Raw genomic sequence first — 99,774 nt, forward strand, 5'->3', positions numbered from 1 at the left:
GAAATCTGGTTCCTCTGTGACCAGTACGATGCGCAGGAAGCTCTCGATATGGGCCTTGTAAACAAAGTAGTGCCGCTGGATAAGCTGGAGGAAACCACCGTGGCCTGGTGCCACAAAATCCTCCAGAAAAGCCCCCTGGCCCTGCGCATGCTCAAATCCAGCTTCAATGCTGAGCTGGATGGGCAGGCCGGCATTCAGGAGCTGGCCGGCAACGCTACGCTGCTGTACTACCTCTCGGAAGAAGCCAAGGAAGGCCGCAACGCCTATATGGAAAAGCGCCAGCCCGATTTCTCGAAGTACCCCAAGTTTCCGTAACGGTACAGTTTCATTCTGGCAATAAAAATGGCTCGCCCTGGCTTTGGGGCGGGCCATTTTTCGTGAAGTGGGTTGCTGGTTTAGCCTTACCTTGTGGCCCGATTCAGCTCCTTACTTCCGCTGTCCTATGAAATCGTTGCTGCTGTTGCTCGCCTTGCTTGCTTTCTCCCCTGCCCGGGCGCAATCGGCCGGGCCAGCCGCCGTGGTTCAGGCCGCTCCCGATCCGGCTAAACCTGTGCAAACGGTAGAAGCCTCCTGCGGCCAATGCCGCCTAGGCCTGCCTGGTAAGAGCTGCGACCTAGCCGTGCGCTTCGACGGCAAAGCCTACTTTGTGGATGGCACCACCATCGACGCCCACGGCGACGCCCACGCCAAGGACGGTTTTTGCCAAGCTATTCGGAAGGCTGAGGTACAAGGCCAAGTTGTGAACAACCGATTTGTGGCCTCGTATTTTCGGCTCCTCCCTGAGCCTGCGGCAGTCAAATAGCCCCGCAGCTTTTCCGCATCCCGCCTAGCTATCCGCGCAGACCGGCCTCCGTAGGCCGGTCTTTTTGTTTTCGTAGTATTACCGCTGCTGCGTGTAGCGCCGATGCGCGGAGCCAGCACGGCGGAGTTTCTATGCTACCCCTACTTACCCCCATCATTGTATGAAGCGCGTTATCGATTTTCTCCTTAACCTGACCCCGACTCGTCGCCGGGCAGTTGCTCTCGAAAAAACGAACCTCCGCATTTATGGGGCCCGTGACTTAGAGTTCTACGATCTTAGGGCTCCGACACGGGTTTTGAACCCGGTAGAAATTCGCGGAATGGCTGGCGGGCTACCACTGTTCTTCTGGTCCGATGTACCTATTTCTCTCCTGGCCCAACTCAAGCCCGCAGAGCTGACTCAGCGCAAAGAATCTATGGTAGAATGGTGGGGAATTGCTGATACAGAGCAGGCCCTTGGTATTCTCAACTGGCTGAAGCAGGAAGGCCACCGCCAGAAGTACCAGAAATTATTGAAGCAGAATTCGCTGCACTGGCACCGAGTGTTCGAGGCGCATCCGCTGCCGGCCGTAGGGGCCGTGCAGAACATTGCCGCCTGGGACCATGTGCGCTCAGTATGCGTGGCCCGCTGGTCCTACGATTACGGCTATATCTCCTGGGAGCAGGCCTGGCCATTCATTGACGCCGCCACCCACCTAGCTTTGCGCGACTTCGATTCGTGGGAAAGCTTTGCCGCCAGCTTTCTGGCCGGCCGCCTGATGTGGTCACCCGAGAGTGAGTCGCACGGCGACCTAGCAGAAATAGTTACGTATTTAGTAAAGTCGCCGGATAGCCCGTGGCGGTATGTGGCTTGGCATGATTACCCGCCCCGATAGTAGCCTAGTGCCCGCGCGCTGCTGCTTCCGGTTAGCCTGTCAACTATCCGGCTCCGGCCGTTTTAAAATATCGACCCATAGGCCTCGCAGCCGGCGCACCACCCGAAGAAATTTCGCAGCCGCTCGTCCTTGGCCAGTTTCTTGCGCTGCTTGCGGGCACGACGGGCGGCTTCCAGGGCCTCGGGGGCGGGGGAGGATACCACCTGCTGTCGAAACGTGAGGTAGCGGCGAAAAACGCAGGTTTTGAAGCCGGCAAATGGGCTGGGGACGAAGGCGTTCATGACCGGAGGGAGTTGGTATACTCTGAGAAGTTACCGTTTTAATCCCCTCAATGTCAAGGCTGAGCATATTTTTCCGGCCCGGCTGCCGGGAGATTCGTAGGCAGTTGCGGTTCTTGCTGTCAAATCGTTGCCCTTTTCCGCTTTCCTTATGTCCGACGCTGCTGCTTCCGCTGACCTGCTTCTGCCCGATTCCCTGTTGCTCAACGGCCGTGAGTTTCGCTACGCTGATATTCAGCAGTACCCCGCCCGCACCCCCCAGGACCTGAACGGCTACGAAGCCCGGGTGCTGGATTTCGTGCGTCAGTGGTTGAACGGGGCCCAGGAATTCGGCCTGCGTACCTCCGGCTCCACGGGCCAGCCCCAACTGATTCAGCTGAAGCGGCGGCAACTGGAAGCCTCTGCCCGCCGCACCGGAGACTACTTCGACCTGGGTCCTGGCGACCGGATGCTGGTGTGTCTGAACTGTGAGTTTGTGGGCGGGCTGATGATGCTGGTGCGCGGCCTGGAACGGCGTATGCACCTGACCATTGTGGAGCCCCACGCCGACCCGCTGGCCCTAGTGCCCGCCGCGGCCGAGTTCGATTTTACCTCCTTCGTGCCCCTGCAGCTGCGGGCGGTGCTGGCCGCTGGCCACGCCGCGCGTCTGAACCGCCTGAAGGGCATTCTGGTGGGCGGCGCGGCTGTGGAACGCAGTCTGGAAAAGGAGATTCAGCAGTTGCGCGTACCGGTGTACGTGACGTATGGCATGACAGAAACAGCCTCCCACATTGCCCTGCGCCGCCTCAACGGCCCGGCGGTGCAGCCCACGTACCAGGTGCTGCCGGGCATTACGGTGGCGCAGGACGCGCGCGGCTGCCTCACGGTGCGCGCCGACGTCACCGAAAACCAGCTCATCACTACCAACGACCAGATTGCGCTATCCGAGGACGGCCGCAGCTTCGAGTGGCTGGGCCGGGTGGATTTCGTGATAAACACAGGCGGCGTGAAGGTGCAGGCCGAAAAGGTGGAGCAGGTGCTGGAAGTAGCCCTTACCGAGCTAGACCTAAGCCGGCGTGCCTTCGTGGCGGGCCGCCCCGACAAGCGCCTAGGCGAGCAGGTCACGGCTTTCCTGGAAGGCCCCAAGCTGACGGCCGCCCAGCAGGAACACCTGCAAACCCTGCTCAGCCAGCGCCTGGGCAAGTACGAAGTGCCCCGCGCCCTGGTCTTCGTGCCCGAGTTCCGCACCACCGCCTCCGGCAAACTCGACCGCCCCGCTACGCTGCGGAAAGTGAATGGGTGAATGGTGAGGTTGTAAAGTGGTGAGGTTGTGTCATCCTGAGCGGAGCGAAGGACCTTACCACGCCTGAACGATTAGCGTGCAAACGACTTGTTCACGCGTAGTAAGATCCTTCGCTCCGCTCAGGATGACACAACCTCACAACTTCACCATTTCACCACTTCACAAACTCACCACTTCCCCTTTGATATGTGAAATTATCCGTTGATTTGTGCAAGTTCTCCCCCTTGTTCTGCTTTCATGAATCGTACACGTTTATCAGCGGCGGCCCTATTGGTTGTTTCCCAATTGGGCGGCGGCTGCGCCAGCACTACCCGCACTACCTCTCCCCCCGCTCCTACCGCCGTTAGCGCCGCCCCCGTCGAGGCCGAGCCGCAACCGGCTACCCCTGCCGCCGCACTGGCTGCCCCCGCTACCCCGGCGGCCCCACCGTTTCAGGTAGTTACCGAACAGTTTGCCGACCTGCGGATTCTGCGCTACCAGGTGCCGGGCTTCGAGGCGCTGGAGCCCCAGCAGAAGGAGCTGCTGTATTACCTCTACGAGGCGGCCCTGAGCGGGCGCGACATCATTTACGACCAGAACTACAAGCACAACTTACGGGTGCGCCGCACGCTGGAAGCCGTGTGGAAGGCCAACGAGGAGCGCCGCACCGCCAGCACCAGCCAGCAGCAGATCGACCAGGCCACCAAGTTTGCCACTTACGCCAAGCGCGTGTGGTTCAGCAACGGCATCCACCACCACTACAGCACCCGCAAGTTTGTGCCCGAGTGCACACCGGCCTACTTCAAGGAGCTGATTTTCGCCACCGACTCCAAACTGCTGCCGCTGGAGCCGGGCGAATCGGTGACGAAGTTTTTGGCGGCCATGACGCCCATTCTGTTCGACCCGAACGTGGCGCCCAAGCGGGTAAACCAGGAGGCCGGCAAGGACCTGGTGAAAACCTCCGCCAGCAACTTCTATGAGGGCCTGACCCAAGCCGAGGTGGAGGCGTTCTACAAGAAGAAAATCAACCCCAAAGACCCGCAGCCGGTATCCTACGGCCTGAACTCCAAGCTGGTGAAGGACCGCCAGGGCCGCGTGCAGGAGCGCAAGTGGATGACCGAGGGCATGTACGACAAGGCCCTCACCCAGGTGGTATTCTGGCTGGAAAAGGCCATTACCGTGGCCGAAACGCCCGAGCAGAAGCTGGCCCTGCAGAAGCTGGTGCAGTTTTACCACTCCGGCGACCTGCGCAAATGGGACGAGTACAACGTGGCCTGGGTGCACGACACGCAAAGCCTCACCGACGTGGTAAACGGCTTTATTGAGGTGTACGGCGACCCGCTGGGCTACCGCGCCAGCTACGAGTCGGTGGTATCTTTCAAGGATGTGGAAGCTACCAAGCGCATCAAGGCCATCGGCGACGAGGCCCAGTGGTTTGAGGACAACTCTCCCATCAAGCCCGAGCACAAGAAGAAGAACGTCATTGGTATTACGGCCAAGGTGATTACCACCGTGGTGGAAGCCGGCGACGCAGCCCCCAATACGCCCATCGGTATCAACCTGCCCAACGCCAGCTGGATCCGGAAGGAGCACGGCTCGAAGTCGGTGAACCTGGGTAACATTGTGGATGCCTACAGTGCCGCCGACGCCGGCGGAATGCTGGATGAGTTTGCTTTCGATGAGGCCGAAAAGCAGCGCGCCCGCCAGTATGCCGCGTTGGCCGGCAAGCTCCACACCGATATGCACGAGGTAATCGGGCACGCTTCGGGCCAGCTCAACAAGGGCGTGGGCACACCCAAGGAAACGCTGAAAAGCTACGCCTCGGCCCTGGAAGAAGCCCGCGCCGACCTGGTGGCTCTCTACTACCTGCCCGATGCCAAGCTGAGCCAGCTGGGCGTGCTGCCGGCCGGCGGCGAGGTAGCCCGGGCCGAGTACGACAATTACATCCGTAACGGCTTGCTAACCCAGCTGGTGCGCCTCAAGCTGGGCGAAACCGTAGAGGAAGCCCACATGCGCAACCGCCAGATGGTGGCCAAATGGGCCTTTGAGAAGGGCCAGAAAGACAAGGTGATTGGACGCGTCACGCGCGAGGGCAACACCTACTTCCGGGTAAACGACTACGAGAAGCTGCGCGGCCTGTTTGGGCAGCTGCTACGGGAGCTGCAGCGCATCACCAGTGAGGGCGACTACGCCGCCGGCAAGGCCCTCATCGAAACCTACGGCGTGAAAGTGGACCCCGCCCTGCACAAAGAGGTGCTGGCACGTTACCAGAAGCTCAATATTGCACCCTACGCCGGCTTCATTCAGCCCCGCTTGGTGCCCGTGGTCAAGGACGGTAAAATCACGGACGTGAAGGTGGAATACCCGACTGATTTCTCCCAGCAGATGCTGGATTACGGCCGCAAATACCGCCTGCTGCCCAACTTCAACTAAGTCGGCGGGTTGTAAGCTCTCAATGGGGCTTGCAACCCGCTTTTTTTGCGCACTTTTCGTCCCCAACCACTCACCATCATGAAACAGATCTTCTCCACGTTGCTGCTGGCTGCCACGCTGGTGGGCGGCGCCACCCAGGCCCGCGCCCAATCGACCCCACCCCCGCGCCCGGTGCAGCCCGAGCCGGAACGCTATGAGTTCTGTGAGCTGATGCGTACCGGCTTCGTAAACGTGGGCAAGCCCGAAAAAGAGAAGTCGGGCGATATTTACGTTGACTTCGGCTATGGCTACGAGAAGCTGGGCGGCTCGGAGCAGGTAGTGCGCGAGGCCGGCAAGATTCAGGTATTTGCCACTACTATCAGCGCCATCAATTACATGGGCAGTCGGGGTTGGGAAATCGTGCAGATTCTGGAGCAGCCCATCAACTACTCCAAGGGCGAGCCCAACGAGTACGTGCGCCGCTACGTGCTGCGCCGGCCCCTGTCAGCCAAAGGCGTAGCCAGCCCCCGGTAGCTTTTTTGAAAGTCAACGGAGAAAGTAAAAAGCCAACGCCCTGCCTGTCGTCTTGAGCATTCCGCGCATCGCGGCGGCGAAGGACGACAGGCAGGGCGTTGGCTTATTTGCGCTCCAACCCTTTCTGGGAAAACAGCCGCTCGTGGCCGCGTACTACTTTGATGAAGTCGCCGAGAAAGAGCTTGACGCGGCCGAAGAAGATGTAGCCGCTGATTTGGTCTTCGGGTAGCTCGCCGGAGGCAAACACCTGCCGGTAGCCCGTGCCCGCCCCAATGCCTACCCACCGAAAAATGCGGTAGTGCGCCGCAATAGAAGGCTCTACTAGGTACAGAATACGATTATTGGTGCGCCGCACGCCGCCATCGGGAAAGGTATATTTGGTGTAATAATTCCCGATGCCGACCTGCAGCGGCAAACTCAGCTCCCAGCGCGGGTTCCCGATGAACACGTACTCGCCGTAGCCGGCCAGGTAGCGGAAGCGCACCTCGTCGCGGGTGCCGGCGGGCGTACCTATTGGTTGGGGCACGCGGGTGGGTACGCCGCCCGAGAGGCGGTACACACCCAGGCCGGCCCGCCACCGGCCGCGCCACTCAATGCCACCTTTCACCCCGTTGATGCCCACCACTTTGCCATTGAGAATGGAGAAGCGCTGGTCGAACTGAAACACGGCCCGCCGGTGCGACTGGCGCACGAAGGTGGTGTCATCGGTTCCGGCCGGCAGTGGGCCGGCCAGGGCTACTGCTGGGGCCAGCAACAGCCCAAATCCAACCAGTACGTTTCGTAAACAAGCAGCTTCCACGGCCCAAAGGTACGGCCGGACGCCGCAGTGGTTGTCGTTTCGCCCCACCGGCTTGCCGCTTCAGCTTACCAGCCGACCGCTTCACCCGGGTTTGCGCAGGTATAGTACGGGCTTTCGTGCATGTTTACGACACCAAACCAACCTGCTACCTATGTCGCTGACCCCTGACTTTCTGTTTTCCCTGGCCAACCCGATAGCCTTGCTGGGCTGGGCGCTGCTGGGGCTGGCCCCGCGCTGGCGCCTCACCCAGCGGCTGGTACTGAACGGGGCACTGCCGCTTGTGCTGGCTGGCTGCTACTCGTTGCTCATCGGCAGCCATTATCTGGGGCCGCACGCCCGGGAAGGCGGCTTCAGTACCCTCACCGATGTGGCCGCGCTGTTCCACAACCCCTGGGCGCTGCTAGCGGGCTGGGTACATTACCTGTGCTTTGATCTGTGCTTGGGGATTTGGGAAAGCCGGGATGCGCGGCGGCGCGGGGTGCCCCACCTGCTACTAGTCCCCTGCCTGCTGCTCACGTTTCTGTTCGGGCCGGTGGGGCTGCTGCTCTACGCCCTGGTGCGGCGCTTTTACGGCCGCGAGGAAAAAGTTGCTGCTCCGGTTCTTCCATCTTAACGTTTCCTTGTCATGTCGGCTACCCTACCTCTGCCCACGGCCGCGCTGGCGGCGTTGATGCCCGTTTCTACTTGGCTGCGCGTGCTGCACCGCGCCAACCCCGTGCTGGCCTGGGCTGGCTGGCTGCACGTAGCGCTGCTGCTGCTGGCCCTGGTGCTGCTCACCTTCGACCACCGCCTCGTTACTGGCCTGCCCGTCTGGGTGAAGCCGGCCAAATTTGCCCTTTCCGGCCTGCTCTACCTTTGGACGCTGGCTTGGCTCCTGGCCGATTTGCCAGCCCCAGCCAACGGGGCCGTACGCCTCGTCAGCGGGGCCGCTGCCCTGAGTATGGTGGTGGAAATGGCCTGCATCTTCCTGCAGGCGGCCCGGGGCACCACCTCGCACTACAACGGTGCCACCGCCTTCGATGGCCTGGTGTTCGGGCTGATGGGCGTGTTCATTCTAGTCAATACCCTGGCCACCATCTGGGCCGTTTACCTGGTGTGGCACTACCAGCCCCACGGCCCGGCGGGCTACGTGTGGGGTGTGCGGCTGGGGCTGCTGGTGTTTCTAGTGGGCTCGGTGCTGGGCGGCGTCATGATCCGGCTGGGCCAGCACACCGTGGGCGCCCCCGACGGCGGCCCCGGCCTGCCCGGCCTAGGCTGGAGCACTCGCGCCGGCGACCTGCGCCTGGCCCATTTCCTGGGCATGCACGCCCTACAGGCGCTGCCGCTGCTGGGCTGGGCGCTCAGCTACTGGCAGCCGCGCCACGCCGGCCTGCTTACCTGGCTGGGTACCGCCGTGTACGTAGGTGCCGTTGCCGCCCTGTTCATCCAGGCCATGCGCGGGGTGCCGGTGGTGAAGTGGTGAGGTAAAAAGCGTCATTGCGAGCGGAGCGAAGCAATGACTTAGTGCTGCCTTACTTCAACCCGCGGAATTTGCGGCGGATGATTTCCTGCACGGGCACGTTTTCTATTTTGCTTTCCAGCCAGGAAATGATGTCGAGGTAGATGAATGGGCGACGCTCGTAGGGGTTCTCGGCAATCCGGATCAGCTGGTTTTTCAGTTTGATGAAGGCGTCCTTGAGTTGAAAAGGGGCTATGCCGCCGAGGTTGCGCAGGAATTTGAAGATGGCCTCCTGCATCTGCTGCTGGTCGTTCATCTTGCCCAGAAAGCGGTACACGGAGCGGATCTGGTACTCCAGGGCTTCGTCGCGGCCGGCTTCGTAGTGGGCAATCAGGTTCAGGATGCGGGCAAAGCACTGAATATCCTCACGCAGACTGGCTTCCTTGAAGTGAATAATCTTTTCCAGGTACTCGATGGCCTGCTCCGGCTTGCCGCTGCCGAAGTACAGGCTGGCAATCTTGTAGTAGAACACCAGGCGGCGGTGCGAGTCCAGCTGTAGCCGGAACCGCTCCAGGTTTTCCAACAACTCGGGCACGATGCGCAGGCCTTCCGTGAACTGCCCGCGCAGGAAATAGCCGTTGAGGCGGTTGGTATAGATGTAGAGGAACAGCAGCGCCTCAATATTCGGATTAGTGCGCCGGTCGGGGTCGGCAGCATAGATTTCCAGCTGCCCCAGCACCCGCTCAAAGCGGCTGTGATAGAGCATATTGTACGTAGTCACCAACAGGTTATGCAGCCCCTTGATGTAGAGCATGGGCTGCTGCTCGCGCATCAGGTCGTTGTCCTCGAACAGGTCCACCCACTTTTGCGCGTAGCGGAAGCAGAGCCGGAAATTCTGGGTGATGGTGTAGTACCAGACGTGGGCCTGATAATAGTATAGCTGCTCGAAAAAGCTGGCCTGACGCGGGTCCAGCGGCGGCAGGTCCTGACGGAAATACGCCGTTATCTTCTCGTAATCCTGCTGGTTGCGGGTGTGCCCGATTTTGAGGTAGCGCCCGTACATGCGTAGTGCCAGGTTCGACAGCTCATGCTCCCGGCCCACGTGCGCCACAGTATCAGTAGCCTCGTCGGATAACTGCCGGGCCCGCCCCCGGATGCTGCGCGTGATGTACTGGCCCTCAATTAGCTTCTCAAACTCCAGGGCTAGCAGCACAATGTGGCGCATTTCGGCCTGCAACGCCACGGCTTTCACTTTTTCCAGCATGCGCAGGCTGTGTTGGTAGAGGCCCCGGTTGTAGAGCACCCGGGCGAAATCCAGCTGCTCGTGCAGCTGAATATCGAGGTTGTGGCCGGCGTGGTACATGCGCAGACTGGAGAGTAGCTGCCGGTACAGATTCGCCTTGAGGTTGGCTACTTGCACTTTTTTGATGGCCGGCACCTGAGCCAGCATCCGCTCCTCATCATAGCGCTCCTGCCCGTCGAGGGCATCGAACAACTGCAGAAACTTCAGGCCTTCGGTAGAGCCCTGGCGGTTGGCAAACAGGCGGAAGTGCCGCTTTTCGGTGCGGGTCAGAGACTTAATCAGCTGGAAAACCGAGTCGGTGCTTTCGTTGGGCATTGTACGCAGTCAAAATTCAATTAACTTATTACCAGTCTATTATGCACGTAAAATCATTTTTTAGAAATAGTAAGAAAGCCGGAAGAAAGTTTGAGTGCCCTTGACGCAGGCCGGTACTTGCAGACATCATTCAGCCGTAAAGATGCCATGTCAGCGCAATTCTCCACCTTCTGGGCCACACTATTTTCCAACCTCGCGCAAGCCGGCTGGCGCGCCACCATGCTGAGCGCAGCTCCGGCGGGCGGCGCCGTGCACGGTTCCTACGCTCTGGTCCGAATAGAATCAAACCAAGGCATGGCCCGGCCAATACCAAGCACCTCCTTTCCCTTCCTGCTCCGCTAACTCCGGCAGGCGGCCGTGCGGACCGCGGGGGGCAAGAGCAGGGCCGCCAGCCGGTCCTGACTTCCCCCCGCCCGGCCGGCCTTGTGGTGCTTCGTTCTTACTCCCGTTTTCGTTGCTCATGTATTATTCCGCTGATACCGTTGCCTTCCTGGATGGCGAATTTGTTCCGGCCGCGCAGGCTACCTGCGGCGTGTATGCCCAGTCGTTGCACTACGGCTACGCCGTTTTTGAGGGTATCCGGGCCTACAGCACGCCCGCCGGGCCGCGCATTTTCAAGGCCGAGGAGCACTTCGAGCGCCTGCACTACTCCTGCCGGGCTATCGGGCTGCCGCTGGCGTACTCAGTGGAGGAACTCACCCGCATCAGCTACGAGGTGCTGGAGCGCAACGGCCTGACGGATGCCTACATCCGGCCGCTGGTGTTTGCCGGCGCGCCCAACATGAGCCTAAAGGCGGCCAGCACCAGCAATGTGCTGGTAGCCGTGTGGGAATGGGGCAAGTATCTGGGCGACCAAAGCCTGCGCCTCACCGTCTCGCCGTACGAGCGGCCCAACCCCAAGGCCGTGCCCATCGAGGCTAAAGTGGCGGGACACTACGTAAATTCCATCATTGCCAGCACCGAGGCCAAAGGCCGGGGCTACGACGAGGCCCTGCTGCTGGACATGCACGGCCACGTCGCCGAAGGTCCCGGGGCCAACTTCTTCTTTGAGCGCCAGGGTGAGCTGGTTACGCCCCCGGCCGGCAGCATTCTGCGCGGCATCACCCGCAACACCATCATCGACCTGGCCCGCGAAGCCGGCATCACCGTCACGGAGCGGTTTTTCGGCCCCGAGGAGTTGCGCACCGCCGAGGCCGCCTTCATGACGGGCACCGCCGCCGAGGTTATCGGCATTGCCTCGGTGGATGATGTGGTGTTCGAGCGCCCCTTCCAGCAAACCATTGGTGGCATGCTGGCCCGGCATTATCACGCACTGGTGACGGGGCAGTCGGTAGGCGTGGCGCTGTAGAGACGCGACACTTCGCGTCTCGGCGTCAGAACAACAACGGCTGCACAGTAAGTCAACCTCCAACGCAACAACCTCAGCAACGACGAGACGCGAAGTGTCGCGTCTCTACAACCACTAACCCCGGCGGCCTCCTCTGCCAATCGGCAGGCTCCCTCTCTCCCCCTGGAGAGGGGGCCGGGAGGTGAGACGACCCGCCTGGACGAAGCGGTAGAGATGCTTCGCGGGGCTCAGCATGACGTTCTTTTTTTCTGCCTGCATACTACGCACTAAGCACCAGGCACTACCCCCTACCATCATGGCCCTCAACAAATACAGCCGCATTTACACCCAGGATGACAGTCTGCCGGCCTCGCAGGCCATGCTGATTGGCTCCGGTATTGCGGAGGCCGATTTGCGCAAGCCGTTCGTGGGCATCTGCTCCACGGGCTTCGAGGGCAACACCTGCAACATGCACCTCAATCAGCTGGCCGACGCGGTGAAGCAGGGCGTGCAGGAGCAGGATTTGGTGGGGCTGCGCTTCAATACCATCGGCATTTCGGACGGCATCACCAACGGCACACCGGGCATGCGCTACTCGCTGGTGTCCCGGGAAATCATTGCCGATTCCATTGAGGCCATGGCCGGGGCCCACAACTACGACGCCCTGGCCTGCGTGGTGGGCTGCGACAAAAACATGCCTGGGGCCCTCATTGCAATGGCCCGCCTCAACCGCCCCAGCCTGATGGTGTACGGCGGCACCATCCGGGGCGGCACGTTCAAGGGGCAGCAGCTCAACATTGTGTCGTGCTTTGAGGCGTATGGGCAGAAATTGCAGGGGCAAATTTCGGACGAGGATTACCGCGGCATCATCCGCAACGCCTGTCCGGGCCCGGGAGCCTGCGGGGGCATGTACACGGCCAACACCCTGGCCGCCGCCATCGAAACGCTGGGTCTGAGCGTGCCCTACTCCTCGTCGGCCCCGGCCGAAAGCGCCGAGAAGCAGCAGGAATGCCGCAGCACCGGCGCGTACCTGCGCCGCCTGCTGGAGCTGGACCTCAAACCCCGCGACATTCTGGTGCGCGAGGCCTTCGAAAACGCCATGGTGGTGACTACCGTGCTGGGCGGCTCCACCAACGCCGTGCTGCACCTCATAGCCATTGCCCACGCCGCCGGCGTGCAGCTCACGCTCGAAGACTTCCAGGCCGTGAGCGACCGGACGCCGGTGCTGGCCGACCTCAAGCCCAGCGGCAAGTACCTGATGGAAGACCTTTCGGCCCGGGGCGGGGTGCCGGCCGTGCTCAAAACCCTGCTCAACGCCGGCCTGCTCCACGGCGACCTGCTGACCGTAACGGGCCGCACTTTGGCCGAAAACCTGGCCGACGTGGCCCCGCTAGGTCCCGAGCAGGACATTCTGCGCCCCGCCAGCAACCCCATCAAGCCCGACGGCCACATTCAGATTTTGTACGGCAACCTGGCCCCCCGGGGCGCAGTGGCTAAGATTACCGGCAAGGAAGGCACCCGCTTCGCCGGCCCGGCCATCGTGTTCGACTCAGAGGAAGAGCTGAACGAGGGCATTGTGCAGGGCCTGATTCAGCCGGGCCACGTGGTCGTCATTCGGTACGTGGGGCCCAAGGGTGGGCCGGGCATGCCCGAGATGCTCAAACCCACGTCGGCCATCATCGGGGCTGGGCTGGGCGACAAAGTGGCCCTGCTAACCGACGGCCGATTTTCGGGCGGTACCCACGGCTTCGTTATCGGACACGTGAGCCCCGAGGCTTACGACGGCGGCCCGCTGGCCCTGGTGGAAAACGACGACTGGATTACGCTGGACGCCGCCGCCAACACCATCGACGTGGCCCTGAGCGACGAACAGCTGGCCCTGCGCCGCCAGCAGTGGCAGCAGCCCGCGCCCCCGGTCAGCCAGGGCGTGCTGCTGAAATACATCCGCACCGTGAGCGACGCCAGCCACGGCTGCATCACCGACTTAGCCGACCACCGCCATGTTCCCGAACCCGCAGCTTCAATCCGCGCCAGCCTCGCCTGAGGCCCTGGCCGTCCCGCAGGTATCCGGTGCCGTGGCCCTGTTGCAGGGCCTGGTGGCCGAGGGCGTGGATACGATTTTCGGCTACCCCGGCGGGGCCATCATCCCCATTTATGATGCCCTGTACGATTTTCAGGAGCAGCTGAACCACGTGCTCGTGCGCCACGAGCAGGGCGGGATTCACGCCGCCCAGGGCTACGCCCGGGCTTCGGGGCGGGTGGGCGTGGTGTTTGCCACCAGCGGCCCCGGTGCCACCAACCTGGTAACCGGTCTGGCCGATGCCCAGATTGACTCCACGCCGCTGGTGTGCATCACGGGGCAGGTGTTTGCGCATCTGCTGGGTACTGACGCCTTCCAGGAAACCGACATTCTGAACATCACCACGCCTGTTACCAAGTGGAACCACCAGATAACGGACGCCCGGGACATTCCGGCCGCGCTGGCCAAGGCCTTCTACATTGCCCGCAGCGGCCGGCCCGGCCCGGTGCTGCTGGACATCACCAAAAACGCCCAGCTGCAGCTTTTCGAGCACGCCGGCTACGAGCCCTGCACCCACATCCGCAGCTACCGGCCCCGGCCCGTGGTGCGCCCCGAGTACGTGCAGCGCGCCGCCGAGCTAATCAACCAGGCCCAGCGCCCGTTGGTGCTCTGGGGCCAAGGCGTGCTGCTGGGTAGCGCGGAAGCTGAGTTCCGGGAGTTCATCGAAAAAAGCGGCATTCCGGCGGCTTGGACGATTCTGGGAGCCGGGGCCCTGCCCACAGGCCACCCGCTGAACGTGGGCATGCTGGGCATGCATGGCAACTATGGCCCCAACGTCCTGACCAACGAGTGCGACGTGCTCATTGCCATCGGCATGCGCTTCGACGACAGGGTAACAGGCCGCCTCGACAAATACGCCCGCCAGGCCCAGATCATCCACCTCGACATCGACCCCACCGAAATCGACAAGAACGTAACGGCCACCGTACCGGTGTGGGGCGACTGCAAAGAAACCCTGCCCCTACTCACGCAGCTGGTAGCCGCCCGCCAGCACCCGGCATGGCGCCAACGCTTCCGCGACCATGACGCCGAGGAAGTAGCCGCCGTGATTCAGGACGAGCTATTCCCGACCCAGGACGAGCTGACCATGGGCGAGGTGATTCACCAGCTCAACCAGCTGACCCAGGGCGAGGCCATTATCGTGACGGATGTGGGCCAACACCAGATGGTAGCCTGCCGGTACGCCCGCCTCAACCACCCGCGCCTGAGCATTACCAGCGGCGGCCTGGGCACCATGGGCTTTGCGCTGCCGGCCGCCATCGGGGCCAAGTATGGCGCACCGCATCGCACGGTGGTGGCCGTCATCGGCGACGGGGGTATTCAGATGACGATTCAGGAGCTGGGCACCATCATGCAAACCGGCATCGAGGTAAAGATTCTGCTGCTCAACAACCAGTTTCTGGGCATGGTGCGGCAGTGGCAGGAGCTCTTCCACGAGCGGCGCTACTCCGCCGTAGAAATTGCTAGCCCCGACTACGTGACGGTAGCCAACGGCTACGGTATTGCCGCCCGCCGCGTGGAGCACCGCCCCGATCTGCAACCCGCCCTCCGCCAGTTGCTGTCGCACCCCGGCTCCTTCCTGCTGGAAGTGCGCGTGACCCGCGAAAACAACATCTTCCCGATGGTACCCCAGGGCTGCGGCGTGGGCGAAATCCGGTTGAAGTAACGTGTCATTGCGAGGAGGCACGACGAAGCAATCCTTCCTTCTCACAGCGCCTCACCTCGAACCAAGACAAACCCTGACCGAAGCTATCAATAAAAAGTTTTGGACTAGGTCGGAGCTTTTGCCCTTGAAAAGGAAGGATTGCTTCGCTCCGCTTGCAATGACGTGCGTGCTACCCGTCTCACCTCTCATGTTTCATCGCCTCATGTCCAAGCAAGAATACAACATCACGGCGTACACCGAGAACCAGGTGGGACTGCTCAACCGGCTGGCCATCATCTTCTCGCGGCGCAAAATCAACATCGAGAGCCTGAACACCTCACCTTCGGAGATTGAGGGGATTCACCGCTTCAACATTGTGGTGCACGAGTCGGAGGAGGTGGTGCGCAAGATTGCCCGCCAGATGGAAAAGCAGGTAGAGGTGCTGAAGGTGTACTTCAACCCCAACGAGGAAGTCATCTGGCAGGAAATGGCCCTCTACAAAGTGCCCACCGACGTCATTGCCGAGCGGGCGCTGGTAGAGCGGCTGCTGCGCGAGCACGGGGCCCGGGTGGTACTCATCCGCAAGGATTACACGGTGTTTGAAACCACGGGTCACCGCGAAGAAACCGACAAGTTGCTGGCCGTGCTGCACCCCTACGGCCTCATCGAGTTTGTGCGCTCGGCCCGCATTGCCATCATCAAAACCAGCCAAGGCTTCCACCACAAGCTGCGCGAGTTCGAGCGCCAGCAGCCCGGCGAGGAAGTAAGCGAAAACGAGTTCCTCGACCGCCGCGACAAGGTGTTTTCGATGTGACCCCACCAGAACGTCATTCCGAGCAGCGCGAGGAATCTCGCGTGCTGACGCCCGAGGCTAATCGTCATACTGAGCCTGTCGAAGTATCGATACTGCTTTGCTGGAATAGCATTCCAGAGTCAGCACGCGAGATTCCTCGACTTCGCCTCCGGCTACGCTCGGAATGACGTGCTTTTTAACAACCAGCAACAAACAACTACCAACCATAAACCCAACTCCATCATGGCAACCATCAACTTTGGCGGCGTAGAAGAACACGTTGTAACCCGCGAGGAATTCCCGCTGGAAAAGGCCCGCACCATTCTGCAAAGCGAGACGATTGCCGTTCTGGGCTACGGCGTGCAGGGTCCCGGCCAGGCCCTGAACCTACGCGACAACGGCTTCCGCGTGATTGTGGGGCAGCGGCCCGATTCGGCTTCGTGGCGCAAGGCCGAGGCCGATGGCTGGGTGGCCGGCGAAACGCTGTTCGGCCTGGAAGAAGCGGCCGAGCGGGGCACCATCCTGGCCAACCTATTGTCGGATGCCGGCCAGATTGCCGTGTGGCCCACTCTCAAACCCCACCTCACGGCCGGCAAAACCCTGTACTTCTCCCACGGCTTCGGCATCACCTTCAACGACCAAACGGGCATCATCCCGCCCGCCGATGTGGACGTGGTGCTGGTAGCGCCCAAAGGCAGCGGCACCAGTCTGCGCCGGCTGTTTGTGGCTGGCGGCGGATTGAACTCGTCGTTTGCCGTGTACCAGGATGCCACCGGCCACGCCTACGAGAAGGCCGTGGCGCTGGGCATCGGGGTGGGCTCGGGCTACCTGTTCGAAACCGATTTCCGCAAGGAAGTGTACTCCGACCTCACCGGCGAGCGGGGCGTACTGATGGGCGCGCTGGCCGGCATCATCGAGGCCCAGTACCAGGTGCTGCGCCAGCGCGGCCACTCGCCCTCCGAGGCCTTCAACGAAACCGTGGAGGAACTCACCCAGAGCCTAGTGCCGCTGGTGGGCGAAAACGGCATGGACTGGATGTTCAGCAACTGCTCCGTCACGGCCCAGCGCGGCGCCCTCGACTGGAAGGGCCGCTTCCGCGAAGCTACCCTGCCCGTGCTCAACGAGCTGTACGACAGCGTGGCCTCGGGCCAGGAAGCGGCCCGCACCATCCAGCGCGGCTCCACGCCCGGCTACCGCCAGGAACTGGAAGCCGAGCTGACGGAAGTACGCAACTCGGAGCTGTGGCAGACCGGCGCCACCGTGCGCGAGCTACGCTCCCGCGCCGCCGAAAAAGTAGAACAGGAAGAAGCCTACGCCCTCACGGCCGACGGTAATTAGAACGCAACCGGCTGTCATATTTCTTCTGTCATCCTGAGCTTGCGAAGGACCTTATCACGTGAAAACGGTAATCGTAACAACGACTCGTTCCAGCGTGGTAAGGTCCTTCGCTCTGCTCAGGATGACAGGTGTTTTTCATTTTCCAGATGCATCCTCCCCAACCCGCCACCCTCACCCCCGCCCTGCCGCTGCCCCTGGTGGAGCAGGCGGCCCGCACGCTGCAGGGCGTCATCAGTCCCACGCTGCTGCAGCACAATTTGGGGCTTTCGGCGGCCTACGGGGCTACTATTTATCTGAAGCGGGAAGATCTGCAGGTGGTGCGCTCCTACAAGATTCGGGGGGCGTACAACAAGATGGCGGGGCTGCCGGCCGATGAGGCCACCCGGCCGGTGGTGTGCGCCTCGGCCGGCAACCACGCCCAGGGCGTGGCCTACGCCTGCCAGCTGCTGGGCCGGCGCGGCTACATCTTCATGCCCGCCGCCACCCCCGCCCAGAAGGTGGACAAAGTGCGCCTGTTCGGGCGCGACCAGGTGGAAATCGTGCTGACCGGGGCCACGTTTGATGATTCGTCGAGGGAGGCGCAGGAGTTTTGCCAGCAGCGCCAGGGCGTGTACGTGCACCCGTTCGATGATGCGGCCGTGATGGCCGGGCAGGCCACCGTGGGTCTGGAAATCCTCCGCGACGCGCCCGCGCCCATTGATTTCGTGTTCATGCCCATCGGGGGCGGCGGGCTGGCGGCGGGCGTGAGCAGCGTGTTCCGGCAGCTCAGTCCCGCCACCCGGCTGGTGGGTGTGCAGCCGTTGGGCGCGCCCTCCATGCACCGCGCCATCCAGACGGGGCAGCGCCAGCCGCTGGAGCACATCGAGAGCTTCGTGGATGGGGCGGCGGTGAAGTGCCCCGGCGAGCTGACGTTTGCCATCTGTCGGGAGCTGCTGGATGAGGTGGCGCTGGTGCCCGAGGGCCAGGTGTGCGAGGACCTGTTGCGCATGTACAACGAGGAAGGCATTGTGCTGGAGCCAGCCGGCACACTCAGTCTCTCGGTGCTGCACCAGTACGCCGGCCAGATCCGGGGCAAAACGGTGGTGTGCATCCTCAGCGGCTCCAACAACGACATCACCCGCATGGAGGACATCAAGGAGCGGGCGTTGCGCCACCAGGGCCGCAAGCACTATTTCCTGGTCACCTTCAACCAGAAGCCCGGGGCCCTGCGCCGCTTCGTGAACCACGTACTGCGCGAGGATGATGACATCATCCAGTTTCAATACATCAAGAAGAATAACAAGGAAAAAGGCCCCGTTTTCGTCGGCCTGGAAGTGCAGCGCCCCCACGATATTGCCGAAATCCAGCAGCGCATGGTAGCCGAGGGATTTTCGTACGAGTATTTAAACGGGAAGCAGGATTTTTTGAGTTTGCTGGTGTGAATCGTCTGACTAATAAATCAAATGCTCAAATCCTGTTCACTCTTTTCAGCGACACTAACCTTATATGAGATAATAGTAAAAATACCATAGAACAAGAGCCAAAGACCTGAAAAGGCTTTTGTTTCTCTTGATTTATAGTACGTATACTTTTCTTTACTCAGATACTCTGTTATTTTACCATGATTCTGCAGAATATATTTATCATCCTTAATTTCAGGATTTCCATTTTGAGAAGCAACGAAGGTCATCAAATTGAATACCACATATAAAGAGCCAGATACAGCAACTAATTTCACCCAACTAGGAATACCTTTAAATATCAATTCCAAAGGAATTCCTGAACTCATCAGATTGGATTCATTTGATTGTTGATAATCCTGGAATTCTTCACTTTGCTTGTATTTAATAAATACAAAAATTCCAACAGCAAAAATCCCAATATGGAGCAACCATACAAAAGGGAAATATTCACTCACATCAATAGTAAAACAAGAGAGTATATGAGCTATCAGACTTAACAGGAAACCTAACGAAGCGGCATATAGTAGCCAATTGCTCTTTTCAGGCATGTTCATTCTTAATACACAATCAGTCATTCTCTCGCTGCAACAAGATATGAACATCGTATAGATTTTGCTTAAACAACACCAACCGTTCAACGCCGAGACGCGAAGTATCGCGTCTCTACGGCAGTTGGCCTTTGTAAGCCACTTAGCAACTATACACTATCAATCAGCTACTTACATCCACATCAGCAACTTTTTGAAATAGTAGGCGTGTCGAAAAACGGTTTCGGGAGGCCGGGGCTGGGGGTGTACTTGGGGCTTTCCTTCTGCCACGAAGTCATTGCCCATGTCTACCGAGAAAGTCCACATCTTCGATACTACCCTGCGCGACGGGGAGCAAGTGCCCGGCTGCAAACTGAACCGGGACGAGAAACTGCTCATTGCCCGGCAGCTGGAGCTACTCGGCGTGGACGTGATTGAGGCCGGCTTCCCGGTTTCCAGTCCCGGCGACTTTGCGGCGGTGGCGGCCATTGCGGCCCAAACCCGCGAGGCCACCGTCTGCGGCCTTTCCCGGGCCGTGGAAAACGACATTCGCACGGCGGCCGAGGCCCTGAAAGCGGCCCGCTACCCGCGCATTCACACGGGTATCGGCACTTCGGAGTCGCACATCCGGTACAAGCTGCTGAGCACGCCCGAGCAGGTGCTGGAACGGGCGGTGGCGGCCGTGAAGCTGGCCAAGTCGCTGGTGGAGGACGTGGAGTTTTACGCCGAGGACGCCGGCCGCACCGACAACGAGTTTCTGGCCCGCGTGTGCGAGGCCGCCATTCGGGCCGGGGCCACCGTGCTCAACATCCCCGACACCACCGGCTATTGCCTTCCGGCCGAGTACGGCGCCAAAATCAAGTACCTCGTGGACAACGTGCGCGGCATTGAGCGGGTGCGCCTCTCCACCCACTGTCACAACGATTTGGGCATGGCCACCGCCAACTCCATTGCGGGCGTGCTGGGCGGGGCCCGGCAGGTGGAGTGCACCATCAACGGCGTGGGCGAGCGGGCCGGCAACACGGCCCTCGAAGAAGCCGTGATGGTGCTCCGCCAGCACCCTTACCTCAACTTCAGCACCGGCATCAACACCAAGCTGCTGGCCGAAACCTCGGCTATGGTGTCGCACCTGATGAGCATGCCGGTGCAGCCCAACAAGGCCATTGTGGGAGCCAACGCCTTTGCCCACTCCAGCGGCATCCACCAGGACGGCGTGATTAAGCACCGCGAAACCTACGAAATCATCGACCCGCGCGAGGTGGGTATGCCCGATTCCAGCATTGTGCTCACCGCCCGCTCAGGCCGCGCCGCGTTGGCCTACCGCCTCCAGAAAATCGGCTACGACTTCGACCGCGTGGCCCTCAACAAAGCCTACACCCATTTCCTCGTCCTGGCCGACCGTCAAAAGGAGGTCGTGGACGAGGATTTGCGCGTGATGGTAGAACAGCAACAGCTGGTAACTGCGGGGTGATTCGCCAGCGCAGTAGAACGTCATGCTGAGCGCAGCCGAAGCATCTCGCGTGCTGATGTATGAATAGCATTGCAACGTCAGCACGCGAGATGCTTCGACAGGCTCAGCATGACGTCCTTTCCCTTCACACCCTATTCCTTCCTGCACTAACCACCCCCACCCCCTCTCCCATGCCTCACACCTTATTCGATAAAATCTGGGATGCGCACGTGGTGCGCGAGGTGGCCGGCGGGCTGTCGGTGTTTTACATTGACCGGCACCTGATTCATGAGGTGACCAGCCCCCAGGCCTTCGACGAGCTGACGGCCCGGGGCCTGACGCTGCGCCGCCCCGGGCAGATACTGGCCACCGCCGACCACAACGTGCCCACCCGCCACCAGGACCAGCCGATTCAAGACCCTTTGTCCCGGTCCCAGGTGGATAAGCTCACCGAAAACTGCGCCCGCCACGGCGTAGAGCTGTACGGGCTGGGCCACCCCTACCAGGGCATCGTTCACGTCATCGGGCCGGAGCTGGGCCTCACGCAGCCGGGCCTTACCATCGTGTGCGGCGACTCCCACACCTCCACCCACGGCGCGTTCGGCACCATTGCGTTTGGCATCGGTACCAGTCAGGTGACGCAGGTAATGGCCTCGCAGTGCCTGCTGCTGGATAAGCCCCGGCGCATGCGCATTACCGTGGATGGGGAGCTGCAGCCGGGCGTATCGGCCAAGGATATTATTCTGCACGTAATTGCCCAATTAGGTACGGGCGGAGCCACCGGCTACTTTGTGGAGTACGCCGGCAGCGCCATCCGGAACCTGAGCATGGAAGGCCGCATGACGGTGTGCAACATGAGCATCGAAATGGGCGCGCGCGGTGGCCTCATTGCCCCCGATGCCACCACCTTTGAGTACCTGCACGGCCGCCCTTACGCTCCCCAGGCCGAGGCCTGGGACTGGGCTGTGGCGCATTGGCAAACTCTGTTTTCGGATGAGGACGCGCAGTTTGATGCGGAGTTACACTTTGACGCAACGGTTATCCGGCCTATGATAACCTTCGGTACCAACCCCGGTATGGGTATGGCGCTGGCCGGCCGCATTCCGGCCCTGTCCGAGGCGGCCGAGGCCCCGAGCTTCGAAAAGTCGCTGCGGTACATGGGCTTTGCGGCGGGCGAGTCGCTGCTGGGCCAGGAAATCAGCCACGTGTTCATCGGCAGCTGCACCAACTCCCGCATCGAGGATCTGCGCACGGTGGCGGCCTACGTGCGGGGCAAGCGCAAAGCGCCCCACGTGGAGGCCATCATCGTGCCCGGCTCCCAGCAGGTGGCTCGGCAGGCCCGGGCCGAAGGCCTCGACCAGGTGCTGGCCGACGCCGGCTTTGAGCTGCGCGAGCCGGGCTGCAGTGCCTGCCTGGCCATGAACGAAGACAAGATTCCGGCCGGGGCTTACTGCGTATCCACTTCCAACCGCAACTTCGAGGGCCGCCAGGGTCCCGGTGCCCGCACCCTGCTGGCCTCCCCGCTGGTAGCCGCCATTACGGCCGTGGAAGGCCGGCTGGTGGACGTAGCAGAGTACGTGCTCGATTACGCGAACCAAGACTAGCACTAAAACTAGCTCCCCTCCTTTCCAAGGAGGGGAGCTAGTTCTAAAAACAGCTTATCAACCCCTCTCTCACTCCACCCATGGAAAAATTCGCCACCCTGCGCTCCGGTGTGGTTCCGTTGCCCATTGAAAACGTGGACACCGACCAGATCATCCCGGCGCGCTTCCTGAAAGCCACCACCCGCGAAGGGTTCGGCCGGAACCTGTTTGCCGACTGGCGCTACGCCGCCGACGGCCAGCCCAAGCCGGATTTCGTGCTGAATGATGCCCGCTACCAGGGCCACCGAATCTTGCTGGCCGGTAAAAACTTCGGGTGCGGCTCCAGCCGGGAGCACGCCGCCTGGGCGTTGTATGACGCCGGGTTTCGGGTAGTCATCAGCAGCTACTTCGCCGATATTTTCCGGGGCAACGCCCTCAACACCGGCCTGCTGCCGCTGCAGGTGACGCCCGCGGAGCTGCATGAGCTGTTTGCCTTAGTGGCACAGGATGCCCAGGCCGAGCTGACGGTGGACCTGCCCAGCCAGACGCTGCAGGTACCGGGCCGCCCCGAGCCGATGCGCTTCGAGCTGGACGCCTACAAGAAAGAGTGCCTCATCAACGGATACGACGACATCGATTTTCTCATTAGCCAGGAATCGGCTATTACCGCCTTCGAGCAGCAACGGACATGGGTATTTTAAGCAAACACATTGTGGTATTGCCCGGCGACGGCATCGGGCCGGAAGTGTGCGCCGAGGCGGTGCGCGTGTTGCGGGCCGTGGCCGACCGGTTTGGGCACGAGTTTCACTTCGACTACCACCTGATGGGCGCCTGCGCTATTGATGCCACCGGCTCGCCCCTGCCCGAACTCACGCTGGATGCCTGCCACCAGGCCGATGCCGTGCTGCTGGGCGCCATCGGCGACCCTAAGTACGATAACGCCCCCGCCGCCCCGGTGCGCCCTGAGCAGGGCCTGCTGCGCCTGCGCAAGGAGCTGGGCCTGTACGCCAACATCCGCCCCGTTATGGCTTACGACCAGCTGCTGGAACACTCCCCGCTCAAAGCCGACCGCATTCAGGGCACCGATATGCTGATTTTCCGGGAGCTGACGGGCGGGGTGTATTTCGGCGAGAAGGGCCGCTTCAACGATGGGAATTCGGCTTACGACAACTGCACTTACTCGCGGGAGGAGATTGAGCGGATTGCCCACCGGGCTTTCCGGGCCGCCGAAACCCGTCGCCACAAGCTCACGCTGGTAGACAAGGCCAACGTGCTGGAAACCTCCCGCCTCTGGCGCGAAACCGTGCAGCAGCTGGCCCCGCAGTACCCCAGCGTGGCCCTCGACTACCTGTTCGTGGACAACGCCGCCATGCAGATCATCCTGAACCCGCGCCAGTTCGACGTGATTCTGACCGAAAACATGTTCGGCGACATCATCTCTGACGAAGCCTCTGTCATTGCCGGCTCCTTGGGGATGCTGCCCTCCGCCTCGGTGGGCGATGCAGTTGCCTTGTTCGAGCCCATTCACGGCTCGTATCCGCAGGCCAAGGGTAAGGGCATTGCCAACCCCATTGCCACCATCCTGTCGGCAGCTATGCTGCTGGACCACTTCGGGCTGACCGAGGAAGCCGTCACCGTGCGCGACGCCGTGCAGCACGCCCTCGACCAGCAGGTGGTCACGCCCGAGCTGAACCCGGCCACCCGCTATACCACCGAGCAGGTGGGCAGCTTTATTGCCTACGCCGTGCTGGATATTGCCGACTGCGAGATGCACCGCAACAACATCCGCCTGGGCATGAGCACCATTATTTAGCCGCACTACTATTTCGTGGCCCGTTTTCTACGGTCCGGGCTGGTGTATCTGAACACCAGAGGCAGGCATGCTGCAACAGCCAATTCGCCCCGTTCAGCCCCCGCCGGATATCAGCCCGGATTGTAGAGAACCGGCCATGCCTATGGAGTAGGCAGCGGCACCCATTTGCACCGGAGAGGGGTGCCCAAGGCCCGGAATGCTGACAGCTGCTGTCGGCGTCCGGGCCTTTTTGGTGGCGGAAGCCGACGGTTCACCCAAACGGCTTTTACGCTTCGCCCACGGCAGTAGCCGTTTCGCCCGGTTTGCGTGGGTGGATGTGCCGGATGATGCGGATGTTTGACCCAGTTAACGGCTCGCTAACCGCCTCTCCCATCCTTTACTCCTGCTCTCATGTTCCGCTTCCTTTCCTCCACTGTTCGTTTCCTGATGCTGTTGCTTCTTGTGGCATTGAGCACTGTTGCCCAGGCCCAGAAGCAGGCTGCGTTGCCTGTCGGTTCCCGCGCCATCTTCACTTACGATTCGGTAAAACTGTTTGTGCAGGTGGCAGGCCAGGGCACGCCCTGCCTGTTTGTGCACGGCGGCCCCGGGGCGGGTAGCTACTCTTTTGAGAAGCTGGGCGGCAACCGGCTCGAAGACAAGCTACAGATGGTGTACCTGGACCAGCGCGGCAGTGGGCGCTCGGGCAGTTCCCGCACCAAAAACTACTCTATGGCCCGCATAGTACAGGATATGGAGGAGTTGCGCCAACAGCTGGGCTTGCAGAAATGGGTGGTGATGGCCCACTCCTTCGGGGGCACCATTGCCACAGCCTACGCCCAAAAGTACCCCCAGCGGGTACAGGCACTGGTGCTGGTGAATAGCGTACTGAACCCAGTGGCCTCTTTGGATAGCATGCTGGCCTACGGTACCAGCCTACTGCCCGCCGCGGCCCGGCCCGCGCCCAGCCTGCCCCAGATGCAGCGGTTTGGCATGGTGATGGGTGCGTTGCAGCAGCTGAAACTTGCCGGGCAGTTGCAATTCTCCCACGACTCCCTAGCCGCCCGGGCCATGCGGGTAAGCCGCGCCGTACCCGGCAATCCGGAATTTGCCCAGCAGGTATTCAGCGGCCGGTTGGCTGATTATGGCCAGGACTATGCCCCCGCTACCGCCAAGCTTACCATGCCTACGCTGGTGATTTTGGGTAAAGACGACCGGACAACGGGCGCTACGGCAGCTACTTACCAGTTCCCGCGCAAGCAGGTGGTTACACTGCCGGGCAAGCACAACTCGTTTCTGGAGCAGCCCGCGCAGTTCCGGCAGGCAGTTGTTAGCTTCGTGCAGCAGCTTCCCCGCTAATTCTCCATGTCAGCCACTCCCCAGCGCCCGGCCCCGGCTTACCTCAACGATAAATGGTTTTTGTTGCTGGGTATTCCGGTGCTGGGCGCGCTGGTATTGCTGCCCCGCGGCGTGCTGCATGTGCGCTCCTGGCAGGCGCTGCTGGTGGCGTGGTTTTGCTCCACGCTGATTACCACTATTTTCTGGCTGCTGGGTCGCTCGTTGTGGCGCTACCTGTTCCGACGGTTCCCACGGGTGGAGCAAACCCGACAGCGGCTGTGGTGGCTGGCGCTCAGCAACACCAGCATTGCGGCCCTCACTACCCTAGGCATCGGGCAAGTAGCCGCCCGGATGCAGCACGGGCACCTTACCTGGCCAGAGTACTGGTTTGAGTTTGGGCTGAACATGGTGCCCACGGTGATGATTCAGCTCATTTATGAAAGCTGGAACTTCTTCCGGCAGTGGGCCGATAACGTGCGCCGCACCGAGCAGCTGCAGAGTGCCGAAGCGCGCAGTCAGCTGGAAGCGTTGCAAAACCAGCTCGACCCGCATTTCCTGTTCAACTCGCTCAATACGCTGTCGGCTCTCATTGAGCCCCGGAACGAGACGGCCCAGGACTTCGTGGAGCAGCTCTCGGATGTGTACCGCTACGTGCTGCTGGCCCGTGACCAGCCCACCGTACCAATCAGTGAGGAATTGGCCTTCGTGGAAACCTATCTGGCCCTGCACAAAGCCCGCTTCCGCGACAACCTGCGGGTACAGTGGCAGGTGCCACCCGCCGCCCTCACCGCCCGCGTGGCCCCGCTCAGCGTGCAGCTGTTGGTGGAAAACGCCCTCAAGCACAACGTGGCCTCCCGGGAACATCCGCTGGCGCTGGAACTCACCGCCGACCCGGCCACTGGCTACTTCACCGTGCGCAACACCCTGCGCCCCCGCACCGCCGGCCTTGCGCCCGGAACAGGCACCGGCCTTCGCAACGTACGCCACCGCTATGAGCTGCTGCAAGCGCCGCAGCTTGTTGAGGTAACGCAGGAAGCCGGCTGGTTTGAGGTGCGGCTGCCGCTGTTGTGAGTGGTTAGAGAAGAAACGTTATCCTGAGCATGTGGTGCATCAAGCCAGTGTCGGGAGGCGTAGTTGAAGAATCTCTACCGCTTCGTTTGGCATGATACGTTTGTTGTAACGTCAGCCCACGAGATTCTTCGACTACGCCTCCGGCTCACTCAGAATGACGTTCTTTCTCTACCCCTAACTTCTGCGTCCTTCACTTCTCCTCGTCCATGACCGTTTTGCTGCTCGAAGATGAATACCCGGCCGCCGAGCGGCTACAACGGCTGCTGCGTCAGGCCGCACCTGAAGCCCAAGTGCTGGCCGTGCTGGACAGCGTGGCCGGGGCTCTGCACTGGCTAGATACCAACCCCACCCCCCACCTGATTCTATCCGATATTCAGCTGGCCGATGGGCTGAGCCTAGAAGTATTTGAGCAGACGGTGGTGCGCAGTCCGGTCATCTTCACCACGGCGTATGATGCCTACGCCATCCGGGCCTTCAAGGCTAATAGCGTGGATTACCTGCTCAAGCCCGTAAAGCTGGCGGAACTGACGGCCGCCCTCACTAAGCTGCACGAATGGCGCACCCCCGCCACAGCCGCCCGGCCCGCCGACGATACGGCCCAGCGCCTGGAGCGCCTCCTGGATGCCCTGCCCCGGCCGGAGCGGCAGCACAAAACCCGGTTTCTGGTACGCAACGGCGAGCTGCTGCTGCCGCTGGCCGCCACCCAGGCCGCCTGGTTCCAGAGCCGCCATGAAACCACCACCCTCTGCACCCTCGACGGCCGCCGCTTCGTGGTGGACTACACCCTGGAACAGCTGGAAACCCTGCTTGACCCCACCCAGTTTTTTCGCCTCAACCGCCAGCTCCTGGCCCAGCTACCCGCCGTGCAGCGCCTGCACCCGCACTTCAACGGTAAGCTATTAGTGGACTTGCACCCTGCCCCCAGCGAGGAAGTACTGGTTAGTCGGGAAAAGGCAGGGGCGGTGAAGAACTGGCTGGAAGGGTAAGTTTTTGAAGGTGGGTGGAATGTGGCAAATGTGCGTGATGTGGCAGAGAAACATCATCCCTCGCTCCGCTCGGAATGTCGTCTGACGTCAGGATTACTTCAGCAACGTCAGTACGCGAGATTCCTCGCTTCACTCGGAATGACCTTCATTTATCACACTCCACCTACGTTCTGCACATTCCGCTTCCATTCAAAAAATCACCGATCCAGCCAGGCTTTGAAGGCGTTGACTTTTTCACGGCTGACCAGCACGGTGTCGTTGTCGGGGGCGGCGGGCTTGAGGATGGTTTGCAGGCGGGAGTTAGTGTAGTGGATGATGTCGTGAATGGCGTCGGCGTGGGCCAGGTAGGCCCGGTTGAGACGGAAGAACTCCAATGGGTCGAGCAGGCCTTCGAGCTGTTCCAGCGTGTAGTCTACCACGAAGCGGCGGCCCTCGCGGGTGTGCAGCAGCGTGACCTTTTCCAGACTGGCGAAGTAGGCAATCTGCTCCACCGGAATGGCCTTCAGGTGCTCCCCCACCCGCACCACGAAGCGCGTTTTGTACTCCCGCGCGGGCTGGGCCTGCTGCAGCATGCGCGTGAGCAGTGCCGCATCGAACTGGGGCGCGGCCTGCTGCTGCCGGCGGTGGAGCTTATCCAGGGCCGCCGTCAACTCCTCCGGATCGATGGGCTTGAGCAGGTAGTCCACGCTGTTGACCTTGAAGGCGCGCAGGGCGTACTTGTCGTAGGCGGTGGTGAAGATGACGGGCGTGCGGATTTCCAGCCGCTCGAACAACTCGAAGCTCAGCCCGTCGGCCAGGTGAATATCCAGAAACAGCACGTCGGGCGGGGCGGCCTGCAGGCTTTGCAGCAGCGCCACGGCCTCCGCCACCGACTCGGCCGTGCCCACCACGACCACCGGCTGCGGGTGTTTCTTCAGCAAACCGGCCAGCCGGGTAGCGGCCAGCGGCTCATCTTCCACAATCAAAGCGCGCAACGGAGTAGTAGTCGAGGTCATAGGCGAAAAGAGCACGAACGGGAACTTGTCGGGAGTGGAGGGAGCAAGGTAACAACGTCATGCTGAGCGAAGCCGGAGGCGCAGTCGAAGCATCTCTACCTCTGACTAAATCAATGGCCTTGCAACGAAGCGGTAGAGATGCTTCGACTATGACGTGCTGTTATGTTTCCAGCCGTCTAGCCGCTACTGCAATTCCAGCAGCGGCAGCGTCACGGCAAACTCCAGCTCGGAGGCAGCTACCACCACGGGGCGGGGCGTGAGGAAGGCGTAGCGGGCCTGCAGGTTTTTCAGGCCCACCCCCATCGATTCGCCCTCGGCCAAACGGCGCGTCTGCCGGGAGTTGCGCACGGTGAGGGTGCGGGCCGGCTCGTCCAGCTCAATGCCGATGCGCAGCGGGTTGCGCTGGGAGGTGGCGTTGTGCTTGAGGGCATTTTCCAGCAGCAGCTGCAACGCCAGCGGCGGCACCAGCAGCGCCCCGGTAGCAGCAGTAAGCGGAGGCAGTTGCACCTGCAGCCCCTCGCCCAAACGGGTGCGCTGCAGAAACAGGTAGGCCTCGCCGAACTTCATTTCCTCCGCCAACGACACCACTTCCTGGTCCTGGCTGTCGAGCACGTAGCGGTACACTTGGCTGAGTTGGCGGATAAAGCGGGAAGCGCGTACGGAGTCGTTTTCCTCTACCAGCGAGGTCAGCGCGTTCAGGGAGTTGAACAGGAAGTGCGGGTCGAGCTGGCGGCGCAGACTGTCGGCCTGGGCCTGGGCGTTTTCCTTTTCCAGCCGCTGGGCCCGCACCGATACCTCGCGCCAGCTCAGCAGAAACGAGCGGCTATGCATGAACAAGGACACCACCAGCGTAATGCCCAGCGGTATCACAAACGCCTTCCAGCTGATGCTCCAGAACGGCTTGTGAAAGTAACCTACCCGGAACGCCGTCGTCACCACCAGAATAACCAGCAGCGAGGCCAGCAACGATACGGCCACCGTGGTCAGAAACCGCCGCAGCGGGTTTTCCGTCCAGTCGACGTAGCGGTTCAGCAATTCGGAGGGCACGCCGTTGGCCAGCCACAGGCCGGTGGTATAGCAGAAGTTGTAGCCGAAGGAGATGAGAAAATTCTCGCTCCAGACCGCACAGCCCGGACAAAAGGCGAAGCTCAGCACCACCGACAGCACCAGCATCAGACCCAGCGTTTTCAGCCAAGTGTATTTCGGGTAGTATTTCCCCAATACGGCGGATTGTTCCATGAGCAAGCGAAGTGACAAGCGAAGCGAAAAGATACACAGCGGCAGTTGGACCAAGTCCGACAGCTGCAACCGGCCCGACAGCTGGCAGCTGCCGGACAGGGGCGGCCGTTACTTGGCGGCGGTGGCAGTTTCGTAGGCTTTCAGGCGGCCCAGTAGCTGCCGCTCGCCCCAGTTGGGGGCCAGGGCCGAGGCGGGCCGGAAGGCAGCGAAACGGGCTTTGGCTTCTTCGTACACGGGCTTGGCCACCTCGGCCCCGCCCCCGAACATGGCGGGCGTGTAGTAGAGGTTGTTGGCTTCCACTAGGTAGATGCGGGGGTTGGCGGGGTTGAGTTTTTTGGCCTGGGCCAGCGCCTCCTTCACCATGCCCGAGTACTTCATGGAACGCAGCATGGGCGACACGCCGAGGCGGGCCTGGTAAATGTAACTCTGCAGCACCAGCAGTTCGGCTTCGTCGCCGCCCAGCTTGCGGGCCTGGGCCAGGGCAGCCTCAGCACGGTCGAGGTAGACATCCTTCACGTCGCCGTCTTCCTTGCTTTGGAAGCAGGTGATGAGGCGGGCGTAGGCCTGGTAGTAGCGGGGCAGCCAGTCCTGGGGGGCCACGGTGGCGGCGCGCTCCAGCCGGGCATCCAGCTGCTTGAGCACGGCCGGCTCGCCGGTGCTCATCAGCTCCTTCACGGTGGTTCCCAGCAGGGCGGCGTAGGAGCCGGCCGGAGCGGCTGCGGCAGTGGTGGCAGGGGCCGCAGGGGCGGCCGGAGCGGCGTTCTGGGCCAGGGTAGCAAGGGAGGCAGTTACGCAGGCGAGGGTCAGCAGGGCAGTTTTCATGGCGGTAAGAGGGTTTGTGGTGGTTGATGATTCAAAGGTGCATCCCGCCCACCACCCCCGAAACTCGCCGTTACCGAAGCGTCGGATTACCCGGATGAAGCGTCGGATTTTCGTCTTCCGTTGCTTTCCGTTTTGGTGACCTGTCGCGCAGGTGACAACGGCCGTCACACAGGTGACAATACCGGTTACACGAGTGACAACGGCTCCTGCACAAGTGACAACGCCCGTCGCACGGGTGACAGCTTCCGTCGCATGGATGACAGAGGCCGTCGCACAGATGACAGCTTCCGTCGCACGTGTGACAGAGGCCGTCGCACGGGTGACACAGGCTGTCGCACAGATGACAGCGGGCATTGCGTGGGTGACAGCGGGCATTGCATGGGTGGCTGCGAGCGAAGCGGAACCACCGGTCAGGCAGCTGCAAGTAGTCGGGTCGGTTGACGGTTGCTGATGTTGCGCCGGCCTCGGGCGGACGAATCATACGACAAACGGCCCGACAGCTTACAGCTGCCGGACCGGGACCTCCCAACCAAAAACCCACAACGAAAAACCAACAACCAAAAACGCTATTCCGGCCGCTCGTTCACATCACCCGGCGACTTCTTATTGATGGAGATGAACACGCCCAGAAACACCATGCGCGGCGCGGTGGGGCCGATGGCCACGCGGTTGAACTGCCCATCGGCGGCGGGTTGGGTGGCGTAGCGGTAGCCGAACACGTTCGGGCGGCCCAGCACGTTGTTCACGGCTGCATGCACCACCGTGTAGTGCCCCAGCAGGCGCGTGATGTAGCTGGCGTTCAGGCTCAGCTCCTGGTAGCTGGGCAGGCGGCCCTGGTTATAGCCGGCCTCGGGCTGGTTTAGGTCGTGGTAGCGGCGGGGGCTGCCGTAGCTGGCCGTGGCCCCCAGCAGCGTGTGCAGCCCGCCTACCCAGTACTTGCCCACCACCGATACGCTGTGCCGGGCCGCGAAGGTGGGCACGGCCGCCACCGGGTCGTGGCGGTACTGGCGGCGGGTATCCAGGAAGCCGTAGCTGATATAGTACTCCAGATTTTTCACCGTTTTCCGGTCGCGCCACAGCACATCCAGGCCCCGGGCGTAGCCGCTGCCGCCGTTGTCGTAGCCCAGCGGGTTGCGCGGGGCCGAGCCCTCGAAGCGGGTGAGGTGGCGGTAGGTTTTGTGGTAGGCTTCCACCTGCAGCAGCTGCCGGTCGTGGGTGTACTGGTAGGTGAGCACCGCATGGGTGGCCTGCTCGAAGCGCAGCCGAGGCTGCACCAGCAGCAGCGCGTTGTCGGGGTTCTGGTAAAACCGCCCGTAGGCGCCCGATACCGAGCTATTGCCGGAAGTCTGATACGCCAGGGCCACGCGGGGGGCAGAGTTCCAGCGGCGCAGCACCGCCGAGTACTCGGTGCGCGCCCCCACCCGACCTGCCAGCCGGTTGGTGAGCTGAAAGTCGGATTCCACGAAGCCCGCCGCCCGCTGCTCGCTGAACGCCGGCCGGTACACAGTGGCCTCGGCCACGTTGGGCTGCACCTGCTGGCGCACCTGCTGGGCCAGCACCTCGGCCCCCACCTTCACGTTCCAGCGGGTTGCCGCCGAGTCGTTGATGAGTACCACCCGGCCCACCACCGCCTGCTCCAGCGTGCGCAGCCGTACCGAATCGGGCCGTAGCTGCTGGTTGTCGCGGCTCAGGGCCAGGCCGGTCTGCAGGCTCCAGCCCCGGCGCAGCGGGCTCCGGAAGGTAGTGTTGAGGTAGCCGTTGCCGTTGCGCAGCCCCACCGTCTGGGTGCCGGCCGGCTCGGGGCTGGGCTGGCCAATCCGGAACTGCTGACTGGTCCAAGTGCCGTACACTTTCAGCATGCCCGCCTGGCCGGTGCGGTGATGCAGGGACACGGAAATAGCCAGCCCGCGCGGGGCCTGGTCCCAGCGCACGTTCTGGGGCAGCAGGCCGGTGTAGGGCGTCAGGTTGGTGTAGTCGGCCGTAACGGCCAAGGAGGTCCGCTCCCACCGCTTGGTGCGCGAGGCCCCCAGGAACACCGAGGTAGCCGAAAGGCCGGTCTGGGTTTCGGGGGCTAGATCCGTCGAGTTCAGCAGCAGCACGCCCGACAGCGCCTGCCCGTACAGCGCCGAGTAGCCGCCGGTGCTGAACACGGTGCCTTTGAACAGCGTGGGCGCAAACCGCCCCCGGGCCGGCACGGCCGCCACGGTAGCATTGTAGGGGTTCTGCACGGGCAGCCCATCCAGGTAGGTTTTGGTTTCCGACGCCGCCCCGCCCCGCACGAACAGCATGCCGTCTTCGCCAACGCGGGTAGTACCGGGCAGGGTGTTGAACGCGGCGGCCACATCGGCCAGCGCGCCGGCGGTGGTTTGCACGTCGCGGGTGTTGAGGGCGGCGCTGCGGTGCTCGTCGCTGGCCTCGAAGGCCCCGGCCGTAATCACCACCGAGCCCAGGGCGTGGGGCTCACTTTTGAGCACGAGCGTGAGCGGCAGCGGCTGCCCGGTCAGCTCCACGGCCCGCTCCGTGGTAATGAACCCCAGCAGACTGGCCTGGAGCACGTAGCTGCCCCGTACCGGGGTATCGAACCGGAACCGGCCCACCGAATCGGTGCTGGCCCCGTCGAAAGTGGTTTTGAGGAACACGTTCACACCCGGCAGCGGCTGGCCCGCCGCGTCGCGCACGGTGCCGCTCAGGGTGGTGGTCTGGGCCTGCACCGGGAGGCCGGCCAGCAGGAAGAAGAACAGGTAGAGGAGGCGTTTCATAGCAACGGCAGCGAAGTGATGCCCGAAAGTGGGCCGCTGCCGCCGCCGCTGAAACTCGCCGTTACCGAAGCGTCGGATTCGGTGGATGAAGCGTTGGAGCGATAAACAATGCGTACTTATTCCCTCACTGGCTCCGTCACGGCAATCATCACCCCAAAGTCTCCGTCCAACTGCTCCCACTGCCGGGCCGGCAGGTACGTCCGGGACACGAAGCCATCCAGACACAGCGCGTTGCGGCAGCCCCGCCGCTGGAAGTAGCGGGCAAAATCGCACAGATTTACCGGCTCTTTCGACATAACCAGCAGTACCCGGCCATCCGGCAGCACGCCCACGCCATTACGCACGTTCAGGTTGCGGGAACCGGCCTGAAAGGCCGGATGAATCCGGCCCTCCACTACCAACATCGGCCCCGACTGCGTGGCGTAGCGTATCTGCGGGCCAGACCGGAAAGCGGTAGTGGGCTGGATAACCGCCCGGCCACCGGTAGTGAGAAAAAATACGCCGTTGGGCCGCAGGTAGAAGTTGCCGCGGCCGCTCCCCGTATCCAAAGGAGTACGTAGTCGGCCATTTTCAATGTACAGTCCGACCGGCACGTTACCCATGCGGTACATGCCGCCATTGGCGGCGAATACCAGCCGCTGCTGTTTGCTGGCGAGCCACTCGCGCAAACGGGCAAGGCTGCGCAACGGCTTTCCTTTCTCATCCCGCCAGTACAGGGCCAGCCGACGCGGCTCCACGGAATAGGATAAAAAGCGGGGTTTGGTTGGAGCTACAGTTTTGGTAGTGGCTGATGCTTGCGGCTCACAGCCTGACAACAGGCCAACGGTGGCAAGCAGCAACGCCATCCAACCCAGCCCAGCACCTCTCACCTGACCCAACATAGCCCGACGCATTATCAGCTGGCCGGCAGCGTCAGCCGAAACTCGGTGCCTTCGCCGGGCCGCGACGTTACTTCCAGCTGGCCCTGGTGGCCGTTCACCACGATGTCGTGGCTGAGAGACAGACCCAGGCCTGTGCCCTCGCCCACCGGCTTGGTGGTGAAGAAAGGCTCAAAGATGCGGGGCAACACCTCGGGCGCAATGCCGGCGCCGTTGTCGCGCACCCACAGATGCAGGCGGCCATCGGGCAAACGGCCGCTGCCGATGGTCACGGTGGGCACGTAGCCCACTTCGGCGCGCTGCTGGCGCTGGCGCACGGCGTATAAGGCGTTGGTGCAGAGGTTGAGCAGCACCCGGCCCAGGTCCTGCGCCACCACCGCCGCCGCGGGCAGGGCGGGTTCCAGCTCCGTCCGCACCTCGGCCACGAAGCCCGGAAACTGTTGCTGCGTGCCCGCGTAAGCCAATTCCAGCTGCTGGCGGGCCAGCTCATTGAGGTCGGTTAGCTCGCGGGGGGCCTGGCCGGTGCGGGCATGTTCCAGCATGCCCTTGATGATGGCCGTGGCCCGCTGCCCGTGCTGACTGATGTTGAGCAGGTTTTGCTTGAGTCCGTCGAGGATGTCGCGCTCCAGGTTGCCGTCACGGGCCAGCTGCTGGGCGCCGTTGATTTCGTCTACCAGCTCCGTGCTGACTTCGGCAAACCGCTTCACGAAGCTGAGCGGGTTTTGCAGCTCGTGCGCTACGCCGGCCGTCATTTCGCCCAGAAAAGCCATTTTTTCACGCTGCACCAGCATCAGTTGGGCCTGTTTGAGGTCGGCCAATGAGGCCTGCAAGGCGGCGTTGGTGCGCTGCATCCGGCGGCCGTGGCGCAGTCGCAGCGCCAGCAGCAGCCCCAACCCGGCCAGGCCCACCAGCAGGCCGTAGGTCTGGTAGCGGTTGTGGATGGCCTGCTGGGCTACTATGGCTTCCTGGGCGCGCTGCCGCTCTAGGTAGTCCACGTTCTGTAGGCGCATTACTTTTTCCTGCCCAAACAACGTGTCCTTCATAGTCACCAGTAACTTCTGGTACCGGAAGGCGCTATCTAGTTGGCCGCGCTGGGCGAAATCTTGCGTCAGCAGCACACTGGCGTTGAGCACCCCGCGTAGAAATCCGTTCTGGCGGGCCGCCTGGGCCCCGAGCCGGGCATAATAAATGCTAGAATCGGACTGCTGTTGCTGCTGGTAAAGAGCGGCCAGCCCGAGGTAGGAGAAGTTGAGGCTGCGCAAGTGCCGTCGTCGCTTCGACTCGACCACGCTGCGACGGTAGTATTCCCGGGCTTCCGCGAAGTGTCCCTGCTTGCGGGCCACGTTGCCCAGGCCGTAGAGAATGTAGTTGGTGGAAGCGTGCAGCCGTTGGGCCAGCTGGTAGGCTCGCTGCTGATAGTACGCGGCCGAATCCAGCTCATCGTACAGATCATACGCCAGCCCGATGTTGCTCAGGTCCACGGCAATCCGGCGCTCATCGCCCAGCAGACTATCCAGCCGCAGGCCCTCAAAGTAGTATGACAGCCCCAGCTGCCGGTCGCGCAGATACACGTAGATAATGCCGATGCTGCGCAGATTCTGGGCCTGCAGCGTGGTATCCCGCAGCTCCCGGCCCAGCCGCAACGACTCCTGAAACAGTTCCAGGGCGCGGGCCAGATTACTTTCGCGCAGGGCTGCGCCCAAGCGGTTGAGCGCGGCGCCTTCGCCCGCCCGGTTATGGGTGCGCCGGGCCAGGGCCAGTGCCCGCCGCGAGTACGCGGCAGCAGCCTCCGTATCGGAAGCCCACAGCTGGTCGCTGATACGGCACAGCAGCTGCACCCGGCTGCTATCGGACTGCGGCAGCCGCTCCAGGGCCTGCAGGCTGTCGAGCGCCGAATGCCAGCGCGGCCCGGGTGCCTGAGCGGAAGCCAGCCGGGGGAGCAGTAGCAGCACCATGAACACCGCCAGGCGGCTGAGAACAGGTGTCAGAGGAGGAAGTACTGGTCTGGCCAAAGGACTATGTGGTACGCTCTCAGTCAGTTTATGAAGCTGAACAGCCTGCAAATATTCAACAAAAAAGCCTGATTCTACGGAGCAGCTTCCGTAACCGCTGCCCTAGCGCGACTACCGCTGGTTTCGGCTGAAAAAGCCCTGAATAAGTTAACACCTCCTGCCCCGGCGCGCCGGCAGAGGAACCCTATATTTGGGCTTTACCGACTGCTTCCGCTTACCCACACACGCAGGTTTTATGCATTCGATAACTACCCCGACCGATACGCTTATCGAATTCGTGCGCGACATCGGCCTCACGGTACACGAGGCTTCCCTAGTGCAGCCGACCTTCCTACCCGGGCTGCTCATCGCGCGGGGTCAGTTGGTGGTAGACCGTCAGCGGCTGCTGTATCCCGGCGACATTCTGCACGAGGCCGGCCACCTAGCCGTAACGCCGGCAGCCGAACGCCCCTCGCTGGGTGGCAACATCACCGAAAATCATCCGGAGAAAGAAGGTGAAGAACTGGCCGTGCTGGCCTGGAGCTACGCCGCTGCCCAGGCCCTGGAACTGCCCACGCTGGTGGTGTTTCATCCGGCTGGCTACAAAGGCCAGAGCGAGTGGCTGGCAGAGCTGTTCGACAGCGGCCAGTACCCGGGCCTGCCGCTGCTGGCGTGGATGGGGTTAACTTTGGCCGCTGAATTCCCCCGGATGCACCGGTGGCTGCGCGACTAAGCCTGTACGTGCTGGCAGCCCGTCACACGTTCCACCACGTAGCCGGTAGCCACACCGGCGGCGTAACATAGTAGGTCGCTCCACAAGAACCCGTGGCCCAGTACCAAGCCCCCCAGCGTGGTGCCGCGCACGGCCAGCAGCCAGGGTGGCTGCCATAACTGGCTGATTTCAATGAGCACCGCAAAGCTCAGGGCCCCTGCCGCTACCCGGCGGCTGCTCCAGCGAGGCCACCCTAGCCCGACCAGCCAGAACACCAGCAGTGCCCACAGCGCATCCCCGGCGTACGAGGCCACGAATGCCGGCAGCCACGGACCATACCTGCGCGACGCCAGCCCCAGCAGCATGGTAAGCCCCAACAGGACCACGTACAGGCCCCGGTGCCGACAAGTGTTCCGGGTAGTAAATAGGGAGGGATGGGGAGGAAGCATGGCCAGATGACAACGACGACGAAACTACACGCCGGCTGCCAGAGTACCACATTCCGGCAAACCGTACCTTTGGCGCGCAGGCAGGTCGCCTGTACTTTCCCGTTGCTCTGTTCTTCGGCTTCTGACCGAACCATTTTTCGCCCGGCATGACCCTGACCTGGATTCTGAAACCCTTCTCGGACCTCACCACGCCGGAGCTGTACGCCCTGCTGCAACTGCGCTCCGAAGTATTTGTGGTGGAGCAAACCTGCGCCTTCCAGGATATCGACGGGCAGGACCAGCAGGCTTGGCACCTACTGGGCTACGCGCCCAACGGAGAACTGGCCGCGTATACGCGCCTGTTCCAGGCCGGTATCAGCTACCCCGAGGCCAGCATTGGGCGAGTAGTAGTGAGCCCCCGGTTTCGGCGCTTTGGGCTGGGCCGGATGCTTCTGCAGGAGTCCATTGCCGCCGTGGGCCGACTGTTCGGCGAGCAGCCTATTCAGATTGGGGCGCAGCTGTATTTGCAGGCTTTTTATGAAAGCTTTGGCTTCCGGCAGGTGGGCGAAGGCTACCTGGAAGACGACATTGCCCACATCCATATGGTACGCCGCTGAGTTCGTCGGGCCGACTCATTTGCCGCAACGCGCACCGGTTCAAATTCGTTAAGCTATAACCGCGCGGTAGCTAAAAACCTGCCGTGGTTTTCGATGGTTTGTAGCCTACCTTTACCCGTAGCACGCCGATTCGCCAACTTCTTCCCGCTTCTTGTTTTATGCCTGCTCCCGCTTTTCCAGTCGATTATCAGCAGCTTTTTCACTCGCTCCCTGATAATTTTCTGCTGATAGCTCCCGATGCCGACGCGACGATTCTCGATAATACCGATAGTCACGTAGCGGTGTCCCTGAAAAGCCGGGAGGCGGCCGTGGGCAAACCTTTCTTTGAGGCGTATCCGGCCAGCGACGACGCTTCGGCCCGTACTATCCAAGAGTCGCACGAGCATGTGCGCCAGTACCGGGAGCCACACACCATGCCGCTCATCCGCTACGACTTGGAGCGGCCGGCCGAGCAGGGTGGCGGACTGCAGGAGCTGTACTGGGAAGCTACGCACTACCCGATTCTCGACAAACAAGGGCACCTGCAGTTTATTCTGCAGCGCACCCAGGACGTGACAGAGCGGTACCTGGCGGAGCAGCGCAGCCAGCAGATGCAGCGGGAGCTGGATGAGCAGCAGGAGCGCACCCGTTTTATTCTGGAGGCCCTACCCGTGATGGTGTGGACCAACCGGCCCGATGGCTCCACCGATTACTTTAACACCCGTTGGCTGGAGTTTACCGGCCGGGCCTTAGCCGATACCGTTGGCTGGAACTGGACGCAGGACATTCATCCAGACGACCTAACCAATGTGGAAACGTTCTGGGCCAAAGCCCGCTCAACTGGCTCGGAGCTGCAGACCGAGTATCGCCTGCGCCGCCACGATGGGCAGTTCCGCTGGGTGCTGGTACGGGCTCTGCCCCGCTTTGCTGCCGATGGCCAGCTGCTGATGTGGGTGGGCTGCGGCACCGATATCCACGATCAGAAACTGATGGTGGAGGAGCTGCTGGAACAGAACGAGCAGCAGGCTATGCTTTCCGACCAAGCCTATGAAACGTTCCGGCAGATGCAGCAGCAACGCGAAACGTTCTACAACCTGTTTATGCACACGCCGGCCCTCATCTGCATTCTGCGGGGCCCGGAGCATCGTTACGAGTTCGTGAATCCGGAGTATCAGAAACTATTTCCGAACCGTGCGCTAGTAGGCCACGCGGTAGCCGAAGCCTTACCCGAAATTGCGGAACAAGGCATTCTTGAGCTGCTGGACAATGTGTACACAACTGGCACGCCGTTCATCGGCAATGAGATACCTATTCTGCTGGACTGGAAAAATACCGGCCAGGTAGAACCGGCCTATTTTAATTTCACGTATCAGCAGTTCCAGGAGCAGGGCCAAACCTCCGGCATTACGGTTTTTGCCGTTAATGTTACGGATTTGGTCGTGGCACGTAAGGCCCTCGAAAACCCCGGCTCCGATGTACGATAGGTTCCGGTTTGCTATCTTCCCGGTAAGCGGGCCTCAATACAAAAAAAAGCATGGAACTGAGTAGGCTGGATTTTCAGCAGGCCCGCATTAAGCAGGTGCTGTTCAAGTCGCGGCTGCGCTCCGTTTTATACGGTGTGCGGGAGCCCGACCCGGCCTTGTTTTCACTGGCCGATAACCCGCTGGGCGCGTGGCTGCATTCGGTGGTGAAGCCCCAATATGGCACTAGTCTGCCCTATCAGCGGCTGGAGCAGGAACTGCAGCGCATGCTGTTCACCGGCCGCGACTTAGTACAGCAGTACCAGCGGGGCCAGTTGGAAGAATCCCGCTCCGGCCTGGAAAAGCTCGATGCCCACGCTACCCGCATGGAAACCCTGCTGCAGGAACTGGAGCAGCTGGTGTAGTCCGATTGTCAAGGCTGCGCTGGCCGAAAAGGGACAGGCTTCGTATTTTGGGGCAATGAAATTCCCCTCCTTATTCCTGACAGCGGGTATGGCCCTGGGGCCCCTGGTCAGTCCGGCCCAAACCATCAGCAAAAAAGTAGACAAGGCCCTGCGCCAGGTCCGGCCCGACGATATCAAGGCCCATATTCAGTACCTGGCCGATGACCGGCTGCTGGGCCGCAAGCCCGGCACGCCGGGCTATCAGCTGGCTGTGGAGTATGTTACAGAGCAGCTCCGCAGCTTTGGGGTGCAGCCGGCCGGCGAGGAGGGCAGCTTTACCCAACGGGTGCGGCTGCGGCGCGCCACGGTCCGGCCCGGTGCCACCGTCACGTATCAGCCAACCACCGCTTCTCTGGTGCTGGCACCGGCTGAAGTCCATCTGTACCCGCACCCCGAGCAGCCCCAGACTCAGCTTGCCCCGAGCGGCCTGGCGTTTGTCGGCTACGGCATTTCGGCTCCCGACCAGGGGTATGATGATTACCAGAATCTGGACGTGAAGGGCAAGGTGGTGGTGATTGTGCGCGGAGCCCCGCGCCGCTTCCCTAGTACCGTGGCCGCCGCCAGCCAGGACCAGACTTTGCTGGTGCAAACGGCGGCGCACCATGGCGCGGTAGGCGTGTTGTTTGCCAGTGCCCGCCCTGCCCCGGCTACGGCGGCCACGGCTCCTGCCCGGCCGCTTGCCACCACCAGCGTGTTAGGCCCCGATGGCCGGGTGGCCGCTGCCCGGGGTTTTATCAGCGGCTCTGGGGTAGCGTTGACCGGCACGCTTTCGGCAGCTGGCTTACAGATTTTGCTGCTGAATGCCGCCACCGATACCGCCCGGGTGCTAAGTGCCTTGCGCCAGGGTACGCCCGCGCCGGTGGCCCTGCGCGGTACCCTGGCGGCCAGTTGGGCCTCGGCGTACCAGGATTTTGATTCGTACAACGTGGTGGGTAAGATTCCGGGCTCCGACGCGCGCCTCCGTGACGAGTACGTGGTGCATTCCGCCCACCTCGACCATTTGGGCGTGGGCGTGCCCGTGCAGGGCGACTCCATCTATAACGGGGCCCATGATAATGCCTCGGGGGTGGCTTCGGTGCTGGAAATTGCCCGGCTGTACAGCCATCTGAAGCAGAAACCCCGACGCAGCATTCTGCTGGTGCTGCAGACTGGTGAGGAGCTGGGGCTGCTGGGGTCGGCGTATTTCGCGGCCCGGCCCACGGTACCCAAAACCAGCCTCGTGGCTGATGTGAATACCGATATGCCCACCATTATTGCCCCGCTGTTATCGGTGGTACCGCTGGGGGCGCAGCACTCCTCCCTGGCCCGGCCCGTGGCCGAAGCGGCCCGCTACCTCAACCTGACGGTGGAGGAAGACCCCGAGCCCGACCAGAACCGCTTTATCCGTTCCGATCAGTACAGCTTCGTGGCCCAGGGCATTCCGGCGTTGCACATCAAGTATGGCAACCGTACGCCCGACGGCAAAAACAACTTGGCCGAGCAGGTGCAAAAGTGGCGGGCCGTCACCTACCACAAACCCCAGGACGACAGCAACGGCACCTTTGATTTTGCAGCGGGCCAGAAATACGTGCAGCTCAATTTCCTCATCGGCTACCTGGTGGCTCAGGACTCGCAACGGCCCACCTGGAACCCGGGCGACTTTTTTGGCCAGCGTTTCGGGGGCAAATAGCGCACAGCAACCCGGTTATGGCTCGAAACAACCTGCGGAATGATAACCAGGTTGCATGATTTTCGGGGTAAATTTCCGAATATTAACCGCGTAACCGTTGGGCTTGCTACTGTAGGTGCTCCGGGATATTCCGTCCGCGTTTATGGCGGGCGCAGCAGCTTATCCAGCACCCTTTCCGCATGATTATCTACGGCTACCGTTCCTCGCATCTACTTACTGAGCCCGTAGCGGGCAATTGCCTGGCATGCTCGGCAACAAGCGGGCTGCGAATGAGTGTTTTTGGCCGCTATGCGCACGTTTATTGGATTCCGCTGTTTCCCATCGGGAAAGTCGGGGCGTCGGAATGCGGCCACTGCCGACAGGTGCTGCAGCCCAAAGAGATGGAGCCCGGCTTGCGCCAGGTGTTCCAGGAACTGAAGCGCCGGACGCGGGCACCGTGGTGGCATTTTACGGGTGTTCTGCTGGCGGTAGCGGCACTGGGCTGGATTCTGCTGGCAAACAGCAACAACCAGCGGGCCAACCATTCCTTCATTACCACGCCGCACAAAGGCGACCTGTACCACATCCGCACCAGCAACGGCCACTATTCTCTCTGGAAGGTGCAGGAAGTAGCCGGCAACGCCGTAAAGCTGCTCGCTAACAACTACGAAATTGATAACGAAACCAAAGTTCAGGAGCTGAACCGGCCCGAAAATTACGCGCCGGACCCGCTGGAACTCACACGCTACGACCTGAGCATTATGCTGGAAAAGGATGAAATAGTAGATGTAGAGCGTCCGGAGGCCAGCCTGCTCGTAAAGAAATAACGGGTCGGACGCCTTAGAATCGGCCCCACCGGGCCAGCTCCTCCCGCCTTTCCCGCTGCACGCGGCGCACCAGAACACTATCCGGCGCGGTGCCCAGCAGAATGGCCGTACCCCGCTCCCGGGCGTAGGGGTTGCGCACCTCCTCTACCCGGCAGAACGAGCGGAAGTGGGCGGCGAGGTTGTCGGGTTCATCATCAATCAGCAGCACGTAACGCCAAGGCAGCGGCGGGGCCTGGCTCTGCCAGAACAAATAGCTGCCGTTGAAGCTGTGCGCGGCGGGCATGGGCCGGTGGCGGTTATAGTAGTTGATGGCCCCGGCCTGCCCGTAGTTGGCCGTAAGAATGAGCGTCCGGGTGCGGGTAGCGGCGGGCAGGGCCTGGTAAGCGGCCCAGGTTTTATCGGCCAGTTCCTGCCAGCCCAGCATATCGGCGAAATCCTGGGGCAGCGGATGGTCATGGCCGTCTTCCCAGCGCAGGATTCCGGTGCCCTGAAAGCGCCGGCCGATTGCCTGCATCCGGGCCGGGGGCTCCAGCGTGAACAACAGCGGCAGCACCGGCACGCTGCACGCCAGCGGCACCAGCAGCAGCGCCGGCCGCAGCACCCGCCCTGCCCGGGGCAGACGGCCCAGCACCCTCTCCCACCACACGGCCCCAACGGCCAGCAGAATGGGGTAATACCCCAGCGAATAGTAGCTTTTGCCGTGCAGCACCGTCAGCAGCAGCAGCCCGCCGCAATACGTCAGGCCTACTGCGCGGTAGGGCCGCAGGCGGGGGCCCAGCAGCAAGGCCACCAAACCCGGCACCCACACCCACACGCCCGGAAAATTCATCAGCACCTGGTCCTTCCAGAAATCGGCTACCGACACGTTTACCAGCTGGGTTTCGTGCAGCAGCTCCATGTGGTGCCGGAACGGGATGCTGTGCCCCAGCTGCCAGAGCAGGTTGGGCAGCCACAGCAGCAATGCCAGCCCGGCCCCCAGCCAGAAGCCGCGCGTAGCCAGCACCCGTCGCATGGGCGTAAGCAGCAGGGCAACGCCCAACGCGGCAATAAAGAACAGGGCCGAATACTTGTTCAGTAGTGCCAGCCCCAATAGCCCGCCAATGCCGTACCACCAGCGCGGCTCCGGCTCCTGCTGATACCGGATCAGCAGATAGCACACCGCCGTAAAAGCCAGCACCTCAAACGAATTGGGTTGAAACAGGAAGTTGAGCCGGGCATACGCGCCCACTAGGTAGCACAGCCCCGCCAGCACCACGGCCCAGGTCCCGCCACCCAGCCGCTGTACGGCCCTGGCTATTACATACACTGTAAGGCTACCCCAGAGCAGCGGCCAGAACTTCACCCAGAACCAGCCGCCGCCCAGTGCCAGCGTACACCAGCTTTGCAGGGCCGTGAGCGGAGGCACTTCCAGGTAGCCCCAAGCCAGGTGCCGGCCGTAGTCCAGGTATAGGTATTCGTCGCGGTGCAGGTCGTAGGCCTGACTGGCCAGCAGCATGCCGGAGGCGAATTTCAGCAGGGCAAGCAGCAGCGGCAGGAAACGGGACGGATTCATGGCCTGAATATAGCGTGTCGGCTATACCATTTTGCCGCCTGATCTTTATTACTGTCCGCCAGCAACTACTGTTACTGTTTTTCTGCCTTCGCTGGAGCGTGGCTGCTCCCGGAACCAGGAGCACACTGCCGGAACGCCAGCTACTACCGCTGCGCCATGAATTCGTCGGGGGAATGCCAGCGTTGGACAGCTTCCGTGATGAGCTGCAGAGGCTCGGGCCACGCCTGCTTGTTGAGCAGGCAATCAACAAGCAGGCTATGGTCGGGCTGACGAGCCACGTATACTCTCAGAAAGCGTAGGGCAGCAGATTTGGTTGGGCCTGTGCAGCTCGCACGGACTAAGCAGGAGTTGGTACCCTAGCTGCGTTACCTATATATCTGAGCTCAATAGTTGCCTGCGTGACGGCCAACAGCCGCATCTGTTCGCTTTCCGAGGAATATACTGCCGCCGAACCCTTACTCGCCTACGCCTGCTCGGAAGTTGCCGCCAGACGCGTAAGGCGTTTAAGCCAACCTGATAGAAACGCTCTATAAGCACCAGATTTTACGTCCGGGAGATATCCCGAAAGTACTATCGGGCTCCTAATTCCTTCGGTAGCCGAATAGTTTCCAAATACTCATGCAGGCCGGCAGGGTGCTGGAACAGGTGAATGAACAGGATGCGGGTTTCGTCCCACTCGCACCACTCCTCGGCGTAGAAGTCGCCCAGCGCAAACAGCCGCAGTCGGAAACTGTCCTGCCGCCGTTCAGCCAGCAGGTGACCGTGCTGAAGCAAATGCTCCGCTTGGCGGTACATATGCAGCTGTTTGAACTCGGTGTATTTCATGGGCAGCCCTCAGAACCCGAAGATACACCATCCGGGTTCCGGGGAGCCACTTATCTGGCAGCCCAGAATGAAGTTCTGTCTGACGTTTCAGCACTTCACGACTTCCTTACCTTCGCGGGATGAAGACGATTCGCTTTCCGCACCCGCTGGTTTTGCTGGTGGGTTTTATTCTACTGGCCTGCGCCCTGAGCTACGTGCTACCGGCTGGTGTGTTTGCCCGCCACCCCGACGCGGCTACCGGCCGCGAGGTGGTGGTGGCTGGCTCTTACCACCGCGTGCCCGCCACGCCCGTCAGTCCGCTACAAGCCCTGGTGGATATTCCCAAAGGTCTGATAGACGCGGCGGCCGTGATTTTTCTGGTGTTTCTGGCCGGCGGCGCGTTTACGGTAGTCGACCTCACCGGGGCGCTACGCCGGGGCGTGGATTGGCTGCTGGAGAAATTCCAGGGGCGCGAGGCGGTGGTAATTCCCATCATTTCGGTGCTGTTTGCTACCATGGGCGCGCTGGAAAACATGCAGGAGGAAATTGTGCCGCTGGTGCCGGTACTGCTCATTCTCATGCGGCGCATTGGGTACCCCACCCTCACGGCGGCGGCCGTCAGCATTGGGTCGGCGGCGGTGGGCGCGGCGTTTAGTCCGCTCAACCCGTTTCAGGTAGGCATTGCCCAGAAGCTGGCCCAACTGCCGCTGCTGTCGGGCGGCGGGTTTCGGCTGGTATTCCTACTGCTGGCCCTCACCATCTGGATTGGCGGCACCGTACGCTACGCCCTGCGCCACCGCCTGCCACCCGAAACCGCCGAAGCGGCCGATCCGGGCGTTGCGGCCGGCGGCCGCAACCACGGCCTGGTGTTGCTGTTGCTATTCACGGGTTTCGCCTTTTTCGCCTACGGGGTGCTGAAGCTGGGCTGGGAGTTCGAGCAGATGGCGGCCCTGTTCTTCACGCTGGGCGTGGTAGCCGGTCTGGTGGGCGGGCTGGGCCTTACCGGCACGGCCGAGGGCTTCATTGCCGGTTTCCGCGACATTGCCTTTTCGGCTCTGCTCATCGGGTTTGCCCGCGCCATTTTTGTGGTCCTGGAACAGGGCCAAGTGGTCGATACCATCGTCAACAGCATGTCGGCCCCGCTGGCCGGGCTGCCCGCCTGGGTGGCGGCTTTGGGCATGATGGGCGTACATACAGCTTTGCACCTGCCGGTGCCCTCGGTGAGCGGCCAGGCCGTCCTGACCATGCCCCTACTGGTGCCCCTCTCCGACCTCATCGGCCTCTCCCGGCAGGTTACGGTGCTGGCCTACCAGTACGGGGCCGGCCTCTGCGAGCTAATAACCCCCACCAACGGTGCCCTCATGGCCATTGTGGCGGCCTGCGGCGTGCGGTTTGATGAGTGGTGGAAGTTTGTGCTGCCCCTGTATCTGGCACTGTTAGCCCTTGGGGCACTGGCCGTGGTAGTGGGCATTGCAGTGGGCGTATAGTGAGTAACGGCGTAGCGGAGTAACTGAGTAATCGTTCTGCGGCCCCAAACGGCACTATCAGTAGAACGATTACTCAGTTACTCTATTATTGCAATTCCAGTTCCCGCGCCTCAAACACGCGCTTTATTTTGCGTTTTTTCTCGACCAGCTGAAAGCGAAAAGCATCAGCGGCTTCGTCGTAATACACATCGGAAATCAGTCCCTCATGGGCGGGCTGGTCTTCGGCGGGGTCAGTTTCCACCACCAGGTCCCCGAAGCTGAATGGCGGGCGCATGTACAGTTCTGTGAACAGCTCCCGGCTGACTTTGAATTGCTGCTCATCGTAACGCAGCATAATCCAGTCGTCGGTTTCATCGATTTTTTCGAACACCTTACCCAATGGCTCCAGCCACTCAAACGTGCGGCGGTTGGCAGGATGAATGTAACGTAGCCCATAGTCGGGCGTCCAGGAGTACAGACCGTATACGACAGGTTTGGGACGTGGCACGCGAAGCAGATTGGCGGGTGAGGAACGGACTGATAACCGTCGTAAGCAACGGCAGGTTCACCACAAAGCTACAGCCCGGCGCAGGCACAGGCTCCTTCCACACCGCACAAAGTGCCAAACCCTTAATTGCCAGTCAACTGCCCATACATAGAATAACCTTAATGCTTCGGATTCAGTAAACGGCATAGTCACTGTTGACCTTTTGTGCTGCTTTTCTTCGACAAACCAATGCCTTATTTAGATACTCCCCACTCTGCCAGTGTGCTGCAAAGTGGAATGGGAGCCATTCCGCACGAGCAGGGTACTACCTTCCGCGTGTGGGCTCCGGCTGCTACGGCCGTAGCCCTGGTAGGTCCGTTCAATGAGTGGAATACCATTACCCACCCGCTTACGCACGAAGCCGACGGCTATTGGGCCGCTGATTTTGCTGACCTCGGCCCCGGCACCGAATATAAATTTCACCTGACCACTCCCACCGGCGAGCTGCGCAAAAACGACCCGTACGCCCGCGAGGTGACGCACTCCGCCGGCAACTCCGTAGTGCACGACCCCAACTTTGAGTGGGGTGATGATGCCTTCCAGATGCCCGCCTGGAACGAGCTGGTGATTTACGAGTTGCACGTAGGCACCTTCCATGCGCCTGACCCCGAGCGACCGGGCAACTTTTACGATGCCATTGAGAAGCTCGACCACCTAGTGGAGCTGGGGATTAACGCCGTGGAAATTATGCCGGCCACGGAGTTTCCGGGCAGCCTGAGCTGGGGCTACAACCCGGCGCACCCTTTCGCCATCGAAATTGACTACGGCGGCCCCACAGCGTTCAAGGAATTCATCAAGCAGGCCCACCGGCGCGGCATTGCCGTGATTCTGGATGTAGTGTACAACCACTTCGGTCCCGGTGATTTAGACCTCTGGCAGTTTGATGGCTGGCAGGAAAACGACGGCGGGGGCATTTACTTCTACAACGACTGGCGCGCCGAAACCCCCTGGGGCCACAACCGCCCCGATTTCGGCCGAGAGGCCGTGCGCCGTTACATCCGCGACAATGCCCTGATGTGGCTGGAGGACTTCCGGCTGGATGGCCTGCGTTGCGACGCCATTGCCCACATCCGGAACGTGGACGGTACCAACGACCCGAGCCGCGACCTGCCCGATGGCTGGAGCCTGATGAAGTGGATCAACGAGGAAATCCGGGAACGGATGCCCTGGAAAATCACCATTGCCGAGGACCTGATGGGCAATGACTACATCACTCGTGCGCCCGAGGAAGATGGCCAGGGCTTCTCCTCGCAGTGGGACTCCCGCTTTGTGTACCCCATCCGAGACGCGCTGGTGACACCTAACGACGATGACCGGAACATGCACGCTGTGGCCGAAGCTGTGGAAGCCCGCTACAACGGCGACGCCTTCCAGCGCGTGGTGTACACGGAAAGCCACGACGAGGTAGCCAATGGTAAAGCGCGCGTGGCGGAGGAAATCATGCCCGGTAACGCCGCTTCCTGGTTTCCCAAAAAACGCTCGACGCTGGGTGCTGCGCTGGTATTCACCGTGCCCGGCATCCCCATGATTTTTCAGGGCCAGACCATGCTGGCCGATGGTTCCTTCTCCGACGACCAGCCCCTGGACTGGGCCCGTGCCGACGAGCACGCCGGGTTGGGCCGCCTGTACCAGGACCTGATCCGGTTACGCCGCAACCTGGATGGCCACACCCGCGGCTTGCTGGGCCAGAGTGTGGATGTGCATCATCTCAACAACGAGGACAAAATCCTGGCCTTTATCCGTCGCGACAAAGGCGGCCCCGGCGACACAACGATTGTGCTTTGCAACTTCGCTGACCGCTCGCACCCGGAGTATACCATTGGCCTGCCGCGCAGTGGCCGCTGGCGCGTACGCTTCAACTCCGACTGGGAGGGCTACGACCAGGAGTTCGGCAACTTCGAAAGTGTGGACACGCACGCGGAGGAAGGCGTATACGATGACCAGCCGTACCACGGCACCATCGGCCTGGCCCCCTACTCCGTGCTGATTCTGTCGCAGGACCCGCAGTAGCAGTCAGTACCCAGATTGATCTGTCAGGCGGCGTTTTGCCGGAAGCTCCGCAGGCTCCGGCAAAACGCCGTTTTTTATTGTTCCCAGGCTGCCGGAAACTCCGGCGGGCCGTATATCTTGCCGGTACTCCCATCCGTATTTCCGCTGCTAATGCAAGTCCCCGTTCCCACGCCCGAACCTATTGCCCCCGATGCCTTACTTGTGGAAGTGGCTTGGGAAGTATGTAACCAGGTAGGCGGCATCTACACCGTTATCCGCAGCAAAGTACCCGCCACCGTGCAGGCCTGGGACGACCGGTACTGCCTGCTTGGCCCGTATTTCGCCCACCAGGCCCAAGGCGAGTTTGAACCGTACGACGACTACCAGCTGGCTACCCTTTCTGACCCGTTTGCCGGAGCCGTGCGCGAGATGCGCAAGCAGGGCTACGATGTCCAGCTGGGCATCTGGCTGGTAACGGGCCGGCCTCGGGTCGTCCTCATCAACCCTTACCAGGGCTATCCGCAGCTGGGCCGTATCAAGTCTGACCTCTGGCACCACCACCACATCCCGATGCCCGACAACGACGACCTGTTGCACCAGGTGGTGGCATTCGGTGAGCTGGCCAAAGTATTTCTGCAGATTCTGGCGGCCGAAGTGGTACCACCCCAACGGCTGGTGGCCCACTTCCACGAGTGGATGACGGGCGTTGCCATTCCGGCGCTGCGCCGCGAGCAGGTGCCAGTGCATCTGGTCTTCACCACCCATGCTACCCTGCTGGGGCGGTACCTAGCCATGAACGACCCCAACTTCTACGACCACCTGATGCAGGTGGAGTGGCAGGGCGAGGCGCAGCATTTTAACATTGAGCCGGCCGTGACGATGGAGCGCGCCGCCGCGCATGGAGCCCACGTTTTCACCACCGTGAGCGAGCTGACGGTGCGGGAATGCATTTATCTGCTCGACCGGATTCCGGACGCGGTACTGCCCAACGGCCTCAACATTGAGCGGTTTGTAGCCCTGCACGAATTCCAGAACCTGCACCAGCAATACAAGTCGAAGATTCACGAGTTTGTGATGGCGCACTTTTTCCAGTCGTATTCCTTCGACTTGGACAAGACGCTGTACCTGTTCACCTCGGGCCGCTACGAGTATCACAACAAGGGTTTCGATATTACGCTGGAAGCCCTGGCCCGCCTCAACTACCGCCTGCAGCAAAGCGGCCTGGAAGGCAACGTGGTGATGTTCTTTATCACCAAACGGCCATTCCATAGCATCAACCCGCAGGTGCTCCAGAGCCGGGCCGTGCTAGAAGAAGTACAGGCCACTTGCGAAGCCATTGAGCAACAGGTGGGCGAGCGGCTGTTCTATGCCGCCGCCGCCAGCACCGACCACCGCCTGCCCGACCTCAGCAGCATGGTGGATGACTATTGGAAGCTACGCTACCGCCGCACCCTGCAAAGCTGGAAGACCACCAATCTGCCTCCCGTCATTACCCATAACCTGGTGGATGATGCCGGCGACGATATCCTGAACTTCCTGCGCCGCTCCAACCTCGTCAACAACCAGCACGACCGGGTAAAAATCGTCTATCATCCCGATTTCGTGTCACCCACCTCGCCTTTATTCGGGATGGAGTACGGGCAGTTTGTGCGCGGCTGTCACCTGGGCATTTTCCCGAGCTACTACGAGCCCTGGGGCTATACCCCGCTGGAGTGCGTAGCGCGCGGCGTACCGGCCATTACCTCCGACCTCTCCGGTTTCGGCGACTACGTGATGCAAACGGTGCCCGGCCATGAAGACAAGGGCATTTTTGTGGTGCAGCGCCAAGAGAAGAGCTTCGACGAGGCGGCGGAAGAGCTGACGGATATGCTCTGGGATTTTGTGCAGCTGACCCGCCGGGAGCGGATTATGCAGCGCAACAACGTGGAAAGCTCAGCCGAACTATTCGACTGGAAAAACCTGCGCGTGCACTACGACCGGGCTTACCAACTGGCCCTGGAGCGGCAGTAAAACCGTGCTGCTCCAGTAGCAGCAGGCGCATGTCGGGCGGAAGTGACTCCATCGGACATGCGCCTGCTGTTTGCCTTGTGTTCCCGTTAATGCCCACTGCTGACCAATGCAGAAATTCCTTCTTGCCGGGTTGCTGCTGATAACTACCACTAGTCTGGCCCGGGAGTTCTGGCTGGAGCCGGTGCGGTTCTGGGTGGCCCCGGGCACGGCCGTGCATGTCCGACGGGTGGTGGGCGAAAATTTCCGGGGTACCGCCTGGGTAGGCAAGCCGAGCCGCGTTACCCTTTTTACCCACTACGCGCCGGGGGTAGCTGCACGCAGCCTGCTGGCCGCCGCTCTTCCCGATACGCTCCAGAGCACTGTTCGGCTACTGCAGCCCGGGACGCACCTGCTGGCCCTGGCTACCAATAACGCCTCCGCTACGCTGGATGGCCCCAGCTTCACGGCTTATCTGCGCGCGGAGGGCCTAGACTATGCGCTGGCGCAGCGGGAGCAGCGCCACGAATCCGATAAGCCCGGCCGGGAGTTGTACCGGCGGTGCGCCAAGACCCTGATTCAGGTTGGCGCTCCTACTCCCTCCGACACCGCCCGGGCGTGGGTGCGAGCGGTGGGCCTGCCTCTGGAGCTGGTACCGGAACAGAACCCGTACCGCCTGCTGCCGGGGGCCGCTCTTACCGTTCAGGTGCTGCTGGCAGGCCGCCCGCTGGCGGGCCAGCCGGTAGTATTATGGCGGCGCGGAGCCCAGCCCACTACCGTTATCAGCAAGCTCCACAGTAACCAAAATGGCCGCGTGTTGTTTCGTTTATCGGAGCCGGGTGAGTACCTTGTCAGCACGGTACGCATTGAGCCGGCTCCCATTGCTGCCAATGCTGACTGGCAGAGTACCTGGAGCACGCTTACCTTTGGCCTAACCGGACCTAAACGACCGTAGTTTGCAGCTGTTGGTTCTTTTCTGGCTCTTCATCCGCTGCTCACGCCCAAATAGTTTTTTTGTTACCTTCGCAACTCCCGTAAACACCGAATAACCTGCGGTATGAAGTACTCCATAGATAAAAAGGAAACCTACACGATTATCACGATTGACGAGAAAAAGCTCGACACTACCGTTGCGCCGGACCTAAAATCGGAATTCGTGAAATTGAATGCTGAAGGCATTAATAACCTGATTCTGGACCTGAGCAACGTAAAGTATACCGATTCGTCGGGCCTGAGCTCGATCCTCATTGCTAACCGCCTCTGCAACTCTACCGGTGGTTTACTGGTGCTTACGGGTCTGCAGGACCATGTGATGAAACTCATCACAATCAGCAAACTGGAGTCTGTACTGCACATTCTGCCCACCGTGGAAGAAGGAATTGACCGCATCTTCCTGCACGCCATCGAGCGGGACCTGACCAGCAAAGAATAGTTCTTCGTGAACTGTTGGCTGTTGGCTGTTAGCTGTTAGTTTTCAACTGATGGCTACCGGCCAACAGCTTTTTCTTTTTCCCTGCTGGCTGTACTGGCTGTCGAACCAGGCTTCCAGAAACGACTTCTCTCACTTAACAACAGCTGACAGCCAACAGCTGATAGCCAGTAGCTGATTTTGGAGTTTGAGCTGAAAATTCTGGGCAGTGCGTCTGCCACCCCGTTCATGGACCGTCACCACACGGCGCAGGTCCTGACGGTGGGCGGCACCCAATACCTTATTGACTGCGGCGAAGGCACTCAACGCCGACTGATGGAGCAGAAAATCCGGCATCAGCGCATTCATACCATCTTCATCAGTCACCTCCACGGCGACCATTTTTTTGGCCTGTTCGGGTTGCTGGGCACCATGCACCTCAACGGTCGTACCGAACCGCTACGCCTGTTCGGGCCGGCCGGCCTGGATGAGGTGCTGACCACGCAGTTCCGGCATTCCTACACTCACCTTAATTTCGAACTGGAGTTTACGCCCGTAGACACCACGCAGCACATCCAGATTTTTGAGGACAAGAACCTGACGGTCCACACGCTGCCCATGCGGCACCGCATTCCGTGCTGCGGCTACCTGTTTCGGGAAAAACCCAAACGCCGCCGCCTGCTGGCAGAACGTTTACCCAATGGCCTCACCCCTACTCAGCTTACCGCCCTCACCCTCGGCGACGACCTGCTGGATGACTACGGTCAGGTGCTGGTGCCCAACGCGGAGGTAACGAGTGCTCCCAAACGCGCCCGTAGCTACGCCTTCTGCTCCGATACCCTGTATACCGAGCCGCTGGCCGAGCTGGTACACGGTGTGGACTTGCTGTATCACGAAGCTACCTTTCTGGACGACATGCGCGAACGGGCCGCCGTTACGCATCACTCCACGGCCCGCCAGGCCGGGCTGCTGGCCCGCCGTGCCCAGGTGCACCGTCTGCTCATCGGGCACTTCAGCAGCCGCTACCGCGACCTGGAGCCGCTGCTGGCCGAGGCCAAAACCCAGTTTGAGTGGACGGAGCTGGCCGTGGAAGGCCTGTCGGTTTCGCTGGCCGAATAACAGAACGTCATGCAGAGGGGCAGCCGAAGCATCTCGCGTGCTGATGTTGCGACACTATTCATCCGGCAGCACGCGTCATTCCTCGGCTGCCCCTCTGCATGACGTCCGTTTTAGTACCCGAAATCAACCGTTGATTTCCCTCTCTCCTACTATGCCCCAACCTTTATCCCACAAAAAGCAGCAGCTGTACTTGGTGCTCAGCGGTATTTTCATTGTGAATGCACTGCTGGCCGAAATAATCGGGGTTAAGATTTTCTCGGTGGATGCGCTGATGGGGCTGCCTGGCAACCTCACGGCGGGCGTGCTCATCTGGCCTGTGGTGTTCGTGACCACCGATATCATCAACGAGTACTTCGGCAAGGAAGGCGTATTGCGGGTGAGCTATCTCACGGTGGGCCTGATTCTGTTTGCCTTCCTCGTGATTTACGCTACTACCCTGCTGCCCCCGGCCGCCTTCTGGCTCGATGCCAACAAAGCCGACGCCCAGGGCCGGCCCTTCGACGTGGACTTCGCCTACCGCAACATTTTCCGGCAGGGGCTGGGCATTATCATGGGGTCCATTACGGCGTTTGGTATCGGGCAGCTGCTGGATGCTACCGTGTTTCAGCTGCTGCGCCGCGCTACCGGGGGCCGCTACGTGTGGCTGCGCGCCACGGGCTCCACGCTGGTTTCCCAGCTTGTGGATTCGTTTGTGGTGCTATTCGTGGCCTTCTATGTATTCGGCAACTGGACACTGGAGCAGGTCCTGAGCGTGGCCAATGCCAATTACTGGTATAAATTCGCGGCCGCCATCCTGCTCACGCCCGTGCTCTACCTCGCCCACTTCCTCATCGATCGGTACCTGGGCAACGAAGCCACCCGAGAGCTGCAGCAGGAAGCCGCCGCTGATGCGGCTGTATAGGCACCTTTTCATATCTCCATTCTAATGCGTTTTCTACTCTTATTCACTGCCCTGCTGCTACCACAGGTGCTGTTCGCTCAATTTGAATCGGGCTATTATGTACTGATCCGGGAGCCTAATGCCCGTCATGTGGCCCAAATCAAAATGCCAGATGAGAACAAGCTCTTCATTAAAGAAGGAGACCAGAAAAAGCAGGAGCTTGACCTAGAGCAAGTAGCGTACTTCAAGATGGGTAACAAAAATTACCGCCCGGTTAGTGGCCTTTCAATCAAGAAGGGCAAACAAACGATAACCCATGGTTTTGCTGAAGTGCTAGATAGTGGACAGGTAATGCTTTACGCCTACTCCTACTTGGTAACAAATTCCACCATGATGACTGGTAATGGAGTAATGTACGGCGGCGGATCATCCTGGGCGACCATTCATCTGGTTGAGAATACCGGTCAGCAAAACTTCACTATTATATCAGCCCCTAGCTTTACTGGCACGAACAAAGAGTTCAGGGAGACGCTACGGCCTTTCCTGGCGGCCCGGGCTGATATGGTAAAGTACTTGGATGCCAAACTGCTGCTCATTTATCATCTGGAAATGGCCGTCCGCGCCCTCAACCACGGTGAGGCCTTTGTACCGGTAGATCCGTGGAAGGCCACGACCAACTAACTTCATTTCTACTGCCCCATGTCCCGCATCCTCACCGGCATTCAGAGCACCGGCCGCCCGCATTTGGGCAACCTGCTCGGCGCCATCCTGCCCGCCATTGAACTCTCCAAAAGCAGCGCCAACGAAAGCCTGCTGTTCATTGCCGACCTTCACTCCCTCACCACTGTGCGCGACGCCGAGCTGCTGCGCCAGAATACCTACGCCGTGGCGGCCTCCTGGCTGGCCTGCGGCTTCGACACCGACAAGAACCTGTTCTACCGCCAGTCCGACGTGCCGCAGGTAACGGAGCTGACGTGGTATCTGAGCTGCTTCACGCCTTTCCCGATGCTGGCCAACGCCCACTCGTTCAAGGACAAGAGCGACCGGCTTTCCGACGTGAATGCGGGCCTGTTCACGTATCCGGTGCTGATGGCGGCCGATATCCTACTCTACGACGCGGAAATCGTGCCTGTGGGCAAAGACCAAGTGCAGCACCTGGAAATTGCGCGCGACATTGCCTCAGCCTTCAACAACCGCTACGGCGAAACCTTCGTGCTGCCCCAGTCGCGGGTGGACGAGCAGATCCAGACCATCCCCGGCCTCGACGGGCAGAAGATGAGCAAGAGCTACGGCAACATCATCGACATCTTCCTCGACGACAAGGCGCTGCTGAAGAACATCAAGCTCATCGTATCGGACAGCACGCCGCTGGAAGCTCCCAAAAACCCTGATACAGACACCACCTTCAAGCTTTTCTCGTTGCTGGCCACGCCCGAGCAAACCGCCGAGATGCGCCAGAACTACCTGAATGGCGGCTACGGCTACGGCCACGCCAAGCAGGCCCTGTACGAAGTTATCCGGAGCCGCTTCGCCCAGGAGCGGGAGCAGTTCAACTTCTACATGAACAACCTGCCCGAAGTGGACCGCAAGCTGGCTGAAGGTGCCGCCAAAGCCCAAGCCTACGGCTCCGAAGTACTCAACAAAGTCCGCGAGAAAGTGGGCTACCAGAAGCGGTAGAATACATCTGTCATTGCGAGGAGGCACGACGAAGCAATCCGTCCTCTTCAAGAGGCGACAAGTCTCAAACAAGCAGAAAGCCCCTGACGTCTGGACTGACATCAGGGGCTTTTGCATAGGTCAGGACTTAGCACTATGTGAAGGAAGGATTGCGTCGTCCTTCGTCCTCGCAATGACAGAGCTTCAACCTCACCACTTAATACGGCAGGCCGTCGATGGATTGGTGGCGCTGCTCGTGGTAGAAGCTGAAGCCGACTTTGCTGCCGCGGCTTACCTGCTGGTTTTCCAGCTTCTGCTTCACCGAAATCTTCTGGATATCGGTGAGCGGCGGGGCAATCAGGTCGTTGTTGACGGCCGCAATCATGGCACTTTCCACGAACAGGCGCAGGCTTTCCTCCGTCACGGGGTTATCCGACATATCGTTATCGGGTAGCTCCAGCTGCTGCACGCCTTCGAGGAAGTAGTGGCTATCGATGTTGATGAGTAGGCGGCCCACCAGGTAGCCGGGGTCATTGAGGCGCTGGTACTTGATGCTGTCGGCCATGAAATTGTAGGCCATAATGTGCCCGAAAAAGCGTCGCCGAAAGTCCTCTTCCACATATTTCGTGTCCATCGGGCCGTAGTCGTCGGGGAAGGTGACGATGTTGGAGTGCAGCACGAACACCAGCAGGTCGCCGCTGAAGCGGATGTGAAACTCCATGTCGTTTACCGGCCGGTACTCGATGATAACCGAGGAATCGACGGGCGTGATGCGCCGGCTCAGCTCCACCACCAGCTCCTGCGACACCTTGCGCAGCATATCAAACGTGGCGAGGGTGTTGCGGTAAATAGCCTGCTTCACCGAAGACTTCTGCTTGAGGCCATCGGAAATCAGGTCGAGGCGGTCTTGTGGTGAGGGGGCCGGCTCGCCGGGGGCATTGGGAGCATTGCCCTCGGAGTTGGGCGTGCCGGCCGTAGCGGGTGCGGTGTGGGGTGCGCCGGGCGTGCCGTCGTCGGTTTGGGGTGAGGTGGCGGGAGTGATGGGGGGCAGTTCGTCCATGTAGTAACAACGCAGCGGCAACCGGCCAGACCGGCCGCCAGTGAAACAAAGGCCAGGCCGAAGCCCGCACCCGTAAAGTAGTCTGTACGCAAAGTAGCCGCCTGGAAGTTTTGGCTGGGGCAGTAGCGCGAACTTTGTAGTTCGCGTCCCCGCACCGTTCGGAGACCCTGACGGCGCGGAAGCGCGCACTACAAAGTTCGCGCTACTGTGCTCCTACTCCGGCCCCAAAGCCGGCGGTGCGCTCAGGGACAGTGCCATCGGCCACGCGCTGCTGCGGAACGCCACCGTGCGCACGCCCGCGTGTGGGAAGCCGGGCGCAGGCGGCAGCAGCATGGGCTGGGCCAGCGGATGGGCCAGGGCCTCGCCCACCGTACGCACCGCCCCGGCCGGCACCGCCAACTGCCCCAACTGAGCTAGTAGCTCCTGGCCGCTCACCTCCGCAATGCGCTCGGCCAGTAGCTCTTCCAGCGCGGCGCGGTGCGCTACCCGGTCAGGGTTGCGGCGGAAGCGGGCATCATCGGCCCACTCGGGGCGGTGTAGCACGGCGCAGAGGTGGCGAAACTGCTGGTCGGCGCCCACGGCCAGCAGCAGGCGCGTGCCGTCCCGGGCCGTGTACACGGTGCCGTAGGGCACGATGCTGGGGTGGCCCGAGCCCAACGGCTGCGGCTCCTGCCCCGTGACGAGGTGGGTGGCGGCCTGGTTGGCCAGCGAAGCCAGTGCGCTATCCAGCAAGCTCACCTGCACCAGCGCGCCCTGGCCGGTCCGCTCGCGGCGGTAAAGGGCCGTGAGCAGGCCTTCCTTGAGCTGGTGGGCCGTGAGCAAATCGATGATGGCCACCGGCATTTTCTGGGGCGGCTGGCCGGGGCCGGGGGCGTTGAGGTGCATGAAGCCGGTTTCGGCCTGCAGCACGGCATCGTAGCCGGCGCGGGTTTCGGTGGGGCCGTAGCCGGTGATGTGGCCGTAAATCAGGCGCGGGTTGAGGGCCGAGAGCGTGGCGTAGTCGGCGCGGAGCTTCTCGGCGTCGCCGGGCTTGTAGCTGGTCAGCACGATGTCGGCGGCGGCGGCTAGCTGGTGCAGGGCGGTTTGGCCGGCTTCGATGGTCAGGTCGAGCAGCTGGCTGCGCTTGCCCCAGTTGGCGCTGCTGAAATAGGCCGTGACGGTGGTAGCGGGGTCTTCGGCCAGGGTGCGCCAGGTGCGCGTCACGTCGCCGGCCGGGGGCTCCAGCTTCAGCACGTCGGCCCCCAGCTCGGCCAGAAACTGGCCCACCTGCGGCCCGGCCAGCACCGAGGCCAGCTCCAGCACGCGCAAACCAGCCAGCGGAAGTTCATCAGAAGGATTCATGCGGCCGAAGGTAGCACCCGCCCCGATTTACCGCCGCCCGGCCCGCGCAAACACCGGAAACACCACCTCCCGCTCTCCCGCCCCCCAGCGGCGCATTACCTCCTCGGACAGCAGTAAAACCGCGTCCTGGCCGTGCTGCTGCTGGTATTTCACCACGCTCGACCACGTGCGCAGGTAGTTCAGAAACCACTCCGCCGACCACTGCCGCCGCACCTCAAAGCGGGCAGTTTGCACCTCGGCAAACGGAAACGACAGGCGGGCGTACTCGTCGGTGATGTGCCAGCGGTTGTCGTCCCAGTAGGGCCGCATGGTGTCGTTGTGGAAGTGCTGTACCAGCGGGTCCAGCGCAGGGCTGATGCGCAGCAGGCCGTAGCCCCACTCGGCCACCACGCCGCCGGGTTGCAGCACGCGGTGCACCTCGGCGTTGAACGCGGCCATGTCAAACCAATGCACGGCCTGGGCCACCGTCACCAGATCGAAGCTGGCATCGGCAAATGGCGTGTGCTCGGCCGGGGCTTGTTGGTAGGTGATGTTGAGCTGGCGGGCCGCCTGGGCCAGCTGCGCCGCGCTGATGTCGGTGGCCTCCACCTGCCCGAAGTGCTCGGCCAGCACGGCCGCCACCTGCCCGTTGCCGGTGGCGCAGTCCCAGGCCCGGGTGCGGCCCGGCACCTGCGGCAGCAGCCAGTCGTAGAGGGCCGCCGGGTAGTCGATGCGGTAGCGGGCGTAGAGGTCAGCCTGGGAGGAGAATCGGTCGAGCATGGCGGTTGGGTGGTTGAACTGGTGGATTGGCGGATTGGCGGATTGGCGGATTGTAGATAAACAGAACGCCATTCCGAGCTTGCGAGGAATCTCGCGTGCTGATGTTGCAGCACTAAATACGCCGTTGCAACGAAGCGGGAGAGATGCTTCGGCTGCGCTCAGCATGACGGTTACCATTGCAACGTCAGCACGCGAGATTCCTCGCAAGCTCGGAATGACGTTCCTGAACCCGGAATGCCGTTCTTGAAACGACGTTCCCGGAATACCGTTCTTGACAACCCGTTGCAACGCTTGCTTCTCCAACAACGAAAAACGCCCATGTCCTCTCCCATCCAAACCGGCCTGCTGGCCTACGGCATGTCGGGCCGCATTTTTCACGCGCCGTTTCTGAGTACGTACCCCGGCTTTGCGCTGCGGGCCGTGGTGGAGCGCAGTCGCAAGCAGGCGCAGGCCCAATACCCCAGACTCATCAGCCACGACAGCGTGGCCGAGCTGCTGGCCGACCCGCAGCTGGATCTAGTGGTAGTAAATACGCCCAACGACACTCATTTCGCCCTCGCCCGGCAGGCGTTGCAGGCCGGCAAGCACGTGCTCATCGAAAAGCCCGTAGCCACCACCGTGGCCGAACTGGACGAGCTGCTGGCCCTGGCCGCCGCGCAAAACCTACACGTGCTGGCCTACCAGAACCGCCGCTGGGACTCCGATTTTCAGTTGGTGCGCCAGGTGGTGGAAAGCGGCCAGTTGGGCCAGCTCACGGAAGTGCATTTCCGCTTCGACCGGTACAAAGCCGCCCTCAACGCCAAAACCTTCAAGGAAGACCCCAGCGTGGCGGGCAGCGGCCTGAGCTTCGATTTGGGCCCGCACGTGCTGGATCAGGCCCTGAGCTTGTTCGGGCGGCCCGAGCAGGCCCACGTCACGCGCGCCAGCCACCGCCCTGGCTCCCGCGTCGATGACTACTTCCACGTGCATCTGCAGTATCCGCAGGGGCTGAACGTGTTTGTGGCCGGCAGCCTGCTCACGGCCGCGTCCGGCCCGGCCTACGTGCTGCACGGCACGCTCGGCTCGTTCCAGAAAAGCCGCGCCGACGTACAGGAAGCCCAACTCGACCAGGGCCAGCTGCCCACTGCCGCCACCTACGGCCACGAGCCCGCCGGCCAGGAAGGTACCCTCACGCTGGTACCCGCCCCCGGCGAAACACAGCTTTCCCGCCTCCCCGCGCCCCAAGGCCAGTACCAGGGCCTGTTCGAGGCGGTGTACCAAACCATCCGCCACGGCCAGCCCTTCCCAGTGCGCGCCGAGCAGCTGCGCTGGCAGCTGGAGATTCTGCAACTACCCGCACACAAACAGTTCTAGAGCGTTTCTCGAGTCACTGTACTCTGCACAGTGACTCGAGAAACGCTCGAAGGTTACTTAACATATTGCGCCAGCGCTTCGCGCAGGGCGGCTCCTTTCAGATTAACCGCCAGAATCTTCCCATTGGGGTCAATCAGAAAGTTCTGCGGAACGCCGGTAACGTGATAAAGGCGGGCAGCCGCGTTTTCCAAGCCCTTCAGGTCCGAAACCTGGGTCCAGGGAAGCTGGTCGGCGGCAATAGCTTTTACCCATTTGGCACGGCCTTTCTCGTCGTCAACGGATATGCTCAATACATCGAAGTTGCGACCCTTGTATTCATTATAGGCCTTGATGACCATCGGATTTTCCTGGCGGCAGGGGCCGCACCAGCTGGCCCAGAAATCCACCAGCACGTACTTGCCCCGGTAGTCGCGCAGGGAAATCACTTTACCATCGGGAGTTGGTTGGGTGAAATCGGGGGCCTGGGTGCCCGCTATTACCCCCTTCATGCCCGCCAGCCGCGCTCCGTACTCGCGGCCGGCCGCGCTGCTTTTAAGCTCCGGACTCAGGGCCGCGTAGAGCGGCGCTACTTCCTCATAAGAAGGCTCAATCATCTGTATTGCCGTCAGCGCGTGCAAGCTGGCCCAGGATGCTGGGTTGGCTTTGATAAAGGCGTGCTGGGCGGTGGCTATCTGCTTATTGAAGCTGGTAAATTTTGCCTGTACCTGCTCCCCGAAAGCCGGGTCCTGCTGTTGCTGGGCCGAGGCCTTCTGCAATTCGGCTCCGTAAACGTCCATGCTTGCAAAAACAGGTTTCAAGGCCTCCTTCAGACGCAGATTATCGGCATTAATCGGCCCGCCTTTGATGGTGGCGTGGGTCAGCGAATCGGGGCTGGTAACGACTACCGTGCCCGGCTCCAGGAATATAAGCGTCTGGACCCGTGCGCCACGCAGGTTAGCCGGCCGGCCCTTTTGGCGTAGCAGCAGTTCAGCCATAACAGGCTCCGCAGCCGTGCCCTTAATTTCAAACGTGCCGTTCTTGACCACGGCTGAATCCAGCATCGAGGGGCCGCTTACCAGATACACTTTGGCCGGCGCACTGATGAGGCCGAGCTTCCCCTTAATGGTATAGGTAAATGGCTGCTGGGCCTGGGCTAGGCCGCTGCTTAGTAGCAAAATTGGCAGGATACGCTTCTTCATACGTTGAATAAGGGAATGATGGAAGATACGCGCCAGATAATGCCCAAGGCGCAGGGGCGTCCGGCAGCGGACAAGTAACGGAAATTTCGCCGGTCCCCGGCCGCCTCTAGGCCCGGGGCGGGTTCCGCCGTCAATCCCCTATCTTTGTTAGCAAAGCACCCCAGCGGTTTGCTGACCGAGACGCAAGGTCAGCCCTCTATCATCTTAACGAAGCTGTACTTTGACGTTTCACGAGTTTAACCTGCACGATGACCTGCTCGCGGGCATCGATGCCATGAATTACCAGAATGCCACGCCCATCCAGGAGCAGGCCATTCCCCGCATTCTGGAAGGCAAGGACCTGATTGCCTGCGCCCAGACCGGTACCGGCAAAACCGCCGCCTACCTGCTGCCGCTGCTCGACAAGATTTCGCACGCCAAGCACGGCACCACCTCCACGCTGGTACTGGTGCCCACCCGCGAACTGGCTACGCAGATTGATGAGCAGGTAACGGGCTTCGGCTACTTCGTGGAAGCCAGCTCCATTGCCATCTACGGCGGGGGCAAATCCGAAGGCTGGGAGCAGCAGAAGCGCGCCCTTACCTCCGGCGCTGACATCATCATTGCCACACCCGGCCGCCTCATTGCCCACATGCAGATGGGCTACGTGAAGTTCGAGGACCTGAAGTATCTGGTGCTCGACGAGGCCGATAAGATGATGGACATGGGCTTCTCCGATGACATCCTCAACATCGTGCGGCAGCTGCCCAAAGAGCGCCAGACGCTGCTGTTCTCGGCCACCATGCCCAGCAAAATCCGCGACTTTTCGCAGCAGCTGCTCAAGAGCCCCGAGGAAATTCGTTTGGCCGTTTCCAAGCCCGCCGCTGGCATCGACCAGCAGTTCTACATGGCCTTCGACCGCCAGAAGATCTACCTGCTCGAGCACATCATCAAAACCCAGGACGTGCAGAGCATGGTGCTGTTCACTAGCCAGAAAGCGGCTGTGGGCGGCATTGTGCGGGCCATCAACAAGCTGGGCATCGAGGCCAGGGGCATCAGCTCCGACCGCACCCAGGAGGAGCGTGAGGAAATCATGCGCGCCTTCAAAAACAAGCAGTTCCCTATCCTCGTTGCCACCGACGTGCTGAGCCGGGGCATTGACATCGACTCGCTGAGTCACGTGGTAAACTACGACATCCCGCGCGCCGCCGAGGATTACGTACACCGTATCGGGCGCACGGCCCGCGCCGCCACCAAAGGCACGGCCATCACCTTCATTGCCGACCAGGACCAGGACCGCGTGCTCAAAATCGAGAAATTGATTGAGCGCGAAGTAGAAAAGCAGAACATCACCGAAGGTCTCGGCCTGGGCGAAGCCCCCGAGTTCGACCCCAAACGGTTCAGTGGCCTGCGCGGCAAAGTAGGCGGCCGGCCCGAGCGTGGCCCCCGCAGCGGCGGTGCTGGTGGTTCCGGCGGTGGCCGTGACCGTGGCCCCCGCCCCGAAGGCGGCGGTGGCGGCCGCTCCGGCGGTGGCCGCGACGGTGCCCGCCCCAACCGCGGCGACAGCAAACCCGACGCCGATCAGCAGGCCCGCATTGCCAAAGCCCAGGCCACCCTGGCCGCCCTCGACGCCGGCCAAGCCCCGGCCCAGCCCTACCAGCGTCCCCCCCGCGAAGACCGCCCCGAAGGCAGCGACAGCCGCCCCCGCCGCGAGCCGCGTGAACCCCGCGCCGAAGGCGAAGCTCGTCCACCTCGGGCTCCACGCCCCGAAGGCGAAGCCCGCCCGCCCCGCGAACCGCGTGCCCCGCGCCCTGAAGGCGAAGCCGCTGCTGAGCCACGGGCTGAAGGCGATAAAGCCGAAGGCCAGCGCCGCCGCAAGCGCGGAGGCCGCAACCGCTCCGGCCGTGGCCCGCGCCCCGAGGGCGGTGCCGCCACCGAAGCTTCTGCCCCGGTAGCCCCGGCCGCTGAATAATTCATCTGGCCCAAACCAAAAACGGCCCCGCTGCATGTGCAGCGGGGCCGTTTTTGGTTTGAGTTGGCTTGTGCCGTTAACTTGAGGATTTGCGCAGTACAATCGGTAGCAGTTCTTAGGTTAAGATATGGCCATTGGACGGTGTAGAGACGCAATATCTTGCGTCTCGTCGTTGCTGATGTTGTTTGATCTGCGCAACACCAGTCGTTCAACGATGAGACGCAAGATATTGCGTCTCTACATCGTCCGATCTACGAAGAACTAACTCAAGATTCTGACGCATCGAGGCGGCGCTGGAGCTGCGCGGCGAAATCGGGGGGCAGTTGGGCGGTGGAGGTGGCCTGCGCGGCGAGGCGGGCGGCGCGGGCCAGGGCCGGGCTCTGCACGGCGTAGCGGCGGCAGTAGGCACACAGGCGCAAGTGGGCCCACAGCTTCATCCGCTCGGCCAAGGGCAGCTGCTGGTCGGCGCGGCGCTCAATGAGCAGGGTGGCGCGTTGGCAGTCGGAAATGAAGGTGCGCATACGTTACGAACGGAGAGTGGAGCCGAACCAGTTCTTTTCGAGGCAGCGGCGCAGGTGAAGTTTCAGGCGGTGTACGATAACCCAGTAGTTGGCGGCCGTCAGCTGTAGCGCCGCGCAGATTTCCTCGGCCGACATTTCCTCGGCAAAGCGCAGCACAAACACGGCTCCGTGCTGGGGCGAAAGCCGCTGCTGGCAGCTGCGCAGCACCGCCTGAAACTCCTGTTGCTCCAGCGCGTCTTCGTCGCTGGGCGCGGCCCAGTCGGCGGGGCCTTGGCCGGGCTGCCAGTGGCCGGTAGCAGGCTGGAAGAATTCGGCCTCGGGGTCCTGCTCAGGCAGTAGGGGCAGCGGCACAAAGGGCGAGCGGGCCTGCCGCCGGTAAAAGTCCACGACTTTGCGGCGCAGAATTACAAACAACCAGGTGCGCTCCGAGGCTTCCCCGCGAAAGGAAGCCAGCGCGTCGAGGGCGCTGCACAGGGTATCCTGCACCAGCTCCTGCGCCTCCTCCGCCGAGGCCACGCGGCTCAGGGCGAAACGGTACAGGTCGTCGCCGTAGCGGGCAAGCCACTGCGCGGGCTCGGGCACCGAAAGGGCCATGCGGGAAAGGATAGGTGAAGGGGAGGAAAACCCATCTGGCGGGCTCCGGCAAGTAACGCAAATATCCTGGAGCGCGGATTGGCCATTGCTGGATATACTTCGGCCGTTATAGGCTGGCGTGCCAGTCGTAGCCCCGGGCGGCCCAGTAGTCGGCCGGGCGCTCCGCCACGAAAGCCAGCGTGCCGATGCGCTTGAGCTGCTTGATGCCATACTTGCGGGGCGTGATGAGGCGCAGCGGCGCGCCGTGCTCCGGCAGCAGCGGCCGGCCGTTCATCTCGTAGCACAGCAGGGTTTGCGGGTGCAGGGCACTGACCATATCGAGGCCCACGTAATACGCATCGTCGGGAGTGCGCAGGCTTACGTAGGGCGCTATTTCGGCAGAGGGAAGGGTGGCCAGCGGGTAGCGGGCCAGGAAATCGGTGAGGCGCACGCCGGCCCAGGTAACCACCGTGCTCCAGCCCTCGATGCATTTGAGCTCGGTGGTCATTTCGGTGCGGGGCAACGCCTGCAGCTCGGCCAGGGAGAACTCCCGGACCGGCTGCCCACCGAAACCTTCCACCCGCAGCCGCCACGCGGCCACGTCCAGCGGCTGCTTGAGGCCCACGGAGCCGTTGGCGCGGGGCGTGCGGGCCTGGTTGCGCGGAAACTCGGGGGCCAGCTGGGTGGGGCTGAGCAGGGTGGCGGCTACGCGGGCGTTGGCCTCCAGGCCGGCCCGCAGCGGCCCCGGAATGTCCATCACCTCGGGCTGGCCCAGCAGCCAGCGCCAGCCGCCCAGGCCCGCCAGGGCGGCCAGCCCGCCCACCAGAAAGGTCCGCCGGGAACGGCGCGTCACTTCTCGCTCCAGGGCAACGTCAGCAGCAGGTGGCGTGGCGGGCGGCTGCGGAAGGGATGATTCGGATTGCATCGGTCAGTACAATAAACGCGTAAGGGAAAACTGGTAATTCTGACTGCTCTGTGCGGCGCGCCGCAATCAGTCCCATACCTGGGGCCGGGCGCATTCTGCTGCCAAGGTTAGATGAGGGGGCTCTAACAAAGGACCTCAGGCTAGGGCCGCACGGGCAGCGGCGGCACGGTATGCAGCGGACTGCTGCTACTGGGGGCCACATCGGGCGCGGCGGCGAGCGAGGCAGCCGCGGCCGTGGGGGCAGAGTCCTTTACCACTTCAAACCCCGCTACCATGGCCCGGAAGTTGTTCCAGCCGGCCCGCACCACTTGGGCAATGTGTACCAGAAAAAACAGCACGTAGCCGATGGTCAGGGCGAAATGCTCCAGGCGGGCCCACTCGTAGCCGCCCAGCGCGGTAGTGAGGCCGGCCAGCTGGGTGGGCTTGTAGATGGCCAGGCCGGTGAGCAGCGAGCCGGCCCCCATCAGCACCACCGAGGTGTAGGCCAGCTGCTGGGCCCCGTTGAACTTGGCGGGCGGCGGCGGGTTCTGGCGCAGGCCCACGTCGTGCAGCAGCGTGTGCCAGGCGCTGCGGAGCGTACCGCGCTGCGGCACCAGGTACCGCCACTCGCCCGAAATCAGGGTGTAGCTCACGTACAGCAGCCCGTTGAGGGCAAACACCCACATCAGCACAAAATGCCAGCTCATGCCCTTGGCCAGCTTGTGGTCCATGTCCAGCACATCGTACACCGACTGCGGGAAAAACCGCAGCAGCGTGGTGTCGCCCCACCCGAGCCGGTACACGTCGTTGGCCCAGTAAATCAGCAGGCCGCTCCAGATCATGAGGGCCAGCACCGGGAAATTGAGCCAGTGAAACCAGCGGATAGCCAACGGGTGCTTTTCAACGAGGCGGGGCATAGGACACAGGGCGTTTGAGGGGAGAAACCAGCAGGCGGCCAGCCACCGCCACCCCGATAGACGCCCGGCCGACGGCCACCTTACAGCTGCCCCCGAAAAATATTTTTCGGGGGCAGCTGTAAGGCCGGAAGTGGTGACGCGTCTAGCCGAGTAGCCGCCGCCGTTGGCTGGCCTTGTCTGTTTTCTTTATGAAACTGCTGCTTGTCGCCGGTCTGGCTTTCGGAAGTCTGCCGCTCACCTCCCCCACCCCGCTGCCTGGCTCACCCGCTGGCCCGGTACCCGCCCGCGTGCCGGTAGCCGTGGAGCTGTTCACGTCCGAGGGCTGCTCCAGCTGCCCCGCCGCCGATGCCGCACTGCGGGAGCTGGAAGCCAGCCAGCCAGTGCCGGGCGTGGAAATAGTGGCCCTGGGCCAGCACGTGGACTACTGGAACCGCCTGGGCTGGAAAGATACCTTCTCCTCGGAGCAGTTCACTCAGCGCCAGCGCACCTACGCCGCCGGCTTTGGCTCGGGCTCCTACACGCCGCAGGCCGTCATCAATGGCCGCTACGAGCTGGTGGGCAGCCAGCGGACCAAGCTGCTGGAAGCCATTGCGCAGGCAGCCCGTACGCCGCGCACCACCGTGCAGCTCAACGGCCCCGCGGCGGCCCTGCGCGTACAGGTGCGCGACCTGCCCGCCGGCACCGGCCCGGCCGACGTGCTGTTGCTCATCACCGAAACCGGCCTCACCACCCAGATCGGGCGGGGCGAAAATGCCGGGCGGCTGGTGCGCCACGCCGCCGTGGTGCGGGAGCTGCGCCCGCTGGGTGCGGTAGCCGCCGATGGTACGTTTGGGGCCTCGCCCGCGCTCCGGCTGCCGCCGCAGTGGCAGCAAAGCCACCTGCGGGCGGTAGTGCTGGTGCAGGAGCGCGCCAGCCACCGCGTGGTGGGCGTGGGCAGCCTGCCGCTCAGCCCCGCCGGCTAGGGCCCGGCCAGTTTACGGCCGCCACCTGCGCGGATTTCAACTCAGCACACCGTTCACTCTTCATTGCTTTTCCTATGACTACCCGCATACTAGGGCTGTTGCTGCTGGGCCTGAGCCTGGGAGCCTGCCAACAGGAAACCCCGGAGCCCGCCGCGTCTACTACCACCACGCCCCCGGCCGGCACGCTCACGGTGGTGCGCAAGGGCATCGTGCAGCCCCAGGGCGGCGTGCCCAGCTCAGGCACCGTGGATTTGGTGCGCGACGCCGCGGGCAAGGAATTTCTGCGCTTCAACGCCGATTTCATGACCGATTTCCATACCGGCTCGCTCACCATCTACCTGGCCAAGTCGGCCGAGCTGATTCGGGTGCAGCGGGGGCGTGGGGCCGAGAACGTACTGAGCGTGGGCGTTATCACGCAGTCGGGGGCGCAGGTGCTGGCCGTGCCGGTGGCTTCGGCTGGCTTCTCGCACGTGGTGCTGCACTGCGAGCCGGCCCAGTACAACTTCGGCGCGGCGGCTCTACAATGAGGGCGGCCCGCGCCGGGTGGCTGCTGGCTGCCGCGCTGCTGCTCGCGGCCGAGGCCCGGGCCGGTGGCGGCTGGACGCGCAAGAAGAAACGCGGCTACGCCAAAGCCGGCCTCACCACCGTCAGCACCACCCGCTACCATCCGCTTAGCGGCCCCACCATCGAAACGGCCCGGTTTCGGCAGCAGGTGTTCAGCCTCTACGCCGAGTACGGCCTCACCGACCGCCTGGAAGCCACCCTCAACTTTCCGGTTTTCCGGCGCGCCGCCTACGCTACCGTCACGCCCAGCCGGGGCATCGGCGACCCGGAAGTGGGCCTGCGCTACGGGCTGCTGCGCGGGGCATGGCTGCTGGTCGTGGGCCTAAGCGTGGAAGCGCCACTGGGCAACCCGCGCGCCCGCGGCTTCGACCGCACCGACCCGCGCGTGTTCGTGGCCCTGCCCACCGGCGACGGAGAGTGGAATGTATGGACGCGGGCGGCCCTCTCGCACAGTCTGAGCCGCTGGCCGGCCTTTTTCACGGTGGAAGCGGGCTACAACCAGCGCACCGCCGGCTTCACCAGCCAGTACAGCTACGGCGCACAGGCTGGCTACCACCTCCGGAAAAAAGCCTGGCTGACGGCCACGTTCCGCACCCTCGACAACGTGCGCCCGCCCGACCCTAACCGGCTGGGCAGCATCGGGCTGGGCGAGGGCGTGGCGTACTCCACGGCAGGGCTGGGCGTGAGCTTGGAGGCCACCCGCCACCTGCGCCTCACCACCGACTGGGCCACCGGTTTTGGCCGGCTGCGCAACGTGTACTCGGGCCAGCAGTTCACGTTTGGGGTGGCCGTGGAATGGTAACCGGGCCTCGGCCGCTACCAAAAAAAGTCCTACGCCCGCTGTAAGGCCTACTGCCGGGCCGCGTCTATCCGGGCAACACCACACATGTTTCACGTTTCACTTTTCCTCTCTTCCCCATGCGTACCAACCTGTTCTTCGCCCCCGGCTCCCTGCTACTCGCCGCCGTCTTCTGCCTCGGCACGCTCCTGCCCAACCCCACCTTCGCCCAAGGCGACAAAATGCAGGGCGACAAGATGAAAACCGATAAGATGGCCGACAACAAGATGGCTGACGGCAAAATGACCGATGGTAAGATGTCGGATGGCAAAATGGTCACCAGCAAAATGAGTTCGGCAAAAACCGCCAAGAAAGCCCCCAAGAGCAAAATGGCCGACCACAAGATGGACAAGATGTAACCACGCCCCGGCTGCCGGCAGCAGTTGCCCAGAACCCATCAGGCCCCGGCTACCTCTGTAGTCGGGGCCTGATGGGTTCTGGGGGCTAGTGGCGGGCTACACGTCCGCGTACACGCCGTCGGTTATCAATTCCCGGTTCAGCCAGGCCCCTGCTTTGGCTCCCTGCGCTACGGCCGCTGCTACCTGCCGCATGCCGGTGGTGGCGTCGCCGGCCGCAAACAGGTTGGGCACGTTGGTTGCGCAGACTTCTGTCACCTGAATAAGGCCGGCTTCGGTGAGCGAGCAGCCCAGCTGCCGGGCCAGGTTACCGGGCAGGCGCGTGGGGAAACGGGCAAATACCGCTTCCAGCGGATGCAGTTGGCCATCAGCCGTACGCAGCCCGGACAGGTAGCCGCCTTGGTGAGGAATATCCAGAACGGGTTCTTCTACGACGGGCACCTGATGCGTTTGCAGCAGGGCCTGTTGCTCAGGGGTAAAATCGGCGGGGCCGTTGGTGAACACCGTCAGCTTGCGGCTCCAGTTGCGCAGCAGCGCCACCAGCTCCGCCGCCACGGCCCCGTTGGCAAGCAAGCCCAGGTGCTGCCCCCGCACCTCGTAGCCGTGGCAGTACGGGCAGTGCAGCACCGAAATGCCCCAGCATTCGGCCAGCCCCGAAATCGGCAGCAACTCGTCTACCACGCCGGTAGCCAGCAGCAGCTTGCGCGCTGTCACTTTCGCGCCATCGGCCATTTTCACTTGGAAGCCTGTCGCCTCAGCCGTAGCCGCAACTACCTCGCTATTCAGGAACGCCACCGTGGGATACCGCGCCACCTGCTCCCGCGCTACCGTGGCCAGCTGAGTGGGCGTCGCACCGTCCTGGGTCAGGAAGCTGTGCGAGTGGGGCGTCTGGCGGTTGGCGGGCCGTTGCGTATCCACCACCAGCACCCGGCGCATCGAGCGGCCCAGCAGCAGCGCCGCACTCAGCCCGGCGTAGCTTCCGCCTACTATCACTACATCATATGCTTCCATTATCCCTGTTTGCTTAAATGCAACAATGATGCAAATATAGAAATTGGCAGAAAAAAACCCAATGAATACTGGGTGTAGGTGACGAAATAGTTTGGTACTAACTACGCCGCCGCCGCATCGTCGGGTAGCTGTAGGTAGCGGGCCGGAACTTCCTCAGTCAGCCACACACCATTGTCGGCGCGGTAGAAAGCGTGGCCCTCAGCGTGCATGCGGGCGGCATCTATCCGGAGCACAACCGGCGCGCCGTGGCGGCTGCCCACTTGCCGGGCGGTGGCATGGTCGGCGCTCAGGTGCACTTGCTGGCGGCTCATTTTCTGCAGCCCTTCCCGCATGATTTGGGCCTGATGACGGGCCGTCGTGCCGTGGTAGAGCACAGCCGGCGGCACGGCCGGCGCATAGCCTAACTCCACCACCACCGAATGGCCCTGGCTGGCCCGAATGCGCTGCTGGTCGTCGCTGAGGCGGAAACGCTGCTTAGGGCTGGTATCCACGATGTGCAGTAGCATCTCGTGGGTGAGGTTGATCTTGTGCGCTTGGGCCTGCCGGAGAAGTTCTTCCACACCTACCCAGCCCTGCTCGTCCAGCGTCAGGCCCAGGTGGGCCGGATCGTGGCGGAGTACCAAGCTCAAGAGCTTGCTGAGGCGGGTGGTTTCTTTATCAGGTAGCATAGATCTTAACTTCGAATGTTGATTACCCTGGGCTAGATTTGATCAAGCCACTACATTGGTCGTTGCGTAACTTCTCGAATAATAGCGTTATCGTTTCTATTTGCTCAATCATTTTATTTGACTCGTTGGCATGGCCACTCCTCACCGAAGCCTGAATGCTATTCAACAGCAAGCCAATTAACTTCTTTTCAGGCCGATGAGCGGCTGAACTTGTCGTCAGTATAGCCAGCATTTCAGCCGTTGTCCGTCTCCACTGTGTCAGTGAGTAGTTGCCATTGGGGCCGCCCCAGATTTCATCCGCCGCTTCGTCGTCTTGGCCATCATCTTCCCATTCGCAGATAGAGCAAATTTCATAGCCCGCCCGCTCACCCAATGTCGGATAGCCACAGGCTGGGCAGGTATTCAGCTTCGCTGCTTCATGCTTTAGCTGATTCAAGCAACAATCGATTTTCGGGAAATAGGCTGCAAAAAACTGACGCCTTTGTTGAAGCTCGTGTAATTGTGCTGCATTAATTTCCATGACGCTTACACCACCTGCCCCAGCCCGAACAGCAGCGTGAACACCAGCGTGGTGAGGGCCATTTGCTTGAGCAGCGGGTCGAGCTGCATGGAATCCTGGCGCTGCCACACGGCGGCGGCGTTGCGCACCAGCAACGGGGCGCTCTGCAGAAACAGCCACTGCCAGGGTGAGCGGTAGGTAAGCAGCACGTAGAGCACGGCGCATACCAGGCCGGCCGTGAGTAGCACCACGTGATACACGCGGGCCCGCTGCGGCCCCAGGCGCACCGGAATGGTGATTTTGCCGGCCAGCGCATCGGAGCGAATGTCACGGATGTTGTTCACGTTGAGTACGGCCGTAGCGAAGCAGCCCAGCGCGGCGGCGGGCAGCAGCACCGACAGCGGCAGCGTGCCAGCCTGCAGAAAATACGTGCCGCACACGCCCACCAGCCCGAAAAACACGAACACCGACACGTCGCCCAGTCCGGCGTAGCCATACGGTTTGGAGCCGGCCGTATAGTTCACCGCCGCCCAGATAGCCGAAAGGCCCAGCACGAAAAAGGCCAGGAAAATCCAGGCGCCGGCCGTGCCCAGGGCCACCCACAGTAGCAGCAGCCCGCTCAGCAAAGAAAGCGCCCCAAACAGGCCCATGCCCTTCTTCATCTGCGCTGGCGTGATGGCGCCGCTTTGCACGGCCCGTTGCGGCCCCTCGCGGTGCACGCTGTCGGCCCCGTTCTGCGAGTCGCCGTAGTCGTTGGCTAGGTTGCTCAGGATTTGCAGCAGAATGGTCGTCAGGGCGGCCAGCCCGACTACGCTGCCCCGAAAGTAGCCGTTGCTGGCGGCCAGGAAGCCGCCGGCCATGATGCTGGCCAGCGCCAGCGGCAACGTGCGCGGCCGAAACGCCGAAATCCAGGCTTTGGCGGGGCTAGCTGGTGCGGGAGCGGCGGGAGAAGAAGTTGCCATGAAAGTATTTTGGAGCCGCGTGCGAAGGCGCGGCTCTTCAGAAAGGCATGTTGGCGAAAGCAGGCTGGATAACTGCCGGAACGAGGTAGAGACGTGTATTCACGTAGCGTCGTTGAACGGCTAGCACTGTGCAGTCTGGATAGACGAAGATAAACAACCTCAGCAACGACAAGACGCGAATACGCGCTCTACCTCGTTCTGCCGGCTGTAAGCTACCCTATGAGGCTTCTAGAGCACCTGTTTCAAGCGCGGCAATACGGGCAGCCGTCAGCTCCTGGAAATGGGTCACGACTAAGTCAGCGTGACTGAGGTCCTGCAGAGGCGAGTGGATGCTGTTGTAGCCAATGCAGTAGAGGCCGGCAGCTTTGGCGGCCGTTACGCCATTGGCCGAGTCTTCTATCACCACACACTCTGCCTGCGAAGATTGCGCCAGCGACGCAGCGTGTGCAAAAATGGCCGGATCGGGCTTGGAGCGCGGAAAATCCTCGCCACTGACAAGGTGCGAGAAGTACGGCCCCAGCACAAACCGGCGCATCACCCGGTCAATTGTCGATTGGGAAGCGGAAGAAGCCAGAATCAGCTCCAGGTTGTGCTGGTGCAGGTCTTCGATGAGGCGGCGCACGCCGTCGAGCAACTCCAGATCCGGCTTTTCATCAAAGGCGAGGTTGAAGAACTCGCGCTTGGCCAGTACCAGTTCTCCTACCTCATGCGCCAAGCTATGCTTATCCTTGAGGTGCTGATAAACATTTTTGGTGGAGCGGCCGGTAAAGGTGGCGTACTCAGCATCCGACACCCCAATGCCCAGCTCCTCAAAGTGTTGGAAATAAGCGTAGCGATGCACCGGCTCGGTGTCCACTATAACGCCGTCCATGTCGAAAATAACGGTGCGGACCATGCAGTAAGTTGTAGTTGCGAGGGCGAAGATACTTCCCGCAGCCTATCACTGCGCTCAGCGGCGGATGGCTTGAACAGCAGTTGCCGCTTCCGTTGCTGGGCGCACTGGTGGCCGGGTGTTATTTCTGAATAGCAGCCAGCAACTCCTCGCTTAGCGGCTTCACTTTAGACGGGTAGAAGCCCTGCACATGCCCCTGCTCATCAATGAGATACTTGCAGAAATTCCAATTCGGCTTTTCGTCTGTCACGCCGTTTCTGACTTTGCTGCCCAGGTACTGAAACAGCGGTGCGGCATCGGCACCAGCCACGGATACTTTGGAGAAAAGCGGAAACGTCACGCCGAAGTTTTTCTCACAGAAAGTGGCAATCTGCTCGTTAGTACCTGGTTCCTGACCGCCGAAGTTATTGGCCGGAAAGCCCAGCACCGTTACTTTGCTGCCGTATTTCTGGTGTAACTCTTCCAGTTCCTTGTACTGCGGCGTGTAGCCACACTCGGAGGCAGTATTTACAATGAGCAGCTTTTTGCCTTTATATTGGCTCAGTTTCGCGTCTTTGCCATCAATGGTTTTCACCGTAAAATCATACACGGTGCCAGCAACGGGGAGGGTCAGGTCGGTCATGGCGGGAGTTGCGTTACGTGAGGAAATGGAAAGACCGCCAATAAGCAGCGCGCCCAGCAGAACAAAGGATTTCATGTGCGAAGATTGGGAGATTCTGAAGAAAAACCGGCAGCTATACGCAATGTTCCCTGCTGGGGCTTCACTAGCGCCACAAGTGGGGGCCTGCGTGGTTGAACGGGTATTTGCGGTTCCTACGACCACCCGCTTGTTCGCCCCCTGCCAATAGACCGCCGGGGAAGCGTGGTACGACACTAACCCTAGCCTCTGGTATACAAGCGGCCCTAACCCCTACCTGAAGCATACTGCTGCCCCTAGATGTACCGGTCGGAGGTGCCTTAGGAATGCCAGAATTATATACAAGCAGGCAGGTCGCTACCTAAAAAGGCCCTACTTTCGTCCCTTGTCGCTCACAAACTCCCCTACTGATCTGATAATGAGTAAGACTCTCTATTCTGTCATTACTGGAACAGGCAGTTACCTTCCTTCCCGTATTGTCAAAAACGAAGAATTTACTACTTCGTTCTTTTTTGAGGCCGACGGCAAGCCCCTCACCAAAGCGGGCGCGGAGATTGTAGAGCGTTTCGCCCAAATCACCGATATCCAGGAACGGCGCTACGCCGAAGACGACCAGGTGGCGTCCGATCTGGCTTACCTGGCGGCTCGTAACCTGTTCGCCAGCTGCAACGCCGACCCCGAACAACTGGACTATATTCTGGTGGCCCACAACTTTGGGGACGTATCGATGGACAATCGTCGTTCTGATTTTGTACCCACCCTGGCGGCTCGCGTCAAGCACAAGTTGGGCATCGAGAACCCGAAAACTGTTGCCTACGATCTGCCGTTTGGCTGTCCCGGCTGGCTGCAGGGCGTCATTCAGGCCGATTACTACCTGCGCTCCGGCGACGCGAAGCGGGTGCTGGTGATTGGAGCCGAAACCCTTTCCCGGGTGTGCGACCCCCACGACCGGGACAGCATGATTTACGCCGACGGGGCCGGGGCCATCCTGCTGGAAGCCCGGGCAAGCGATACGCCCATCGGCATTCTGGCTCACGGCACCCGCTCCGATACGGTACAGGCGGCCCATCTGCTGCGCATGGCCGTTTCCTACAATCCCGCGTACCAGGGTGCGGAGCTGTTTCTGAAGATGGAAGGCCGTAAGCTGTATGAATACGCCCTCAAAACCGTCCCGCAGGCCATCAAGGATACGCTTGACAAAGCTGGGCTATCCATCGAAGCCATGAGCAAGTTGCTCATTCACCAAGCCAACGGGAAAATGGACGAGGCCATACTCAAGCGCCTGTACGCCCTCTACGACCAGCCCACTGTGCCCGCCGGCGTAATGCCCATGACCATTTCCTGGTTGGGCAATTCATCGGTAGCCACCCTGCCTACTCTACTGGATCTGATCCTGAAGCACCAGCTGCCGGAAACCACCATTGCTGCCGGCGAGAATCTGGTGTTTGCCTCCGTGGGAGCCGGCATGAATTGCAATGCCGTGGTATACCGCGTGCCGGCGGTGAAATAGCGCGGTGGTGACATGGGGAGTCTGACGTTCTGATTGCGCCACGTACGCAGATTGAACGTCAGACTCCCCATGTCACCACCGCGCTATTTCACCACTTATGTGGTGCGCGGGGTAAGCCATTTTTCCAGTGCTACGGGCTGGTAGGCCAGCATTTCATCAAGCAGGCCGTTGGGGTCGGGGTTGCTGAGGAGTTGGTTGCGGTTTTCGCGGCGGAGCAGGCCTTCATCGGCCATGTGGTCGAGGGCGCGGAGCAGGTGGTCGTAGAAGCCGGCAACGTTGAGTAGGGCCACAGGCTTTTTGTGCAGGCCCAGTTGGCCCCAGGTCAACACCTCAAACAGCTCCTCCAGTGTACCGAACCCGCCGGGCATAGCCACGAAGCCCTCGGCCAGGTCGGCCATCAGCAACTTCCGCTCGTGCATACTTTTCACGATGTGCAGCTCCGTGAGGCCGGTGTGCGCCAGCTCCTTATCGGCTAGAAAATCGGGAATTACGCCGATGGCCCGGCCGCCGTGCTGCATCACGGCATCGGCTACGGCCCCCATCAGGCCTACCCGGCCGCCGCCGTACACCAGCGTGAAGCCCCGCTGGGCCAACGTTTGGCCCATGGCAGTGGCTTGCTGAGCGAACAATTCGTTGGTGCCGCTGCTGGCACCACAATACACGGCTACGCTTTTCATAGAATGCTGTCGTTGCGAGCGGAGCGAAGCAATCCTTCCTCTTCCGGCTCTGGAGTTTTATCTAAGCGATAAGCCCCTGACGTAGCAACCACGTCAAGGGCTTAGCTGGTTTTTGGGCTTCTGACCTGCGAAAAGGAAGGTTTGCTTCGCTCCGCTCGCAATGACAGAGGGCTGATTACATCCGCTCGGGCACCTGGATGCCGAGCAGACCTAGGCTGGCTTTGATGGTCTGGCCGGTTTGGGCCGAGAGGGCCACGTAGAAAGAGCGGCTGGTTTCGTTGGGCTCCGTGAAAATTTTCACTTCAGTGTAGAAGCGGTTGTAGGCGCGGGCCACCTCATAGGCGTACTGTGCCACCACGGCGGGCGAGAACGTGCGAGCAGCTTCCTGCACTACACCCTGATAGCGGCCTAACTCCTGCACCATTTCGCGGGCGGCAGCGGGCAGTTCCTTCAATGCGCTCAAGTCGGCCTCCTGACTGATGCTCATTTCGGCGGCCTTGCGCAGGATGGTGGCAATCCGGGCGTGCGAGTACTGCACGAACGGCCCCGTGTCGCCTTCCAGCTTCACCGATTCCTCGGGGTTGAAGAGCATGCGCTTCTTGGGATCCACCTTCAGCAGGTAGTACTTGAGCGCACCCAGTCCCAGCATATGGTAGAGTTGAGCCAGCTCGTCGTCGGAGAGGCCTTCCGTTTTGCCTTTTTCGAGGGTGGCTTGCTTGGCGGCTTCTACTACTTCGCGCACCAACTCGTCGGCGTCTACTACGGTGCCTTCGCGGGTTTTCATTTTGCCCGTAGGCAGATCCACCATGCCGTAGCTGAGGTGATGAATGGCCGCTGCGTAGGGTTTTTCCAGTTTCTGAAGCGTCGCCTGCAGTACCTGCATGTGGTAATTCTGCTCGTCGGCAATGACGTAGATACTGGAATCGTAATGGAAGTCGGCGTATTTCAGTTCGGCTGTGCCCAGGTCTTGGGTGAGGTACACGCTGGTGCCGTCAGAACGGAGCAGGATTTTCTGATCCAGCCCTTCCTGCGTCAGGTCCACCCAAGTCGAACCGTCTTCTTTTCGGTAAAACAAGCCCCGGTCCAAACCTTCCTGCACCCGCTCCTTACCCAGCAGATACGTACCCGACTCGTAGTAAAACTTGTCGAAATCGACGCCAATAGCGGCATAGGTAGCATTGTGGCCTTCGTACACCCAGCCGTTCATCTGCCGCCACAGGCTCACTACTTCTTCGTCACCGGCCTCCCATTTCTGTAGCATATCCCGGGCTTCCAGCATCAGCGGAGCCGATGCCTTGGCTACATCCTCGGATACCCCCTCAGCTACCAGCTGCGCTACCTGCTCGCGGTAGTGCTTCTCGAACAGCACGTAGTACTTGCCCACCAGATGGTCGCCTTTGATACCGTCACTTTCAGGCGTCTCGGCGTGGCCAAACTGCTGGTAGCCCAGCATCGACTTGCAGATATGGATACCCCGGTCGTTAACCAGGTTTACTTTACTTACGGTAGCTCCGGTGGCCTTCAGAATCTCGGCCACCGAGTAACCGAGGAAGTTGTTGCGCAGGTGGCCCAGGTGCAGGGGCTTGTTGGTGTTGGGCGAGGAGTACTCCACCACCACGTTGCGCGGGCCCTCGGTAGTTACGGGCGTGCCAGCCGGCTGCCGGCGCAGCGCCGTGAACAGCTTCAGCCACTCGGCATCGGCAATTTCCAGGTTCAGGAAGCCTTTCACCACGTTGAAGCCGCTCACCAAGGGCGCGTTGGCCACCAGCCACTCGCCGAGGGCCTGCCCGATCTGCTCGGGACCTTTGCCCAGGGTTTTGGTGAAGGGGAACGTGACGAGCGTAAACTGGCCGGCAAACTCCTTGCGCGTGGGCTGCAACGTAAGCTGAGCGGCGGGCACGGTGGTGCCGAATACGGCCTGAATAGCTGCCCCAAGGGCAGTTTTGAGGGTTTGTTCGAGTTGCTGCACTGAGAAGAGCGAAACGCTTGGTAAGGAAATCCGGATCAGGATTTCGCAATGATTGACTGGACGACTGGCCGCGAAACGGGCGTAAGCGCGGGCACTGACCGGGTTAGCGGCGCCGGCCACTGCCGACATGCCTGCTGCACCCGGCGCAAGCTGCTGCTTACGCCATGAGTCGTCGTGGCCGGAGTAGTCCAAAAATCGGAGTCATAATGAAAGGTCGGTGCTCCATTCAGAGTCGCCGACCCCACAAAGGTAGAAACCTGCGCCGGAAGCTGCCCGAAAAAGTGCGGCCCCGGCTTCGGCACACCAGCCGGGCACGCCGGGCATCCGGGCGGCCCGCTTTCCGCTTTTCCCATTAGTACCTTCCTAGCATTCACTCACCCTGACACTTGGGGCTTTCATCAGTAGAAAGATGATGAATATCATGTATTTATCTGATTTTTTAATCTTGCAGCAAGCCGAGCGGTTGGCGTACTTGCCGGCGGTACATTTCTCGCTTTTTTCCGCATCATGGCCACTTCCCTGCTGATTCTCACCGACTTTTTTCAGGCCGCCGACGCGGCCCTGAACTATGCCACCAACTTAGCCGCGCCCCTCAATGCTCGCCTGGTGCTGCTGCACGTACGCCGCGACTCGGTGCTGGATCCTGAAATGTTTACCGGGCAGCTTTCCAACCTCAGCCGCGAAGCCATTCATTTGGCCCTGAGCAGCCTGGCCCGCGACCTGTCGGTGCCGGTGGTGGCGGAGATAGGTCACGGACGGGTGGCCTTTGCCGTGGCCGATGCCGTGAGCCGCCACCATCCGGCCCTGGTGGTACTGGGCCGCCACGATACTTCAGGCACGCCCGATGAGCTGGTGACGACTACCTCGCTCGATATTCTGCGCACGGCCCCCTACCCCATGCTGGTAGTGCCGCACACCATACGCAACCCTGCCCTGCCCCACCGCGTGCTGCTGGCTACCGATGGCGAGGAGTTCACGCTGGGCCAGTTTGCCGGCACCGCCCGCCACCTGCTCAACGCCCTACACGCCGAGCTAACCATCCTGCACGTTACGCCCACGGAAACGGCCGCTGACGAGACCTCCGCCCTGGATTCCGTCACGCGCACCGGCCTCACCGCCGACCTGCTCACGCTACATAGCCGCACGGCAGTAGCTGCCCAACCCGCCGAAGGTATTTTACAGGTAGCCTCCGAGTACGACATAGTCATACTCATTGCTCGCCGCCGCAGCTTCCTGGGGCAGCTGTTTCACCATAGTGTTACGGCCGAGGTGGTCCGCCGCAGCCCGGTGCCAGTTCTGGTGCTGCCGGCCCAGGAATAACTGCCAAAGCCCCACCGACGCGCATCGGTGAGGCTTTGGGCAGAAGGTAACGGAACCGGCCCGGCCGGCTGCTACTGCACTGGCCGCAGCACCAGTTCTACCTGCTTGGGATGGTTGCCGGTGATGACGGGGTAGGCCTCGTCGTTCAGGTACAGCAGCCGGCCGCCGTCGGTAATGCGGGCCTGCACGGTGTAAGTGTTGCTCATCTTGATCAGGGCCGGATCATAGCGCAGCGCAAAGGCAAACGGCACCTGCCGTCCGTTGGGCCGAATGGTCACGGAATCCAGCACCGTAGCGGCCACATCCTGCAGCGAGACATCCTGCAGCACCACCCGCACCACGGCCGTGGGCGGCAGCGCCATGCGGTTGCGGTAGGTAATGGTGCCCGTCACGGAATCCGGGGCAGCAGCAGCGGTGGCCGGCTCTCCAGTGGCGGCAGCTGGCGGGGCAGTAGACGACGGAGAGGCAGTGCAGCTGGCCAGCAGGATGGGCAGGCTGAACACCAGGCTATGGAGCGTTTTCATAACGGAGAAAGCAAGATTGAACGCGCAATAAACGGTTATTGTGCGTTCAATCTTGCGCGGACTCAGCTATCGGCTTACCACTTCCTCCAGCCGCAGGCGGCGTTGAATAGCATCGGTGGCGGCTTCCAGGATGTCAAAGGCGTTCTGAGCCATGGTGTTTTCGGAGTCTAGCGTAGGGTTGATTTCCACCATCTCGAAGCACACTACCCGGTCGTTATCCAGCAAGGCGCGGCACAGACTGATGGCTTCCTCCACGTTCAGGCCATCCACTACGGGCGTGCCGGTACCTTTGCTGAAGCGCGAATCTAAGGAGTCCACATCGAAGCTGATGTACACCATGTCGCAGAAGCGGAGCCGCTCATAAATCTCGCGGGCTACCTGGCGGGTACCCTTCTCCTTCACCTCGGCCAGCTTGTAGTTCTTGATGCCCAGCCGCTCGATGATGGCATCCTCCTCGTGCTCGGTGTCGCGCACCACCACGTATACCAAGTGCTCGGGCGTGACTTTGGGGCCGGCTTCGCCCAGGTTTTTGAGCTTCTGCCAGAAGAACTCGGTTTCGGGCTCGGGCTGATTGCGCTGACACTCGCGGTTATCATCACCCAGCGAAATAGCCAGCGGCATACCATGCATATTACCCGAGGGCGTGGTATAGGGCGAGTGAATGTCGGCGTGGGCATCTACCCACACGACGCCTAGCGTTTTGTGCGGATAAGCCGCCTTAATGCCCGCAATAGTGGCGGAGGCGTTGCTATGGTCGCCGGCCAGTACCAGCGGAAACTCCCCGAAGCGTAGGGTTTGCTCTACGGTGCTGGCAATGCCCTTTTGCACCGTGTAAATGGAATCGATGTGCTTGGCCTTCGGAAAGTGGTTTTTCTCGAAGAGCACGTGGTTCAGATCGGGCACACTCACCGAATTGAACCGGCGGAAGTAGTCGGACCCTTTGTTGAGGCAGGCCACCTTGAGGGCATCCACGCCCAAGCTGGCGCCACGGGTTCCGGCCCCGAGTTCGGAACGGACTTCCAGAAGCTTAATGCGTCGCATATTACATTGGCAGAAAAAGGGTTAGGTGGTTTAGATGCTTGCCGATTGAGTGGGTGGGGTCCCTCTCAGGCTTGACGCGCGCGGGCCTTCCGGCGCAACCAACGAACAGAGCACAACCAAAACCCCCGCGAGGGGGTATCTTTGCACCTGCAAGTTCGGCAAAAGCTTTGCGAAGAAAAAGAGTGCACGGTGGAGCTTGCTACCAGTCGGCGTTCTTTCGGCCAAACCCCTCACAACTTCCCCCAATTTCCTTCAATGGATACCTACCACGACCTGATTTCGCAGACGTTCGACTTTCCCACCGATGAGTTTCAGGTACAGGATAACGAGCTGCGCTTCCACGACATTGATTTGATGGCTTTGGTGGAAAAGCACGGCACCCCACTGCGCCTGGCCTACCTACCCAAAATCTCCTCCCAGATTCAGCGGGCCAAGGAGTGGTTCCGTCTCGGCATCGAGCAGACCGGCTACCAGGGCAAGTATTCTTACGCCTACTGCACCAAGGCTTCGCACTTCAGCTTTGTGGTGGAGGAAGCTCTCAAAAACGGCGTCCACATCGAAACGTCCTCCTGGTTTGATACGAATATCATCCGGGCCATGCACGCCAAGGGCAAGGTGCAGAAGGACACGTTCATCATCTGCAACGGTTTCAAAACCGAGGACTACAAGCGCGAAATCACCCGCCTCATCAACGACGGCTTCGTGAACTGCATGCCCATCCTGGACTCGCCCAACGAGGTGGACTACTACCACGACAACGTGCGCGAAAAGTGCAACGTGGGCATGCGCCTGGCTTCCGACGAGGAGCCGCGCTTCCAGTTCTACACCTCCCGCCTGGGCATCCGCTACACCGATGCCCTGCCGCTCTACGAGCAGAAAATTAAGGACGACCCGCGCTTCGAGCTCACGATGCTGCACTACTTCATCAACACTGGCATCAAGGATACCAGCTACTACTGGTCGGAGCTGAGCCGGTTTGTGCATAAGTACTGCGAGCTGCGCAAAGTGTGTCCTACCCTCACCACCCTGGATATCGGCGGCGGCCTGCCCATCCAGACCAGCATTCAGAAGGAGTACGACTACCCTTATATGATTGCCGAGGTGCTGCGCACCATCAAGCGCATCTGTGAGGAGGAAGGCGTGCCGGAGCCGGATATTTTCACCGAGTTCGGCATCTTCACGGTAGGCGAATCCGGGGCCACCATCTACAGCATACTGGACGAGAAGCTGCAGAACGACAAGGAGCTGTGGTACATGATTGACGGCTCATTCATCACCAACCTGCCCGATACCTGGGCCCTGAACCAGCGCTTTATCATGCTGGCCCTCAACGGCTGGAATAAGCAGTACAAGAAAATCCAGCTCGGTGGCCTCACCTGCGACTCACAGGACTACTATAACGCCGAGAAGCACATCTACCAAGTGTTCCTGCCCGAGCGCAAGCCCCAGGACGCCAAGCCGCTGTACGTGGGCTTCTTCCACACCGGCGCTTACCAGGAAAGCCTTTCCGGCTACGGCGGCGTGAAGCACTGCCTGATTCCGGCCCCCAAAATGGTAATTCTGGACCGCACCGAGGACGGCACCCTCACCGACCGGGTATTTGCGGAGGAGCAGACTGGCGAGTCGATGATGAAGATTCTGGGCTATCAGTCCTAACTGCGTGGGGCGCTCCGGTCGGGGCGCCCCTTTGCTTTAGCGGCCCGGGCAGGTTGTTGGCCGAAGTCGGCGCAGTGCGCAGTTGCAAGCCGCCATTGCTTCCTCTACCTTTACTGCCGTACCTATCATACCCGGGCTGAGCCCATTTACTTCGTTGCTCTCATGAAAAAAATGCTACTCCTTGCTTGCGTAGCCGGCCTTGGGCTGAGCGCTTGCAGCAAAAAAACTCAGTGCCCGGCGTATTCCAGCACGAAAGATGCCTCGCGCATTTCGTCGTCTATCACGGCCCAACATGGAAGCACTATCGAGCGGCAATAGGTCGGCCGGCCTGTTGAGGCCGTACTAATATAGGTAAAGGGGGCTTTTCTCGTGTGATAAAAGCCCCCTTTGTATTTTTTCAATACCAAAATAACTACGTAATTAAACAATTTCGATAACCTGGAATCGTTAGAAGACAAACGGGGTTAACAGTGAAGCACTTGCCTTACATTGCAAATCCCATCATTTTGTCTTTTACCATGAAAAAACTTCTTCTTTGGGGTAGTATCCTGGCTTTGGGCGCTACTTCCTGCCGCAGTCAATGCCCGGCGTACTCTCTTACCAAGCCTGCTACGCAAGTAGCTTCGCCGATTCTGGCCCAGGCCGCCGACAATCCGGTGCGTCAGTAATTCGTCCTTTTCTCTCGTTCACACCTAAAGGCCCGGGGCCACTTTCCTACTTTGGAAAGCGGCCCCGGGCCTTTAGGTGTGGTTGTGCTACTGAGCAGCCAGAATCAGGTCAGTGGCCGCCGCCAGATCGGCTACGTGGGGCTGGTAGCCGGCTTGGGCCTCCGGTCCCACCAGAATGCCGCGCACGCCCACGCGGTGCCCGGCTTCCATATCGCGCAGCCGGTCGCCCACCATCCAGCAGTGGGCCGGCTCCAACCGAAAGCGAGCTAGGGCCTTTTCCAGCATCAACGACCCCGGCTTCCGCGCCAGCGACTCCGATACGCTGGGGTGGCCTGGCGCGAAGTAAAACGCCTCGATGAGGTGGCCGGTGGCGTCCTGCAGCTTCTGGTGGCAGGCCGCCACGTGCGCCGCCGTGTACATACCCTTGGCAATACCGGCTTGGTTAGTTACCACGATGAGGTGAAAGCCGGCCGCCTTCAGCCGGGCCAGGCTTTCGGCTACGCCGGGCAGCACCACAAATTTTTCCACCTCCCACACGTACTCCCCTATCTCCTGGTTCAACACCCCGTCCCGGTCCAGAAATACTGCTTTGGTCATTGTTGTGATAAGGTGATGAGATGGCAAAGGTATGGTCTGTTGTCGTTTGGAAGTCGATGTTCCTTCGCGCCGCTCCGGCGACCAAGCCGTATCTTTGCCCTCTCTTCACATTCACTTCCCTCCCATGGCCATTGCCATTCTGGGCGGCGGTATTTCAGGCCTCACGCTGGCTTGGTACCTGCAGCGCGCCGGCCTCGATTACGACCTGTTTGACGCCAGCCCCCGCCCGGGCGGCACCATCCGCACGGAGCAGCGCGACGGCTACCTGCTCGAAACCGGCCCCAACTCGCTACAACTCTCCGATGAGCTGCGCGACTTGGTGGAAGGGCTGGATCTGGGGAGCCAGCTGCAGGACGCTGCCGCCGTGAGCCAGAACCGCTACGTGCTGCGCCAGGGCCGTTACCAGCAGCTGCCCGCCTCGCCACCAAAGCTGCTGACCAGCTCGTTTTTCAGCCTAAAGGCGCGCCTGGGGCTGGTGCGGGAGCTATTCCAGCCGGCCGTGTCGGTTAACCCTGAGGAAACTCTGGCCCAATTCTTCACGCGCCGGTTCGGGCAAGAGGTCGTGGATTATGCCCTGAATCCATTTATCTCGGGCATTTACGCCGGCGACCCGGCCCGGCTGCTACTCTACAAGACGTTCCCGCAGCTGGCGGCCATGGAGCAGCAGCACGGTTCCGTTATCCGGGGGCTGATGAAAAGCAAGAGTCCCGCCGGCCGCCGCCGCATCGTGTCGCTGACCGGCGGCCTGCAGACGCTCACTGATACGCTGGCCCGCAAGCTGCGCCGCGCCCACTTCGGGCAGGCCGCTACCCATCTGCACCGCCGCGCCGATGATGGCCGCTGGGAGCTGGAAACTACGGCCGGCCCCGCCCCGCGCCTCTACCAGCACGTGGTGCTGGCCCTGCCGGCCTACGCCGCCGCCCCGCTGCTGCAGGAGCAGTTCCCGGAAGCTGCGGCGGCCCTGGCAGCGGTGTACTACCCGCCTATGACGGCTATTTACACGGCCTACCAGCGCGCCGACGTCACGCATCCGCTCGATGGCTTCGGGGCGCTGCACCCCAAAGCCGAGCAGCCCTACGCGGCCGGCAGCATCTGGACCAGCTCCATCTTCCCGGGCCGCGCCCCGGCCGACCAAGTGCTGTTTACCACCTTTGTGGGCGGCAGCCAGTACGAGGCCGAGGCCCGCCAGCCCGAGGCCAAGCAGAAAGCCGCCGTGCATCAGGAGCTGAGCCGCTTCTACGGCATCCGGGCCGGGGTCGCGCCGGTATGGCAGTACCGCTACTACTGGGAGCGGGCCATTCCGCAGTTCGATGCACGCATTCCGGCCGCTCATACCGCCGCCGATACCTTGGCGGCCCAGGGTCTGTACGTCACGGCCAACTGGCGGGCCGGCGTGGGCGTACCCGATTGCATCCGCCACGCCCGGCAGCTGGCCACCATGCTTGCCGCCCGGTAGTGAGGGTGTTGCAGAAAATAGCTTTATCGTAAACCAGATTCCGGTGACGGAGTGTTATGGAAAGCGACACCGTGCTTCGGCAACCGTTGCCCCTGTTTTCGCATCCTTGCTTTACGGTGAAAATCCCCGGCAACGGGCCTCGTTATTTGCGACGGTACACTAAAACAAACTTCTACCTTTGCGGGAATGAATGACGGGGTTGTCCTGATACCGACCTATAATGAGCGAGAAAACGCGGAGCTGATCATCCGCAAGGTTTTCTCGCTGCCGCAGGCGTTTGATGTGCTCATCATCGACGACGGTTCGCCCGACGGTACCGCCGCCATCGTGCGCGGGCTGATGAGCGAGTTTGCGGGCCGTCTGTTTCTGGAAGAGCGGGCGGGCAAGCTGGGCCTGGGTACGGCCTACATTCACGGCTTCCGCTGGGCGTTGGCTCATGGCTACGAGTACGTGTTTGAGATGGATGCCGACTTCTCCCACAACCCCGACGACCTCATCCGCCTCTACGACGCCTGTGCCCACCAAGGCTACGACCTGGCCATTGGGTCCCGCTACATTCAGGGTGTGAACGTGGTGAACTGGCCGATGGACCGGGTGCTGATGTCGTATTTTGCCTCGGCCTACGTGCGCCTGATTACCCGCATGCCCATCCGTGACGCGACGGCCGGCTTCAAGTGCTACACGGCCCGCGTACTGCGCACCATTCCGCTCGACCAGATCCGGTTTGTGGGCTACGCCTTCCAGATTGAGATGAAATGGCTGGCCTACAAGTACGGCTTCCGGCTCAAGGAAGTGCCCATCATCTTCACCGACCGCACCCGGGGCTCTTCCAAAATGAGCAAAGGCATCGTAAAAGAAGCCTTTTTCGGGGTGCTGCAAATGAAAATCCACAGCTGGTTCCGGCAGTTTGAGCGGGTAGATACCGCTCCGGCCCTGGCAGCCTTACCGGCTACCTCCGAGTAGCAAACAGCCAAAATCACCTGATTGCGGAGCCCTGAAGTTTTGTAGCCACTGGCCACGAAACTTCAGGGCGTTCTTTTTCAGCGGGTCACGTATCTTACCCCGATGGAAATATCCCCGCTGTTCTGGGTTGGCTTCAATGTGGGCGTGGTGGCCCTGTTGCTCCTCGATTTGCTCGTGTTCAACCGCAAGGCGCACGTAGTGCGCATGCGGGAAGCCCTGGGCTGGAGCGCGTTCTGGATTGCCCTCTCACTGAGCTTCAACTATGCCGTGTACCACTGGATGGGCAAGCAGGCGGCCCTGGAATTCCTGACGGGCTACCTCATTGAGAAGTCATTGAGCGTGGACAACCTGTTCGTATTCCTGCTCATTTTCACCTACTTCAAGGTACCGCCGCAGTATCAGCACAAGATTCTGTTCTGGGGCATTATCGGGGCTTTGGTGCTGCGAGCGGCCTTCATTTTGGCTGGGGCGGCACTGCTAGCAAAGTTCCACTTCCTGCTGTACGTGCTGGGCGCGTTCCTAGTGTACACCGGCGTGAAGATGGCCACCAGCGGCGGCGAGCCGGAAATCGACCCCGACAACAACCCGGTGGTCAAGTTCCTGAGCCGCCATTTGCCCATCACCAACCGCCTGCACGAAGGACGGTTTTTCGTGCGCCAGAACGGGATGCTGTTTGCCACGCCCCTGCTGGTGGTACTGGTGATGGTGGAAACCACCGACGTCGTGTTTGCCGCCGACTCCATCCCCGCCATCCTGGCCGTTTCGCGCGACACGTTCATCGTGTACACCAGCAACGTATTTGCCCTGCTGGGGCTGCGGGCGTTGTATTTCGCGCTGGAAAGCCTCATGCGGCTGTTTCACTACCTGCACTACGGCCTCTCGCTCATCCTCATCTTCATCGGCGGCAAGCTACTGGCCACCGAGTTTCTGCACATCCCGATGGGCATTTCCTTGGGTGTCGTCGGCCTGATTCTGACCGGTTCCGTTGGGCTGTCGTTGCTGTTTCCGAAGAAGGAGGCAGAAGAGGGAGTAAAAGAGAGAAAGTAAAAAGTCAAAGCCCGTTCTCCTCATAAGGAGAACGGGCTTTGACTTTTTACTTTCTCTCTTTTACTCCCTCCTAATTCCCCGTTGGCGGGGTGGTGGGCGGGGCGGGCTGGTTGGTGTTTACGCCGGCGTCGGGGGCCGTGTCGCCGCCGAGCAGGTCAATCAGATTCAAAGGCTCGTACTGCGACGAATCGGCCGCGACGGTGGTGCGGACCGTGTCGCGGGTGGCCCGCACGATGTACTGGCGGGCGGGTCCTTGGAAGTTCACGGAGGTGCCCACGTTCTCGTACTCGCTCTGCGAAATGTAGCCTTTGCGGGCCATCAGCTGGGCAATCAGGCGGTGGAAGTACCGCCCGCTCACGCGCATCTCGCCGTACTGGTTGAAACCGTTGCGGTAGTATTTGGGGCGCGGCACAATGCTGGCCAAGAACAGGCTTTCCGACAGATTCAGGTTGCGCGGCTCCTTGGCAAAGTAGAATTCGGCCGCCTCGTGTACGCCGTAAATCTTCGGGCCCCACTCAATAATGTTCAGGTACACTTCCAGCATCCGCTCCTTGGTAGCTAAGCGGGTGTTTTCGATAATCCAGACAATCAGCGCCTCCTCGGCCTTGCGCACCAAGGTTTTCTTGCGGGTCAGGAACACGTTTTTCACCAGCTGCATGCTGATGGTGCTGCCGCCCCGGGCGAAGCGCCGCTCCTTCAGGTTCTGGATGGCTGACTTCACAAACGCCTTCTCCATAAACCCGCGGTGCGTCATGAAGCGCGGGTCCTCGGCCGTCATGATGGCGTACTTCAGATAGTCGGAAACCTGGTTGTAGGGCGTGTATTCGGGGTTGGAGGGGCCCACCAGGAAGGTTTTGACCGTATCGCCTTTGTCGTTATAGGCGGTGTGTAGGAACTCCTCGTTGAGCTGGTTCAGGTTTTCGCGGCCGAAGCGGGTAATGCGGAACTTGGTGGCTCGCAGGCCCGAATCGAACTTGAGGCTGTCCAGCTGATTCATGTTCAGGTCGGCCATGAGGTGGTACTGCACCGTGCCCTCGGCCTGGGTGCCTTCCAGGCTCTCAAACATACCCTCGGGCAAAGAGGCGAAGAAGTCGTTGGCCTTGGTTTCGCTGGATTCCACGTTCAGCTTCACCTGCACGCCGGCCAGCAGCTGGTTGCGGTTAGTGAGGCCGTTGATGTCCTTGCCAATCACCCGTTCCGGCACCGGCAGGCGGCGCATCGTCAGCTCCGGAAACAGCTCCATTTTGTTGAGCAGTACCCGGGTGCCCTTTTCCAGCGCAAACGAGGCCTGGCCTAGCTTCATCACGAAATCAATGCCACCGCGCGGGAACCGTACGTCGCTATCCGAGAGCTTGGGATGGTTCACGATGAAATTAGCCGCCGAGGCGGTGCCTTTCAGCAGCAGTTCGTCGTCGCCGCTCAAATCCTTTTCCGAGAGACTCACCCGCACCGTGTCGAACTGCACGCGGGCGCCGTAGCGGCTCTGCACGTAAGGCAGGACCACCGGCCGCTTATCCAGCCCGAACACGCGGGCATCCACTTCGTAGTCGCCGGCGTCAATGTGCCCTTCCACGCCCATACGGTTTTCCACCGAGTCGATAACGGCCGTCAGCTGGCCGCTGATGTCGCCGTCCTCGATGGCCAGACGCGGCATGGTGAGGCGGGCGCGGTGGCGGGGGCTTTCGTACGTCACCAGGAAATGCTGGAAATCGGCCTCCTCGGGAATATTGTCGAAGGTAGCCTCCAGCAGCTGATTGGCGAGTAGGCCGTAGTTGGTACCTTTGGTAGTGTCGCGTGGGACGGCCGGTTGGGTTTTCTTCTTTTTGTAGAGGAAGGAGTAGTTATCCTCACCGCTGCGGGTTTTGCGGGCCGTGAGGCGGGCACTGTCGATTTCGAGGTTGCTGAATACGGGGCGGCCGGCAAACAGGCTGCGCACGCTCAGGGAGGCGCGCACTACTTGGGCGCGCAGTAACGTATCGGTGGAGGCAGCGGGTGTCAGGCTCACCCCTTCCAGCTGCACGGTATTGAGGTCGGTGAAGCGGGCCGGGCCCAGGGTGAGCACCACCGGAAACTTGCGTTCTACTTTGGCTTTCACCTGCAGCAGCGCGTAATCGAGCAGTTGTTGGCGCTTGGCGAGAAAAATACCGAGGCCGATGAGCAGAAGCAGGGCCAGAACGCCGAGGCCGAGGCCGATTTTTTTCTTGGTAGCTGAAGTCACGCGCACAGATCGGAGAGAAAGGAAGGGGCGGCAGGCCGTAGCCAGATTCGTGCCGAACCTGCCGCCGCCCGGGCAGCAAAGGTAACGAAAAAGGCCCGCGTCCCGATTGGCCCGCGCCCCGCCTTCCGCTACCTTTGGCCCGTCCCTGGCCATTTTCTTTCCTCTACGTATGTCCGCTGCCCCCGATTACAGCACGCTTACTCCGCTCACCGCCGTTTCGCCCCTTGATGGCCGGTACCGCCGCCAGACTACCCCGCTGGCCGCCTACTTCTCCGAGCTGGCCCTGATCCGGTACCGGGTGCTGGTGGAAGTAGAGTACTTCATTGCCCTCTGCGAGCTGCCGCTGCCCCAGCTGCAAGGTGTTGATGCAGCAGTTTTCGGGCAGCTACGCGGCCTCTACACCAGCTTCAGCACCGCCGATGCCGAGGCCGTAAAGGCCCACGAGCGGGTTACGAACCACGACGTAAAGGCCGTGGAGTACTTTCTGCGGGACCGGTTTACGGCCCTGGGCCTGGGCCAGTACCTGGAGTTCATTCACTTCGGCCTCACGTCCCAGGACATCAATAACACCGCCATTCCGCTCAGCCTCCAGCACGCGCTTATTCATACGCTATTGCCGGCCTACGCGCAGGTGCGCAACCAGCTGGCCACCCGCGCCCAGAGCTGGGCCGCCGTGCCCATGCTGGCCCGCACCCACGGCCAGCCGGCCTCGCCTACCCGCCTGGGTAAGGAAGTGGAGGTGTTTGTGGCCCGGCTGGATGCGCAGGTGGAGCTGCTGGGCCAGGTGCCGTTCGGGGCCAAGTTCGGCGGGGCCACCGGCAACTTCAACGCCCACCACGTAGCCTACCCCGGCACCGACTGGCACCAGTTTGCCCAGCAGTTTGTGGAAGGCCGGCTGGGCCTCAAGCGCAGCCACCCCACCACCCAGATTGAGCACTACGACCACCTAGCCGCCCTCTGCGACGGCCTCAAGCGCCTCAACACCATCCTCATTGACTTGGCGCGCGACGTGTGGCAGTACATTTCCCTGGGCTACTTCCGCCAGACGGTGAAGGCTGGCGAGGTGGGTTCCTCAGCCATGCCCCACAAGGTGAACCCCATTGACTTCGAAAACGCCGAGGGCAACCTGGGCCTGGCCAACGCCGTGCTGGAGCATCTCTCGGCCAAGCTGCCCATCAGCCGCCTCCAGCGCGACCTCACCGACTCCACCGTGCTGCGCAACCTAGGCGTACCGCTGGGCCACACCCTCATTGCCCTCACCGCTTTGCAGCGCGGCCTCGACAAGCTGGCCCTCGACGAAGCCGCCCTCCGCCGCGACCTGGACGATAACTGGGCCGTGGTGGCCGAGGCCCTGCAAACCATCCTGCGCCGCGAAAACTACCCCGACCCCTACAACGCCCTCAAAGCTCTCACCCGCACCGGCACTACCATCAGCCAAGCCACCATCAGCGAGTTTGTGGACGGCCTCAGCGTGAGCGACGCCGTGAAGCAGGAGCTGCGCGCCATCACGCCCAGCAGTTACGTGGGCGTGTAGCACCTATTCGCGGCAGTTTCTTGCCGCGTAAGCGCGGCCCGGTATCTTTTCCATGCGTGATTCAAGTAGCTTCGCTGGAGCTATGCAGTATTCACCTCCGGAAAAGGCGTCGGGCCGCGTTTCTGCGTTCCATCTACCCGCATCGGGTAGTCGGTTATTGCTTCTGGCCCTGTTGTGGGTCTGGAGTGCAGGAACTTTGGAAGCCGCCGCCGTGACCAACGACACGCTCGCCATCAGCCTGCTCACCTGCGCGCCGGGCTCCGAAACGTACGCCTTGTTCGGACACTCCGCGCTACGCGTCACCAATCCTGGCCGGGGCTTGGACCACGTGTACAACTACGGCACCTTCGATTTCCGCACATCGAACTTCTACTGGCGCTTTCTGCGCGGCGACTTGCGCTATTCTTTGTCGGCCAGCTCGTTTGCTGAGTTCCGGGAAGCCTATCGGCAGGAAAACCGGGCCGTCACTGAGCAGGTGCTAGCACTGCGTCAGCCCGAGGCCCGCCTGTTGCACCAGCAGCTGGAAACTACGCTGCAGTCACCGGCCCGATTTTACCGATACCAGTTTTTCACCGATAACTGCACCACGCGTCTGCTGGGCCACCTCCGCAGCGTAACGCAGGCACAACCGCTCCGCTACACGTACGCCGACTCGGCTATCCGTTACCGGCAGCTCCTGGCACCTTATCTGGCTCCGGCGCCTTGGGTGTCTTTCGGCATGAACATCGGCCTGGGTATGCCCGCCGACCGTTACGCCTCCTTCGAGCACCGGCTCTTTCTGCCACTTGAGCTTCAGCGGGCCCTGGCGCATGCTTCCCGGTTGGGGCGGCCCTTCGTGCAGCAGACCCGCCCGTTACTGAATGTTACGCTACCGCCACGCCCACCCCAGGTGTTTACGCCTTTGTTCTGCCTGGTTGGCCTGGGCCTGCTATTGTTGCTCGCGCAGCTGCTTCCTACCAGTTACAGCCTGGTACCACGAGTGCTGCACAGCAGCTTCCTGGCGGCGGCCGGCCTGCTGGGCTGCTTCCTGGTAGGGCTTCAGTTGATTTCCCTGCATTCTCCCGTTCACACCAATTACCAGGTGCTGTGGTTGCAGCCGACGCACTTGTTCTGGGCCTTCGTTCAGCCTCGCCGCGTTTGGCACCCTTTTCTGGCATCTGCCTTACTGGGTATCGTAGTGGGTGGTTTGGGGGGGTGGATTGTTGACTACGTACGGCCAACGTCCGAATCCGGACTATTGTTGGGGTTGCTGTTCTGGCAATTACTGGTTCTGTTTCGGCGTTGCGGTCGGGTATCGGAGCCATTGAAGCAAGCGGGAATGGCTGGCTGAGCCTACTCCTTGGCTATTTTCGATTGCCTTACTATCAGCCTATTGCTTGGGCTTCATTGGCTGATGGCAGCCAGCCTGCTACTTTTACCGGCTCATCCCCCTGTTTTCATCCCCCAATGCCCCACCTCAACGGCGTAACCGTTCATCCCGACTGCCGCCACTTCCGCGGTGATATTCCCTGCCGCCCCAACAAGGAGTACGGCTACCAGTGCCAAGACTGCCCGGTGTATGCGCCCACGCAGCAGCGCATCCTCATCATCAAGCTCGGGGCCATCGGGGATGTTATCCGGACGACACCCTTGCTGCGGCGGCTGCGCCAGGAGTACCCGAATGCCCGCATCACCTGGCTCACGCTCACGCCCGCCATTCTGCCCCAGAGCGGCGGCTGGATCGATGAAGTACTGAAGCTGGAGCTGACCAGCGTGCTGCATTTGCAGCAGCGGGAGTTCGATTTGCTGTTCAACCTCGATAAGGACAAGGAAGCCTGCGCGTTGCTGGGCAGCATCCGGGCCCACCAGAAGTTCGGCTACCAGCTGCACCCGCAGTACGGCGTGGCCTGGCCCGTGGGGGAGCTGGCCAACCACAAGTACCTCACCGGCGTGTTCGATGAGTTGAGCCAGCAGAACCAGAAGCCCTACGTGCAGGAAATCTTTGAGCTGTGCGGCTACGAGTTCCAGCACGAGGAATACGTGTTCGACACCCACGACGACAAGGGCTACGACTGGAGCCAACTGCCCCAAGGCCGCCCCCGCATCGGCCTCAACACCGGCTGCGGCGACCGTTGGACCACGCGCCTGTGGTCAGATGAAAAGTGGATTACCCTCATCAACCAACTGCAGCAGGCCGGTTACGCACCCGTACTGCTGGGCGGTGAGGCGGAGGCGGAGCGCAACCAACGCCTGCACGCCGCAACCGGCGCGGCTTACCTGGGCACGTTTCCGCTGCCGCAGTTCATCAATTTGATGCACCAGATGGACGGTATCGTGACGCAGGTCACCATGGCAATGCACATCAGCATTGCCCTGCGCAAGCCTACCATCCTAATGAACAACATCTTCAACCCCTACGAATTCGACCTCTACGGCCGTGGCCAGATCGTGCAGCCAGATAAGCAGTGCGTGTGCTTCTATCGGGGCTCGTGTAAGCTGGGCCCCACCAGTTGCATGGAAGATTTGTCGGCTGAAAAGGTGTTTGAGGCCGTGCGGGTGAGTGTGCCTTTAGCGTAAGTAAACGGCTACGCGGGCCAATGCTTTCTGCGTAAAAAGGTCTACCCGTTTCTGCCACAACCTTTTAGAGCCAAGCCACTTACGCGGTGCGGTTCGGTAGGAATGTTGAATGTGCGTTATGAGCCATTGCTCATTCCAGCCAGCCCATTCACCTGCTATGTCTTGCACATTAAACCACAGCGCTGGCGCTACCTCATTGTAGTTGATAAGCCGAATTTCAGCCCACGAAAAACCGCTCTCCGCGCATACAGCAGCAATACGCTTGAAATCTTGCTCCTGCAGTTCAGTATCTAAATACAAATCGGCTAGTGCTACCCATACTGGCCACCGACGTTCTTGATCGGGAGTGTTCATCGGTTAGCCGGCCACCTCTTTCAGCGCCTTTACCATCACGTCCCAGGAAAACTCCTTCTTCTTGGCCCACACGCCGGCGGTGAATTCCTGCTCGCGCTGGTGCTCGTAGAAATCCACCAGCGCATCGGCAATGGCCTGAGGCGTGGGCGGCACCACGTAGCCGACTTCCCCGTTCGGAATCAGCTCGGCCAGCCCACCCACGTCGGTTACCAGCATGGGGCGGCTGAAGTGGTAGGCAATCTGCGAGACGCCGCTTTGGGTGGCATTTTTGTAGGGCTGCACTACCATATCGGCGGCGCAGAAGTAGTCTACCACCCGCTCATTCGGGATGAAGTCGGTGGCGCGCACGAGGCGGCTTTCCAGGTTGTGCTGCCGGATGAGGGCTTCGTAGGGGGCGGCGTCTTCGTAGTACTCGCCGGCAATAATGAGTTTGAGCGGCAGCTGGGCCAGTCGTGCATCGGCAAAGGCTTCCAGCAGAATATCGAGGCCTTTGTAAGCCCGAATGAAGCCGAAGAAAAGCAGGTAGCCGAACGCGGGGTCGAGGTCCAGGGCGGCCAGGGCATCGGTCTTGGGCTTGAGGAGGCCGAAGTTGTCGTAGAGCGGGTGCGGGCGGTAGAGGGCGGGCTGCCGGAAGTGCAGACGGCGCAGGTCGGCCAGCACCGCGCGGCTCATCGTCACGAACCCGTGGCAGGCCGAAAGGAAGTAGCGCGTAAGCGGTCGGTCGCCGGGCCGCTTCTCGTGCGGAATGACGTTGTCGGTAATGGCTACCACGCGGGTATGGCGGTTGCGCCGGATAAGGCGGGCCACCGTGCCCAGGGCCGGCCCCATAAACGGCAGCCAGAACCGAAAAATCACCAGATCGGGCCGCTCCCGGCGCAGGCGGTTGCCTACTTGGTACCAACTCACGGGATTCACCGAGTTCAGGCTCACCTCGATATTCAAGTCGGTAGGACCCGGCTCGGTGCTGAACTGCGTCTGGCCGGGAAACAGAAAATCGGGATACTGCAGCGAGAAGGTAACTAGGCGCACCTCGTCGCCGGCCTCGCGGAAGGCCCGCGCCAGCCGCTCGTTATAGGTGGCCAGCCCGCCCCGCAGCGGGTACGCCGGCCCGATAATCACTACGTTCATAGGGCTACAAGGTAAAAAACGATTGTCATCCTGAGCGCAGCGAAGGACCTTACCACATTGCAACGAGTTGTCATCAAAACAGTCGTTGCAGCGTGGTAAGGTCCTTCGCTGCGCTTAGGATGACAGATAATGTTACTTCAAATTCAGCCTTTCCTTCACGAGGTAGTCGTTACGGTTGGAGCCGTTTAGCTGCACCATTTCGGCCAGGAAACCGGCAAGGAACAGTTGCACACCAATCACTACCGCTACCAGAGCCAGGAAGAAGAGCGGCTGGGCCGTCACGTCGCGGGTGGCCAGATTCATAATCCAGGAGTGCCACACCTTCTCCCCTACCAGCCACAGCGTAATCAGCATCCCGATCAGAAACGACACCGAACCCAGGGCCCCGAAGAAGTGCATAGGCCGCCGCCGGAACCGACTCACGAACGTGATGCTCATCAGGTCCAGAAAGCCGTATACGAACCGCTCCAGCCCGAATTTGGTGGTGCCGTACTTGCGTTCCTGGTGCTGCACCACCTTCTCGCCGATGCGCCGGAACCCGGCCCATTTGGCAATGACGGGAATGTAGCGGTGCATCTCGCCGTACACTTCAATGCTTTTCACCACCCGGCTGTCATAGGCTTTCAGGCCGCAGTTGAAATCATGCAGCCGGATGCCCGAAATCCAGCGGGTAGCGCCGTTGAAGAGCTTGGTGGGAATGGTTTTGCTGAGCGGGTCGTAGCGCTTCTTCTTCCAGCCGCTCACCAGGTCGAAGCCATCCTGGGTAATCATGCGGTAGAGCTCCGGCAATTCCTCCGGCGAGTCCTGCAAATCGGCGTCCATGGTGCATACCACCCGGCCGGTCGTTTCGCGGAACCCCACGTTCAGGGCCGCCGACTTACCGTAGTTGCGGTTGAAGCGGATGCCGCGCAGGTGCGTATCGGTGGCCGCCAGCTGCTCGATAACCTCCCAGGAGTCATCCGTCGAGCCGTCATCAATGAGAATCACCTCGTAGGTTAACCCGTGCTGGGTCAGCACCCGGTTGATCCAGCGGGTCAGCTCCGGTAACGACTCGGCTTCGTTGAGCAAGGGAATAACGAGGGAAAGCTCAACGGGAAAGTGCTGCGAAAGACGCTTACTCAAACTCAGGACGGGTATTTTTGGTGATGGCAGAAATGATGAGGGCCAACAGGAAGGCAAAAACGGCGGTGGCCAGAATCGACCACACAATGCTGATCGGACCGGTAGGCATCATTTTCTCCGTCCACTGCATAGCCTGATCAATTTGCTCCTCACTGATGTTGCTGTCAGCTTCCATTTTGGCCCGGGCAGTTTCCAGGGTGCGCTGCACGTACTGCGCATCAATGAAATTGACGTAGATGTACTGGAAAATACCGCTCAGTACACCAATTACCGCACCGGCCACGGTGGCAATACCCAGTCCCTGACCGTAACTCATGAAGCCGCCGTTGTGCTGCTTGTAAAACTTGTGCGCCAGAACAATACCCCCAATCAGAATACCAAACGTCAGGAATCCCATCACTGGTTTCTGCTCCAGATCGGCCGCCTTCAGCACAAAAGAGTAGATGACGGTGACAAGGCCGGTTAGCAAACCGTAGCGAATACCAACGGAAGCGGGAGTAACGGCAGGCGTAGACGTGTGTTCCATAGCGGAGAACAGGTTAGGTGAATGAATGCGGGAAGGTAGATTATTTCCGCAAAAACACGCCAACCGGAATACTCAGCAACACCCCGATAAAGCTTTTCTTGAACAGCTCATCCTGCGCAAACCCCTCCGGTGTGCGAGCAAGGTTGCGCAGGGTGGCCGCGTACTGCTGGGCGCCGTTGGCCTCCTTAAGGTACATGGCTTTGGTAGCTTCCAGCAGTTGCCGGGCTTCCGTGAGATGCTGCTCAATCAGCCCCGGCCCGGTCAGGCGCGAGAAGGTGTACATGCCCGCTGCCGCCACTATGGCCGTTACCAGGGATGTAAGCATTCCCACGCCAATGGCTTTGCCTAGGCCCGGCCCCTCGAGCACGTAATATCGCCGCAGCAGTATCTGACTAACCACTGCCGCAATGGGGGTGAAGAAATCGGCCAAGGTGCGCTTAGGGCCGTAGGGGTTGTTGTCGGTTAAGTACAGAAACAGGACCCAGGCCACGCACAAGGCCCCTGTTACGGCCCCGCACAGTACCGCCGTGCGCAGCACGGGGTTGGGAGTTGAGGGAGTAGATTCCAAAGCCAAAAGCTGATAAGGCGGCAAGATACGCCCGAACTCCGCAATATGCCGCCTCAGGCGGCCACTGCCGGCGCGGCTACTGGTACCGTCCGGCGGTTCCACCGCAGCAGCAACCCTTCCAGCAGCAAAAAGCCTAGGGCGGCCCACAGGCAGTACCGCCACAACGGCACGCCTACGCGCTGCGCCTTATACCGAGCTGCTACGGTCTGGCCCTGTCCGGTTTCGTACACCTGCACATTGGACCGGTTCGGCCCAATCAGCTGCCGCAACTCCGCTGCCGAATAGCTCCGTAGGTCCGATTCCCGCTTGTCGAGGTTGAAGGCCAACGTAGCAACCGTTTTACCCTTGGTTTGTAGGTTGTAGAACCCCGGCTGCCGCATTCCGGGCGGCACTTCCAGCCGGAACATTCCATTTAGTTGCTGCTGCACGGGAATATAGATCAGGCTATCCTGCACCAACCGATACGCTGGCTCACTGGCACTACCTGCTCCTAGCGCTATCCGCAGATTCACTACGCCTTGGTTGAGCCGGTAGGCCGGTTGCTGCTCTTGCCGGTAGCTCTGCATGGCCAGTCGGTACAACACGGGTACAAACAGTGGGTGTTGGGCAAAATCGGAATAAGGCGCACTAAACGGAGCCGAAAACACATATACCTGTCCCTTACCGCTCGGGAAGCCCGCCAGGTAATTTTCCCCGTCGCGCAGGCGCAGTACGTCAGTTCCTGAACGCGCCCACCGCAGCACCGGAGCGGCTTTGGGCATGCCTGCCCGGGGATTTACTCCCGCAAAAACGTCCTGGAAAAACGGATTCTGCGCATTTGGTAGCGCAATATCCTGCAACACGGGTGGCGTTGGAGCAGTAGGCTGCCATTGAACCGGTCCCAGACCCAGTTCTCTGAAAAGCTGCCCGTACGACTCCCGGCTACTCGATACAGCGGAAGGCACAACCACTAGCGTGGCCCCCTGCTGTACTGCCCGCCGCAGGTTTTCGCGCAACCCGGCTCCCACCACTGGCGCCTCCCGTAGCACCAGCAGGTTGGCAGCCGATAATTTACGGTAATCCGCTGCCTGCGCGGCAGTAAACTGATAGGCAAACAGCGGCTCATTCGCATACAAGGCCCCTAGCTTCGTCTCGGTGCCGACTTCTGTTATCTGAATCTGTTGTGCAGGCTGCAGGGTAAAATAGTAGGCATTATCAAAGTCCACCGGATAATCTTCCACTTCCACCCGGCACGCCTGCACGCCCGATTCCATCAGCCGGATGCGGGCTGACGTTGTTACCGCCTGCTGGGCCGGCACCGTAACCCGGAACGAGGCCGCCTGCTGCTTCCCGATGAATACTTTCGTCTGACAGTTTTCGGCCGCCTGCTGACCTCCGTTGCGCAGCCGTACCCGCAAATTCAAGTCGCTTCCCAAGCGTACAAAGGCATCATCAAGCCACACGCTATCCACAAACACGTTAGCCCTTAGTTTTCCCGCCACGGGAACCAGAAACAGTTGCTGGGCAGTATCAAGATCAGCCAGAGTAAGTGCTGAGAATCCGTTTTTCTGAAAATCGGAAAATACAAACAGTGGCCCCGCTGTCCTTCTTGTCTCCTGCGTAGCCTGACGTATGCTCGTGGTAAGACTGCTCCCTTGTCCAGTAGGCTGAGTCTGCTCAACCTGCATCCTGTAGGCAGCGGCATTCAATGCCTCCGGTTTGCCTGGCCACACTTGATAACGAGCAGTCTGTGGAAATGCCAACGGCAGTTCCACAGACTGCTCAATGGTCTGCTCCAGCAACGATTGGTCATTTTCACCCATTTGTTGCATACTGGGTGAATTGTCGAGCACCACACGCACCACCGAATTCGCAGATTGTGTTCGCTCCGGTGCTGGTATATAGGGCTGTGCAAACAACAATACCAACGCCGCCACCAACCCTATCCGCGACAGAAGTACTAATAAATGCTTGATCTTCCGTTGCCGTACTGTCACCAGCTTCACCTCCCGGATGAATTCCACGTTGGAAAACAGAATCCGCTGTGGCTTACGCAACTCAAACAAGTGGATAGCTATCGGTATTGCCACTGCCAGCAATCCAACCAGAAACCAAGGATATGTGAATACCATGCAGATGAACTAGTGAATCCGTGAAGATAAACACAAAACATGTGCAATAAGTCGCTCCAGCGCCTGCTGCTGCAACACGAAGACAACATTCCAATATCCAAACACGTCCTGCCCTACTATCGGGCAGGACGTGTTTATTTTCCAGCAGCGTCCAAGCGCGCAACCAAGCAACGGCTCGCACAGCACACTCTGCTGCTGCCACCCGCCACATGCAACTGTCAGCAGGACTAGCCCGTAGCGCAGTGGTCACGCGCGGGCTGGGGGGGGGTGGCTATAAACGCAAACTGCCTCGCGCATTCCGGTGAGGGAACGCTGCGAGGCAGTTTGGATGATAAGGTTGGCGGCGACCGACTCTCCCGCCGGTGAAGGCAGTACCATAGGCGCTCCGGGGCTTAACGACTCTGTTCGGAATGGGAAGAGGTGAACACCCGGGCTAAAGCCACCATTATCAAGTCAGCCCGGCCCGGGTGCGTGTTCGCACACCCGGCGGCTGTCGTATTCGACATAGAGGCAGAGTCTAAGAAAAAGAAAGGAGGTAGCTGCTGGCTACAGAAGTGTTCGAGCACTTAGTACCCCTCGGCTATGCCATTTCTGACTGTACACCTAGGGCCTATCAACGTCATCGTCTCTGACGGCTCTTATTATCGGATATCTCATCTTCAGGTGAGTTTC

At 61.2% G+C, this 99,774-nt stretch carries 93 protein-coding genes, 2 rRNA genes and 1 pseudogene (2 of these 96 only partly in view); 52 read left to right on the forward strand and 44 right to left on the reverse strand.

The features are described 5' to 3' along the window. From menB to HSW_RS15530, 3 genes are all read left to right on the forward strand, one after another. On the forward strand, positions 1-315 hold the final stretch of the coding sequence (gene menB / locus HSW_RS15520) for a 1,4-dihydroxy-2-naphthoyl-CoA synthase (protein ID WP_044002662.1). 510 nt of this gene lie to the left of the window's left edge; 315 of the gene's 825 nt are visible here — the last part of the coding sequence; its start codon lies off the left edge, out of view; its stop codon occupies positions 313-315. A gap of 127 nt (positions 316-442) precedes the next feature. Then, on the forward strand, positions 443-802 hold the full coding sequence (locus tag HSW_RS15525) for a DUF6370 family protein (RefSeq protein WP_044002663.1): 360 nt from the start codon (positions 443-445) through the stop codon (positions 800-802). Positions 803-1,121: 319 nt separating this feature from the next. Beyond that, the gene (locus HSW_RS15530; protein WP_197031888.1) at positions 1,122-1,676 is read left to right on the forward strand and encodes a DUF1266 domain-containing protein; all 555 of its coding nucleotides are present in this window, start codon (positions 1,122-1,124) and stop codon (positions 1,674-1,676) included. A gap of 62 nt (positions 1,677-1,738) precedes the next feature. Here HSW_RS15530 and HSW_RS15535 read toward each other — a convergent pair whose 3' ends face one another. After that, positions 1,739-1,957, reverse strand: a complete 219-nt coding sequence (locus HSW_RS15535) for a hypothetical protein (RefSeq protein ID WP_044002665.1) — start codon at positions 1,955-1,957, stop codon at positions 1,739-1,741. Positions 1,958-2,105: 148 nt separating this feature from the next. On the opposite strand from HSW_RS15535, the gene HSW_RS15540 reads away from it, so the two are divergent. The 3 genes from HSW_RS15540 (at position 2,106) to HSW_RS15550 (ending at position 6,161) form a co-directional block, all read left to right on the forward strand. After that, positions 2,106-3,236 carry an AMP-binding protein gene (locus tag HSW_RS15540; protein ID WP_052346509.1) on the forward strand — a complete coding sequence of 377 codons (1,131 nt, stop codon included), beginning with the start codon at positions 2,106-2,108 and terminating at the stop codon, positions 3,234-3,236. 237 nt (positions 3,237-3,473) lie between these two features. Continuing rightward, positions 3,474-5,648, forward strand: a complete 2,175-nt coding sequence (locus tag HSW_RS15545; RefSeq protein WP_081768441.1) for a dipeptidyl-peptidase 3 family protein — start codon at positions 3,474-3,476, stop codon at positions 5,646-5,648. Between the two features lie 78 nt (positions 5,649-5,726). Continuing rightward, a complete protein-coding gene (locus tag HSW_RS15550; protein ID WP_044002666.1) occupies positions 5,727-6,161 on the forward strand; it encodes a hypothetical protein in 435 nt (144 codons plus the stop codon). A 103-nt stretch (positions 6,162-6,264) separates the two neighbouring features. Here the strand turns inward: HSW_RS15550 and HSW_RS15555 are convergent, their stop codons facing one another. Then, positions 6,265-6,960, reverse strand: a complete 696-nt coding sequence (locus HSW_RS15555; protein ID WP_155833003.1) for a hypothetical protein — start codon at positions 6,958-6,960, stop codon at positions 6,265-6,267. A 151-nt stretch (positions 6,961-7,111) separates the two neighbouring features. Between HSW_RS15555 and HSW_RS15560 the strand changes: the two genes are divergently transcribed. Together HSW_RS15560 and HSW_RS15565 are read left to right on the forward strand one after the other, a co-directional pair. Further along, complete coding sequence (locus HSW_RS15560) at positions 7,112-7,573, forward strand: ABA4-like family protein (RefSeq protein ID WP_052346510.1); 462 nt, start codon at positions 7,112-7,114, stop codon at positions 7,571-7,573. A gap of 12 nt (positions 7,574-7,585) precedes the next feature. Then, complete coding sequence (locus HSW_RS15565) at positions 7,586-8,422, forward strand: hypothetical protein (protein WP_044002668.1); 837 nt, start codon at positions 7,586-7,588, stop codon at positions 8,420-8,422. Between the two features lie 49 nt (positions 8,423-8,471). Here the strand turns inward: HSW_RS15565 and HSW_RS15570 are convergent, their stop codons facing one another. Continuing rightward, entirely contained in the window at positions 8,472-10,016 is a 1,545-nt protein-coding gene (locus tag HSW_RS15570; RefSeq protein ID WP_044002669.1) for a hypothetical protein, read from the reverse strand. A gap of 460 nt (positions 10,017-10,476) precedes the next feature. Between HSW_RS15570 and HSW_RS15575 the strand changes: the two genes are divergently transcribed. The 6 genes from HSW_RS15575 (at position 10,477) to ilvA (ending at position 18,620) form a co-directional block, all read left to right on the forward strand. Next, positions 10,477-11,364, forward strand: a complete 888-nt coding sequence (locus HSW_RS15575; protein WP_044002670.1) for a branched-chain amino acid transaminase — start codon at positions 10,477-10,479, stop codon at positions 11,362-11,364. A 295-nt stretch (positions 11,365-11,659) separates the two neighbouring features. Continuing rightward, entirely contained in the window at positions 11,660-13,387 is a 1,728-nt protein-coding gene (gene ilvD / locus HSW_RS15580) for a dihydroxy-acid dehydratase (protein WP_052346837.1), read from the forward strand. Next, positions 13,344-15,089, forward strand: a complete 1,746-nt coding sequence (gene ilvB / locus HSW_RS15585; RefSeq protein WP_044002671.1) for a biosynthetic-type acetolactate synthase large subunit — start codon at positions 13,344-13,346, stop codon at positions 15,087-15,089. Before ilvD ends, ilvB begins: the two co-directional genes overlap by 44 nt. Positions 15,090-15,291: 202 nt before the next feature. Beyond that, positions 15,292-15,882, forward strand: a complete 591-nt coding sequence (ilvN, locus tag HSW_RS15590) for an acetolactate synthase small subunit (RefSeq protein ID WP_231501302.1) — start codon at positions 15,292-15,294, stop codon at positions 15,880-15,882. Positions 15,883-16,104: 222 nt separating this feature from the next. After that, positions 16,105-17,199: a ketol-acid reductoisomerase gene (gene ilvC / locus HSW_RS15595; RefSeq protein WP_052346839.1), complete on the forward strand. Its 1,095-nt coding sequence runs from the start codon at positions 16,105-16,107 to the stop codon at positions 17,197-17,199. Positions 17,200-17,345: 146 nt separating this feature from the next. Further along, complete coding sequence (ilvA, locus tag HSW_RS15600; protein ID WP_052346511.1) at positions 17,346-18,620, forward strand: threonine ammonia-lyase IlvA; 1,275 nt, start codon at positions 17,346-17,348, stop codon at positions 18,618-18,620. Between the two features lie 17 nt (positions 18,621-18,637). On the opposite strand, the gene HSW_RS15605 is transcribed toward ilvA, so the two are convergent. Beyond that, positions 18,638-19,216: a hypothetical protein gene (locus tag HSW_RS15605; protein ID WP_155833005.1), complete on the reverse strand. Its 579-nt coding sequence runs from the start codon at positions 19,214-19,216 to the stop codon at positions 18,638-18,640. Between the two features lie 256 nt (positions 19,217-19,472). Here HSW_RS15605 and HSW_RS15610 point away from each other — a divergent pair, with 256 nt between their 5' ends. The 7 genes from HSW_RS15610 to HSW_RS15640 all read left to right on the forward strand — a co-directional run bounded on the left by HSW_RS15610 (position 19,473) and on the right by HSW_RS15640 (position 27,385). Next, on the forward strand, positions 19,473-20,639 hold the full coding sequence (locus HSW_RS15610) for a 2-isopropylmalate synthase (protein WP_052346512.1): 1,167 nt from the start codon (positions 19,473-19,475) through the stop codon (positions 20,637-20,639). Between the two features lie 170 nt (positions 20,640-20,809). Next, entirely contained in the window at positions 20,810-22,222 is a 1,413-nt protein-coding gene (leuC, locus tag HSW_RS15615) for a 3-isopropylmalate dehydratase large subunit (RefSeq protein WP_044002674.1), read from the forward strand. Positions 22,223-22,302: 80 nt separating this feature from the next. After that, positions 22,303-22,902, forward strand: a complete 600-nt coding sequence (gene leuD / locus HSW_RS15620) for a 3-isopropylmalate dehydratase small subunit (protein ID WP_044002675.1) — start codon at positions 22,303-22,305, stop codon at positions 22,900-22,902. After that, a complete protein-coding gene (gene leuB, locus HSW_RS15625) occupies positions 22,890-24,014 on the forward strand; it encodes a 3-isopropylmalate dehydrogenase (RefSeq protein WP_044002676.1) in 1,125 nt (374 codons plus the stop codon). The genes leuD and leuB overlap by 13 nt, the downstream gene beginning before the upstream one ends. 390 nt (positions 24,015-24,404) lie before the next feature. Continuing rightward, a complete protein-coding gene (locus tag HSW_RS22980) occupies positions 24,405-25,349 on the forward strand; it encodes an alpha/beta fold hydrolase (RefSeq protein ID WP_081768442.1) in 945 nt (314 codons plus the stop codon). A 6-nt stretch (positions 25,350-25,355) separates the two neighbouring features. Further along, complete coding sequence (locus tag HSW_RS15635; RefSeq protein WP_044002677.1) at positions 25,356-26,399, forward strand: sensor histidine kinase; 1,044 nt, start codon at positions 25,356-25,358, stop codon at positions 26,397-26,399. Positions 26,400-26,605: 206 nt separating this feature from the next. Next, positions 26,606-27,385 carry a LytR/AlgR family response regulator transcription factor gene (locus tag HSW_RS15640; RefSeq protein ID WP_044002678.1) on the forward strand — a complete coding sequence of 260 codons (780 nt, stop codon included), beginning with the start codon at positions 26,606-26,608 and terminating at the stop codon, positions 27,383-27,385. 197 nt (positions 27,386-27,582) lie between these two features. On the opposite strand, the gene HSW_RS15645 is transcribed toward HSW_RS15640, so the two are convergent. The 6 genes from HSW_RS15645 to HSW_RS22985 form a co-directional block, all read right to left on the reverse strand. Beyond that, positions 27,583-28,380: a LytR/AlgR family response regulator transcription factor gene (locus HSW_RS15645; protein WP_044002679.1), complete on the reverse strand. Its 798-nt coding sequence runs from the start codon at positions 28,378-28,380 to the stop codon at positions 27,583-27,585. Between the two features lie 183 nt (positions 28,381-28,563). Further along, a complete protein-coding gene (locus HSW_RS15650) occupies positions 28,564-29,619 on the reverse strand; it encodes a sensor histidine kinase (RefSeq protein ID WP_044002680.1) in 1,056 nt (351 codons plus the stop codon). A 108-nt stretch (positions 29,620-29,727) separates the two neighbouring features. Beyond that, the gene (locus HSW_RS15655) at positions 29,728-30,441 is read right to left on the reverse strand and encodes a hypothetical protein (RefSeq protein WP_052346515.1); all 714 of its coding nucleotides are present in this window, start codon (positions 30,439-30,441) and stop codon (positions 29,728-29,730) included. 566 nt (positions 30,442-31,007) lie between these two features. After that, positions 31,008-33,200 (reverse strand): TonB-dependent receptor, encoded by a 2,193-nt coding sequence (locus HSW_RS15665; protein ID WP_044002682.1) that lies wholly within the window; start codon positions 33,198-33,200, stop codon positions 31,008-31,010. A 116-nt stretch (positions 33,201-33,316) separates the two neighbouring features. Next, a complete protein-coding gene (locus tag HSW_RS15670; protein ID WP_231501303.1) occupies positions 33,317-33,937 on the reverse strand; it encodes a phosphodiester glycosidase family protein in 621 nt (206 codons plus the stop codon). 158 nt (positions 33,938-34,095) lie between these two features. Next, the gene (locus tag HSW_RS22985; RefSeq protein WP_155833006.1) at positions 34,096-36,033 is read right to left on the reverse strand and encodes a tetratricopeptide repeat-containing sensor histidine kinase; all 1,938 of its coding nucleotides are present in this window, start codon (positions 36,031-36,033) and stop codon (positions 34,096-34,098) included. Between the two features lie 292 nt (positions 36,034-36,325). Here HSW_RS22985 and HSW_RS15680 point away from each other — a divergent pair, with 292 nt between their 5' ends. Then, positions 36,326-36,802, forward strand: a complete 477-nt coding sequence (locus tag HSW_RS15680) for a hypothetical protein (RefSeq protein ID WP_044002684.1) — start codon at positions 36,326-36,328, stop codon at positions 36,800-36,802. Here HSW_RS15680 and HSW_RS15685 read toward each other — a convergent pair. Further along, positions 36,799-37,230: a ribosomal maturation YjgA family protein gene (locus HSW_RS15685; RefSeq protein ID WP_052346517.1), complete on the reverse strand. Its 432-nt coding sequence runs from the start codon at positions 37,228-37,230 to the stop codon at positions 36,799-36,801. The two genes, HSW_RS15680 and HSW_RS15685, sit on opposite strands and share 4 nt — an antisense overlap. A 146-nt stretch (positions 37,231-37,376) precedes the next feature. Between HSW_RS15685 and HSW_RS15690 the strand changes: the two genes are divergently transcribed. From HSW_RS15690 to HSW_RS15710, 5 genes are all read left to right on the forward strand, one after another. After that, positions 37,377-37,826, forward strand: a complete 450-nt coding sequence (locus HSW_RS15690) for a GNAT family N-acetyltransferase (RefSeq protein WP_044002685.1) — start codon at positions 37,377-37,379, stop codon at positions 37,824-37,826. 158 nt (positions 37,827-37,984) lie between these two features. Continuing rightward, a complete protein-coding gene (locus HSW_RS15695; protein ID WP_044002686.1) occupies positions 37,985-39,289 on the forward strand; it encodes a PAS domain-containing protein in 1,305 nt (434 codons plus the stop codon). A gap of 50 nt (positions 39,290-39,339) precedes the next feature. Continuing rightward, on the forward strand, positions 39,340-39,690 hold the full coding sequence (locus tag HSW_RS15700) for a hypothetical protein (RefSeq protein ID WP_044002687.1): 351 nt from the start codon (positions 39,340-39,342) through the stop codon (positions 39,688-39,690). A 55-nt stretch (positions 39,691-39,745) separates the two neighbouring features. Beyond that, a complete protein-coding gene (locus HSW_RS15705; RefSeq protein WP_044002688.1) occupies positions 39,746-41,398 on the forward strand; it encodes a M28 family peptidase in 1,653 nt (550 codons plus the stop codon). Between the two features lie 269 nt (positions 41,399-41,667). Beyond that, positions 41,668-42,204, forward strand: a complete 537-nt coding sequence (locus tag HSW_RS15710) for a hypothetical protein (protein WP_044002689.1) — start codon at positions 41,668-41,670, stop codon at positions 42,202-42,204. Between the two features lie 13 nt (positions 42,205-42,217). On the opposite strand, the gene HSW_RS15715 is transcribed toward HSW_RS15710, so the two are convergent. The 3 genes from HSW_RS15715 to HSW_RS15725 all read right to left on the reverse strand — a co-directional run bounded on the left by HSW_RS15715 (position 42,218) and on the right by HSW_RS15725 (position 44,581). Then, entirely contained in the window at positions 42,218-43,756 is a 1,539-nt protein-coding gene (locus tag HSW_RS15715) for a glycosyltransferase family 39 protein (RefSeq protein WP_052346518.1), read from the reverse strand. Positions 43,757-43,899: 143 nt separating this feature from the next. Continuing rightward, entirely contained in the window at positions 43,900-44,034 is a 135-nt protein-coding gene (locus tag HSW_RS24980; protein WP_262489384.1) for a hypothetical protein, read from the reverse strand. A gap of 292 nt (positions 44,035-44,326) precedes the next feature. Further along, the gene (locus HSW_RS15725; protein ID WP_044002691.1) at positions 44,327-44,581 is read right to left on the reverse strand and encodes a hypothetical protein; all 255 of its coding nucleotides are present in this window, start codon (positions 44,579-44,581) and stop codon (positions 44,327-44,329) included. A 119-nt stretch (positions 44,582-44,700) separates the two neighbouring features. Here HSW_RS15725 and HSW_RS15730 point away from each other — a divergent pair, with 119 nt between their 5' ends. Continuing rightward, entirely contained in the window at positions 44,701-46,047 is a 1,347-nt protein-coding gene (locus HSW_RS15730; RefSeq protein ID WP_044002692.1) for a YfcC family protein, read from the forward strand. Between the two features lie 85 nt (positions 46,048-46,132). Here the strand turns inward: HSW_RS15730 and HSW_RS15735 are convergent, their stop codons facing one another. Beyond that, positions 46,133-46,534 (reverse strand): DUF6960 family protein, encoded by a 402-nt coding sequence (locus HSW_RS15735; RefSeq protein ID WP_044002693.1) that lies wholly within the window; start codon positions 46,532-46,534, stop codon positions 46,133-46,135. 228 nt (positions 46,535-46,762) lie between these two features. Here HSW_RS15735 and HSW_RS15740 point away from each other — a divergent pair, with 228 nt between their 5' ends. From HSW_RS15740 to trpS, 8 genes are all read left to right on the forward strand, one after another. Beyond that, a complete protein-coding gene (locus HSW_RS15740; RefSeq protein ID WP_044002694.1) occupies positions 46,763-48,583 on the forward strand; it encodes an alpha-amylase family glycosyl hydrolase in 1,821 nt (606 codons plus the stop codon). Positions 48,584-48,733: 150 nt separating this feature from the next. Beyond that, on the forward strand, positions 48,734-50,572 hold the full coding sequence (locus tag HSW_RS15745) for a glycosyltransferase (RefSeq protein WP_052346519.1): 1,839 nt from the start codon (positions 48,734-48,736) through the stop codon (positions 50,570-50,572). A gap of 106 nt (positions 50,573-50,678) precedes the next feature. Next, positions 50,679-51,503 carry a DUF4198 domain-containing protein gene (locus HSW_RS15750; RefSeq protein ID WP_044002695.1) on the forward strand — a complete coding sequence of 275 codons (825 nt, stop codon included), beginning with the start codon at positions 50,679-50,681 and terminating at the stop codon, positions 51,501-51,503. 102 nt (positions 51,504-51,605) lie between these two features. Then, entirely contained in the window at positions 51,606-51,980 is a 375-nt protein-coding gene (locus HSW_RS15755) for an STAS domain-containing protein (protein WP_044002696.1), read from the forward strand. Positions 51,981-52,157: 177 nt separating this feature from the next. Continuing rightward, complete coding sequence (locus HSW_RS15760) at positions 52,158-53,075, forward strand: ribonuclease Z (RefSeq protein WP_044002697.1); 918 nt, start codon at positions 52,158-52,160, stop codon at positions 53,073-53,075. Between the two features lie 151 nt (positions 53,076-53,226). Continuing rightward, a complete protein-coding gene (locus tag HSW_RS15765) occupies positions 53,227-53,976 on the forward strand; it encodes a queuosine precursor transporter (RefSeq protein ID WP_044002698.1) in 750 nt (249 codons plus the stop codon). A gap of 24 nt (positions 53,977-54,000) precedes the next feature. After that, entirely contained in the window at positions 54,001-54,636 is a 636-nt protein-coding gene (locus HSW_RS15770) for a hypothetical protein (RefSeq protein WP_044002699.1), read from the forward strand. A gap of 18 nt (positions 54,637-54,654) precedes the next feature. Beyond that, complete coding sequence (trpS, locus tag HSW_RS15775) at positions 54,655-55,632, forward strand: tryptophan--tRNA ligase (RefSeq protein WP_044002700.1); 978 nt, start codon at positions 54,655-54,657, stop codon at positions 55,630-55,632. Positions 55,633-55,828: 196 nt separating this feature from the next. Here trpS and HSW_RS15780 read toward each other — a convergent pair whose 3' ends face one another. The 3 genes from HSW_RS15780 to HSW_RS15790 all read right to left on the reverse strand — a co-directional run bounded on the left by HSW_RS15780 (position 55,829) and on the right by HSW_RS15790 (position 58,771). Then, complete coding sequence (locus HSW_RS15780) at positions 55,829-56,671, reverse strand: hypothetical protein (protein WP_044002701.1); 843 nt, start codon at positions 56,669-56,671, stop codon at positions 55,829-55,831. Between the two features lie 213 nt (positions 56,672-56,884). Continuing rightward, positions 56,885-58,012 (reverse strand): CaiB/BaiF CoA transferase family protein, encoded by a 1,128-nt coding sequence (locus HSW_RS15785; protein WP_044002702.1) that lies wholly within the window; start codon positions 58,010-58,012, stop codon positions 56,885-56,887. Between the two features lie 27 nt (positions 58,013-58,039). Then, complete coding sequence (locus HSW_RS15790) at positions 58,040-58,771, reverse strand: class I SAM-dependent methyltransferase (RefSeq protein ID WP_044002703.1); 732 nt, start codon at positions 58,769-58,771, stop codon at positions 58,040-58,042. A 318-nt stretch (positions 58,772-59,089) separates the two neighbouring features. On the opposite strand from HSW_RS15790, the gene HSW_RS15795 reads away from it, so the two are divergent. Beyond that, positions 59,090-60,124, forward strand: a complete 1,035-nt coding sequence (locus HSW_RS15795) for a Gfo/Idh/MocA family oxidoreductase (protein WP_044002704.1) — start codon at positions 59,090-59,092, stop codon at positions 60,122-60,124. Between the two features lie 53 nt (positions 60,125-60,177). Here the strand turns inward: HSW_RS15795 and HSW_RS15800 are convergent, their stop codons facing one another. After that, the gene (locus HSW_RS15800; protein WP_044002705.1) at positions 60,178-61,302 is read right to left on the reverse strand and encodes a TlpA disulfide reductase family protein; all 1,125 of its coding nucleotides are present in this window, start codon (positions 61,300-61,302) and stop codon (positions 60,178-60,180) included. A gap of 220 nt (positions 61,303-61,522) precedes the next feature. Between HSW_RS15800 and HSW_RS15805 the strand changes: the two genes are divergently transcribed. Beyond that, positions 61,523-63,253, forward strand: coding sequence for a DEAD/DEAH box helicase (locus HSW_RS15805; RefSeq protein WP_081768444.1), 1,731 nt, complete (start codon positions 61,523-61,525; stop codon positions 63,251-63,253). Between the two features lie 266 nt (positions 63,254-63,519). Here the strand turns inward: HSW_RS15805 and HSW_RS15810 are convergent, their stop codons facing one another. The 4 genes from HSW_RS15810 to HSW_RS15825 form a co-directional block, all read right to left on the reverse strand. Further along, positions 63,520-63,774 (reverse strand): hypothetical protein, encoded by a 255-nt coding sequence (locus tag HSW_RS15810; protein ID WP_044002706.1) that lies wholly within the window; start codon positions 63,772-63,774, stop codon positions 63,520-63,522. Positions 63,775-63,777: 3 nt separating this feature from the next. Further along, positions 63,778-64,368 (reverse strand): sigma-70 family RNA polymerase sigma factor, encoded by a 591-nt coding sequence (locus HSW_RS15815; RefSeq protein ID WP_044002707.1) that lies wholly within the window; start codon positions 64,366-64,368, stop codon positions 63,778-63,780. Between the two features lie 106 nt (positions 64,369-64,474). Further along, entirely contained in the window at positions 64,475-65,272 is a 798-nt protein-coding gene (locus tag HSW_RS15820; protein ID WP_044002708.1) for a molybdopterin-dependent oxidoreductase, read from the reverse strand. A gap of 140 nt (positions 65,273-65,412) precedes the next feature. Beyond that, a complete protein-coding gene (locus HSW_RS15825; RefSeq protein ID WP_044002709.1) occupies positions 65,413-66,168 on the reverse strand; it encodes a cytochrome b/b6 domain-containing protein in 756 nt (251 codons plus the stop codon). A gap of 188 nt (positions 66,169-66,356) precedes the next feature. On the opposite strand from HSW_RS15825, the gene HSW_RS15830 reads away from it, so the two are divergent. The 4 genes from HSW_RS15830 (at position 66,357) to HSW_RS15845 (ending at position 68,891) form a co-directional block, all read left to right on the forward strand. Then, on the forward strand, positions 66,357-67,130 hold the full coding sequence (locus HSW_RS15830) for a DUF1223 domain-containing protein (protein ID WP_052346520.1): 774 nt from the start codon (positions 66,357-66,359) through the stop codon (positions 67,128-67,130). 74 nt (positions 67,131-67,204) lie between these two features. Then, positions 67,205-67,657, forward strand: a complete 453-nt coding sequence (locus HSW_RS15835) for a hypothetical protein (protein ID WP_044002710.1) — start codon at positions 67,205-67,207, stop codon at positions 67,655-67,657. Continuing rightward, the gene (locus HSW_RS15840; protein WP_044002711.1) at positions 67,654-68,496 is read left to right on the forward strand and encodes a hypothetical protein; all 843 of its coding nucleotides are present in this window, start codon (positions 67,654-67,656) and stop codon (positions 68,494-68,496) included. Before HSW_RS15835 ends, HSW_RS15840 begins: the two co-directional genes overlap by 4 nt. A 116-nt stretch (positions 68,497-68,612) precedes the next feature. After that, a complete protein-coding gene (locus HSW_RS15845; protein ID WP_044002712.1) occupies positions 68,613-68,891 on the forward strand; it encodes a hypothetical protein in 279 nt (92 codons plus the stop codon). A gap of 96 nt (positions 68,892-68,987) precedes the next feature. Here the strand turns inward: HSW_RS15845 and HSW_RS15850 are convergent, their stop codons facing one another. The 6 genes from HSW_RS15850 to HSW_RS15875 form a co-directional block, all read right to left on the reverse strand. Next, on the reverse strand, positions 68,988-69,899 hold the full coding sequence (locus HSW_RS15850) for an NAD(P)/FAD-dependent oxidoreductase (RefSeq protein ID WP_044002713.1): 912 nt from the start codon (positions 69,897-69,899) through the stop codon (positions 68,988-68,990). A gap of 101 nt (positions 69,900-70,000) precedes the next feature. Beyond that, positions 70,001-70,567, reverse strand: a complete 567-nt coding sequence (locus tag HSW_RS15855) for an RNA 2'-phosphotransferase (protein WP_044002714.1) — start codon at positions 70,565-70,567, stop codon at positions 70,001-70,003. 22 nt (positions 70,568-70,589) lie between these two features. After that, on the reverse strand, positions 70,590-71,087 hold the full coding sequence (locus HSW_RS23570; protein WP_081768446.1) for a CPCC family cysteine-rich protein: 498 nt from the start codon (positions 71,085-71,087) through the stop codon (positions 70,590-70,592). 5 nt (positions 71,088-71,092) lie between these two features. Continuing rightward, a complete protein-coding gene (locus HSW_RS15865) occupies positions 71,093-72,028 on the reverse strand; it encodes a 1,4-dihydroxy-2-naphthoate polyprenyltransferase (RefSeq protein ID WP_052346521.1) in 936 nt (311 codons plus the stop codon). A 217-nt stretch (positions 72,029-72,245) separates the two neighbouring features. Next, positions 72,246-72,923, reverse strand: a complete 678-nt coding sequence (locus tag HSW_RS15870) for an HAD family hydrolase (RefSeq protein ID WP_044002716.1) — start codon at positions 72,921-72,923, stop codon at positions 72,246-72,248. Between the two features lie 118 nt (positions 72,924-73,041). Beyond that, positions 73,042-73,617: a glutathione peroxidase gene (locus HSW_RS15875; RefSeq protein ID WP_044002717.1), complete on the reverse strand. Its 576-nt coding sequence runs from the start codon at positions 73,615-73,617 to the stop codon at positions 73,042-73,044. A 358-nt stretch (positions 73,618-73,975) separates the two neighbouring features. Between HSW_RS15875 and HSW_RS15880 the strand changes: the two genes are divergently transcribed. Then, complete coding sequence (locus HSW_RS15880; protein WP_044002718.1) at positions 73,976-75,067, forward strand: 3-oxoacyl-ACP synthase III family protein; 1,092 nt, start codon at positions 73,976-73,978, stop codon at positions 75,065-75,067. A 95-nt stretch (positions 75,068-75,162) separates the two neighbouring features. Here the strand turns inward: HSW_RS15880 and HSW_RS15885 are convergent, their stop codons facing one another. Next, entirely contained in the window at positions 75,163-75,744 is a 582-nt protein-coding gene (locus HSW_RS15885) for an LOG family protein (protein ID WP_044002719.1), read from the reverse strand. Between the two features lie 175 nt (positions 75,745-75,919). Beyond that, entirely contained in the window at positions 75,920-77,905 is a 1,986-nt protein-coding gene (argS, locus tag HSW_RS15890) for an arginine--tRNA ligase (RefSeq protein WP_231501305.1), read from the reverse strand. Between the two features lie 315 nt (positions 77,906-78,220). Here argS and HSW_RS15895 point away from each other — a divergent pair, with 315 nt between their 5' ends. Beyond that, a complete protein-coding gene (locus HSW_RS15895; protein WP_044002722.1) occupies positions 78,221-79,033 on the forward strand; it encodes a universal stress protein in 813 nt (270 codons plus the stop codon). A gap of 71 nt (positions 79,034-79,104) precedes the next feature. Here the strand turns inward: HSW_RS15895 and HSW_RS15900 are convergent, their stop codons facing one another. Continuing rightward, positions 79,105-79,557 (reverse strand): YbaY family lipoprotein, encoded by a 453-nt coding sequence (locus HSW_RS15900; protein WP_081768447.1) that lies wholly within the window; start codon positions 79,555-79,557, stop codon positions 79,105-79,107. Positions 79,558-79,623: 66 nt separating this feature from the next. Next, on the reverse strand, positions 79,624-80,598 hold the full coding sequence (locus HSW_RS15905; RefSeq protein WP_044002723.1) for an arginase: 975 nt from the start codon (positions 80,596-80,598) through the stop codon (positions 79,624-79,626). Positions 80,599-80,853: 255 nt separating this feature from the next. On the opposite strand from HSW_RS15905, the gene HSW_RS15910 reads away from it, so the two are divergent. Beyond that, entirely contained in the window at positions 80,854-82,254 is a 1,401-nt protein-coding gene (locus tag HSW_RS15910; RefSeq protein ID WP_044002724.1) for a type III PLP-dependent enzyme domain-containing protein, read from the forward strand. 518 nt (positions 82,255-82,772) lie between these two features. After that, positions 82,773-82,922: a hypothetical protein gene (locus HSW_RS24325; protein ID WP_155833007.1), complete on the forward strand. Its 150-nt coding sequence runs from the start codon at positions 82,773-82,775 to the stop codon at positions 82,920-82,922. Between the two features lie 87 nt (positions 82,923-83,009). Here the strand turns inward: HSW_RS24325 and HSW_RS15915 are convergent, their stop codons facing one another. Further along, the gene (locus tag HSW_RS15915; protein ID WP_044002725.1) at positions 83,010-83,519 is read right to left on the reverse strand and encodes a D-glycero-alpha-D-manno-heptose-1,7-bisphosphate 7-phosphatase; all 510 of its coding nucleotides are present in this window, start codon (positions 83,517-83,519) and stop codon (positions 83,010-83,012) included. A gap of 124 nt (positions 83,520-83,643) precedes the next feature. Between HSW_RS15915 and hemG the strand changes: the two genes are divergently transcribed. The 3 genes from hemG to HSW_RS15930 all read left to right on the forward strand — a co-directional run bounded on the left by hemG (position 83,644) and on the right by HSW_RS15930 (position 86,985). After that, the gene (gene hemG / locus HSW_RS15920) at positions 83,644-84,975 is read left to right on the forward strand and encodes a protoporphyrinogen oxidase (protein WP_044002726.1); all 1,332 of its coding nucleotides are present in this window, start codon (positions 83,644-83,646) and stop codon (positions 84,973-84,975) included. 186 nt (positions 84,976-85,161) lie between these two features. Then, the gene (locus HSW_RS15925) at positions 85,162-85,938 is read left to right on the forward strand and encodes a polyprenol monophosphomannose synthase (protein ID WP_052346522.1); all 777 of its coding nucleotides are present in this window, start codon (positions 85,162-85,164) and stop codon (positions 85,936-85,938) included. Positions 85,939-86,040: 102 nt separating this feature from the next. After that, positions 86,041-86,985 (forward strand): TerC family protein, encoded by a 945-nt coding sequence (locus HSW_RS15930; protein ID WP_044002727.1) that lies wholly within the window; start codon positions 86,041-86,043, stop codon positions 86,983-86,985. A 70-nt stretch (positions 86,986-87,055) separates the two neighbouring features. On the opposite strand, the gene HSW_RS15935 is transcribed toward HSW_RS15930, so the two are convergent. Further along, positions 87,056-89,209, reverse strand: coding sequence for a biosynthetic peptidoglycan transglycosylase (locus HSW_RS15935; RefSeq protein ID WP_052346523.1), 2,154 nt, complete (start codon positions 89,207-89,209; stop codon positions 87,056-87,058). 163 nt (positions 89,210-89,372) lie between these two features. On the opposite strand from HSW_RS15935, the gene purB reads away from it, so the two are divergent. The 3 genes from purB to HSW_RS15950 all read left to right on the forward strand — a co-directional run bounded on the left by purB (position 89,373) and on the right by HSW_RS15950 (position 93,293). Next, positions 89,373-90,737, forward strand: coding sequence for an adenylosuccinate lyase (purB, locus tag HSW_RS15940; protein WP_044002728.1), 1,365 nt, complete (start codon positions 89,373-89,375; stop codon positions 90,735-90,737). Between the two features lie 82 nt (positions 90,738-90,819). After that, positions 90,820-92,067 carry an Lnb N-terminal periplasmic domain-containing protein gene (locus tag HSW_RS22995; protein WP_197031889.1) on the forward strand — a complete coding sequence of 416 codons (1,248 nt, stop codon included), beginning with the start codon at positions 90,820-90,822 and terminating at the stop codon, positions 92,065-92,067. Between the two features lie 116 nt (positions 92,068-92,183). Continuing rightward, a complete protein-coding gene (locus HSW_RS15950) occupies positions 92,184-93,293 on the forward strand; it encodes a glycosyltransferase family 9 protein (protein ID WP_052346525.1) in 1,110 nt (369 codons plus the stop codon). On the opposite strand, the gene HSW_RS24330 is transcribed toward HSW_RS15950, so the two are convergent. From HSW_RS24330 to HSW_RS15985, 9 genes and pseudogenes are all read right to left on the reverse strand, one after another. Next, positions 93,285-93,647, reverse strand: a complete 363-nt coding sequence (locus HSW_RS24330) for a DUF7079 family protein (RefSeq protein ID WP_071883128.1) — start codon at positions 93,645-93,647, stop codon at positions 93,285-93,287. The two genes, HSW_RS15950 and HSW_RS24330, sit on opposite strands and share 9 nt — an antisense overlap. 3 nt (positions 93,648-93,650) lie before the next feature. Further along, positions 93,651-94,775 (reverse strand): glycosyltransferase, encoded by a 1,125-nt coding sequence (locus HSW_RS15955; RefSeq protein ID WP_044002729.1) that lies wholly within the window; start codon positions 94,773-94,775, stop codon positions 93,651-93,653. A gap of 132 nt (positions 94,776-94,907) precedes the next feature. Continuing rightward, on the reverse strand, positions 94,908-95,897 hold the full coding sequence (locus HSW_RS15960; RefSeq protein ID WP_044002730.1) for a glycosyltransferase family 2 protein: 990 nt from the start codon (positions 95,895-95,897) through the stop codon (positions 94,908-94,910). Then, positions 95,890-96,423, reverse strand: a complete 534-nt coding sequence (locus HSW_RS15965) for a DUF4199 domain-containing protein (protein ID WP_044002731.1) — start codon at positions 96,421-96,423, stop codon at positions 95,890-95,892. The genes HSW_RS15960 and HSW_RS15965 overlap by 8 nt, the downstream gene beginning before the upstream one ends. A 40-nt stretch (positions 96,424-96,463) precedes the next feature. Beyond that, positions 96,464-96,991, reverse strand: a complete 528-nt coding sequence (locus HSW_RS15970; protein ID WP_197031890.1) for a DUF4199 domain-containing protein — start codon at positions 96,989-96,991, stop codon at positions 96,464-96,466. Positions 96,992-97,044: 53 nt separating this feature from the next. Continuing rightward, positions 97,045-98,472, reverse strand: coding sequence for a hypothetical protein (locus HSW_RS15975; protein WP_231501306.1), 1,428 nt, complete (start codon positions 98,470-98,472; stop codon positions 97,045-97,047). Between the two features lie 408 nt (positions 98,473-98,880). Next, positions 98,881-99,102 (reverse strand): annotated as a pseudogene (locus tag HSW_RS25215) (BatA domain-containing protein); the annotation flags it as partial. Between the two features lie 335 nt (positions 99,103-99,437). Beyond that, positions 99,438-99,549 (reverse strand): 5S ribosomal RNA (gene rrf / locus HSW_RS15980). Between the two features lie 100 nt (positions 99,550-99,649). Continuing rightward, a 23S ribosomal RNA gene (locus HSW_RS15985) occupies positions 99,650-99,774 on the reverse strand; it runs 2,782 nt beyond the window's last position.

Source organism: Hymenobacter swuensis DY53 (assembly GCF_000576555.1).
Lineage (GTDB): Bacteria > Bacteroidota > Bacteroidia > Cytophagales > Hymenobacteraceae > Hymenobacter > Hymenobacter swuensis.

Excerpts from the sequence above, each read along its gene's own strand:
- ilvC (WP_052346839.1), top strand. The coding sequence starts at position 16,105 with ATGGCAACCATCAACTTTGGCGGCGTAGAAGAACACGTTGTAACCCGC.
- leuD (WP_044002675.1), top strand. The coding sequence starts at position 22,303 with ATGGAAAAATTCGCCACCCTGCGCTCCGGTGTGGTTCCGTTGCCCATT.
- HSW_RS15795 (WP_044002704.1), top strand. The coding sequence starts at position 59,090 with ATGTCCTCTCCCATCCAAACCGGCCTGCTGGCCTACGGCATGTCGGGC.
- HSW_RS15830 (WP_052346520.1), top strand. The coding sequence starts at position 66,357 with ATGAAACTGCTGCTTGTCGCCGGTCTGGCTTTCGGAAGTCTGCCGCTC.
- HSW_RS15840 (WP_044002711.1), top strand. The coding sequence starts at position 67,654 with ATGAGGGCGGCCCGCGCCGGGTGGCTGCTGGCTGCCGCGCTGCTGCTC.
- HSW_RS15765 (WP_044002698.1), top strand. The coding sequence starts at position 53,227 with ATGCCCCAACCTTTATCCCACAAAAAGCAGCAGCTGTACTTGGTGCTC.
- HSW_RS15915 (WP_044002725.1), bottom strand. The coding sequence starts at position 83,519 with ATGACCAAAGCAGTATTTCTGGACCGGGACGGGGTGTTGAACCAGGAG.
- HSW_RS15885 (WP_044002719.1), bottom strand. The coding sequence starts at position 75,744 with ATGAAAAGCGTAGCCGTGTATTGTGGTGCCAGCAGCGGCACCAACGAA.
- HSW_RS23570 (WP_081768446.1), bottom strand. The coding sequence starts at position 71,087 with ATGGAAATTAATGCAGCACAATTACACGAGCTTCAACAAAGGCGTCAG.
- HSW_RS15835 (WP_044002710.1), top strand. The coding sequence starts at position 67,205 with ATGACTACCCGCATACTAGGGCTGTTGCTGCTGGGCCTGAGCCTGGGA.
- HSW_RS15770 (WP_044002699.1), top strand. The coding sequence starts at position 54,001 with ATGCGTTTTCTACTCTTATTCACTGCCCTGCTGCTACCACAGGTGCTG.
- purB (WP_044002728.1), top strand. The coding sequence starts at position 89,373 with ATGTCCGCTGCCCCCGATTACAGCACGCTTACTCCGCTCACCGCCGTT.
- HSW_RS15955 (WP_044002729.1), bottom strand. The coding sequence starts at position 94,775 with ATGAACGTAGTGATTATCGGGCCGGCGTACCCGCTGCGGGGCGGGCTG.
- HSW_RS15540 (WP_052346509.1), top strand. The coding sequence starts at position 2,106 with ATGTCCGACGCTGCTGCTTCCGCTGACCTGCTTCTGCCCGATTCCCTG.
- HSW_RS15605 (WP_155833005.1), bottom strand. The coding sequence starts at position 19,216 with ATGACTGATTGTGTATTAAGAATGAACATGCCTGAAAAGAGCAATTGG.
- ilvD (WP_052346837.1), top strand. The coding sequence starts at position 11,660 with ATGGCCCTCAACAAATACAGCCGCATTTACACCCAGGATGACAGTCTG.
- HSW_RS15755 (WP_044002696.1), top strand. The coding sequence starts at position 51,606 with ATGAAGTACTCCATAGATAAAAAGGAAACCTACACGATTATCACGATT.
- HSW_RS24330 (WP_071883128.1), bottom strand. The coding sequence starts at position 93,647 with ATGAACACTCCCGATCAAGAACGTCGGTGGCCAGTATGGGTAGCACTA.
- HSW_RS15950 (WP_052346525.1), top strand. The coding sequence starts at position 92,184 with ATGCCCCACCTCAACGGCGTAACCGTTCATCCCGACTGCCGCCACTTC.
- HSW_RS15690 (WP_044002685.1), top strand. The coding sequence starts at position 37,377 with ATGACCCTGACCTGGATTCTGAAACCCTTCTCGGACCTCACCACGCCG.
- HSW_RS15545 (WP_081768441.1), top strand. The coding sequence starts at position 3,474 with ATGAATCGTACACGTTTATCAGCGGCGGCCCTATTGGTTGTTTCCCAA.
- HSW_RS15725 (WP_044002691.1), bottom strand. The coding sequence starts at position 44,581 with ATGAAATACACCGAGTTCAAACAGCTGCATATGTACCGCCAAGCGGAG.
- HSW_RS15745 (WP_052346519.1), top strand. The coding sequence starts at position 48,734 with ATGCAAGTCCCCGTTCCCACGCCCGAACCTATTGCCCCCGATGCCTTA.
- leuC (WP_044002674.1), top strand. The coding sequence starts at position 20,810 with ATGCCTCACACCTTATTCGATAAAATCTGGGATGCGCACGTGGTGCGC.
- HSW_RS15800 (WP_044002705.1), bottom strand. The coding sequence starts at position 61,302 with ATGAAGAAGCGTATCCTGCCAATTTTGCTACTAAGCAGCGGCCTAGCC.
- HSW_RS15655 (WP_052346515.1), bottom strand. The coding sequence starts at position 30,441 with ATGAAAACTGCCCTGCTGACCCTCGCCTGCGTAACTGCCTCCCTTGCT.
- HSW_RS15850 (WP_044002713.1), bottom strand. The coding sequence starts at position 69,899 with ATGGAAGCATATGATGTAGTGATAGTAGGCGGAAGCTACGCCGGGCTG.
- HSW_RS15905 (WP_044002723.1), bottom strand. The coding sequence starts at position 80,598 with ATGCGACGCATTAAGCTTCTGGAAGTCCGTTCCGAACTCGGGGCCGGA.
- HSW_RS15780 (WP_044002701.1), bottom strand. The coding sequence starts at position 56,671 with ATGGACGAACTGCCCCCCATCACTCCCGCCACCTCACCCCAAACCGAC.
- HSW_RS15965 (WP_044002731.1), bottom strand. The coding sequence starts at position 96,423 with ATGGAACACACGTCTACGCCTGCCGTTACTCCCGCTTCCGTTGGTATT.
- HSW_RS15740 (WP_044002694.1), top strand. The coding sequence starts at position 46,763 with ATGCCTTATTTAGATACTCCCCACTCTGCCAGTGTGCTGCAAAGTGGA.
- HSW_RS15855 (WP_044002714.1), bottom strand. The coding sequence starts at position 70,567 with ATGCTACCTGATAAAGAAACCACCCGCCTCAGCAAGCTCTTGAGCTTG.
- HSW_RS15645 (WP_044002679.1), bottom strand. The coding sequence starts at position 28,380 with ATGACCTCGACTACTACTCCGTTGCGCGCTTTGATTGTGGAAGATGAG.
- HSW_RS15560 (WP_052346510.1), top strand. The coding sequence starts at position 7,112 with ATGTCGCTGACCCCTGACTTTCTGTTTTCCCTGGCCAACCCGATAGCC.
- HSW_RS15925 (WP_052346522.1), top strand. The coding sequence starts at position 85,162 with ATGAATGACGGGGTTGTCCTGATACCGACCTATAATGAGCGAGAAAAC.
- HSW_RS15570 (WP_044002669.1), bottom strand. The coding sequence starts at position 10,016 with ATGCCCAACGAAAGCACCGACTCGGTTTTCCAGCTGATTAAGTCTCTG.
- HSW_RS15810 (WP_044002706.1), bottom strand. The coding sequence starts at position 63,774 with ATGCGCACCTTCATTTCCGACTGCCAACGCGCCACCCTGCTCATTGAG.
- ilvN (WP_231501302.1), top strand. The coding sequence starts at position 15,292 with ATGTCCAAGCAAGAATACAACATCACGGCGTACACCGAGAACCAGGTG.
- HSW_RS15865 (WP_052346521.1), bottom strand. The coding sequence starts at position 72,028 with ATGGCAACTTCTTCTCCCGCCGCTCCCGCACCAGCTAGCCCCGCCAAA.
- HSW_RS22995 (WP_197031889.1), top strand. The coding sequence starts at position 90,820 with ATGCAGTATTCACCTCCGGAAAAGGCGTCGGGCCGCGTTTCTGCGTTC.
- HSW_RS15845 (WP_044002712.1), top strand. The coding sequence starts at position 68,613 with ATGCGTACCAACCTGTTCTTCGCCCCCGGCTCCCTGCTACTCGCCGCC.
- HSW_RS15575 (WP_044002670.1), top strand. The coding sequence starts at position 10,477 with ATGTATTATTCCGCTGATACCGTTGCCTTCCTGGATGGCGAATTTGTT.
- HSW_RS15710 (WP_044002689.1), top strand. The coding sequence starts at position 41,668 with ATGAGTGTTTTTGGCCGCTATGCGCACGTTTATTGGATTCCGCTGTTT.
- HSW_RS15815 (WP_044002707.1), bottom strand. The coding sequence starts at position 64,368 with ATGGCCCTTTCGGTGCCCGAGCCCGCGCAGTGGCTTGCCCGCTACGGC.
- HSW_RS15790 (WP_044002703.1), bottom strand. The coding sequence starts at position 58,771 with ATGCTCGACCGATTCTCCTCCCAGGCTGACCTCTACGCCCGCTACCGC.
- leuB (WP_044002676.1), top strand. The coding sequence starts at position 22,890 with ATGGGTATTTTAAGCAAACACATTGTGGTATTGCCCGGCGACGGCATC.
- hemG (WP_044002726.1), top strand. The coding sequence starts at position 83,644 with ATGGCCATTGCCATTCTGGGCGGCGGTATTTCAGGCCTCACGCTGGCT.
- HSW_RS15565 (WP_044002668.1), top strand. The coding sequence starts at position 7,586 with ATGTCGGCTACCCTACCTCTGCCCACGGCCGCGCTGGCGGCGTTGATG.
- trpS (WP_044002700.1), top strand. The coding sequence starts at position 54,655 with ATGTCCCGCATCCTCACCGGCATTCAGAGCACCGGCCGCCCGCATTTG.
- HSW_RS15750 (WP_044002695.1), top strand. The coding sequence starts at position 50,679 with ATGCAGAAATTCCTTCTTGCCGGGTTGCTGCTGATAACTACCACTAGT.
- HSW_RS15785 (WP_044002702.1), bottom strand. The coding sequence starts at position 58,012 with ATGAATCCTTCTGATGAACTTCCGCTGGCTGGTTTGCGCGTGCTGGAG.
- HSW_RS15875 (WP_044002717.1), bottom strand. The coding sequence starts at position 73,617 with ATGAAATCCTTTGTTCTGCTGGGCGCGCTGCTTATTGGCGGTCTTTCC.
- HSW_RS15650 (WP_044002680.1), bottom strand. The coding sequence starts at position 29,619 with ATGGAACAATCCGCCGTATTGGGGAAATACTACCCGAAATACACTTGG.
- HSW_RS15900 (WP_081768447.1), bottom strand. The coding sequence starts at position 79,557 with ATGAAAACGCTCCATAGCCTGGTGTTCAGCCTGCCCATCCTGCTGGCC.
- HSW_RS15910 (WP_044002724.1), top strand. The coding sequence starts at position 80,854 with ATGGATACCTACCACGACCTGATTTCGCAGACGTTCGACTTTCCCACC.
- HSW_RS15640 (WP_044002678.1), top strand. The coding sequence starts at position 26,606 with ATGACCGTTTTGCTGCTCGAAGATGAATACCCGGCCGCCGAGCGGCTA.
- HSW_RS15825 (WP_044002709.1), bottom strand. The coding sequence starts at position 66,168 with ATGCCCCGCCTCGTTGAAAAGCACCCGTTGGCTATCCGCTGGTTTCAC.
- HSW_RS15700 (WP_044002687.1), top strand. The coding sequence starts at position 39,340 with ATGGAACTGAGTAGGCTGGATTTTCAGCAGGCCCGCATTAAGCAGGTG.
- HSW_RS15870 (WP_044002716.1), bottom strand. The coding sequence starts at position 72,923 with ATGGTCCGCACCGTTATTTTCGACATGGACGGCGTTATAGTGGACACC.
- HSW_RS15665 (WP_044002682.1), bottom strand. The coding sequence starts at position 33,200 with ATGAAACGCCTCCTCTACCTGTTCTTCTTCCTGCTGGCCGGCCTCCCG.
- HSW_RS15525 (WP_044002663.1), top strand. The coding sequence starts at position 443 with ATGAAATCGTTGCTGCTGTTGCTCGCCTTGCTTGCTTTCTCCCCTGCC.
- ilvB (WP_044002671.1), top strand. The coding sequence starts at position 13,344 with ATGTTCCCGAACCCGCAGCTTCAATCCGCGCCAGCCTCGCCTGAGGCC.
- HSW_RS15550 (WP_044002666.1), top strand. The coding sequence starts at position 5,727 with ATGAAACAGATCTTCTCCACGTTGCTGCTGGCTGCCACGCTGGTGGGC.
- HSW_RS15530 (WP_197031888.1), top strand. The coding sequence starts at position 1,122 with ATGGCTGGCGGGCTACCACTGTTCTTCTGGTCCGATGTACCTATTTCT.
- HSW_RS15685 (WP_052346517.1), bottom strand. The coding sequence starts at position 37,230 with ATGCTTCCTCCCCATCCCTCCCTATTTACTACCCGGAACACTTGTCGG.
- HSW_RS15895 (WP_044002722.1), top strand. The coding sequence starts at position 78,221 with ATGGCCACTTCCCTGCTGATTCTCACCGACTTTTTTCAGGCCGCCGAC.
- ilvA (WP_052346511.1), top strand. The coding sequence starts at position 17,346 with ATGCATCCTCCCCAACCCGCCACCCTCACCCCCGCCCTGCCGCTGCCC.
- HSW_RS15535 (WP_044002665.1), bottom strand. The coding sequence starts at position 1,957 with ATGAACGCCTTCGTCCCCAGCCCATTTGCCGGCTTCAAAACCTGCGTT.
- HSW_RS15695 (WP_044002686.1), top strand. The coding sequence starts at position 37,985 with ATGCCTGCTCCCGCTTTTCCAGTCGATTATCAGCAGCTTTTTCACTCG.
- HSW_RS24325 (WP_155833007.1), top strand. The coding sequence starts at position 82,773 with ATGAAAAAACTTCTTCTTTGGGGTAGTATCCTGGCTTTGGGCGCTACT.
- HSW_RS15610 (WP_052346512.1), top strand. The coding sequence starts at position 19,473 with ATGTCTACCGAGAAAGTCCACATCTTCGATACTACCCTGCGCGACGGG.
- HSW_RS15680 (WP_044002684.1), top strand. The coding sequence starts at position 36,326 with ATGCATTCGATAACTACCCCGACCGATACGCTTATCGAATTCGTGCGC.
- HSW_RS15635 (WP_044002677.1), top strand. The coding sequence starts at position 25,356 with ATGTCAGCCACTCCCCAGCGCCCGGCCCCGGCTTACCTCAACGATAAA.
- HSW_RS15880 (WP_044002718.1), top strand. The coding sequence starts at position 73,976 with ATGAGTAAGACTCTCTATTCTGTCATTACTGGAACAGGCAGTTACCTT.
- HSW_RS15820 (WP_044002708.1), bottom strand. The coding sequence starts at position 65,272 with ATGCAATCCGAATCATCCCTTCCGCAGCCGCCCGCCACGCCACCTGCT.
- HSW_RS15730 (WP_044002692.1), top strand. The coding sequence starts at position 44,701 with ATGAAGACGATTCGCTTTCCGCACCCGCTGGTTTTGCTGGTGGGTTTT.
- HSW_RS22985 (WP_155833006.1), bottom strand. The coding sequence starts at position 36,033 with ATGGTGCTGCTACTGCTCCCCCGGCTGGCTTCCGCTCAGGCACCCGGG.
- HSW_RS15930 (WP_044002727.1), top strand. The coding sequence starts at position 86,041 with ATGGAAATATCCCCGCTGTTCTGGGTTGGCTTCAATGTGGGCGTGGTG.
- HSW_RS15715 (WP_052346518.1), bottom strand. The coding sequence starts at position 43,756 with ATGAATCCGTCCCGTTTCCTGCCGCTGCTGCTTGCCCTGCTGAAATTC.
- HSW_RS22980 (WP_081768442.1), top strand. The coding sequence starts at position 24,405 with ATGTTCCGCTTCCTTTCCTCCACTGTTCGTTTCCTGATGCTGTTGCTT.
- HSW_RS15705 (WP_044002688.1), top strand. The coding sequence starts at position 39,746 with ATGAAATTCCCCTCCTTATTCCTGACAGCGGGTATGGCCCTGGGGCCC.